The organism is Neobacillus muris (assembly GCF_943193175.1).
In the GTDB taxonomy this organism is placed as follows: domain Bacteria; phylum Bacillota; class Bacilli; order Bacillales; family Cytobacillaceae; genus Neobacillus; species Neobacillus muris.
Window position 1 is genome coordinate 1 of record NZ_CALPDF010000002.1, and the last position, 115,343, is coordinate 115,343.

The following is a 115,343-nucleotide window of genomic DNA, read 5'->3' on the forward strand; positions in this document are numbered from 1 at the left end:
CCTGTTGATTGGAGTGGAGGGCACTCGACTCCTGCGGGAAGTAGAGGTCACTGGAGACCCCGCAGGCGCCAAAGCGCGCCGAGGAGGCTTCAGGAGCTCCCCGCGGAAAGCGAGTGCCCGGAACGGAAATCAACAGGCCTATTTGCATGGACAATCAATAAATTTGGTATTTAGATTCTGTGATAATAAAAAATTGCCGAGAAAAATACCCTTTCTCTACAATCTGAGGAACTTAGGGTTCCTTTTTTGCTTTAATTGTCGTTATTTTTGATAACGGATTCCAAAAAACTGTGATAGAATAGGGGTGTAGAAAAACAAACATGAGGAGTTTTCTGTGATGATTAATCTTCCCAGCGGGGAATTTCTAGAGCGAAAAGTTAAGGATTTAATGATCTCATCGGAAAGAGTTGCACATGTGCAAATTGGAAACAACTTGGAGCATGCACTTCTTGTTTTAACAAAAAGCGGTTATACGGCTATTCCCGTTTTGGATCCGCATTACAAACTGCACGGCCTTATCAGTACACCTATTATTATGGACTCTATTCTAGGTTTAGAAAGAATTGAATTCGAGCAGCTTGAAATGAAACGTGTGGAGGAGGTTATGAAAACAGCCATTCCACGGGTGAAAATTTCCGAGTCATTCGACAGCTGCTTGGAGTTATTAATTAATCATCCATTTCTTTGTGTAGAAACGGAAGATGATCTTTTTGCCGGAATTTTGCCAAGGAGTACCGTTTTAAATCATATCAATAAATTATTTAAATATACCAGTTGATCCGTAATTTTTCATTAGCCTCCGAATTGGAGGCTGTATTTTTTCATATGGGCGGAGGTTAGGTTTATATGGAGAAAGCGGAGCAGAATTCATTTAAACAAAAATGGCGAAACAAACAAACCAATCGTCCCTTTGTCTTGGTTTCAGTCATGCTGGCCATGTTTATGGGGGCAATTGAAGCAACTATCGTTTCAACTGCCATGCCAGCAATCGTTGCGGATTTAGGCGGATTTACACGATACAGCTGGGTTTTTTCTGCTTACTTGTTAATGAATTCTGTAACCGTATTAATTTATGGGAAATTATCTGATTTATTTGGAAGAAAGCCTATTTTAACTTTTGGAATCATCTTATTTTTATTTGGTTCCATCCTATGTGGCTTTGCCGAGACCATGAACTGGTTAATCTTCTATAGACTTATACAAGGCTTTGGTGCTGGTGCTGTGGCACCAATAGCAACTACCATAGTGGGAGATATTTATACGACTGAAGAACGGGCAAAAATTCAAGGCTATCTTTCCAGCGTTTGGGGGATTTCTGCCATATTAGGCCCTGCGGCAGGGGGATTGCTTGTTCAATATGTCAGCTGGAAATATGTATTCTGGATAAATGTGCCGGTTGGTCTATTATCGTTAGTTGGCTTGTGGGGTTGCTTGCATGAAAATGTAAGTAAAAAGAAACATGAAATTGATTATTTTGGTGCATGTCTATTAATGATCGGCATTTCTTCTCTCATGTTTGTTTTGGTAGAAGGTGGCAGCCGGTTTCCTTGGGGTTCTCTGCCAATTATGTTTTTAATATCGTTAGCTGTTATGGGATTTATCGGATTGTATTTTCAAGAAAAACGCGCCAGTGAACCTGTCATGCCATTTTCCATATGGAAGGATAGATCAATCCTAGTCGCGAATATGACCTCGTTAATGACCGGGATTTTATTAATTGGTATATCTAGTTTTTTGCCGGCATTTGTCCAGGGGGTAATGGGAAAGAACCCGATCGTTGCCGGATTTACCCTGACAACCATGTCCATCGGCTGGCCGATAGCTTCCGCTCTATCGGGAAAAATGATGGCAGCCATTGGCTTTCGGAAAACCTCAGGAATTGGCGGGATTTTCTTAATTCTTGGCACCCTTGGTTTTGTTGGCATGTCCGCTTCTTCCGGTCCATTTTGGGCTGCTTTCGGTTCCTTCTTAGTAGGAATTGGGATGGGGTTAACTTCGACTTCTTTTATCGTTTCGATTCAAAGTTCGGTCGGCTGGCAGCAGAGGGGAATCGCAACCGCTGCTAATATGTTTATGAGGAATCTGGGCAATACAATAGGTGCAGCTCTTTTAGGGGGAATCCTAAATAGCCGATTAAACCAATACCTTTTAGAAAAGGATAAAGGCCTGTCAGCAGATGATGCCAATATGCTCTTGAAAGCTGATCAGCGAAAAGAGCTTCAGGATTCTGTCCGAGCTATTTTGCAGGAGGGCTTAACGCTATCTTTACATACTGTCTTTTACGTGGTCTTTGCTTTTTCAGTTATTAGTTTTTTGCTCATCTTATTTTTACCGAAAAATAATCAGAGCACTGTTTGATTTCTGCAGTGCTCTTTTTAAGGAGTGTTTCCATGTCCTCATTGTCTGAATTTCAGCTATTGTCAGTATTGGCTCAAGAAATGAATATGCGCAAGGCATCGGAGCGGTTGTTTGTATCGCAGCCGGCACTATCGCAGCGCCTGCAGACAATAGAAAAAGATTGGGGGACGAAATTATTTATTCGTTCACAAAAAGGCCTGTCATTGACTCCTGCTGGGGAGCTTGTGATCCATTTTGTTAATGAAGTTTTAGCTAAACAGGAAAAGGTAAGGGAATCTATTTTTTCTATGCAGGATGGAATTTCTGGAACACTTAAAATTGCAGTGGCGTCTATTGTTGGGCAAAACTGGCTTCCTCAGGTGTTAAAACAATTTATTGACAAGTATCCACAAGTCAAAATTTCTCTCGTTACCGGCTGGAGCAGTGAAATCCTAAATAGTTTATATGATGATCAAGTCCATATTGGAATCATCCGCGGTACACCGGACTGGAAAGGGGTAAAAATCCACCTTTTCAGCGATCCGCTATTTTTAGTCGACAGAGAAATTACAAGCCCTGAACAGGTTCTAAAAACAGATCGCCCGTTTATCCAGTTTAAAAGCGACTCTAACTATTATCAGGAAATCCAAGATTGGTGGATGAGAAATTTTAAAACCTCACCAAAGAGAACGGTCGTGGTGGATCAAATTGAAACTTGCAAACAAATGGCGTTTAATGGTATTGGCTACGCAATTTTGCCTCAGGTAACCTTGAAAAAGGCAGGTCCTGAAATATATAAAATTCCCCTTGTGAATCAGAACAACGAACCACTAAAAAGGGATACTTGGCTGCTTGGATATGAATCAGCGTTTCAATTGAAGCAGGTTCAAGCGTTCGTAGAGCTAATCAAAGAATATATATCTAAATCTTAGCTCATTATGGAGTTTTATTCTTGTTTTCACCGCTTTTGTTTGCTAAAGTATTTTTAGTACAAGTATAGGGGGTACATACATGAAAATGATGGATGCAAATGAAATCATCTCTTTTATTCAAAATAGCAAGAAATCTACTCCAGTAAAGGTTTATCTAAAAGGTGAACTAGAGGGGCTGGATTTTGGAAGTGCTAAAACATTTATCAATGGAAATACCGGGATTGTTTTTGGCGAGTGGGCTGAGATTAGTGAAGTACTTGAAGCAAACAAAGCGAAAATTGCTGATTTTGTGGTGGAAAATGACCGCCGTAACTCAGCAATCCCATTATTAGATAGCAAGAATATCAATGCAAGGATTGAGCCGGGCGTAATTATTCGGGACCAGGTGGAAATCGGTGATAATGCTGTCATTATGATGGGGGCAGTCATTAATATTGGTGCTGTCATTGGCGAGAAAACGATGATTGATATGGGTGTCGTTCTTGGCGGAAGAGCTACCGTCGGGAAAAACTGCCATATTGGAGCCGGAACCGTGCTGGCTGGTGTCATCGAACCGCCATCCGCAAAGCCGGTTGTGATTGAAGACAATGTTTTAATTGGCGCTAATGCAGTTGTGCTCGAAGGGGTTACAGTTGGAGAAGGTTCCGTTGTTGCCGCCGGAGCAGTTGTAACGAAGGATGTCCCTCCATATACAGTAGTGGCAGGTACCCCGGCTAAGAAAATCAAAGATATTGATGAAAAAACAAAATCTAAAACTGAAATTATGCAAGAGCTAAGACAGCTATAAAAATTGGATATTAGTAACAAGGAAAGCGTGGATGATTCCACGCTTCTTTTACAAAAGGGGAGTTTTGATCAATGGATGATTTTATTAAAATCCGCCGTGACTTGCATCAAATTCCAGAACTCGGATTTCAGGAATTTAAAACACAGGCCTATTTATTAGATTATCTGCAATCTTTACCGCAAGACTATATCTCGATTAAAATTTGGAAGACTGGACTGTTGGTTAAGATCCATGGGACAAATCCCGCAAAAACAATTGGGTACAGAACGGACATTGACGGCCTGCCGATCGAAGAGGAAACAGGATTAGCTTTTTCTTCAACTCACAATTTGCGAATGCATGCATGCGGGCATGATTTTCATATGACGATAGCCCTTGGAGTATTGACACATTTTATTCAGAATCGTATTTGTGATGATCTTTTATTCATTTTTCAGCCTGCTGAGGAAGGACCGGGCGGTGCCGAACCAATGCTCCAATCACCCGAAATGCGGGAATGGATGCCGGATATGATTTTCGCTCTGCATATTGCGCCGGAATATCCTGTTGGAACGGTTGCGATAAAAGAGGGTTTATTATTTGCTAATACGTCAGAATTGTTTATTGATTTAAAAGGAAAGGGCGGACATGCTGCCTATCCGCATCAAACGAATGATATGGTGGTTGCCGCATGTGCACTTGTCAGCCAGCTGCAAACCGTCATTTCTAGAAATATTGATCCGTTAGACAGTGCTGTTATAACAATCGGCAAAATTACGGGCGGGACTGTCCAAAATATAATTGCGGAAACTGCCCGGCTGGAAGGGACGATCCGCACTTTATCCCCGGAAGCAATGAAAAAAGTAAAGCATCGAATTGAAGCACTTGTAAAAGGTATTGAGCTTGGCTTCGAATGTGAAGCAGCGATTGATTATGGATCAATGTATTATCAGGTTTATAATAATGAGGAACTCACAAGAGAGTTTATGGAATTTGTGGGGGATGAGACGGATATCCAGTTAAATGTATGTAAAGCTGCGATGACAGGAGAAGATTTTGGTTACATGCTTAAAGAAATACCAGGATTTTTGTATTGGCTGGGTGTTGATTCCCCATTTGGATTGCACCATGCCAAGCTTAATCCAAAAGAAGAGGCTATTGACATTGCTATTAGAATTATGACCAAGTTTATTGCCAAAAAAGGAATGCAAGTTTAAATTAGAGTTTGAGACTGCCCGTGAAAATGCCGGGCAGTTTTTTTATGCCTGATGAGGAAACTATATAAAATATTTGAATAGTGTTACAATGAATCCTGGAGGAAATGACAGATTGCTTGGGGGAGTTATTGGTGAAGAAAAGTTTTGCTGTAATTGGTCTAGGGAGGTTTGGAGGGAGCATTTGCAGGACTTTAGCAGATGAAGGAATGGAAGTTCTGGCGATTGACAGTAATGAAGAACGTGTGAATGAATTTGCCATGATTGCTTCTCACGCAGCGGTTGGCGATTCCACTGATGAAGCTGTCCTAAAAAGTTTAGGAATCCGCAATTTTGACCATGTAATTGTGGCAATCGGCGATGACATCCAATCTAGTATATTAACTACTTTGATACTAAAAGAATTGGGAGTGGGCTATATTACGGCGAAAGCGCAAAATGATTATCATGAAAAGGTGCTGATGAAAATTGGTGCTGATTATGTTGTTCACCCAGAACGTGATATGGGAAAAAGGATCGCTCACAACATGACATCCAGCAATGTAGTAGATTATTTGGAACTGTCAGATGAACATAGTATCGTTGAAATTGTAGCTAATCGCAAGCTTGGCGGACATACCATCATGGATATGGATATCCGCAAGAAGTATGGACTTAATATTGTGGCGATAAAAAGGGGAGATGATATTATTGTGTCACCTCTTGCATCGGAAATGATCCAGATAAATGATGTGCTGATTGTCATTGGAAATGACGCAGACATCGACCGTTTTGAGAAAAAAGTGATGGAATAAGAGGAAAGAAGACACTAGGCGCTATGGCGCTGGAGCTGGACAATAAAAGAAAGGCGGAAGCGCCCTTGGGCAGCTTCCGCTTATTTTTAGACTTCCATGATGATTGGCAAAATCATTGGACGGCGTTTCGTTTTTTCATAAAGGAATGGGGCCAATGTGTCAGTGATTTCATTTTTAATCTCTGACCATTGGCTGGTTTTTCTCTCCATAATTTTATTTAAATGTTTTGTAATGAGAGCTTGGGCATCATTAATCAAATCGCCAGATTCGCGCATATAAACGAATCCTCTTGATATAATGTCAGGACCGGAGGCGATTTTAAATTCCTTCATGTTGATGCTGACTACGACCACTACTAAACCTTCTTCAGAAAGAATTCTGCGGTCCCTAAGGACGATATTGCCAATATCGCCAACACCGCTGCCATCAATATAAACAGAACCGGATGGAATTTTCCCTGCTACTTGGGCTGTGTTTTCAGAGAGTGCCAATACCTCGCCATTATCCATGATAAAGACATTTTCTTCCATGACACCACAATCAACAGCTAGTTTCTTATGCATGATTTGCATACGATATTCGCCATGTATCGGCATAAAAAACTTTGGCTTCATTAACCGAAGCATTAATTTTTGTTCTTCCTGACCGCCGTGCCCAGAGGTATGGATGTTGCTCAACTTTCCATGAATAACCTCAGCGCCTGCCCTGAACAGCATGTTAATCGTTCTGCTGACACTAATAGTATTGCCTGGAACAGGTGAGGAAGAAAAGACGACGGTATCCCCAGGAATGATTTGAATCTGCCGATGTGTTCCGTTGGCGATTCTTGATAATGCTGCCATTGGTTCACCTTGGCTTCCTGTACATAGGATGGTTACTTTATCTACCGGCAAACGATTTATTTGTGCTGCATCGACAAATGTGTCTTTAGGAGCCCTAATATACCCTAAGTCTAAACCAATATTAATAGCTGCCTCCATACTGCGGCCAAAAACAGCAATCTTACGTCCATTAGCCACTGCTGCCTCTGTTACTTGCTGGAGGCGGTGGATATTCGATGCGAAAGTGGCAAAAATAAGCCGTCCGTCCACTTTGCGGAAAATGTCCTGGATACTTTCACCCACTCGCCGCTCCGACATAGTGAAATCAGGAATTTCACTATTGGTACTGTCAGACAGCAGGCAAAGCACGCCTTCTTTGCCGATTTCAGCCATTTTGGTTAAATTAGCTGGTTCGCCAACTGGAGTAAAATCGAATTTAAAGTCTCCGGTATGAACAACTTGACCTGGCGGCGTTTTAACCACTATGCCATAGGAATCAGGAATGCTGTGGGTGGTACGGAAAAAGGAAACAGAGGTCTTGCGAAATTTAATAACATCCTCTTCTTTTATTTCAATTAGCTTGGCACTCCGGAGTAATCCATGTTCCTCCAATTTATTCTTAATCAGCCCCAGTGCCAGTTTACCGCCGTAAATCGGAATATTGACTTCACGGAGTAAATAGGGAATTCCGCCAATATGGTCTTCGTGACCATGAGTGACAAATAAACCTTTAATTTTTTCTTCGTTTTTTATAAGGTAGGTGTAATCAGGTATCACATAATCGATACCCAAAAGCTCATCCTCAGGAAATTTAATCCCAGCATCAATTAGGATAATTTCATCCTGAAATTGAACCCCATAGGTGTTTTTGCCGATTTCCCCAAGGCCTCCCAGGGCAAAAACAGCAGTCTGATCGTTCTTAACAAATTTCATAAATTATCATATCTCCAATACTTTATAATCTTTACTTTGTTGTTCATATTCCAAATGTGCTCCTTTAACCTCTTGAACATATTCAACGTTCACACCCAGTTTGCCAATTTTAGAAAGGACGTCTCTCACTGATTCGCCATTGACAAAGAGAGTTTTTGTTTTTTCCCGGACAGGAACTTCCGTAACGTTCTCTTGATAAAATACTTTAAAAATCATGGTAACTTCGCTCCTTAATTAATCATAACTTTTTCTATTATATAAAACATTTTCATCTTTTTCATTTATTTTCTTTGGAAACCATTGGTTTGGTTATGAAAAGTATGTAAAAAGTGAGCTATTTTTTCAATTTACAATAATGAAGGAGCCCTTCGCAAGTAGAAGGGCTCAAAATTAAGCAATTGATTTTTTTCTAAGTAAATCTTTCCACTGTTTTAAGAGCTTTTTCCTAAGCTTCTTTAACATAGTGGATCATCTCCTTACTTATTATTTTAATCAATCCTTGTCCAATGTAAAGCAACCAAAGGCAGATTCTAAAAAAATATTTTTTAATCTGTTTTTTACTAATATTATATGGTAAAAAAGCCGAACCTTTCGTGGATAATTATGGAAACCAAAGGTTTTGGAAAATAAAAAAAAAGCCGGCCCATCCATTTAGAGCCAGCTGATTGCTTATCGGTTTATAGCAATAGCCCCTTCGATTTTTTTAAAAGGGTTGCTTTTGTCGATATGGTCATAAAACATGATCCCGTTTAAATGGTCAATCTCATGCTGGAAGCAAATAGCCGGATACCCCTTTAAACGCAGTTTCACTTCCTCACCTTCCAGATTGACTCCTTTAACCGTTATTCTTGCGTATCTTGGCACATACCCAGGAATAGCTTCATCTACAGACAAACAGCCTTCCCCAGATTCTAAATAAGCTTTTTCGACTGAATGGCTGATAATCTTTGGGTTGAAAAGGGCATAGCTATAAAGCACACCTTTTTCGTCCGTTAAATGGACAGCTATCATTCGTTTTGATACATTAATTTGTGGTGCGGCCAGCCCAATTCCCGGGCGTAATCCATAACGTGAGCAAACTTCTGTATCTTGACTATTGATAACGTATTCTAAAAGGCTTTTAAGTATTTTTTTATCTTCTTCTGACGGCGGCATGCTGACATCTTCTGCCACTTTTCTTAACGCAGGGTGACCATCGCGAATAATGTTGTCCATCGTTATCATGTAACTCACCTCTATAAACAATATATATAATTTGCATCATTAGTCTATCAAATAAACAAAAAAATGTTAACAAAGATCATCTTATATGAGGGGGACCGAAATGTCCGGAGGAAAAAATCTATTCATTTTATTTATTTTCATCATTATTTTTGTAAATGCGGGATGCTCACATCAGCAGACTCCAACTAAAGAGATGTATGATGTCTTAGAAGAAGCAGCATCCAAAGAAAAAACGTTTGAAGAACAGCAGGAGCCGCTTACAGAATTGGAGGGGAAGGAAAAAGAGCTATATCAACAAATCATTTCATTGGGAATGAAAGAATACAGCCAGATTTCAAAACTTTCAGACGAGGCCGTTTCCTCCGCAGAAAAGCGAAAGGAGCTCTTCGAAAAAGAAACAAAAAGCATTAAAGAATCTGAAAAAACATTTAAAAAAGGGAGCTCAATAAAGGGGAGAATTGATGATCCAGGATTAAAGAAATCTGCGGATCATTTATATGGAACCATGACAGAGCGATACCGGGCGCATGAATCCCTTTACAAGGCCTATATGGAGTCAATAAAAAACGATATACACCTTTATAAAATGTTTAAAAATAAAGACGTACCTGTGGATGAGTTAGAAAATCAAGTGGAGAAAGCAAACAAATCTTACAATGAGGTATATACGGCAAACGAAAAGTTTAATAAGCTGACAAAGGATTTTAATAAAGAAAAATTGTCATTTTATAAACAAGCAGGCCTCCAAAAGAACCATTAATATTTGGTTGAAACCGACTCGAATCGTGTCGGTTTTTTTAGGCTGTAGTTTAGAAAAGTTTCCCATTATTATAAAACAGATGGAACTGATTCACTGATACAGGTTTTTATTAAGCGATTACAAAAAAATGAATTTATATTACAAAATTGTTGTGCATAGTATTTGACGAATGAAAATAGTTGAGGTAAACTCAATTACAGATTCACTAATTGTACTAATTATTTTATTGGAATTAATAGTACAGATAAAATAATGGCAGTATAACGATTTTTTAGTTTATCTTACATATTCGGTGAAACACTAACATAGGCGATTGGTGCTAAGGTAACCTATAAAATCTTGGGTTGTCCAATAAGAAATTTAAAAAGACAAATATGTATTTGAGCTTTAATTTATTTTTTGGGTAACCTATCTTTTAGTAAAATTTATTTTTATATAGCATTCAAGGAAAGGAAGATGTGACCAAATGGCTTCTAAAACAAAAAATGCCGCGCTGGATGCGAAAACAGGTCTCGAAGAAGTAGAAAAACAATTTCAAACCCTTCAAATTTTAAATGAAGAAGGCGAAGTCGTAAATGAAGCAGCAATGCCTGAATTGACAGATGAGCAGCTTCAAGAATTAATGAGCCGCATGGTTTATACCCGTATTCTTGATCAGCGTTCAATCTCTTTGAATCGTCAAGGACGTCTAGGCTTCTATGCGCCAACTGCCGGTCAGGAAGCTTCACAATTAGCATCACAATTTGCTCTTGAAAAAGAAGATTTTATTCTTCCAGGATATCGTGATGTTCCACAAATCGTATGGCATGGATTACCATTGTACCAAGCTTTCCTATGGTCAAGAGGGCATTTCCAAGGGATGCAGATTCCTGATGGAGTGAATGTGCAGCATCCACAAATCATCATTGGCGCTCAATATGTTCAAACTGCCGGTGTGGCTTTTGGATTAAAACGACGCGGCAAAAAAGCTGTTGCCATTACGTATACTGGCGATGGCGGTACATCTCAAGGGGATTTCTACGAAGGAATCAACTTTGCGGGTGCCTATAAGTCTCCGGCTATCTTTATCGTTCAAAATAACCAATTTGCAATATCAACTCCTCGTGAAAAACAAACGGCTGCTAAAACATTGGCTCAAAAAGCAGTTGCTGCCGGCATTCCAGGTGTTGTAGTTGATGGTATGGATCCGTTAGCTGTTTATGTAGCAACTCGTGAAGCTCGTGAACGTGCAGTAAATGGAGAAGGCCCAACATTGATTGAAACCTTAACCTACCGATATGGTCCGCATACCATGGCTGGTGACGATCCGACCCGCTATCGTACAGCAGATCTTGATAATGAATGGGAAAAGAAAGATCCGTTAGTTCGTTTCCGTAAATTCCTTGAAAAGAAAGGTCTTTGGAGCGAAGAAAAGGAAACAGAAGTAATTGAAAAAGCAAAAGAAGACATTAAAGAAGCGATTAAACAAGCTGATGCGGCACCTAAACAAAAGGTGACTGATTTAATGTCGATTATGTATGAAGAAATGCCACAAAACTTAAAAGAACAATTTGAAATATATCAAGCAAAGGAGTCGAAGTAAGTTATGGCTCAAATGACAATGATTCAAGCAATTACCGATGCATTACGGACAGAATTGCGTAATGATCCGAATGTCTTGGTTTTCGGTGAGGACGTAGGTGTGAATGGCGGAGTATTCCGTGCAACTGAAGGTTTGCAGCAAGAATTTGGCGAAGATCGTGTCTTTGACACGCCGCTTGCTGAATCAGGAATCGGCGGTTTGGCCTCAGGTCTAGCTTTACAAGGCTTCCGTCCAGTTCCAGAAATCCAATTCTTCGGTTTCGTATTTGAAGTGTTTGATCAAATTGCCGGTCAAATGGCCCGCCAGCGGTTCCGTTCCGGCGGAAAATTTCATGCACCTGTTACAATCCGCTCACCATTTGGAGGTGGCGTACATACTCCAGATATGCACGCAGACAGCTTAGAAGGATTAATGGCTCAGACTCCTGGAATAAAAGTGGTCATTCCATCTACTCCATACGATGCAAAAGGACTGCTGATTTCAGCTATTCGTGATAATGATCCCGTTATTTTCCTTGAGCATATGAAATTATATCGTTCATTCCGTCAAGAAGTTCCTGAAGGAGAATACACAATTCCGCTTGGAAAAGCAGAAGTAAAACGTGAAGGAACAGATATCACCATTATTACTTACGGTGCAATGGTGCATGAGTCACTAAAGGCGGCTGAAGAGCTTGAAAAAGAAGGGTACTCTGCAGAAGTCATTGACCTGCGTACGGTCAGCCCAATTGATATCGAGACCATTATTGCGTCTGTTGAGAAAACAGGCAGGGCAATTGTCGTTCAAGAGGCTCAAAAACAGGCTGGAATTGCTGCCAGTGTTGTCGCAGAAATTAATGATCGTGCGATTCTTAGCTTGGAGGCGCCAGTATTGCGTGTAGCTGCGCCGGATACAGTATTCCCATTCCCGCAAGCTGAGGCTGTTTGGCTTCCAAATTATAAAGATGTAATTGAAACAGCTAAAAAAGTATTAACCTTTTAATTTAGCGGGGAAATAGGAGCTAGGTTCTATTTCCCTTATCCAAATTTCTGTCTGCAAACAGATATACAATAGGAGGATGAATCTCAGTGTCATTTCAATTTAAAATGCCTGACATCGGTGAAGGTATCCATGAAGGTGAAATCGTCAAGTGGTTTATAAAGCCAGGCGATAAAGTCCAGGAAGATGATGTCCTATGCGAAATCCAGAATGATAAAGCTGTCGTAGAAATCCCATCTCCAGTAGAGGGGGCCGTTCTTGAAGTTCTTGTTGAAGAAGGAACAGTTGCTACGGTTGGACAAGTTCTGGTCACTTTTGATGCACCAGGATATGAAAACTTACAATTTAAAGGCGACGAGGGTGCCGAAGAAGCACCAAAACAAGAGGAAGCAGCTCCTGCAGCCGAAGCAGCCACTGCGGCACCTCAAGCTGAGGCTGACCCAGGACGCCGCGTGATTGCTATGCCATCTGTTCGGAAATATGCTCGTGAAAAAGGTGTTGATATCCACTTAGTAGCAGGCACCGGAGAGAATGGACGCGTTCTGAAAAATGATATTGATACATTCCTTAACGGCGGCGTACAGGCAGCTGCACCTGCCCAAGCTGCACAAGAGGCACCAGAAGCTGAAGCGCCAAAAGCTGCGCCAATTCCTCAAGGGGAATATCCAGAAACTCGTGAAAAAATGAGCGGTATCCGTAAAGCTATTGCGAAGGCTATGGTTAACTCTAAGCACACTGCTCCACACGTTACACTAATGGATGAAATCGATGTAACGAAGCTTGTAGCACACCGTAAGAAGTTTAAAGAGGTTGCTGCTGCAAAAGGCATCAAGCTTACATTCTTGCCATATATCGTAAAAGCATTAACAAGCGCATTAAGAGAGTTCCCTGTATTGAATACATCTCTTGACGATGCAACAAATGAAATTATCCATAAGCATTACTATAACATCGGTATTGCAGCAGACACTGAAAAAGGTCTATTAGTTCCAGTTGTCAAAGATGCTGACCGTAAATCTGTCTTTACTATTTCAAATGAAATTAATGAATTAGCTGGCAAAGCCCGCGACGGCAAACTTGCTCCAAATGAAATGAAGGGTGCTTCTTGCACAATTTCTAACATTGGTTCTGCTGGCGGACAATGGTTCACACCAGTTATTAACCATCCAGAAGTTGCGATCCTTGGCGTTGGCCGCATCGCAGAAAAACCAATTGTTCGAGACGGTGAAATTGTTGCTGCACCTGTATTAGCATTATCGTTAAGCTTTGACCACCGCATGATTGATGGTGCTACGGCTCAAAATGCAATGAATCATATTAAACGTCTATTGAACGATCCAGAACTATTGTTAATGGAGGCGTAAGAAAATGGTAGTTGGAGATTTCCCAATTGAAACAGATACTATAGTCATCGGGGCTGGCCCTGGAGGATATGTTGCTGCGATCCGTGCCGCTCAGCTGGGACAAAAAGTAACAATTGTTGAAAAGGAATATGTCGGCGGCGTTTGTTTAAATGTCGGATGTATCCCTTCTAAAGCGTTAATCGCTGCAGGTCACCGCTATGAAACGGCAATTCACTCAGAGTCATTCGGTATTACTGCTGACAATGTAAAAGTTGATTTTTCAAAGGTTCAAGAGTTCAAAGCTGGAATCGTTAAAAAATTGACTGGCGGTGTTGAAGGTCTCTTAAAAGGAAATAAAGTGAACATTGTTCGTGGGGAAGCATATTTTGTTGATTCCAATACATTACGTGTGATGGATGAAAATTCTGCTCAAACCTATACATTTAAAAATGCAATTATTGCAACTGGATCTCGCCCAATTGAATTGCCTGCATTTAAATATTCTAAGCGGGTTCTAAATTCAACAGGGGCTCTTAATTTAAATGAAATTCCTGAAAAAATCGTTGTCATCGGCGGCGGTGTAATCGGAATTGAGCTTGGCGGCGCATATGCAAACTTTGGCAGCCAAGTAACTATTTTAGAAGGTGCCGATGAGATTTTAGGCATGGGCATATTTGATAAACAAATGGCTTCACTTGTTAAAAAGACCATGAAGAAAAAAGGTGCAGAATTCTATACTAAAGCTCTTGCTAAGGGTGTAGAAGAGACTGAAAATGGCGTGGTTGTAACCTTCGAAACAAAAGGCGAAGAGAAGAAAATCGAAGCTGATTATGTGTTTGTAATGGTTGGCCGTCGTCCGAACACCGATGAAATGGGCTTAGAGCAAGCCGGTGTGAAATTAAGTGAACGTGGATTGATTGAAATTGACAAACAATGCCGTACAAATGTAAGCAATATTTACGCTATTGGTGATGTTGTTGCTGGTCCACAATTAGCGCACAAAGCATCCTATGAAGCGAAAATTGCGGCAGAAGCAATCGCTGGTCAACCGTCAGAAATTGATTACTTAGGCATTCCTGCTGTAGTATTCTCTGATCCTGAGTTAGCGTCTGTTGGTTACACAGAGGCTCAAGCTAAAGAAGAGGGTATCGAAGTTAAGGCTGCTAAGTTCCCATTTGCTGCAAATGGCCGTGCGTTATCACTAGACAGCAGTGAAGGATTCATGAAATTAATCACCCGCAAAGAAGATGGTGTGGTAATTGGTGCTCAAATTGCCGGTGCAAGCGCATCTGACATGATTTCCGAGCTTGGTTTGGCAATTGAAGCTGGTATGACAGCAGAAGATATTGCATTAACCATTCATGCTCACCCAACATTGGGCGAAATTACAATGGAAGCGGCAGAAGTGGCGCTTGGAACACCAATCCATATCTTATAATAGGTAAAAATAAAGTCTCTTCCAATCGGAAGAGACTTTATTTTTTTTCGTGGATGGGATAATGACAATTGTTTTTTTGTAAATCCAAAATATATCTGGGCAGGAAAATACATATAATAAAGGAAAATATTGATAATGCGCGTTTTATCAAAGATTAAAGTGGTGGTTTGTATGCGGGTCTATATTGTGATCATGCTTCAATTTATCATTTGGAGCGGTTATACACTTATTGAATGGCTGTCAAGACATGACCAATTGATATATAAAGTCATTATGTTTTTTGTATTTTTTTACTTGGCTTTTCTAATTGGAAATAAAGTTACTCAATCGGTCCGGAAAACATTGTTTATCACTACTTTAAGCCTTGTCATTTATACTTCACTGCATTATACGATGGCAGCTTTTATTCATTAAAGGCAAAAATAGAAGAGTCTGGCTGAATGGGAAGGCTTACATTCAGCCAGACTCTTTTCTTTGCCAATATTTTTTAATTATTTCCTTGGATAAAAGTACATGATTCGTCCATTAAATAGCTGGAGTTCACCTTGCATTTTTTTAGCCAAAAACTTGCAAAATTCATTTGCCTTTCCTTTGTCCCCGTATGTAGATTGTTCAGGTAACGTTACTTGGATATAATAATAGGTTTCTTCTTCTCCATCTCGATTTATTGAAGTTTCCTGGTCCACTCCTACTAAAATATAGTTATAACGTTCATGATTGGATTCTAGATAAAACCATTTGCCCTTTCCCTCAGGTGTTTCTTTCAGCTCATAGGGAAATGCGGCATTTTCATAATCCCAATCCAATTGGTCACCGGCTTTCGCAGTGATGGTTTTATAATATTGAAATAATTCTTTGACGTCTTCAATCGTAATTGTTTGTTTTACCGATGCAGGTACAAGCTTTACTAATGCATTTAAAGCCATTCCCCATTCCCCCTTATATCCGTTATTATGCTCTTTTATTCTAGCATTGAACAAAAAGTGCTGACAACTTTTATAAATAGTTTGACATTAATTGTTGTATTTTTACAAAAAATAATTTATAATAATATTCTAAATATTAAAAAAGGAGGAGCCGAATGGATTTATTCGACAAACTTTATGATGAACATGAACGAGTCAAAGTAAGATTTATTGGCTTTACAACAGAACAGACTCGGTATGACTTTGGAATTGTTTATACAAATTTATTTTTTGGAAAACCCCTGGTTATCTGCATGCAAACCGGCCGTTCCACCCTCCTCGACCCTAAAGACATGGAAGATCTTGATTACCTTCAAAACGCTTTCCGTATTCCAGACAAACAGCAAGCTGCGGATTTGGCAGAATTCTTAATATCGGCACTGCCTGAAGTTCCGTTTGTTACACAATATGAATAAATCAGGAGAAAAGGTCAATTACGACCTTTTTTATTTTTAATTTTTTAATTATGACATACAATTTAGGCTTGAAAAATTAATTGTGCTATATTATTATTGGATTAAGGATGTTTAATCGCTTTCATTTTTGGGATATTCATTCATATGAAAAGGGGCTGGATAGGATGGGTACGATTGTATGTCAAACATGCGACACCACAATTGATCATTTTGAAGACGAGAAGGTAACTGTACTTTATTCAAAATGTCATTGCTGCAGCGACGATCATAAACATGAAGAGCTATAAATATCTGGTTGCTATTCTTTTCAAAATAAAACAGGATTCCTAACTGGAATCCTGTCATTTTTTTGTGCCTTTACGTAATGGCCTTGTATTCTTTTATAACATGGATGGTTTTTAATTCATCATCCTCAGGTCCCTGTACTGGAAGCCCTGCTTCAAGGTTTTTCTTAATATAATGGAGGTTTTCCTTCGTGATAATTTCACCAGGTATAACAATAGGTATTCCTGGGGGATAAACCATTACAAATTCAGCAATAATTCTTCCTTCCGATTCTTCGAAGGGAATGGTTTCTGTTTCTGAGTAAAAGGCATCTCTTGGAGTTAAGGCTAATACTGGTATCTCAGGAAGCAAAACTTGAACAGGCTCAGTTTTTTCAGCCCGATGCTCAAATTCCTTTGACAATTCTGTTAGGGCCTTAATCAATATATCGGCTTCGTTCTCAGTATCGCCGAACGTGATGATGCAAAGGATATTATATAAATCGGACAATTCAACCTCGATATTAAACCTTTCGCGCAGCCATTTTTCTACCTCAAACCCAGTTAATCCTAAGTCCTTAACAGAAATAATCAGCTTAGTTGGATCATAATCATAAGCCGCTTTTGAACCGAGAATTTCTTCACCGACACAATATAAATGGTCGATTTGATTTACCCTGTTTCTAATCGATTGCGCCAATTGAATCGTTCGATCAATTAATTCTGTCCCCTTGGTAGCTAATTGTTTTCTAGCTGTATCAAGGGATGCAAGCAGTAAATAGGAAGTAGAAGTGGTTGTCAGCATGCTTAGAATAGATTGCACGTGCTTAACGGACACTAGGCCTTCTTTCACATTCAAAATGGAACTTTGGGTTAATGAACCGCCAAGTTTATGGACGCTTGTAGCAGCGATATCAGCCCCTGCCTGCATGGCTGACATCGGGAGATCCTCATGAAAATGAATATGGACTCCATGAGCTTCATCTACAAGCACCGGCACATTGTAGGAATGGGCAATTTCCACGATTTTCTTTAAGTCTGCGGAAATGCCGAAATAGGTTGGATTGATAACCAGTATTCCTTTGGCATCTGGATGCTGCTGCAAGGCATGCTCCACTGAATCTGTCGTAATTCCGTGTGAGATCCCTAAATTTTTATCAATTTCAGGATGGATGAAAACTGGAATAGCTCCTGAAAAAACAATGGCTGACATAACCGATTTATGGACATTTCGGGGAACAATGATTTTCTCGCCGGGTCCGCAAACGGCCATCACCATGGTCATGATAGCCCCGCTGGTGCCTTGCACAGAAAAAAAGGTATAATCAGCCCCAAATGCTTCAGCTGCCAATTCCTGTGCTTCTTTGATCATTCCCTTCGGATGGTGAAGATCATCCAGCGGCCCAATATTTATTAAATCAATTGACAATGCATTATCACCAATAAAACGACGAAAATCTGGATCGATTCCCACTCCCTTTTTATGGCCGGGAATGTGAAATTGGACAGGATTTTTCTTCGCGTGTTCGAGTAAACCGCTAAATAACGGTGTTTGTTCTTGAGACAATTATAACCACACCTCTTATTTTCAAAAATACTTCATATACCTTTGCTTTTATAAACATAAAACAAATGAATTATAGCATTATTCATTCGCCTTGCATAGAAATTTTCTGCGGTTTTTGCACGATTTAACCGGGTTTAAATTAGTTTCCCAAATGAAAAGGGAATTTAACCTTTTGAATCGAATAACAAGTTAATGATATATTAGGAGGGGTTTAGGTGAATTGGCAGACGCGTGTGACTGAACTGCTGAATATTCGATATCCAATTATTCAAGGAGGACTGGCTTATTTAGCGTATTCTGAACTGGCTGCTGCAGTTTCGAATGCCGGAGGTCTTGGCCAAATTACCGCTATGTCACTGTCAAGTCCGGAATTGTTGAGGCAGGAAATTCAAAAAATAAGGAAATTAACCGATAAACCATTTGGCGTAAACTTTGCAATTGGCCAGCAAAACCGCCCGTTCTCAGAATTCTTAGAAGTTGCCATTGATGAGGGAGTACCTGTTATTTCCATGACAGGAGGAAATCCGGCTCCTATTTTGGAAAGGCTGGCGGGAACTTCCATAAAAAAACTTGTCCTTGTTGCAGCTAGAAGACAAGCGATAAAAGCAGAGAAACTGGGTGCAGATGCCGTTATGGTAGTTGGACAGGAGGGAGGAGGCCATTTGGGCAAAGACGACATTGGAACCATTGTGTTAATTCCGCAAGTGGCAGATTCCGTTTCCATTCCTGTCATAGCATCAGGTGGAATTGGCGATGGCAGAGGGCTCATGGCGGCACTCAGTTTGGGAGCTGAAGGAATTGAAATGGGGACAAGGTTTATTGCTGTTAAAGAGTGCATCCATGCGCATGAAATTTATAAGCAAGCACTCATAGAAGGGCAAGAAACGGACACAGTCGTCATTAAACGTTCTATTGGAGCGCCAGCCCGAGCCATCGCCAGCAGATGGACTGACAAAATTCTTGAGATTGAAAAAAATAACGGCGGTTATGAAGAACTGAAGAACTTTATCAGCGGTGCAGCTAATAAGCGTTACATATATGACGGAGCAGTCGAAGATGGCTTTGCTTGGGCTGGACAAGTCATGGGGCTTATTAAAGATGTCCCTTCTGCTGGCGAATTGATTCAAAGGATCGTTCAGGAAGCAGAAGTAATTCGGACCAAGTGGGGGCAATAGAGCAAATCTTGAAAATTTGAAGCAGGTGAAAAAATGGAATATCAGTATCCGATTGATTATAGCTGGTCAACTGATGAAATTATTGATGTCATTAAATTTTTTGAAGCGGTCGAAAAGGCATATGAAAAAGGAATCGATCGAGATGAAATCATGAACGCTTATCGCCGTTTTAAAGAAATTGTTCCCAGCAAGGCTCAGGAGAAAACGATTTGTAATGAATTTGAAGAAATCAGCCATTATTCTTCCTATCGAACCATCCAAAAAGCTAAAGATGCGTCTTCTGGGGAACGAATCATCATGAGGGAATAGGGCTTGTCCCGTTTTACAAAAAAAGATTCAGGCTTGGATTATTACCATTTTCCAAGTCTGAATCTTTTTTTATATTGGCAAACAAGTCTATGGTAGAGACTATTTCATGTTTTGGGCTATTAGATACAACGGCGTTACTGTTTTAAAGACTTCGTCTATTTTGGCCAATAATGCTTCAGATCCTAATTGGATCACTTCTTCTCGATCAATAGTATAGCCGCATAATAGTTCAGCCTTTTTAACAGTTTGCAGTCTGTCGAACATTGTCAGCAGATCATTCACTTTGAGGTCCTTATTCGGCAATGTTTCTGGTTTCATGTGATCTAGCGACCAAACATAGTCTCTTGGAATTTCTTTGAAAATCTTTCTTGCCTTTTTGGAAAAACGCCCGCCGATTTCATTTTTTTGCGGTGCTTCGTAAATGACAGCAAACCAAATAAATAAATGTGTTTCCCATAAACCGATTTGAAAATGCGGGAGCATTTTATAACCTCGCGGATTATTGGCAAAGGCAACCCACGTATCCTTTGGAGGGTTAATGGTCCTGCGTGCATGTTTTGCTACATGGGCAAACATTTCCTCACCCGTGAGGGCAGATAAAGCTGGGGCAAAGTAATGGCCTAATGCTTCAAGCTTGGGGCGGATGCTAGTTTTAAGTGCTTCCATTCTAGGCTCTAAACCATCTATTAAAAAGACATCAAAATCCTCTTTTGTAAATCCGCTAAAATCCATCATATAACCTCCAAACATGTAAATATTATTTGTTCTAAATCCAGTGGAAGTTTCATCCCAAAGGCCGAAGTTTCTTTTATTGTAGCATATTGGCGAAATGACTTGTAATTTGTTGCCTCAATGGGTGAGAGCACATATTTGTTCCAACATTCCAATTCGGCACATATTATACAATAAACAATAAACCAGAGAAAACGAAGGGGAGGAGAAAGTGTGAAGCAATTAATGAACACATCTCTTAAAAAGGGCATCGATAAGCAGCGGACAGCGGTCCTTAGGCTGGAAATGGATTATGAATTGGCTGTCTTATTTGAAGCAATCGAAGAAAATAATGAGAAGAAAATAAAGGATTGCAAACAAAAGTTGGAACGGATCCGTCTTGAATTAGTACGATTAAAGGCATTTTAATTTTAAAAATAAGCATTAATGTTTAAGGGGATTTGAGGATGCAATGGAACGAAACATAAAAATATTATCTTGAACGAACTCCAAAAATGCAGGGGGAGTTCGTTTATTATTGGGATGAATAATCTGCGCAATTTCAAAATGGCTGACTCTAAAAGTTGATGAGAGGCTTTTAGTGGTTTAAGCTATAATTACATTAAATTGTACATTTAGCCCATACTACATAACATCTTAACTATGAAATGGAAATAAATGATTGGAGGAGAATTATGGATTGGGATCTCATTTATTCCCATGCACAGCAATGGGTAAAGGAAGCAGGGGAGAGAATTCGCTCATCCTTTGATCAAACATTGGACATTCAAACAAAATCAAACCCAAATGATTTGGTAACCAACATGGATAAAGAGACAGAACAGTTTTTTATCAGCAAAATAAAGCAAACGTATCCCGGCCACAAAATAATGGGAGAAGAAGGTTTTGGAGACCAATTGGACAGCCTGGAAGGAGTCGTATGGCTGATTGACCCAATTGATGGAACTATGAATTTTATTCACCAGCAAAGGAATTTTGCGATTTCACTCGGGATATATGAGGATGGGGTTGGGAAAATCGGATTAGTTTATGATGTCGTGCATGATGAACTATACCATGCGAGCAGAGGCATAGGGGCTTACTTAAATGATGAACCCATCCCCTTGCTGGGAGAAACCACAGTGAAAGAATCGATAATCGCCTTAAATGCAACTTGGGTGATGAAGAATCATCGGATTGACCATCATTTATTGATACCGTTGGCAAGGGATGCAAGGGGAACGAGATCATATGGAAGCGCAGCCCTTGAATTAATTTTTGTGGCCACCGGACGGGTCGATGCCTACCTATCACTAAGATTATCTCCATGGGATTTTGCGGGAGGGGCAGTCATTATTGAAGAATTGGGCGGAATCGTCACAAACTTAAGAGGAGAGAAGCTTGATTTCCTTTCAAAGGATTCCGTATTTGCGGCAAAACCCGGTTTGCATCAAACAATTCTTGATGAATATTTAAAGAGCGGAAAATGGTAAAAGAAGCCTGAACGGCTTCTCAGATTATCGAGAAAGGGTATATTTTCTCGGCAATTTTTATTGATGGGGTGTCACTACTACAGGGCCTGTTGATTTACGCTCCGGCCCGCGGGGAGGTCCTTGAAGCTCCCTCGGCGCTGAATGTGCCTGCGGGGTCTTCAGTGACCTCTCTATCCCACAGGAGTCGAATGCCCTCCGCTCCAATCAACAGGGAGGCACATCAACTTGAAGAATGGCAGCACACTTTTTCCGTTCTGAATAAGTGTGTTGCCATCTTTTTCATGTTCTGGCAAGCTTTTAAACAGAATTAGGAAATCAGTGGAGCGACTGTTGTCGTCTGGAACAATTTATCTAAAGATAAAAATTCATATTCACTTTGGCTAAACTCTTTTTGCTTAAACATTGATTTCACCACGACTTATTTTTTATCTTGGCTCTGTTAGGATTCATTGTTGTTGTTCGTGTAGGTATGAGAATTCATAGAGGGAGAATTTCCCGCTATTGTAGATTAGGGCCCTTAGGAAGCCGAAATAAGAGGAGAAATTCCCCTTAACCGTTCTAAATATGCCAAAATTCATCGATTTAGATACAATAAAGGGAAAAAATACTCTTGTTTTTAAGGAAATACCCATATTTCCCAAAATAGAAGGAATTTCTACCTTTATTTTTCAAGCACAGAAAATCAACGTTCAGTTATATTAGAGACTTTATTTTTTTATTGAGATGAAGGTGCTTTTTAAATACACCTGTTGAAAATCCTATGTATTAATAATATTTTACTAAATTAACGCGGTGTATTATTAAAGAAAATAATTAAAATAAAGGCTGCCGAAGGTTTTTCGACAGCCTGAGAAGCCTGCACGGCTTCTTTTCTTCGAAAGCAATTATAATACGCCTTTTTCACGGAGTTTCTTTTTCATTCTAAATCCCAGCCCCATGATCACAATCAAGGCTGCAAGACATCCAAATAAGCCCAGCATAGTTTTTTCGGCAATGGCAACCCCTATTCCCATAATGCTGACTGCTGCCAGAATAGCAAAAATGAGCATCGGCCAATTCACTGGTTTCATGATATATACCCCTTATGTTATGGTTTTATTTTTATTCTACATAAAAAGCTTTTAGGTTTCCACTTTTATTATGGTATAATGTTTTAGTTGCGGATGAGAAACTAAAGATAATTTTAAGAATAGGTAGGAGTGGAACTTCTTTGAACATAAGAAATGATATTCGAAATATAGCAATCATTGCTCACGTTGACCATGGTAAAACAACGCTGGTGGACCAATTATTAAGGCAGGCTGGGACATTCCGTTCCAATGAGCACGTGGAGGAACGTGCGATGGACTCGAACGATTTAGAAAGGGAACGCGGGATTACCATCCTTGCCAAAAACACGGCGATCCAATATAAGGACACTAGGATAAATATTTTAGATACACCAGGACACGCTGACTTCGGCGGTGAGGTAGAACGTATTATGCGGATGGTTGATGGCGTCCTGCTTGTCGTTGATGCTTATGAAGGATGCATGCCTCAGACTCGGTTTGTGCTAAAAAAAGCATTGGAGCAAAAATTAACGCCAATCGTTGTTGTGAACAAAATCGACCGCGATTTTGCACGCCCACAAGAGGTTGTCGATGAAGTAATTGATTTGTTTATCGAACTGGATGCGACTGAAGACCAATTGGAGTTTCCAGTGATCTATGCATCAGCTATTAATGGTACCGCGAGTCTTGATCCTGAAAAACAGGATGAAAACATGCAGTGCCTATATGAGTCCGTAATTGAGCATATCCCTGCACCAGTAGATAACAGTGAGGAACCGCTGCAATTCCAAGTGGCGCTGCTCGATTATAACGAATATGTTGGCCGTATCGGAATTGGCCGGGTATTCCGTGGAACAATGAAGGTTGGGCAGCAGGTTGCCCTCATGAAGCTTGATGGCTCTGTTAAGCAATTCCGGGTAACGAAACTGTTTGGCTTCTTCGGATTAAAACGGGAAGAAATTGAGGAAGCAAAAGCAGGAGACTTGGTTGCTGTTTCCGGGATGGAGGATATCAACGTTGGTGAAACCGTCTGCCCAATTGAGCACCAAGAGGCGCTGCCGGTCTTGCGGATTGATGAGCCAACCCTGCAAATGACATTTGTGGTTAATAACAGCCCATTTGCCGGCCGTGAAGGCAAATTTGTAACTGCTCGTAAAATAGAAGAAAGACTTCGGGAACAGCTTCACACGGACGTAAGTTTACGGGTAGATAACACAGATTCACCGGATGCATGGGTTGTTTCAGGACGCGGTGAACTGCACCTTTCGATTCTAATTGAAAATATGCGCCGTGAAGGATATGAACTACAGGTATCGAAGCCGGAAGTCATCGTAAAAGAAATTGACGGCGTTCGCTGTGAGCCTGTAGAAAGAGTTCAAATTGATGTGCCTGAAGAGCATACAGGAGCGATTATGGAGTCCATTGGCGCCCGCAAAGGCGAAATGCTTGATATGATTAATAATGGCAATGGCCAAGTCCGCCTTATCTTTAATGTTCCTGCCCGCGGCTTAATTGGTTATACAACGGAGTTTATGACCCAGACACGCGGTTATGGAATTCTCAACCATACATTTGACAGTTACCAGCCAATGATCTCAGGCCAGGTCGGCGGAAGACGTCAAGGCGTTTTAGTATCAATGGAAACAGGTAAAGCATCAACTTATGGTATAATGCAGGTAGAGGACCGCGGAACCATTTTTGTTGAACCAGGAACTGAAATTTATGAAGGAATGATCGTGGGCGAGCACACACGTGAAAATGATATAACGGTCAATATTACGAAGGTCAAACATGCGACCAACGTTCGTTCTGCCACTAAGGATCAAACCTCAGTTATCAAGAAACCGCGTATCATGACGCTTGAAGAGTCATTGGAGTATTTAAATGACGATGAATATTGTGAGGTAACTCCACAATCAATCCGCTTGAGGAAGAAAATCCTGGATAAAAGCGAGCGGGAAAGAATGGGTAAAAAGAAGAAATTCGCTGAAATGAATTAATGATAAAACCTTGTTTGCCTTAAGTAGGAGGTTTTTACAATGAATGTTGCAGAGCGTCTCTCATTTTTTGCAGCCTTGTATAAAGTTAGCGAACAGCCTAAATTAGGAATGTGGCTTCTTTACTTAACCATTGTTGCATTATCTATTATTGTTTATAAATTGGGTTTTGCGAAGAAACTGCCGCTCTTAAAATCGCTTATCATTTATTTCTTTTTATGTCTTGGGTGTACGATTCTTACGTTTTTTGGAATCTTTTTGCCGGTTGCAGAAGGTTTGGTTGTAGCGGCGTTCATATTAATTATCTATAAAGTCCGGCTGCATCAATCCAAAAAGGAGCAGACCGAGGCAAAGTAATGGAGGGGATTGGGTTTTGAAATCCTTACAGGATGCTTTGTATAATTGGCTTACCATTAAAGTGGTTTGTGATGCTCGCCCTGAAGATACCGCTGCAGCGGAAACAAAAGCTCACTTTGACGAGATATTGGTGTCAGAACATCATGTTTCCAATATTGAAATTTCAACTGATGAGGATATGTATTACATCTCCTATCAACAGGGTGAAGAAAAGAAGAGAGCGCGTTTTTCCAGAGAATTAATTGAAATCATGCTCAACCAAATTAATCGTGAACCTGAAAAATACGTAAATTATCCAATTGAAGAATAAAAAAAACCTCAAGCTTCCTTAAGGGCTTGAGGTTTTTTATTAGATGACAGGCCGCTTTCACTTTTCCTTTACCATTCCTCGACTTCGGATTTGGGCCGATAAAATCGAAAATTGCCCGAGCTGATTCTGGCATGGGTTTTATCTGTAATCCTCTCTCTGCATTCGTTACACATATATGTATGAATTGGACGATTGCGCAATCGTTTGGCTATTAATGACTCATCATTTATAGTTTCAATTTTATCGCAAAGTACACACTTTACCCTCATAAAGGCACCCCATTTCTATTTCAGAACAATACTCTTTATTATACTATACCATTCTAAATGGCCATAAAGCACTAAAGTGATTAAGTTGATGAAAAAATGGGATAGTAGTAATATGTAAATAACCGTTTTTCGAGAGATGAAAGATGAAAGGGGGCTATCTAAAATGGCTAACGAAGTTGAACCTTTTTTAATTAAGCCTTTATTTGATGATCTGCAAATAGAGAGATTCGTGACTATAGCCACGATTGACCATGAAACAGGTGCTCCAAATGTAAGTGCCATTTCCTGGGTTTTGGCAAAGGATGAATATACCATTCTCTTTGCAGCAGATAACAGATCAAGGATTTTGGAAAACATAAAAAAAAATAATCAAGCTGTCATTATTTTAATTGCTAATGAATCCACTTATTCCATTTCAGGAGAAGTAACAATAAAAGAAGAGGCGATAAGGGAAATTCCATTAAAGCTTGCATTAGTGGAGATGAAAATAAAGGAAGTAAGAGATGTTATGTTTTATGGCTCTAAAATTATATCTGAGGTCCAATTTGATAAAACCTATGATAAGAATGCAGCAGCGCGGTTAGACCGGCAAGTGATGGACGTATTGAAAAAAGCTTAGGGCTGTGTGTCTAAGCTTTTTTCATTTAGATAAATATAAAAGTTTTTGACCTTGAGAATTGTCTAGCGCAAGCGCCCTTGCACATTTCTTATTTATGAAAATTCGATTGTTTTTCTTGCTCTTTATCAAGCTGATTTTCCTGATTTGCAGGGAGCTTTTTATCCTCTTTTTCAGGAGCGTTTTTCGGAGTTGGCGTAATCATATCTCCTGGCACTTCTGGCATTAATCGTCCTGCGATGTCAGCAAGTTCTTCCATAATCCCTCTTAATGGTCTCCCATTGTTAATATCAGCTTGAATATCTTTTAAACGCTGATAAGTATCTGCATCAGCTATTACCACGGCTTTGGCACCATATGGGTCTTTGCTTAAGCTTTCCGCAGCTGAGTATTTAATGGCTCCCACTTCTGAACGGTCAATTTTAGAGTTTACATCAATCCCGACAACCGCATAGTTCCCTAAAACGACAGCTGTCGCGTCATTGACTTCGGGGACGCTTACAGCAAGATTGACTAACCGTTTGGAGACCTGCTGACCTGTTTTTCGATCAACATTTTCTATATTAGAATTTTTAACTTTTACCTGTGAAGAGTTTTGTAATTGTGCATTATTTTCATCCTTCATGCTGTTACACCCGCCAAGGATAAGGAAAACCATTGCTAAAACAATCATTTTCTTCATATAAACCCCTCCAATACGTGTATTTCACATGTGAAAATATAATAATGTTTCTTCCGTTTTATTTTTGTGAATTGCTAACATTTATTGTGCGGAACTTCTTCTATCTTTATTCCAATAAACATATATTTTACCAAAGTCCATCTACTATTTGGATCGACAATACAAGAAATAAATTTATACAACGTGAGACGGAGGCGTCGCTTTGAGTAAAATATACGTGTTGGATACAAATGTCTTATTACAAGACCCGTATTCCATTTTCTCCTTTGAAGACAATGAGGTTGTTATTCCAGCAGTAGTTCTCGAAGAAGTGGACTCAAAGAAAAGATACATGGATGAGATTGGGAGAAATGCCCGGCATGTATCTAGATTAATTGATGGCCTTAGGGCGTCAGGAAAACTTCATGAAAAACTCCCGCTTGAAAATGGGGGAACAATCCGCATTGAATTAAATCATCGATCCTTTCATGAACTTCAGGAAATTTTTGTTGAGAAAACGAATGACAATCGGATACTAGCGGTGGCAAAGAACTTATATCTAGAAGAATTGACAAAAGAAAATGGCAAACAGGTCATTCTAGTAAGCAAGGATGCTTTGGTCAGAGTAAAAGCCGATGCAATTGGACTGCATGCAGAAGACTTTTTAAATGACCGGGTAGTAGAAATGGACTCCATTTATATGGGATATATTGAGTCCTTTGTTCCTGCTGAGCTGCTGAATAAGTATTATGAAAAGGGGGAAATATCTCTTATCGAGATTGGCCCGTACCACTTTTATCCTAATCAATTTGTGATTATGAAGGACGCACTTGGGAGCTCTGCTTCAGCCTTGGGGATTGTAGATAAGGCAGCAAAGAAATTGAAAAAGCTGTCCTTAAATCATGAACATGTATGGGGGATTCACTCACGCAACGTGCAGCAAACGATGGCAATTGAGCTGTTGCTGCGAAAGGACATTCCACTAGTTACTTTAACTGGTAAAGCAGGAACGGGAAAAACCCTGCTTGCCCTCGCAGCAGGGCTAATGCAAACAGAAGATTTTCAAGAATATAAAAAGCTGTTAGTAGCCAGGCCAATTGTACCGGTTGGAAAGGATTTAGGCTTTTTGCCTGGTGAGAAACAAGAGAAGCTGAGACCATGGATGCAGCCCATTTATGATAACCTGGAATATTTGTTCAATACGAAAAAACCAGGAGAATTAGATGCCATTTTAGCAGGTATGGGTTCGATTGAGGTGGAGGCGCTGACCTACATCCGAGGCAGAAGTCTGCCAAAACAGTTTATCATTATTGATGAGGCGCAAAATTTAACAAAGCATGAAGTGAAAACCATACTCACGAGGGTGGGAGAAGACAGCAAAATTGTCCTGATGGGAGATCCTGAACAGATTGATCATCCCTACCTTGATGCCTATAACAATGGGTTAACCTATGTTGTAGAAAGCTTTAAGGATCAAGTGATTTCCGGACATGTGAAGTTATTAAAAGGGGAAAGGTCGGGTTTAGCGAGACTTGCGGCCGATTTATTATAGTAATAAAAAACGGGAGCCATCTAGGCACCCGTCTATTTTACTGTAAAGCCCTTTACATTTTTTATCGGTGAATCCTGATTTGACCCATCTCCGTAGTATATATGTACAGGACCATCCTCATTAAGGGGCTTGCCGCAATCGGAAAACTTAAGAATGAGATCATAGGCATCCATTAATGGGACCTCAAAATCTTTTTCGGCGGCGTGAATAATCAAGGACTTTGCATCATTCCCTGGTTCTGAATTTTGCAAAAATGGTTGAAATTTGATCCCAAAGGTTCCGGTCATAACCTTAACTTTTTGAAATTGCTTTTCGGTCTTTAAGGTTGGAGGAAATATAGCTCCTTCCATGATCTCTCTGTCCCAATGTTTTGAAACAGATTTAGTATACTCTTCATTTGAATCGACTTCTTCGTTTTTCTTAGCAAAATAAGTAGTTAAATCGATTTTTCGATCATCAAAAATCCAAGTGCCAGGATCTAATGTTATGTTGAACTTTACATTTCCCGATATAGGCAAAATATTTTCCATTTCTATACCCCCTAATAGTTGACACCATTAAGTATAACTTTTTTTGGGAGGAATGTCATAATTGTAACTCTTATCTATAAAAACCTTATTGTTCTTGCAATTTTCCGCCACAGGCGGTAAAATTTATAGATAAGTTGAATAATCGCTCTGAAATGGGGGATCAATGTTGGCGTCTGAAATGATCGTAAATCACCAGGAGAAAGCCTATGCCTTACTGCAGGCTGACGCTGAAAAAATATTAAAGCTTATCAAAGTGCAAATGGACAATCTTACGATGCCTCAATGCCCTCTTTATGAAGAGGTGTTGGATACACAGATGTTTGGCCTATCCAGAGAAATTGACTTTGCTGTACGATTGGGTCTAATAGATAGCAAGGATGGAAAGGCGCTTTTAGATAAATTAGAAAGAGAATTATCTGTGCTTCACGACGCTTTCTTGAAGAAATAAGCTAAATCAAACTCAAACAATATGTTTGGGTTTTTTATTTCTACTCTTATTTTGTGCACTATTTTTCCAAACATACAGATTATTAAAATGTTGTAACAAATAACCTTTTCCTCAAGTCAGAATAATAATTTTCTATTATAATAGAGGGTACAAATCCATTTGGAAAATGAGGACCGGTACATGTTTAAAAAAATATTGAAATCATATGATTATTCATTGATTATATCCATTCTGCTTTTGTGTGCATTCGGTTTAATTATGATATATAGCTCCAGCATCGCTTGGGCTGTTCAAAGATATAATGTAGAGAGCGACTACTTTTATCAGAAACAAAAAATATGGCTGATGATGTTTGGCGGCATTTTTTTGATTACAGCGCTTATCCCCTATAAAATTATGAAGTTCAAAAGAGTCCTGGTGTTAATCGTGCTAGGTTCCATTTTGTTGCTTGGCGGACTGTTTGTATTTGGGGATGTTGCCGGCGGCGCTCAAAGTTGGTATGCGTTTGGGTCGTTTAAATTCCAGCCTTCAGAGTTTGTAAAAATTGCAGTAATCATTTATTTAGCTGCGGTATATGCAAAAAAGCAAGCTTATATCAATCAATTTAATAAAGGTGTACTTCCTCCGTTAGCCTACTTATTTGTTGTTTGCTTTTTAATTATTCTTCAGCCAGACTATGGGACAGCCAGTATTATTGCCTTTATTTCCGCCACCATCATTTTTTGCTCGGGTATGAACTATAAAACGATTTCTAAACTTGTAATGATTGCCTTAGTGATCCTGATACCCGTTATGATTGCGATGAAAGGGGAAATCTTTTCAAAGGAACGAATGAACAGGTTTTCCGTTTTGGATAATCCATTTGCAGATGCCCAGGATGAAGGGTACCATCTTGTTAACTCTTATATTGCCATAGGCTCCGGCGGAGTAAATGGGCTGGGATTAGGCCAAAGTGTTCAAAAGCTTGGTTATTTGCCAGAATCCCATACTGACTTCATTATGGCTGTTATTGCGGAGGAATTAGGTATCTGGGGAGTCGGTTTTGTGATTCTATTGCTTGCCTATATAGTATTAAGAGGAATTTATATCGGCTTGCAATGTAAGGATCCGTTTGGAAGTTTATTGGCGATAGGGATCTCCAGCATGATTGGAATCCAGGCATTTATTAACCTGGCAGGGGTTTCAGGCACAATTCCGCTTACTGGTGTTCCACTTCCATTTATCAGCTATGGCGGTTCTTCGCTCCTTTCGTTAGCGGCAGCGACAGGAATCCTTGTTAACGTATCGATGTTTACGAAATTTGAAAGAAAGTATAAGCATCAAGAGGAGCAAACTGACAAAAGAACCTATTCTCAAGATGGAAAAGTTTTATATATAAAATGAAACAATAGGGGGACAATCCTGTCCTCCTATTGTATTTTTCAGCCAGTATGGCTGGTGCAGGTTAATATTCGATATTTCACTTTTTGACCATCCGGGGAACACTGTTTTTTAATATAAAAAAACTGATTTTTAAATTTTTTTCTAAAAATCCTTTCCATATAATTAAAAGAGAACGCTTCCAACTGGTGTATCTTATTTGGAGGAATTCAGTTTACATAGGGAATAACCTGTTTAAATAAAATTTCAGAGGAGGAAGAACATGGTGCAATTAGTTTTGGAGACTAAAAAGATAAGCGAAACGATTAGTCGTGTAGTCGAACGGACCTTTAAAATGGATTTCAGTTGGGATTGGCCGGGAGGAGTAGCTTTTTTTGGGGTAGCCGAAGCGTATGAGGCTACGGGTGAAAAGAAGTATTTACAATACATTAAAGATTGGGCAGATGCCGAACTCGAGGACGGGCTCCCCCCGTTAACGGTTAATGCTTCAGCCGTTGGGCATATTCTGTTGACTTTATATAAAGAGACCAATGACCAAAAATATATTGATTGTGCTATTCTTATTGCCGATTTTTTATTAAATGATGCCGAACGTTTTGAAAATGATGTCTTGCAGCACACAGTGGGTGGAACCAAATATCAATTTCCGGAACAGGCCTGGGTCGACACGATGTTTATGGCAGGATATTTTCTGCTTAGGATTGGCCGCATGCTCGATAGGGAGGATTATTTCAATTTTGGCTTAAAGCAGTACCACGGCCATGAAAGACTTCTCCAGGATGACATAACGAATCTGTATTACCATGGCTGGGATCATATTGGACAAAATCATATGTCAGGTATTTTTTGGGCTAGAGGGAACAGCTGGGCTGCTTACACAATGTCACGTGCCCTTGAATTAATTGAAGTGCAGCACCCGTCCTATATGATTATTGCCGATTCATTACGTGATCAGCTAAGCGCTTTAGTTCGGCTTCAATCTGAAACGGGACTTTGGCATACAATTGTGGATGATCCCGATTCATATCTCGAGACCTCAGGCTCAGCAGGCATTGCTGCCGCATTATTAACAAGTGGGAAGTTATATAACAAGTATATTCAGAGATCAATTGAAGGAATCCTCGACCAAATTCGAGAAGACGGATCTGTTATGGGGGTATCTGCAGGAACGGCTGTCATGTATAATGCAAACGGATACAAGGAAGTTCCCAATAAACGTGTGCAAGGCTGGGGTCAAGGGTTAGTATTAGCCTTCTTATCACGTCTAGTGGACATAGAAAGTAAAAATAATAAGTAATCGAACCTTTGAAGCAGGTCAGCAGCTTCAAAGGTTATTTAAAACTAATTGTTTTTATAATTGAATGACAAGGCAGATTGGAAAACTCGTAATTGAGGGCCGGAAGAAATTGGAACTGCCCGATTTCATCTTTTATAAAGGAATAGAATAGTAGTTCAAAAATGTGAGGCGATGAAGTTGGAAAATAAGTTATATCATGGTGCTGCCTATTATCCTGAACTATGGGATGAAAAGGTTATTGAAGAAGATTTAAAGCTAATGAAGCAGACTGGCATCAATGTTGTTAGAATAGGAGAATTCGCGTGGTCCACTATGGAACCGGAGGAAGACATATTTGATTTCAGTTTTTTTGTAAAGATAATTGAAAGACTTTATGAAAATGGAATTGAAACAGTCATGTGCACGCCTACGCCTACCCCGCCCATTTGGTTCACCCATGGGCATCCGGAACGGATGTATGTAGATAGTGATGGAAAGGTCATGGGGCATGGTTCAAGGCAGCATGCCTGTACAAACCATCCCTATTTGAGAGAAAGGGCAGCATTGATTACCGAACAACTGGCAAAAGCAGCCGGCGGTTTACCGGGGGTAATTGGCTGGCAATTGGACAACGAATTTAAATGTCATGTTAATCAATGTATGTGTGAAACATGTAAAGAGTTGTGGCATGAATGGCTAAGAAAGCGGTACGGGACGATTGAAAATCTAAACGATGCTTGGGGCACAAAGATTTGGAGTGAATATTATCTTAGCTTTGAGCAGGTTCCTCAACCGGAACCCGCTCCATTTTTGCACAACTCTTCATTAAGTACAATGTATCAGCTCTTTTCCATGGAGAAAATTGCAGAGTTTGCAGATGAACAAGCCGCGATCATTCGAAAGTTTTCAGCTGCTCCGATTACTCATAACAGCTCCATCGCCTTTGGAGTAGATAATGAAAAGCTTTTTAATAATCTCGATTTTGCTTCATTTGACACATACGCAAGTATAGACGACTATGCTGCGTATCTGATTAACAGTGACTTATGGAGAAACTTTAAACCGGGAACCCCATTTTGGGTCATGGAGACGAGTCCGTCCTATGCGGCATCATTAAAAAGCTATGCAAGTCCCCATCCAAATGGATATCTAAAGGCAGAAGCAGCGGCTGCATATGCATTAGGATCGGGCGGCTTTTGCTATTGGCTGTGGAGACAGCAGCGTGCCGGCTGTGAACAGCCGCATGGTTCGGTACTAAGTGCTTGGGGGAAACCAACTGTGGGTTATGCTAATGTGTTGGAAGTGGAAGAGCTTCGAAAGAAAATCGAACCAATCATTTTGTCCACAAAACCGGCACAGGCTGAACTGGCGATTACCTATTCCGATCGGGCTAAGGCATTCCTGGAAACGGAATCGCATCGAAAGTTGAAGCATCGAGGGCTAATTACTGATTTTTATAAACGGATCCTCTCGATGGGGATTCATCGTGACCTTATACCTGAAGGAGCCAGCTTAGAAGGTTATAAACTATTGTTTACTCCGTTTATTCCCTATTTATCAGAGGACTACATTACCCGCGCAAAAAAATTCGTGGAAAATGGCGGTATCTGGATAGTCGGACCCCTGACAGGAGGCAGAACAGAGCATCATACGGTACATACGGATCGGGCGTTGGGGCAGCTGGAGGAGGTCTCAGGTATCGAGGTGCTATATACTTATCCGATGGATGATACAGGTTCCATAGGCCGGGCTTTTGATCAATCCGCTCCATTAGGCCTGTGGAGTTCTGTGTTCGAAACTGGCACTGGTCATGATGTGGGGGTCATCGAGGAAGGACTTTCCCAAGGAAAAGCTTTTATTTCAGAGAAAAGTCATGGATTTGGGAAAATAGTCATGCTTGGGTCTATGCCGTTAGGGGAAGCCGGTGAGTTAATGCTTCAGAACCTAATCGACCACTACTCTAATGAAGCAGATCTTTCATTGAGAACAGATGTTTCAAGTGGTACCATTGTTGCTCCAAGACAAGGGGAAGGGTACAGGGTTTGGTTCATTATCAACATGGATGGAAACGGTGGAAGTGTCACCATTCCCCACCAAGGCATCGACTTAGAGACTAATAGCTTAGTAGAACCAGGAAAACTAGAGATAGGAAGATTTGAATGTAAATCGATTCGCTTTAATGAAAATTAAGCAGTAGGAGGAAGAACAAATGATTCGAAAAGCATCGGTTATGAAACTGTTTCCGGGTTTTCACGACGAATATAAAAAACGCCATGACCAGCTGTGGCCCGAAATGGAGCTGGAGTTAAAAAATCATGGGGCCCATCATTATTCGATTTTTTTAGATGAGCGGACCAATAACCTGTTTGCCTATGTGGAAATCGAGAGTGAAGAAATGTGGAATAAAATGGCCGAAACCGAGATCTGCCAAAAATGGTGGGCCTATATGAAAGATATTATGGAGACAAATCCGGATAACAGTCCTGTATCCCATGAACTGAAACAAGTGTTTTATCTTAACTAATAGTTGATCAGAAAATAGGAATTAAGACCACCAGCAGCTTATGGTGGTCTTTTTAAGAAAAATGCTTGTCCATACACATAACTTTAGAAGGAAAAAAATATGATTGTTTTATGTTTGAAGGGAGGCGAGAATCAATGCAGAGCATGCGTTGGGCTTGGCAGTATATACGAAAATATAAAATTCGAATGATTTTTGGCCTGGCTTTGGTTCTGTTAGTGTCGGCTCTTAATATGGCAAATCCTTATTTGGCAGGCCGGATTGTGGATGATGTGATCTACGGTGAAGACCGGAACAGGCTATGGCTGATATTGGGTTTAATGATTGGTTTCACTGTGCTCAGGACAATTGTCCGATACGGGTACCAGCTCATGTTTGAAAGCATATCACAAAAGGTTATTTTTAAAATGAGAGAACACCTCTTTGATCGGCTAATGGGTTTGGATTTTTCCTTTTACGACCGTACGAAAACGGGAGAAATTATGGCCAGGATGACAGGGGACATGGAAGCCATCCGCCATTTTACGGCTTGGACGATTTATATGATATTTGAAAATGTGACCATTTTCATCTTCGCTGTCACTTTTATGTTTAGCGTTCATGTGCCGTTGACATTGGCTATTTTAGCGGTTACCCCCATTATTGGGTTCTTTGCCTTCCGGTTATCACAAGATGTGAAGCCAACCTTTACAGAAATAAGGAATCAATTCGCCAAACTGAATTCCGTTGTTCAGGAAAATATCAGCGGGAATCGGGTGGTGAAGGCCTTCGCCAAAGAGCACTATGAAATTGAAAAGTTTTCAAATGAAAATAACGCATTTATGGCAAAAAATCTCCAATCGGCCAAAATCTGGGAGAAATACCTGCCTGTGCTGGATTCTCTTGCAGGAGTATTAACAGTGGTGATGATCCTCACCGGCGGATTCATGGTCATCAGCGGTTCCCTTACCATAGGAGAACTGGTCATGTTTAATTCATTGATTTGGGCGCTAAACAATCCTATTCGCAGTGCCGGATGGTTAATTAATGATGTTCAACGGTTCATAGCCTCGGCTGAAAAAGTGGAGGAACTGCTCCTGACAAAATCACAAATTAAAAATGGAAATCACCGAATTGGTCAAGAAATAGAGGCGGATATTGAATTTGACCATGTTTATTTCAGTTATGGCAACGGGCTGGCGTTAGCAGACATTAGTTTTACAGCAAAACCAGGCCAAACAATTGCCATAATTGGCCCGACAGGATCGGGTAAATCCACATTAGTTCATTTGCTTAGCCGGTTTTATGATGTGACGGACGGAGCCATCAAGGTAGGCGGAAGGGATGTAAAAGAATGGGATCTACATCAATTAAGGTCTTCAATGGGTATGGTGATGCAGGATATTTTTCTTTTTTCCGATACGATTGAAGGGAACATTGCTTATGGAAAACCTGATGCCTCCATGGAAGCGGTTCAGCTGGCAGCCAGACAGGCCGAAGCGAATGATTTCATTGGTATGCTTCCTGAAGGATATGACACCATCGTTGGCGAAAGAGGAGTCGGATTATCGGGCGGCCAGAAGCAGCGTATCGCTCTTGCAAGGGCCCTGTTGAAGGATCCGAAGATACTGATTCTGGATGATACCACATCAAGTGTCGATATGGAGACTGAAGAACGGATTCAAAAAACATTAAACTCGATTCAAGAAGGAAAAACGTGCTTTATCATCGCGCACCGAATATCCTCCGTAAAAGAGGCTGATTTAATCTTGGTCCTAAATAATGGGAGGATTATTGAGCGGGGGACGCATGGGGAATTATTATCGCAAAAAGGTTACTATTCCCATGTGTTTCAAAACCAGTACGGGAACTTTGATATTCACTTAATGGCAGGGATGTGAACCTATTGGCACGTAACAAATTTAACGTGGATGAAGAGCTTGAAACGCCTTTTAATATGGCGCATCTTAAAAGATTACTTGTATACGTAAAACCCTTTAAAACGCAAATCATGATAACGGTAATCATCATGCTGATAGCAAGCGGCGCTAATTTAATAGGCCCTTACTTGATCAAGCAGGCGATTGACAAAGAAATTCCCAGTAAAAATATTGCCGGTTTGGCCATCCTTGCGGGGATTTATTTAGTGGCCTTAATTATTACGGGAATCTGCATGAAATTCAGGATTAGAATGATGTCCCGGATTGGCCACAGTGTGATTAAAAATATCCGTAAAGATTTATTTACCCATTTGCAAAATCTTTCTTTTTCATTTTTTGATAGCCGCCCGCACGGAAAGATTTTAGTCCGGGTGGTTAATTACGTTAATTCATTAAGCGATTTGCTTTCCAATGGATTAATCAATCTAATCACGGATTTATTCAGCTTGCTGGTAATTGTTGGATTTATGGTATCTATCAATGCAAAGCTTGCAATATTTGCAATGGCAGGTTTCCCGATACTGGCCTTTGTTATTTTCTTAATAAAAAATGCCCAGCGAAAGGCTTGGCAAAATTTAAGTAATAAACAGTCAAATTTAAACGCCTACATTCATGAAAGCATCAATGGAATAAAAATTACCCAGGCATTTGTTCGGGAAGAAGAGAATAAAAAAATTTTTGATGGAGTTTCCAATGGATATAAAACCTCTTGGCTTAAGGCAGTTAGGGTTCAATTCCTTCTGTGGCCGGCGATTGAAAACATTTCCGTACTAACTGTTTCGCTTATTTATGTCATTGGAGTCAGCATGATTGGTAATGGAATTACAGTAGGGGCCCTTGTAGCATTCGTAGGATACATATGGATGTTCTGGACACCGCTGGCGAACATCGGAAATTTTTATAATGCGATTATCAATGCATCAGCCTACTTGGAACGGATATTTGAGATGATGGATGAGCAACCAACGATTTCGGATCGGCCCAATGCAAAAGAACTGCCGATGATAAAAGGAGCGGTCGAATTTGATCATGTGGTATTTGGCTATGAATCTAGTGTGCGGAACTTAAATCAAGTTAGTTTTCGGGCAAACCCGGGTGAGACTATTGCCATTGTGGGACCAACTGGAGCAGGAAAAACAACGATTGTTAATTTGCTTAGCCGTTTTTATGATATTGAAAGCGGTGAAATTAGAATAGACGGTATTAATATTGAAACGGTGACCATCGCTTCCCTAAGAAAGCAAATGGGGGTTATGCTGCAGGATCCGTTTATTTTCTCTGGAACCATTATGGATAATATCCGCTATGGCAGATTGGACGCGTCAGATGAAGAAGTGATAGAGGCCGCAATAGCAGTTCAGGCTCATCCATTTATCAATCAGTTAAAACAAGGCTACTATACCGAAGTCAATGAAAGAGGTTCGATGCTTTCTAATGGCCAAAGACAGCTTCTATCATTTGCAAGAGCATTACTAGCGGATCCCAAGATTCTTATTTTAGATGAGGCAACTTCTTCTATAGATACCGAAACAGAATTGGCATTGCAGAAAGGTCTTGAGACATTGCTTGCAGACAGAACTTCATTTATTATTGCCCACCGTCTCTCGACGATTCAGAATGCTTCCAAGATATTATATATTGATAAGGGAATGATACAGGAAGAAGGGACACATGATGAATTAATCCGCCGCCGCGGCCTTTATTGGAAATTATATACTTCACATTATTCTTCTTTAAAAGTGATATAATCGAAAAACCCTAAAGGAAAATCCTATAGGGTTTTTTGATTTATTTTCCTCTTATTCATTGCTTCAAATCTTTCACGAAATATTTCCTATGAAAACAGGGAAATAAATGGTAAAATCGAATTAATTTATTCGGCAAAAGATAAAAAGACTTCATAAAATGAATAGGTTGTTATAAATTTGGTTTAAAAAATGGACCATTGGAGAGTTACTCTCATGAAAAAGATATTTCATCGATTAAAGAATGATTATCATAATTTAAAAATCAAAAATAAACTTTTTATACTAGTTTTTTCGACAATGATTCTCTCATTTTCTTTTGCATTTTTGGCCCTGCAATATGCCTTCCATATTTATGATGAACAATTGTATAGCAAATCTTCACAAGTATTAAGTACTTCTTCGAATAGTATTGAAAATGAATTAAAGCATATGGAGGAAGTAACTTATAATATTTTAACGGATCCACAAATACAGCAATATTTAGCTTCTGTTAGTGAAGATGGATCAGATTATGATAAGTTTCTTTTACGAAACGAAATGGTGGATAAACTGTGGAACTATGTTAATAGAGAGAAATATATTCATTCAATAAAATTGCTTGATGTTAATGGCGGAGAATATGGTGTGGATGGCAGAAATGTTAAATTGACCCAGGAACAAAAGGTAAAGATCATCAACCAGGCAGGAAAAGCAGATGGAAGCAATGTTTGGATTAATCCTGAAGAGCAAAATTTTACGATTGCAACGGCTCGGACAATCAAACAATATTCTAATTTAAGCTTTGACAAGATCGGGACAATTATTATCTACATTGATATGGAAAAACTCGTTGGTGATATCCTAGAAGGTTCCAGTAAGATGGATGGTGAATTTTTTATTACAAATAAAGAGTCAATCATTTTTCCAAAGGGAACTGAAACCCTATTTGACCAATTGCCATTAACGATAAAAAATGGCTATCAAATAAAGGAAATTGCTGAAAAAAAATACTTTCTTGTACAAATTCAATCCAATTATTTCGATTGGACCTACATAAATGCCATTCCGTTTAATCAAATCTTCAAAAATATCAATATTATTAAAACTGTTTTAATCATGATCTTTTTCCTCATGTTTGCGGCAGTGATGCTTGTTGGAATTCGTTTTGCGAAAAATATTACAACCCCGCTTGAAAATCTTGTCGCTGGTATGGAGTACCTAAAGGTAGGAGATTTTAAGGAGGCCAAAAAGGAAGCGCTTAAATCTACGGTTATCCATGATGACGAGGTGGGAAAGCTGCAGCAAAACTTCCAATCGATGACTCAAAAGATTGATGAATTAATTCATGAAAATTATTCTAAGCAGTTGACTATCAAGGAGACGGAATTTAAAGCACTTCAGGCACAAATTAACCCTCATTTTTTATATAACACCCTAGAATCCATCAATTGGCTGGCAAAAGGAAATGGGCAATTTCAAATTTCAAAAATGGTAGAAGCACTTGGTTTTTTACTTCGAAACTCCATCAGCCTAAAAAAATCAATGATCACCATTGAGGAAGAGCTGAACGTTGTAAAAAACTATATTGTCATTCAGAAATACCGGTTTGGGGAAAGACTGGAATTTAATATGTTAGTTGATCGGGACCTGTTTGGTTTATATATTCCGAAATTAACTTTACAGCCCTTAGTAGAAAATGCGATAAATTATGCATTAGAGCCTATGGTCGAGCCTTGTAAAATTAGAATTTACTCAACGATTTATGAATCCGTTATTAAATTAATCGTTGAAGATAATGGACCAGGAATGGCACCGGATTATTTAGAAAAATTATGGAATGGAGAAATCCAAACACGTGGACAAGGTGTTGGCATATCCAATATAAACGAACGAATCAAATTAGCTTACGGGGAAAATTACGGAATAAATATTGAAAGCGCACCCAATCACGGAACGAAAGTAATGATCATCTTACCGTTCAAAGAGGAGGATGCTTATGTACAACGTATTATTAGTGGATGATGAAAAAATTATTACCGAAGGGATGAAAAGGGTAATAAACTGGGAATCGATTGGAACAAATCTAATTGGTACTGCGTGGAATGGAATCGAGGCATACAAGATAATAGAACAAAAACAGCCTGATATTGTTATTAGTGATATTAAAATGCCAGGTATGAATGGACTTGAACTGGCAGCCAAAGTTACCAGCAGGTTTCAGGATATCAAATTTATTTTATTATCCGGTTTTAGTGAGTTTGAATATGCGAAACAGGCAATGGAATATGGAGTAAAACATTACCTTTTAAAACCATGCAATGAGAATGACATTATGGATGCAGTAATAGAAATTTGCATGGAACTAAAGGAAAAACAGGAGCGGAAACAGTTTGTCCAATCTATAAAAGGAACCCTAGAAACCGTTCTGCCTTTCGCAAAGGAGCAGCTATTAAAAGAATTCATTACAAATCGTTTTGACAATATCAATTTAAAGTATTATCAAAAACTTTTTGATGACGAGATATTAACGCAGAATGTTCGTCTTGTATTATTCCAAATAGAAGGAAATTTTCAATTTGAGCAAATGTTTGCCATTAAAAATATTGCTGAACATATCTTTGAATCTTATTTATTGAGCTGTACAGTAAGTGAGACGGTGTTATTTTTAATCAATAATGATTGCGATGCAGCCAAACTGCAATCCCAAATTAATAGAATTAAAGAAACCTTTTTCCAGTATTATCAATTCGATACAACAGCAGTAATTAGTGAGGCAGGGAATATTTTAAATGCCAATAAATTGTACAAGCAAGCTTTAGATTGCTTATCCTATCGTTTTTATCTTGGAGAAGGATGTGTCATCACTAAAAAGGATATTGTCAATCTAAGCCCTTCCAATGAGGTGGAATTTTATTATGATGATCAAAAGTTTTGCAGGCTTGTGAAATCCGGCAGCTGGCCTGAGGTTCAGAATGAACTCTTCTTTTTCTTTCAGCAGCTCATGGAGTTAAGACTTGATATAGAAACAACTAAATCATATGTGATTCAGGTATTTAATAGTATGATCCGCCTTTGTGAACCAAAGGAAATGAATAAGTATTTAAAGAATTTGCGGCTTTTGCTGGAAATGGACACCATTCAGAATATGAGGGCACTTTTTGAAAATGCAGCCCAAACTTTGACCAAGGATTTTTTTCAACAAACTAAGCACAAACATTCAGCTATTATCAAGAAGGTAATCGAAATTATTGAAAAACATATCGGCGACCAAAATTTATCGCTTCATTGGGTTGCCAATGAAATGTTATACATGAACGCGGATTATCTTGGAAAACTGTTTAAGAAAGAAACGGGTGAAAAGTTTTCAAATTATTTAACTAGAGTTAGAATTGAAACCGCCATCAAATTAATTGAGAATGAATCGGATGTAAAGGTATTTGAAATAGCAGAAAAAATTGGGTTCGGCGAAAATCCTCAATATTTTAGCCAGGTTTTTAAAAAGCATACAGGTTATACTCCATCAGAATATAAAAGAGAATCGGTACAAGGGTTGTCATAGGATATAAAGGGGAAACTACCATGAAAAAGCAAATTTTTATAACAATGTCGTTAGTAATGGTAATTTTCGCTGGGGGCTGCAGAATCTTTGACCTAAACGAATCAACGGCGAGTAACCGAAAAGAGAGTGTTACTCTAAGAATTGCCTGGTGGGGTGAAAAGCCAAGAAACGACTATACTCTTAAAGTCATCAAGCTCTTTGAAAAAAAGTATCCCAATATTAAGATTGAACCTGAATATTCAAATTGGGATGATTATTGGAAGAAATTAGCCCCAATGGCAGCAGGAAATAAGCTTCCTGATATTATGCAGATGGATTTATTATATTTGAAGCCTTATAGTGATAACAATTTGCTCGAGGATTTAACCCCCTATATCAATAAAAAAATTATAAAGACGGAATCTATCAGTCAAAGGATTCTCTCCGGAGGAGAAATTGGGGGGGATTTATTCGGGATACCGCTTGGTCTAAATGCCCCGGCTATCATCTTGGATCGCCAATTGCTATTATCAGCAGGTGCCGATTACCCTGATAAAAATTGGAACTGGAATGAATTTGAAAATATGGCTCTGCAGGTAACTGATGATAAGCAAATCTATGGAACAAATGGGATGAAACCGCCTGAGGTCTTCTTTTCCTATTATCTTCGTACAAAAGGAAAAAGTTTATATAATGATAGTGGGACTGCGTTAGGATATGAGGATGATCAATTGTTTATTGATTACTTTGAAATGCAGTTAAGACTACTTGATCATGGAACATTTCCAAGACCAGATGTGACAGAACAGATAAAAGGTATCCAAGATGAACTGTTGGTCAACCAGCAATCGCCGCTAACTTGGGCTTACTCTAATCAATATATCGGCTTTTTGCAAAGTGCAAATCGACCACTTGAACTTGTTCATCCACCTGGCTATGCCCCGAATATGGCAAATGCGGTAAAACCCAGCATGCTGTTTTCTGTTTCTAAAAGCTCCAAGAATAAGCAGGCTGCTGCACTGTTTATCAACTTCTTCGTCAATAATAGTGAAGCCAATCGCATTATCAAAGGAGAAAGGGGGGTGCCGATTTCTTCAAAGGTAGTCAAAGAAATCAAAAATGATTTATCAGAATACGAGAAAAAGGTCTTTGACTATGTCTATCATGTAAAAAATAACAACTTAATTGTAGAAAAAGCAGGCCCGCTGGGAGGAATTGAGGTAGTAAACCTATTGCAAAGCGTGTCTGATCAAATTCTGTTTAAAACAATCACACCAAGTGAAGGAGCGCAAATATTTAGATCCAATGCTAACAAAATCCTCTCACAAAATGAGTGAAATTCCATTGAGCCTATGTTCTATGGGATTTTTTTATGGAAGAAGTCGGATTTTTAAACAAACTGAACGGAAATTTTAATTCAGACAATTTGGAAAAACCAGCATAATAAAAAATGTAAGCACTTTCATTTGTACTAAAACAAAAGGGGGAAATAAGATGAAGAAATTTCTAGTTTTATTGTTTAGCTTTGTACTAGTTTTCTCATTAGCAGCTTGCAGCGGCAGCAGTTCATCGAGCGGGGATGAATCAAAAACAAAGGATGAGAAAAGCGGTGATGAACAGGTTACTCTTCGAATGGCCTGGTGGGGCTCCCAGCCGCGTCATGATTATACGTTAAAAATCATTGAAATGTATGAGAAAGAGCATCCAAACGTAAAAATTGAACCTGAGTATGCCAGCTGGGATGATTATTGGAAGAAGCTGGCTCCTCAAGCAGCTGCAAACGAGCTTCCAGATATTATACAAATGGATCTTTCTTATGTTTCACAGTACTCAAACAACAATCAATTGGCAGATTTAAAACCATTTTTTGGGAAGGAAATTAACACAAGTGATCTTAGTGAGAATTTCCTTGATGGCGGAAAACTTGATGATAAGTATTACGGTCTTAGCACGGGAGTTAACGCCATTGGCTATCAATATGACCCAGCTTTGTTGAAAAAAATTGGCATGGACAAAGTACCAGAAAACTGGACATGGGATGATTATCAGGAAATGGGGAAAAAGGCTAGTGAAGCCGGCCTGTATATTGATAACGGTCCAGGCACAGCTCCAGATGTTTTTTTCAACTATTATTTAAGAACACAAGGGAAAAGTCTTTATAGCAAAGATGGTACACAATTAGGATATAAAGATGACAAGTTATTTGTGAACTACTTTAAAATGTATGCCGATATGGTAAAAGACAAAGCGATTCAATCGCCTGACGCAGCAGCACAAGTCAAAGGGCTTGAAGATGACCCTGTTGTAAAACAAAATTCCATAGGTATTTTCCAATGGTCCAATCAGTTTATAGGTATCCAGCAAGTTGCTAATCGGCCGCTGGAAATGATCGGCATGCCGGGGCCGGACGGTGATAAAGGATTATTCTTAAAACCAAGTATGCTATGGTCTATTTCTAATAATTCAAAGAATAAAGCGGAGGCTGCCAAATTTATTGACTTCATGACCAACAATATTGAAGCAAATAAATTGATGCTTGGTGACCGTGGCGTTCCTGGATCTCCAAAAGTCCAAGAGGCTTTAAAACCGTTACTCTCACCGGCACAGCAGCAGGTATTCAATTATGTGGCGTGGGCTGGAGAACATAGTTCGGCTTATAATGGTCCAGATCCAATTGGCTCAGGAGAAGTAATCAATCTATTGAAGGGATTTGCCGATCAAATCGCATACGGTACAACTAAACCGGAAGATGCGGCCAAACAGTTCAGACAACAAGCCGAAAGCATTTTATCTCAAAACAAAAAATAATTCCCAGTTCGATAGCTGATCCTTCCTTTAGATCAGCTATCGACCTTTCATCTTACTGCATTTCAAGAATAAGGAGATGAGCAAATGAACACACGTGTGATAAAGGAAAATCCAAGTGCAGATATTACAATCCAGCCAATCAGCAAAAAAGGTCGTTCTATTAAAGAAAATTTAACAGGATATGCGTTTATCAGCCCATTTGTGATAGGATTCCTTGCATTTACATTAATCCCGATCGTGACGTCATTATATTTATCATTTACAAACTATAATCTTTTTTCAACACCTAAATGGATTGGTCTTGATAACTATATAAAAATGTTTACTGGCGATCCTCGGTACTGGCAGTCATTAAAGGTGACCATTATTTATGTATTTGCAGGAGTTCCATTAAGACTAGGTTTCGCCTTATTAATTGCGATGATGTTAAATAAAGCATCAAGGGCAGTAGGTCTCTATCGTTCCTTATTTTACTTGCCATCTCTAATTGGCGGCAGTGTAGCAGTTGCCATTATGTGGCGGAATGTATTTGGAGACCAGGGAATTGTTAATATCTTGCTTGAGTTTTTTGGTATTCCAGCCGTTAGATGGTTCGGGAACCCTACAGCAGCCCTTTGGATGTTAATCTTCTTGGCAGCTTGGCAATTTGGTTCATCCATGCTAATTTTCCTTGCCGGATTAAAGGGAATTCCGAAAAGTTATTATGAAGCCGCAAGTGTTGACGGAGCAAATGGCGCACAGCAATTCTTCAAAATTACCCTGCCAATGTTGAGCCCGGTTATTCTATTCAATACTGTCATGCAAACTATTTCTGCATTTATGACATTCGTCCCAGCCTTTATTATCTCAAAAGGTACAGGCGGTCCAATGGATGGAACTCTTCTTTATTCCTTATACCTATTCTTACAAGGCTTCCAGTTCTTCAATATGGGTTATGCTTCCGCGATGGCATGGATCATGCTCATTATTGTTGCAATATTAACTGCGATCATCTTTGCAACATCAAAATTCTGGGTTCACTATGAATCGGAAGGAGGCAGATAACAATGAAGTTAAAATCACCTCGATGGTGGCTGTATCATATTTTGGTGGGCGGTTTTGCGATTTTAATGCTTTATCCTGTTGTTTGGCTCCTCATGAGCTCTTTTAAGCCCAGTAATACAATCTTTATTACTGCCAAATCACTGATTCCCGATACGTGGATATGGACTAACTATTCACAGGGATGGGAAGGGATCGGTGGGAATTCCTTTGGCGTTTTCATTAAAAATACTGCCATACTAGTCATCGTTGTGTTAATCGGGCAAGTAATCTCGTCAGCTTTCATAGCCTTTGGTTTTGCACGTCTGGAGTTTAAAGGAAAAGCCATTTGGTTTGGCATAATGATGGTAACTTTGATGCTTCCAGCTGAAGTGGTTATGGTCCCGCAATACATTATTTTCTCTAAACTGGGTTGGCTTAACTCAATTAAACCATTAGCGGTCCCAGCCTATTTTGGCCATCCATTTTTTATCTTTCTATTAGTGCAATTTATTCGGACGATACCGAGAGAACTGGATGAAGCCGCGATTATAGATGGGTGCGGCACTTTCAAAATATTTACTAAGATTATTTTGCCATTAATTAGACCTGCATTGGCAACTGCTGCGATTTTCTCATTCTATTGGACATGGGATTCACTTTTAGGACCTGTATTGTATTTAAATAGCCCTTCAAAGTATACAGTTTCCATGGCTTTAAATATGTTCCTAAGTAATGAAACCGTATCGAATTGGGGAGCTATGTTTGCCATGTCAGTCGTTACCTTAATTCCTGTATTTGTGATTTTCTTTATTTTCCAGCGGCAGGTTGTAGAAGGTATCAGTACAAGCGGGTTAAAAGGGTAATAGGGATAAGAAAAAGATTCTAAACCTTCGCCACTTTCTGCTATAAAGGGGGTGGCAAGGGGCTAATGATATAAGGATTAAGTAGTTTAAGGAGGCTTACAAATGGACACTTCAGGTTTTATGGGCGGTTTTTATAAATTGCTTGATTGGATATCACGGCTGGCATTAGTAAACTGTTTATGGATAGCATTTACCCTTCTGGGATTTGGTATCTTTGGATTTTTTCCTGCTACAGTTGCGATGTTTGCGGTCGCTCGAAAATGGATGCTGGGAAAAGAGGAATTGTCTATTTTTAAGACTTTTTGTACTGCATACAAACATGAATTTTTAAAAAGCAATCTCCTTGGGCTCATCATTGTGGGAATTTCCTTGATTTTATACCTTGATTTTCACTTTGTACAAAATTCAACTAATGAATTCGTCTCCTTTCTATATGTGCCATTTATTATCATCACTTTCATTTTTGTTTCGATGTTGTTTTATATCCTTCCGATTTTTGTCCATTATGATATGAACATTCGACAGGTGCTAAAGAATTCTTTTTTCGTCATGATTATGAATCCACTTTCTACTTTTTACATGCTGATTGGAAGTTTTGGAATTCTCTTTGTCCTTTCTTATGCGCCGCCAATCTGTATCCTTTATAGCGGCAATTTGTTGGCATTATTTATTATGAAGCCGGCCGTTACCGCTTTTGAAAAGATTAACCAGAAATCAAAACTATGGCTTCAAGAACAATAAAGAGAACACGGCAATTGGCAGGCAAGTGAACTATTCAGCAGGCATTGCGTCCGAGATGTCTGATAAAAGATTAAAATAAAGCGAATTATCAATTTTTTTAGGGAGGGTTCATCCAGTGAACAACGTAATTATAAACACAGATATTCAACTAGGGAAAATTAATAAAAATATTTATGGCCATTTTGCAGAGCACCTTGGAAGGTGTATCTATGGGGGGATTTGGGTTGGTGAGGATTCTTCCATTGCCAATACGAAAGGAATTCGTAATGATGTTTTGGCTGCATTAATTGAAATTAACATCCCTGTTCTTCGTTGGCCGGGTGGCTGTTTTGCGGATGAATATCATTGGAAGGATGGGGTTGGCCCAAAAGAAGGCCGTAAGCGAATGGTGAATACTCATTGGGGCGGTGTCGTGGAAAACAACCATTTTGGCACCCATGAATTTATGCTTTTATGTGAATTGTTGGATTGCGAACCCTATATTTGTGGAAATGTCGGAAGCGGGACCGTTCAAGAAATGTCTGAGTGGGTTGAGTATATGACCTTTGATGGTGAATCGCCAATGGCCGATTGGAGAAGGGAAAACGGTAGGGAAAAGCCTTGGAAACTCAAATATTTCGGTGTTGGAAATGAAAATTGGGGCTGTGGCGGGAATATGCGCGCCGAATATTATTCCGACTTATTTCGACGTTATCAAACTTATGTGAAAAATTACGGCAGTAATAAAATATATAAAATTGCTTGCGGAGCCAATTCGGATGATTATAATTGGACTGAGGTGCTGATGGAAAATGCTGGCCGGATGATGGATGGACTCAGCATGCATTATTATACGGTTCCTGGTGATTGGCAGGATAAAGGCTCTGCGGTTGATTTTGCTGAGGATGAATGGTTTATTACATTGAAAAAGGCTTATCGAATGGATGAGATCATTACAAAACACTCAACGATAATGGATAAATATGATCCACAAAAGCGAGTAGGACTGATTATCGATGAATGGGGCACTTGGTATAATGTGGAAAGAGGAACGAATCCGGGATTTTTGTATCAGCAAAACACTTTAAGAGATGCGCTGGTGGCCGGAGTGCATTTTCATATTTTCCATAACCACAATGATCGCGTTCAAATGACAAATATCGCTCAGACGATAAATGTCCTGCAGGCCATGATATTAACGGAAGGAGAAAAAATGATCCTAACTCCAACCTATCACGTATTTAATATGTATAAAGTACATCAGGATGCCGAAAGATTAGCGGTTCAATCCTCATTTGGCAGCTATGAATATAAGGGAGAATCATTACCGCAAGTTAGTGTGACAGCGTCTATGAATAACGAAGGAAAGATACATATTAGTTTATGCAATATTGACCCTTCCAATCAAGCAGAGATTGTTATTGAGCTTCGCGGGTTAAGTGAAACGATTAAAACTGTATCAGGTACTATAATAACAGCTGGCAGCATGAACGCACATAATACCTTTGATCATCCAGAAACCGTAAAACCCGTAAGCTTTAAGGATGCTATTCTGGATAAGGGGGAACTGGTTGTTCATTTGCCTGCCATGGCTGTTGTTACTTTAGCGATTGAATCATGAAAGGAAGGATAGCTTGATGGACGAAAAAGGACTTTGTAAGGGATGTCAGGAAACGGTTTATGTGCAAGATGATGCAATCGAACAAATGATAGGGAAAGCAGAGGAAGAAGAACCTTTTAACATTGTTTCCGATGAAATTTATTCCATGCGATTGCAGCACTGTGAAAGCTGCCCATCTTTAAAATATGGAACAACTTGTGCGTACAGCGGCTGTATCGTCCGCTATCGGGCTAAATTTAAAAATAAGAGCTGCCCCAATGCGAAGGAAACCAAGTGGAAAAAGATCATCTAACCTGTATCTCTTATACTGGAAGAAAAAATAAATGATGACTATTTGTTTGGATGAAACGGTATATCTATTTTTTTAGAAGAGGGATTATGCGTGAAAAATATTCATTTTATTAACTCTTGTTTTGAGAACATTTAGTAGAATGATCCGGCATAATATTTTTTATTGCTGACTGACTATTCTAATTTGTATGATATTATAAGAATTATAGAATGATCAGTAGGAGGCATTAAGAAATGGGTTTTATCGTGACAAAGCAAATTAGCAAAGTACTGGTTGCCAACAGGGGAGAAATTGCGATAAGGGTTTTTCGCGCCTGTACAGAATTGAATATACGGACGGTTGCTATTTATTCTAAAGAGGATTCTGGTTCATACCATCGATATAAAGCCGATGAAGCTTATTTAGTTGGGATAGGCAAGAAACCTATTGATGCTTATTTGGACATAGAAGGAATCATTGCGATCGCCAAAAAAAGCGGAGCAAATGCCATTCATCCCGGTTATGGATTTCTTTCAGAAAATATTCACTTTGCTAAGCGGTGTGAAGAAGAAGGCATTATTTTTATCGGCCCGGAATCTAAACATCTTGATATGTTCGGGGATAAGGTAAAAGCCAGGCAACAGGCTCAGCTTGCAGGTATTCCGGTTATTCCTGGAAGTGATGGGCCAATAAACAGCTATTCTGAAGTAATGGAGTTTGCTGAGGATTATGGTTTTCCCATTATCATCAAGGCATCCCTCGGCGGCGGCGGGCGCGGGATGAGAATTGTGAACAGCAGGGAAGATGTAAGGGAGGCTTTTGACCGTGCCAAATCAGAAGCTAAAGCGGCTTTCGGCAGCGATGAGGTATATCTTGAAAAATTAATTGAGAAACCTAAACATATCGAGGTTCAAATTATTGGGGACAAGCACGGTAACATTATCCATCTCTATGACCGGGATTGCTCCGTTCAAAGACGCCATCAAAAAGTGGTGGAGGTTGCCCCAAGTACCTCCATTTCAGAAGAACTGCGAAAGGAAATTTGTGATGCGGCAGTTAAATTAATGAGGAATGTTCAGTATCTTAATGCAGGTACTGTTGAATTTCTTGTCTCCGGAAATAACTTTTATTTTATTGAAGTCAATCCTCGAGTCCAAGTTGAACATACTGTTACTGAATTGGTAACGGGAATTGATATTGTCCAAACGCAGATTTTGGTATCGGAAGGGCATGAGTTACATGCTCCGATTATTGGAATTCCTGTACAGGAAAAAATTCAACTAAATGGATTTGCAATTCAAGCACGGGTCACAACAGAGGATCCATTAAATAATTTCATGCCAGATACAGGAAGAATTACAACCTACCGTTCAGGTGGCGGATTTGGTGTCCGGCTGGATGCCGGCAACAGTTATATGGGGGCAGTGATTACCCCTTATTACGACTCCTTGCTGGTAAAACTGACAACATGGGCGCTCACCTTTGAACAAGCAGCCGCAAAAATGGTCCGTAACTTACAGGAATTTAGAATAAGAGGAATCAAAACCAATATTCCATTCCTTGAGAATGTAGTAAAACACGAGAAATTCTTAAATGGTGAATACGATACATCATTTATTGATACAACACCAGAGTTATTTATTTTCCCTGCAAGCAAAGACAGGGGAACGAAAATGCTAACGTACATTGGAACAGTGACGGTGAACGGTTTTCCAGGGATTGAAAAGAAAAAAAGACCCGTGTTTACCTCCCCTAAAGTTCCAAAGATTTCATATGATGCTCCCTATAAAAATGGTACGAAACAAATTTTAGACCAATATGGTGCTGATGGGTTAGTGAAATGGGTAAAAAGTCAGGAGCGGGTGTTATTGACCGATACGACTTTCAGAGATGCCCATCAATCCCTTCTGGCAACAAGGATGCGGACATTCGATTTGGCTAACATTAGTGAACCAACAGCCAAATTGCTTCCAGCCTTATTTTCGCTGGAAATGTGGGGAGGAGCAACGTTTGATACTTCCTACCGTTTCCTAAAAGAAGATCCATGGGAACGTTTGCTAACCTTGCGGAAAAAGATCCCTAATACTCTTTTTCAAATGCTGCTGCGTGGTGCCAATGCGGTCGGTTACAAAAATTATCCTGATAATGTGATTACGGAATTTGTTAACCAGTCTGCAGCAGCAGGCATTGATGTATTTCGAATTTTCGACAGCCTCAACTGGGTCAAGGGAATGGAGACTGCTATTGAGGCCGTTAGGCAGGCGGGAAAAATTGCTGAGGCCGCAATCTGCTATACGGGTGATATTTTGGATCCGTCAAGAAGCAAATACAATCTTGAATACTATAAAAATTTGGCAAAAGAATTGGAGACTCAGGGGGCGCATATACTTGCCATCAAAGATATGGCAGGCCTATTAAAGCCTGAAGCAGCTTACCGGCTGATATCAGAATTAAAAGAAACGGTCGATCTTCCGATTCACCTGCACACTCACGATACAAGCGGCAACGGAATTTTTACCTATGCAAGAGCCATTGATGCCGGTGTTGACATTGTCGACACTGCCTTAAGTTCAATGGCAGGGTTAACATCCCAGCCAAGTGCCAATTCCTTATACTATGCTCTTGAAGGCAGAGAAAGAAGGCCAAAAGTTTCCATTGAGTCACTTGAATCCCTTTCCGCCTATTGGGAGGATGTTCGAAAATATTATCATGATTTTGAAAGTGGCATGGTGGCTCCTCATACCGAGGTATATCAGCATGAGATGCCTGGAGGGCAATATAGCAATCTGCAGCAGCAGGCCAAAGCTGTAGGGCTGGGAGACCGCTGGGAAGAAGTAAAAGGCATGTATGCTAGAGTAAATCAAATGTTTGGAGACCTTGTCAAAGTGACACCTTCGTCCAAGGTGGTTGGCGACATGGCCCTGTTTATGGTCCAAAATAAACTGACAGAAGAGGATGTTTTAATTAAAGGGCAATCACTTGATTTTCCGGATTCTGTTATAGAATTGTTCCAAGGATATCTGGGCCAGCCGTATGGCGGCTTCCCGGAAGAACTGCAGAAAGTCATTTTAAAAGGGCAAGAGCCTTTGGAATGCCGGCCAGGGGAACTGCTTGAACCAGTTGATTTTGCGAAAGTGAAAGAAGAGTTATATGCCCATTTGGGCCGGCAGGCAACAGCTTTTGAACTTATTTCTTATGTTTTGTATCCGAAAGTATATTTGGATTACATTAAAACGGTAGAAACATATGGCGATTTGTCGGTGCTTGATACGCCAACCTTCCTTTATGGGCTGCGCCTAGGCGAAGAAATTGAGATAGAGATCGAAACAGGCAAGACACTGATTGTTAAGCTTGTTTCCATAGGACAGCCACAGCCCGACGGCATCAGGGTTGTTTACTTTGAGTTGAACGGCCAGCCTCGTGAAGTAGTGATTAAGGACGAAAGTATCAAGGCTGTGGCAACTGCCAGAATCAAAGCAAATCCGAAAAATGAAAATCATATCTCGGCTTCCATGCCTGGAACTGTTGTTAAAGTATTGGTTGAAAAAGGAGAAAAAGTCGAGCAGGGTGACCACTTAATCATTACGGAAGCCATGAAAATGGAGACAACCATACAAGCGCCATATTCCGGAACAGTAAAAGAGATCTATGCAGCTGGTGCGGATGCTATACAAACAGGGGATTTGCTAATCGAATTGGTGAAGTCCTAGAATGCAAAAAAGGTTGCCGGCAGAGCTGCTGGCAACTTTTTTTCATAGCTAGACAACGAGGGTGTCTGGCTGTCCTAGATTTTGCGAGAGTTCTTTTTGGATCTAGTCCAGAGTAAAATAAAGTAGCTAAAAACACCGAATAAGCAGGTAATAAAAAAGGCGTGCAGTAAAGCAATATAAAGATTCAACCTAGAAAAGATAATCAAAGCTCCTGCGATTACCTGCAGGGTTACGAGAATGAACGAAATGATCCAGCCCCAATAAAGCAGCTTCTGCTCTTTGTAATAACGAATGGCCAAATAGGTAATGTAAGCAACCCAAATAAAAATGATTCCAGCTGCCGTACGGTGGCCCATTTGAACCCATTCATACAAATTGCCGGGAAGAGCCGGTGCATCGTTGAGGCATAAGGGCCAATCCCGGCATATAAGACTGGCTTTTGTATGGCGGACCAAAGCACCTGTATAAATGACAAAATAACTATAGATCGATACACCGATAATATGGCGTCCCATTCTTGAATCAATAATCAATTTGTCTGCTTCAAATTTCTTATCTACTTCAAAAATCAGTAGAGTCAGGAGAAAAACAGCAGCAAATGAGACAAGTGAAATGCCAAAATGCAATGCCAAGACAAAGCTGGATTGTCCCCAAACTACGGCTGCAGCTCCGATTAGACCTTGCAGCACCAGGAAAAACAATGATAAAAATGCCAAAAATTTTGTTTCACGAATATGTCCAATTACTCTCCAAGACCATATGGATAAAATTAACACCAAAAATCCAACGACTCCTGATACAAGGCGGTGGGCTAGTTCAATGATTAATTCAACAGTTATTTGAGTTGGGACAAATTCTCCATTACACAAGGGCCATGACCTGCCGCATCCCATACCGGATCCAGTTTTGGTCACTAATGCCCCGCCTAATAAAATGAAAACCATTCCAATAGTAGTGGCAACAGCCAGCCACTTCAAAGAGCGTCGCAAAAATATTCACCTCTTAAAAAGTTCAATAATTTGTCAAAGTTTTTTTATGACAGTATAATGGATGAGAAAACCAGAAAGATTAAAAGTACCCTTTTCATCATAACGAATCCCCCAGAAAAAGAACAGAATTTTGAATTATATGATCGCGTTTTCTTCATGATTGATTTTAAATTTTGGATAATTTCTATTTAACACTATTATTATAGTGAAAAACATAAAAAATTGAATATCAATGAAACAAATAGGGGACATTTGCTGGACGATTATGTCACAGATAAAAACTGAGGCTATTTCTTTTTTTATTTAGGTATATTGAAGAAATATTAACGTTTTATCTGATTTAGCGAGACTCTTACTAACGGTTTGAACAAAAATGCTGTATAATAGCACTTAAGACACACAGGACACAAAATAGTCGAAAATTATTCAAAAAAAGTTCACAAAAACTTCAAAAAGTGTGATTTAATATACAGAGAAAGTTATTTTGAAAATTAGTATTTAGCCTTGTTTTGATGAAGAAATAAGAGTGAGTTTCTTTCCAGGATCTTCTTGAAATAGAAGTGAACGCGGAAACTAACGATTAGATCCTTTGGTTTAGCGGGAATCGCTATTAGGAATTAGGAGGAAAGAACATGTCCAACTCAAAGGCATACGGGGATGCGGCCATTGAAAATGGTGCAGCAAGCCTTGATTCCGGGGCTAAGACTTCGGTGTGGAAAGACTTTATGGCACTAATTAAAATTGGTATCGTGAATTCTAACCTGATAACTGCATTTACAGGACTTTGGCTTGCCCTGCACTTTACGGGTCAAAGCTTCCTTGATCATTTAGATATTGTGTTTTTTACAGTAATAGGCTCTTCATTGATTATTGCAGGATCGTGTGCAGTCAATAATTTTATTGATCGCGATATTGACCATTTAATGGAGCGTACGAAGACTAGACCGACAGTAACCGGCAAAATAATGCCTGGTAAAGTTCTGCTGCTTGGTATTCTTCTTATCGGAATAGGTACACTATTTTTATCCTTTACAACTGTAACTGCAACAGTTATTGGGCTGCTTGGAGTTTTTAGTTATGTCGTTCTTTATACGATGTGGTCAAAACGCCAATTAGTCTCTAATACCATTATTGGCAGTATTTCTGGAGCAGTTCCTCCGCTTATTGGATGGGCAGCGGTCGATGCAAATTTAAGTGTTTTGGCTTGGTCGTTGTTTATATTAATGTTTGTTTGGCAGCCGCCGCATTTTTATGCACTGGCGATGCGCAGAGTAAATGAATATAAGGCGGCAGGGATCCCGATGCTTCCGGTTGTTAAGGGATTCAAAGCAACGAAAATTCATATCTTGATTTGGGTAGCAGCGTTGCTGCCAATCCCATTTTTTTTAACAGACTTAGGAATCCCATTTCTAATTCTAGCCAGTGTTTTAAATATCGGCTGGCTGGCATTAGGGATTTATGGATATAAAATCAAAGATGATATTAAGTGGGCAAAGCTAATGTTTGTTTATTCATTGCAATACTTAACCATTATTTTTACAGCAATGGTCATTGTTACATTGATTTAGTTTTGTTTGCTTAAAACATATGGTTTACACCAATTCATGCCATCAGAGGGCGGCCTGTTGAAATTTCAGCAAAGGGGTGCCGCCAATCTCTGATGGTGTGAGAAAGAATAATTCTACATACATCTTTGATTAATCAATATTTTGAATTTAAAAGCGAAAGAGGGGTTTGATTAAGCATGAAAAGGCTTGCAAAATGGCGTTTGATCTCAATTTTTGCGATATTGACGCTAATACTCTCCGGATGTGGCGAACCGTTCCTTTCCGCGCTGAAGCCTGCCGGTGAAGTTGCAGACATGCAATACGATTTAATGAAGTTAAGTACCTTCATTATGGTTGGAGTAATCCTTGTGGTTGTCATTATTTTCGTGACTGTTTTTATCCGTTTCAGAAGAAAAGATGATACGATTCCAAAACAGGTAGAAGGCAGCCATAAACTGGAAATCATTTGGACGGTTATTCCAATCCTATTACTGTTAATTCTTGCTGTACCAACTGTTGCAGCGACGTTTAAGCTTGCTGATGTCGACCAAATGGACAAGAAAAATACCAAAGCTTTGGTCATTAATGTCCGCTCCCATTTATATTGGTGGGATTTTGAATATCCAAATCAAAAAATTGTCACCAGCCAAGAATTGGTGGTTCCAACTGACGAGAAGGTTTATTTCAATTTGAAATCATTGGATGTAAAGCATTCGTTCTGGATCCCGGCTGTTGGCGGAAAAATGGACACAAATACTGATAATGAAAACAAATTCTGGCTGGAGTTTGATGCCAAAAGAGCGAACGAAGCTGGTAATCTTTTTTATGGAAAATGTGCAGAACTCTGCGGCCCATCTCACGCACTAATGGACTTTAAAGTAAAGGCAATGAGCCGTGATGATTTTGATACCTGGGTTAAATCTATGCAGAACGTAAAAGAAGCACAAAAGGCAAATACAGATTTAGCTGCAGAAGGCCAAGAAATTTTTAATAACAGCTGTATTGGCTGTCACGCTGTTACACCTTCAAATCAAATGCCTGATACAGCACGGCAGGCTCCTAATTTAACAAACTTTGGAGATCGTTCTCGTGTTGCCGGCATTTTGGATCATAATAAAGAAGAATTAAAAAATTGGATTCGTGATCCAGAAAAATATAAGCCGGGTAATATGATGACGAACAAATATCCAGAAATGTCAGAAGATCAGCTTGATGCCTTGGCAGAATATTTGATGGGGTTAAAGGTTCAGCAATAAAGGGAAATGGTTAAAAGGGAGGTAAAATTGTGAGTACCTATGCTCAAAAAAAGGGGTTTGGTGCAACTGTATGGGACTTTTTAACAACTGTTGACCATAAAAAAATCGCCATCCTCTATCTTCTAGCAGGCGGAATATTCTTCGTAGTCGGAGGACTAGAAGCAGTATTTATCCGTATTCAGCTTGCGGTGCCGAATAATGACTTTGTCAGTGCCGGAGCTTTTAATGAAATCATCACAATGCATGGAACAACAATGATTTTCTTGGCAGCCATGCCAATCCTGTTTGGCTTTATGAATGCAGTCATGCCGTTACAAATTGGCGCTCGTGACGTGGCTTTTCCGTTTTTGAATGCATTAGGATTTTGGCTGTTCTTCTTTGGGGGTGTGTTCCTTAACCTTTCATGGTTTCTGGGGGGAGCACCTGACGCAGGGTGGACTTCTTATGCATCATTAGCCATCCATTCAAAAGGACATGGAATTGACTTTTACGTATTAGGACTGCAGATTTCCGGTCTAGGAACATTGATTGGTGGCATTAACTTCTTGGCAACCATCATCAATATGCGTGCACCTGGTATGACCTACATGAGGATGCCGTTATTTACATGGACTACTTTCGTAGCTTCTGCGTTAATTTTATTTGCCTTCCCGCCATTAACGGTCGGTTTGGTTTTAATGATGTTTGACCGCATGTTTGGCTCTAATTTCTTTGTTGTAGCTAACGGAGGGAATACCGTAATTTGGGAACATTTATTCTGGATATTCGGTCACCCAGAAGTATATATCTTAGTTCTTCCCGCTTTTGGTATTTTCTCGGAAATATTCTCAACTTTCTCGAGAAAACGTTTGTTTGGCTATTCATCCATGGTTTTCGCAACCGTACTAATTGGATTCCTAGGATTCATGGTATGGGCCCACCACATGTTTACAACTGGATTAGGTCCTGTAGCTAATGCAATCTTTGCTGTTGCTACAATGGCAATCGGAGTTCCGACTGGTATTAAAATCTTTAACTGGCTGTTTACCATGTGGGGAGGAAGTGTTAAATTCACAGCTCCCATGCACTGGGCATTTGCCTTTATTCCATCCTTCATCATGGGCGGGGTTACAGGGGTTATGCTGGCAGCAGCTGCAGCGGACTATCAGTACCATGATACGTACTTTGTAGTTGCGCACTTCCACTATGTTATTGTCGGTGGTGTGGTATTTTCGATTTTTGCCGGTACGACATATTGGTGGCCAAAAATATTTGGCACAATGTTAAACGAAACACTTGGGAAAATCACTTTCTGGCTTTTCTTTATTGGTTTCCACATGACATTCTTTATTCAGCACTTCCTTGGCCTATGGGGCATGCCGCGCCGGGTATTTACCTATCTTCCTGGTCAAGGCTTTGATACTGCCAATATGATAAGCTCTATTGGAGCCCTATTTATGTCACTGGGTGTGATTGCACTGCTTATTAACGTGGTAGTGACTTCTGTTAAAAATGTTAAAGTGGGCGATGACCCATGGGGTGACGGAAGGACGCTTGAATGGTCCATTTCTTCACCGCCGCCGTTCTATAACTTTAAACAGCTTCCGCTTGTACGTGGATTAGATGCTTTTTGGATTGAAAAAATGGAAGGCAAGAAAGGTATGATACCGGCTGAGCCGCTTGGTGATATTCATATGCCTAATGCTTCCTTCTTACCTTTCATCATGGCTATGGGACTTTTCATAGCAGCTTTCGGAGCTTTATATCATGGTGAACATTCTTGGTCAATCCTAGTTATCATCATTGGATTATTAGTTACATTCGGGGCAATGTTTGTACGTTCGGTTAAAGATGATCATGGATTCCATATCCATAAAGAAGAATTAATGGATGATAATGATAAGGGGGTTAAGGCATAATGCACGCTGAAGAAAAATTAACTTATGAAACATGGCCTGCAGAGCCGGAAAAATCAACCCTTGAAGCGAAAAATAAATTTTTGGGCTTTTGGCTATTCCTCGGGGGAGAGACAGTTTTGTTTGCCTCTCTCTTTGCAACCTATCTTGCCTTAAAAGACAAGGTGCCTAACCCTGGTGAGGCAGCTTTGGCAAAGGATTTGTTTGAGCTTCCGCTTACATTTGTAGCCACTATGCTGTTATTGACTAGTTCCTTGACAAGCGTTTACGCAATGTATCAAATGAAGAATTTTCAATTTAAAAAAATGATGCTTTGGCTGGGGATTACTGTTTTATTAGGTCTAGGATTCTTAGGCCTTGAGGTATATGAATTTAACCATTATGTACATGAATACCATCATACCTTTACAAGCAGTGCGTTCGGTTCTGCGTTTTATACATTGGTTGGTTTCCACGGCGGTCACGTTACATTTGGTCTAGCTTGGATTTTAACGCTCATGATTCGGAATGCAAAACGCGGGTTAAACCTATACAATGCACCAAAGTTTTATGTAGCGAGTCTTTATTGGCACTTTATTGACGTTGTTTGGGTATTCATCTTTACAGTTGTATATCTAATGGGAATGGTGGGATGATCTGATGGCAAATCAACAAACAAATTCAGGGAATCCAAGAGTTGATCTGGAATATCGCCGCCGGAAAAGTGCTGAAGAAATGAGGTATCAGGTTGTATCGTTCTCATTGATGATCTTCCTGACATTGGTGGCATTTGCGGCTGTTGCTATGAAAGGTTCTGCTTGGTTTACAGTCCCTTTTATTATTCTTTTGGCGTTCGTCCAAGTAGTTTTTCAGCTTTATTACTTTATGCATATGAGCCATAAGGGCCATGAAGCACCTTCGTTATTCTTATATTCAGGTTTATTTGTAGGATTAATAACCGTGCTGACATTTATGACAATCGTATGGTGGTAGATACAAAGGCTGTCTGAAAAGGGGTTCTACTCTTTTAGACAGCCTTTATTTTAACTTTGGAAAGGTTCATTCTTTGATTATCGATATTGCCGGGGGTATAATAAAAATAATGGATTCTTTCTAAGAGATTGAGGTGAAATGCGGTGCTTATATTTGATATTTTTAGTTTTCAAGCACTTTGGAGCCCATACTTTTTACTAATACTCATAGCCCTAACCATTGGCTATTTTCTACTGACAGTCAAATACAGGACTAGGTTCCAAGATAGTGAGCCTTTAACAAAACAACAGGCAGGTTTGTTTTTGACAGCGATGTTTTTTTTATATGCCATTAAAGGTTCACCTCTTGATTTAATGGGGCATTTAATGTTTTATGTCCATGCCATTACGATGGTTTTATTAGTATTTTTAGTTCCGCCGATATTCATTTTATCAATTCCTCCTTGGCTTTGGCGGAATTTCTTGAATATAAAGCCAGTTCATTCGGTTTTTAACCTTTTTACAAAACCGGTTGTTGCTGTCATGGCGTTTAATGGACTTTTCTCTTTTTACCACATTCCGATAATTTTTGATAATGTCATGCAAAATCGGTTTTATCATGGAGGATACCAGATATTGCTATTTATCACTGCCGTATTTTTATGGTGGGCATTAGTTCCGCCTCTGCCTAAGGAACAAAACCTTAGCGGGATAAAAAAAGTGGCTTATATCTTTATTAATGGCATATTGATTACACCTTCATGTGCATTAATTATTTTTGCGGATAATCCACTATATGCAACCTATTATGACCCCCATGTTTGGGGCAAAGTCATGAGTTTGTGTGTGGGGACTGCAGCCTTTTCTAATTTAAATTTAAGCGGGCCTGAAATGTTTAGCTCAATGCCGCTCATTTATGATCAGCGTCTTGGCGGGACAGTTATGAAAATCATTCAAGAAATTATTTATTCCGTTATTTTAGCAAAGGTATTTTTTGAATGGTACCGCAAAGACCAGGAGGAGTCTGAATTAAGCTTAAAACAGCCGATAAATCCTAGACCTGTTGAATAGACTCCTTTTTCATTGTGGGAGTCTTTTTTTTGAATCTGGTTTCGCTCTGTTCCTCTTCTTTTATGATAATCTTCCCTTTTCGAAACAGCTCTTAATTGAAAAACTGTGAAAACTACATTAAAATTATTTTAGAATATATGTAAAGAGAGGAAATGTGATGGATTCCATACCAGTTTTACCAACGATTAGTACCACTTTTATTGTTTTAAGTGCGATTACAGTAGCGATTGGCTGGGGGCAAATTAAGCAAAGAAAAAGAGAAGCACATAAAAAAACAATGGTCTTAGCCGCTGTATTTGCGTTAATCTTTTTTATCATTTATGCATCTAGAACGATTTTTATCGGCAATACGTCGTTTGGCGGACCAGATACGGTTAAAATATACTACACGATATTTCTAATTTTTCATATCACGTTAGCAACGGTGGGAGCAGTGTTGGGGATAATGTCACTATACTCTGGATATAAGAATAACTTTTCATTCCATCGCCGGCTTGGACCTATTACAAGTTTCGTATGGTTCTTTACGGCGATTACGGGCGTTGCCGTCTATTTATTATTGTATATCTTTTATCATGGGGGAGAAACAACGTCCCTTATTAAAGCAATTTTGGGATTTTAATGAGATCAGCTTAATCGTTTTTCCGGTACAAAAAGACGCATGAAAAAAGTTCATGCGTCTTATCCATTATACAGCTAGCTGACTTAGGTCATTTTTTACGTCTTCAATAATTTTTTTACATTGGCTGACAAGTGAATTAGGGAAGTTTTCTCCTTCACCATACTCCACACCATGCGGGTAATAATGTTTTCCTAATAGCGGTGTCATTAATTGAATCGTTGCTTTGAAGGTATCTACATCTCCTTCAACTGCATATCCTTGAATGCGCAGGTAAAAAACCCCTTCTCTTAATTCAAACTTACGATCATATGTAACGCGTTCATAATCCCACTGACCTGCACGAACTAAACCATGATTGTCCATTATATCATCCAATCGGTTAAGGTCGATTTTTAGGTTTTCAATTCCAGTGTTTTCGAATTTCATTATAATTTCCCTCCTAAAACAAGCCATACCCCTGTGTTTTAATTAGTTTAACAGTATGTTCTGATTCATTTTAATAATAGATGAAAATGAATCAACTTGCAATGAGGATACCCCGAATAAATCACAGTTGTTAATTATTTTCAGAAAAGAGGCAATAGCAATAAGAATGGCGGTTTGAAATACTATTGCGAAAGCAGGATATTTTGAATCAGTTTCCTTTAGTACATTTATCTTAATCGTTATTACTTATTGGGTTTTAAATGATATAATTATTCTAATATGTAATATAATGATAGTATGAGAAATAGAAAGGGTGGCAGGTCTCTGAAAGCATTATTTAGAATATTGATACTTGCAGCTGTTATTTTATCGATCTGGTTTTACACAGGCATCATGGACAATGATCAGGATAAGGTACTTATAAAAGAAGACCATCTTGAAGAAATGGATCAATCAACACTTAATCATCCTGAAAATAATTCTTCTGGCAAGCCTGCTTCCGAACGCCCTGAACAAGGATTGTCTTTATTAATTGGAAAAGATTTATCAGAGGTTGAAAAAGAGTTAGGTGCCCCTCAGCGGATTGATGAGACGCTGTATGGGTATCAATGGCATATTTATAACTTAGACAATAAACGATACTTGCAAGTGGGCGTAGCTAATAATAAAGTCGTCACCGTGTATGCTGTTGGGGAAAGTTTAGATGTGGCGCCTTTTGAAATCGGACAGTCCGTGGAAGAAATTTTTAACACTCAATACATTGATACGAATTTAAATATAGAGTTAAATGGAAATACTTATCGATTTGAACTGAATGATACGGACCTGAATATGCGGCCTATTGTTCAATTAGGCGACGTTTACGTGCAGCTTTACATCGATAAATTTGCAGGCAGTCTTTCAAGTGTGCGTTTTTTAGATGCTGAGACATTAATCAAGCAGCGCCCGTATGAACTTGTGTACAGTGGTGATTTAATTGAAGCCCAAGCACCGAGTGAAGAGCAGTGGAATGCCATTGAAAAAGGAGCCGAACAAGAAATTTTTGATATAACGAATGTCCTGCGCGACCGGTACAATATTAAGCCGGTTGAATGGGATGAAACCACAGCAGCGGTTGCTTATGGCCATAGTAAGGATATGGCTGAAAATAATGATTTCTCCCATACTTCCAAAAAATTTGGGAGCCTGACAGACAGGCTGAATAAGGAGAAAGTAGCCTTTCGAGCTGCTGGGGAAAATATCGCAGCTAATTATACGGATGGACCAGCCTCCATAGAAGGCTGGCTAAACAGCAAGGGCCACAGGGATACTCTGCTAAACAAGGATTATACTCACCTGGGGGTCGGAGTCTTTCAAAAATATTACACACAAAACTTTATTCAAAAAGAAGAAGAATAGAGTGGCTGTCTCATCAGGTTTTCTAATGGGACAGCCGCTTTTTCTGTATGGCATATTATTTATTTACAATAAAGAAAGTGCCTGTAGCATGGGCAATTTTTTTCCCGTCACTGCGATAGGCTTCTCCCTCAACTACTATCGTTTTCGTTCCCCTATGGATGATTTTAGCTCGGCCATTTAGAAATTCCCCGCTGCCAGGAGCAATGTAATGAATATTGAGTTGATTGGTTACAGCACCATATCCTTCAGGAAGCTGATAATTGGCCAACGAACCCATTACGGTATCAAGCAATGTGGCTGTAATTCCACCATGAACAATTTTCAAGTTATTGTTAAGGACTGGATTGACTGGTATGTTTATTTCAAAACTGTCCTTATCAATGCGGCTTTCCATATGCAGGAGGTCGGCAATGTAAACATCTCTTTTTTTGCTAATTTTGTTTTGTACACCTTCGAGCAAGAATTTAATAGCCTGTAAATCGGATTCAGATCCATTTTCTAAGCATGTTTCCAGCAGTTGTCGCAATTCATCCTTCATTCAACTAACCTCTTTCAATATACATTTCTAAAACACATCTTACCACTTTCATCCGTTTAATAAAATTGAATCGTTTCACACTTTTATTTTTTTTTCATATTGTAAAAATGGGATCACTATGGGCAGAGGTGAAAAAAATGACGCAAAAAAAATTGCACCCTTCCGTCTTGAAATTTAAAGAGTTTGTGAAAAATAACCCAAAACTTATCCAAGAGGTCAGAAAAGGAAAAACCACTTGGCAGGAATTATACGAGGATTGGTACTTGTTAGGGGAGGATGACAAGCGCTGGGAATCCATAGGGTTGGAAACGCCATTGGAAGAAGCAAAAGAGGGTGAATCGGAAGCGAAGGGCGATTTTATGTCTAATATTCTTGGAATGGTGAAAAAGATGGACCCCAATCAAATGCAGGCCCACCTTGCCAATATAAGTCAGGCGCTGGGTGCAATTCAAGGACTGATTTCGCAATTTCAAGGAACGAATCCTCCTGCTTCTGGGCAGGGAAGCCCGCCAGAGGGGCCCAAACATCCATTTACTTTTAGACAAGATTAAGACAGGTGGCAAGTTGAATGAGAAGAGATATATTGGACTATATTGAACAGCAAAAGGATCTAAAGAAATTTTTGCGGGAGCAGCCCCATTGGTATCGTAAGCTATCAAGGAACCCTTACGATCTGCAGTCGTTCGAGATTGCATCCTTGCATTATTATAAAAAAACAATTCCTGATCAGGTTGAAAAATTCTCAAATGGGGTCGTCATGGCTTCCATGATGTATTCAATGTTTCAGGCAATGAAAAATGGCCCACAACCTTAAAGTTGCGGCCTTTTTTTATTGGACCCTAAAACATTTCTTCATGCCAGATTCGATTAGATACCATGATCAAGGACCACAGGAGATTGGTAATTATCCCCCTTTAAGTAGCAAACTTTCGCTTTCTCCTAATTTTCATGGTAAAATGGCATTGGAGGTGGGCGAATGTGCTTGCTACATTAGAACGAATTCTATTGCTGGAAAATGCAGAGAAAATAGCGAAAATGATACTAGAATCGGATCTTGCTGAACAATATCGATCCTGTTTATATAGATTGCAGAACAATCCTGAGTCTCAAAGGAAAATCAACCAATTCGTAAAGATGAAAGAGCATTATGAAGAGGTTCAAAGATTTGGCAAATATCATCCAGATTATAAACATGTCATGATGAAGATTCGGGAATATAAACGGGAAATGGATTTAGATCCCTATGTTGCTGAGTTCAAATTGGCAGAAAATGACCTGCAGCGTCTTTTGGATGAGGTAAGCATGCTGGTTGGCGGTGCTGTTTCTGAACACATAAAAGTGCCTACTGGCAGCCCATTCTTTGAGACAGGCCATGGCAGCGGCTGTGGAAGCGGCGGAAGCTGCGGGTGCAGTGCATAATAAACAGCCCATGTTTTGGCCGGCGGCCTATGGCTTAAGACGCCGATTTTTGACAGTGAATTCTTTAATACTTTATCTTCTAATAAAAAATCAGCTTATTAAGCTGATTTTTTATTAGAATAAATTGAAAATTATCGATTTGATATGCTATCCTTAATTTTAAATGATGGTAATAGCTGAAGGGGAAAAGGTATGTTTATTCAGAGACAAGGTTTGGTCGTTTGGCTTTACTCATTGAAACAAGCCAAAATGCTGCGGCGCTTTGGAAATGTCCATTATGTTTCAAAAAAGCTGAAATATGTTGTACTATATTGTAACCAGGAAGATATAGAGGGCATTATGGAAAAGTTAAATAACTTTTCATTTGTAAAAAGGGTAGAACCCTCCTATAAGCCATTCCTTAAAATGGAGTATGAGAACTCAACACCCGACAAAGCGAAGGAATATGACTATAAGATGGGGATATAAAAAGGCGGGGAAGTTTCCACGCCTTTTTTTAATGCTTAGGGCTGATTTTTGTGATAACAAAAAAAACCCCGCAGAAATTTTCTGCAGGGTCCTTCCAAATCCTCATAAAGGATAGAAGGCAAAGGGAGAGGAGAAACCGGAGGAAGAACTTATGGGGAAACGTAAGTCTTCTCCGCGGTTGGCAACAACATCCTCGAATTGATGTTGTTACTTACATTATTTCCATTACCCGAAAGCTTATACGTATTTTTAAAAATTTGCCCATCATAATATTTCAAACCCAAATAGCAAAAGTACAGCAGTATATTTGTCACTTTTTGAGAACTTATGGTAGGATGGATAAAGTAATTAATACATAAAAAATGTGGTGATATTGTCGTGCGTGTGGTAGCAGGCAGTTGTAAAGGAAGACCCCTGAAGGCAGTACCGGGAAATACAACAAGGCCAACGACGGATAAAGTAAAAGAAGCAATCTTTAATATGATTGGACCGTATTTTGATGGCGGAACAGGATTAGACCTGTTTGCTGGGAGTGCGGGGTTAGGAATAGAAGCCCTAAGCCGTGGTTTAGATCAGGTGATATTTATCGACCGTGATGCAAAAGCTATTTCTATCATCCATGAAAATATAAAAAATTGCCGATTTGAAGAAAAATCTGAAGTATTTCGAAATGATGCGGATCGGGCCATTAAAGCATTAATCAAACGGGGAATACAGTTTGACTATGTTTTTCTAGACCCGCCTTATAAAAGGCAGCAGCTGTTTCAGTTAATGGAAAAGATGTCTGAATCAAGTTTAGTAAAGCCGAATGGGATTATTGTTTGTGAGCACAGTACAGATGTGGGGCTGCCCCAAACGGTTGGATCCTTTATACAAAAAAAATATGAGCAATATGGAATTACAGCAGTAACCATTTTTTTAAACTCTATCGGGGAATAAGGGGGAATTAGTTTGGCTAGTATAGCCGTATGCCCAGGCAGTTTTGATCCAATTACATATGGCCATCTCGATATTATCCGCAGAGGGTCCAAAGTTTTTGAAAAGGTATATGTAGTATTATTAAATAATTCAGCAAAAAATCCATTGTTTACGGTAGAAGAAAGAATTCAATTAATTGAAGAAGTGACGAAAGATATACCAAACGTTTCGGTAGATACCTATTCCGGCTTACTTGTTGAATATGCCAAAAGCGTAAAGGCAACAGCTATTCTTCGGGGGCTGAGAGCGGTTTCGGACTTTGAGTATGAGATGCAGATTACTTCCATGAATCGATTTCTCGATAACGATATCGAGACGTTTTTTATGATGACCAATAATCAATATTCCTTCTTGAGCTCAAGCATTGTCAAAGAAGCAGCAAAGTACAATGGAAGGATCACAGAGCTTGTGCCTCCAATTGTTGAAAGAGAGCTGCGAAAGAAGTTTCAAGGAGATATGAAAAAAAGCTAGGTTTTTTGCCTAGCTTTTTTTCATATTTTGATTTTTGATTTGCAAATACAAGAAGAGAACATAAAAACAAAGCGATATAATGGTGATTAAGGGGCCTGTTTCCACCAGACGCTGATAAATGCCCTGTGAAGGCTCCCCGTTCCCCAATACCGGAAGTCCATGGGAGGATTGCTCATGACCATTTAGCTTGATGTACACAGGATTCCAAAAAATAACCGTAAATATGCCGGCAAAGATACCTTGCATAATTCTTGCAATGAAGAAAGGTTTAAAGCGGATATCTGTTTGGGCAAGGATGCTTCCCACTTGCGCTTGCACGCTAAAACCGCCAAACCCTAAAATAAAGCTTGTCAGAATGGCTTGTTGAAGTAAAGTGGCATCTTGCACTTCGCTGGTCAATTTGCTCCCCAGCGTGATTTCAAATAATCCTGAAATAAATGGAATGCTTAGACTATCAGGGAAGGATAGGAAACTGAACAAAACCTCCACGATTTTTGCCAACGCTGCGGTTATATGGAGATGGTAGAGTAATTGGTTGATCACAGAGAATAGTATAATGAATCCGCCAACCATTAACAAAGTTTGAAAAGAGGATTGTACAGCATCGCCAAGGAGTTTTCCAATTGGCCTATTATCTTTGATTCTTGTTTGGTGAAGGGCTGAAAAGGCTGCACGGATATTTAGCCGATTCCCTTTCCTTTCGTCTGGAGTCTCTTTTCCATAAAATCGCATGATCACACCGACAGCGATATTCCCCAAATAGTGTGCCAAAGCCAAAAGCATTCCCAGCTTTGGGTTATGAAAGAAACCAACTGAAACAGCCCCAAAAATAAATAATGGATTGGAGGAATTTGTAAAGGAAACCAACCGTTCTGCTTCAATTTGGCTCAATTGACCTTCCTGGCGTAGTCGGGCTGAAAATTTTGCCCCTGCAGGGTTTCCAGAAGACCAGCCCATCGCCAAAACGAAACCGCCGACACCAGGCACTTTAAAAATCGGTCTCATCAACGGTTCCAATATAACCCCGATAAATTTCACAACCCCAAACCCGATTAAAAGTTCGGAAACAATAAAAAAGGGCAGCAAAGACGGGAATACGATTTCCCACCACATCTTGAGGCCGCGGATAGAAGCATTTAAAGCTTCTTGAGGATATACAATAAGTGAAATAGCCATGAATGTTATGGCGGCAGCAAGAAAAATAGTTTTTAGTTTTGACCGAAACAATCTGGAGGCCTCCTTTGTAGAGGGTAATCTGTCCAATACGTTATAATGAGTGTTAAAATAGCGATAGTTCCCTTCCAAGATGCCTTGTCCTCATATAACATAAATATACTCATAGGACGTTGTTTTAGACCATAAGAATGAACCAAGTTGATTCAAGGTAAAATCTAATTGTTCAGGAGGTATACAAAGATGGAGCAGCCTAAAATTGGCTTGGCTCTTGGTTCCGGCGGTGCGCGTGGGTTTGCTCATTTGGGTGTGATCAAGGTGTTGAAGGATGAAGGCATTCCCATTGACTTAATTGCAGGCAGCAGTATGGGCGCGTTAGTAGCCAGTTTTTACGGGGCAGGGATTGACCTCGAGCGATTATATAAATTTTCAATAGCTTTTAAACGGAAGTATTTCTTGGATTTTACGGTTCCCAAAATGGGGTTTATTGCTGGAAAAAAACTGAAGGATTTTATTAAAATGTTTACACATGGGAAAAACATTGAAGATTTGATAATCCCGATAGGAATTGTGGCAACCGATTTAATGTCAGGGGAAAAAGTAGTTTTTAGGCAGGGGCCGGTGGCTGAGGCTGTAAGGGCTAGTGTCTCGATCCCGGGAATATTTGTCCCAGAGAAATACCAAGGGCGGATTTTAGTGGACGGCGGGGTTTCCGACCGTGTTCCCATTTCCGTTGCCAAGGAGATGGGGGCAGATATTGTGATAGCAGTAGATGTATCACGCGTAAATCGGAACGCTGAAATATCTTCCATTTATGATGTGATTATGCAAAGCATTGACATTATGCAAACGGAAGTTATTTATTATCGAAAAATGAAGGCTGATATCATGATCCACCCTCCAGTAGAAGACTTCAGTTCCAAAGCCTTCACAAACATAGAAGAAATGATTAAAATCGGTGAGGAAGAGGCAAAAAAGCATTTAGGCCAAATTAACCAAGCAATTAAACAATGGAAGCGGTGACGATAAGCTTGCGCAAAAAAATGTATCTCACAGCCTTCTTCTTTATTGCACTAATTTTAATAGGCGGTATGTATTTTTCTTTGCCATATTATGTTTCAAAACCTGGCATGGCTAAAGAATTGGCTCCCATTATTAAGGTGGAAGATGGCAATAAAGAAAAAGGGAATTTTATGCTGACGACAGTACGGATGGGAAGGGCTAACATTTACTCGTATTTAGAAGCCAAAATAAGAGACTATCAGGAAATTTACCCTGAAGAGGAAATTTTAAATCCAAAGGAAACAGAAGAAGAATATAATCTAAGACAATTGCACTTAATGGATGCTTCTAAACTGAATGCGATTGAAACGGCCTATCATAAAGCTGGGCTAGAAGTAAATTATAACTATAAAGGAATTTATGTGATGCAGGTCATTCCTGATATGCCGGCAGCTGGTAAGCTTCAAGCAGGAGACCGAATTTTCCAAGTGGATGGCAAAAGCTTTTCATCCTCGAAGGAATTTATCGATTATGTTGGAAAAAAACAAGCAGGGGATCGAGTAAAGGTAACATTTTTAAGAGGCAAAAAGGAAAAAACAGCTGAATTATCTCTCGAGCCTTTTAAGGATGATCCTAACCGTGTCGGAATCGGCATCTCATTGGTTGACGATAAAGAAATCGATGTGGAACCGGAAGTAAAAGTCAATACGGAGGAAATTGGCGGACCATCTGCGGGGCTGATGTTTACCTTGGAAATATACAATCAGTTAACAAGCGAGGACTATACAAAAGGTTATCAAATAGCGGGAACAGGAACAATCGATGCCGATGGCACGGTGGGTCCAATTGGCGGGATTGAACAAAAAATTGTGGCTGCTGATAAGGCGGGCGCAGAAATCTTTTTTGCCCCAAATGAAAAAGGAGCAAAGGATTCAAACTATAGGGCTGCCGTAAAAACAGCCCAAGACATTAAAACAAAAATGAAAATAGTTCCAGTCGATACTTTTGATGATGCCATTGCGTATTTGGAAAAAATGCCTGATAAAAAAGAAAGCTGATACAAGACGTATCAGCTTTCCTTTTCGATTAATATGGGAGGATGGTCAAATTCCTGTTTTAGCAGTTCAGATTTTTTACGGGCAGAAGCGCCAAGTGCATAAATCCGCGCAGATCTGATATCGAGTTCGATTTCCAGGCCAGTAAAGGAGGAAAGCTTTGAAACAATCGGGAGCTGGAAATGCTTTTTCTGCTTGTTCAAATAGTCCCTTCCGGCTGGTGTCATACCCAGAAGCCGCAGGTAGGATGCTTTTTCCGGCAGGTCCCATATCTCTGTTTTCTTTGTATTGGTTAATATATGGACACATAAGCGCTGCAGCCTTGTCCACGTATACCGCTTGGTTTTAATCTTCTGCATAAATTCCTGGAAACTATCAGAAACTAGTGCGGCAGCCTTTAAACGATTTTCAAGGCCTTCTTCTGCTTCATAAATTTCTCTTAATTCCAACTGGCCAGAATGGACTAATTGATATTGAAGATAAGGCCAGTACGTTTCCCAGTGATGAAATTGTCCATAAATGGATTTATATTCATCGAGAAGCTGTAAGCTGGCCTCAGGGATATATGGTTTTATGCTGGCACTTTCGGAGCGGTTTTCGAAAATCGCTTTTCTGATACTAGTGGCACTTGCAATGGTGGAGGAAGAAAATTCAATATCATGGTATCCAGCATTTTTTCTTGTAATGGTCAGCGGTTTTATTTGGCTGTTTTGATCGATAATCGCTTTTATATAATGAAATCCAAGAATATTATTTGGCTTTGATAGATCTATATAAGACGCTGAATTCGCTAATTGTTGAAAAGATAAGGAGGCTGCTTTCGGATAACTGACCCCAGTATGGATTGTCCTTCTTATATGATGGTCAAAGATTGATTGGTGGTCATGTAAATAATCTATTGTTTGATAAAAGCTGGAAAGGTCCCCGCTTTCGCTGCCAAAACATAGAGATTCACAGCCAAGTGCATCTAACAGGGAAACAGCTCCGCTTGCAAAGGTCTCTGCTTTTTGTACAGCGAAACGATAAGGAAGTTCAAATACCAGATCGGCACCATTCAGCAAGGCCATTTTAGCTCGATACCATTTTGAAACTAATGCAGGCTCCCCTCTTTGCAAGAAATTCCCACTCATGACAGCGATCACAATCTCAGCATTTGCGGCTTGTCTGGAGGCCTGCAAATGGTATGCGTGTCCGTTATGAAATGGATTATATTCGACAATAATGCCAACTGCCTTCATGTAACTTCTCCTTTTGCCTTTTCCAATTTTATTAACATTATACCAAATTTTATTGTTATCCAATCATAAATCGGATATGCTTGGAAAGATGTTTGCACGAATCTCTGGCTGGGCAGACTAATGAGGAAATTCCTTTTTTTCCAAGGGAGAAAATCGCCCAAAGTGGTGTAAAGAAAAAACATTGACAAAAATATTTTCGAAGGCTATAATTACCTTTGTTGCCTTGGGGTGATTCATTTGAAATGGACATTAAATCAGTTACAAAAATATCGTAACAAGGAATTTCCGATTGATGAAATGGTGCGGATTGATGACTTAAAAAAAGACGATCCGACCATTAGGGAAGTTTCTCCAATGCATATTACCGGTCGTGGAGATATTGATTCAGCGAAAGTAACCTTTCACTTGAAAATGGAAGGGTATCTTATTCTTCCTTGTTCTCGTACTTTGGTAGATGTGAAATTTCCAATTAATGTCGAAACAACTGAAACATTCCTCCTGCAAGAATCTGTTATTCAATCAGAAGAGGAAACCCATCGAGTAAATGGCGATGTAATTGATTTAACACCAATCATTCGCGAAATTCTATTACTCGAAGTTCCGATGCAAGTCTATAGTGATGATGTTGATTCGGAAGATGCTGCTCCGCAATCCGGCAAGGATTGGGAAGTTATTTCCGAAGATACGAAGTCCGATAAGATTGATCCCAGACTAGCAGGACTTGCCAAGTTTTTTGACGAAAACAAATCTTCTTCCGAATCATAGTCGGAAATTCAAGAAGCTTTATACTCTATAAGGAGGTGTTTGACATGGCTGTACCTTTTAGAAGAACTTCTAAAACTGCAAAAAGAAAGCGTCGTACTCATTTTAAATTAAATGTTCCTGGTATGGTAGAATGCCCAAACTGTGGTGAAATGAAACTAGCTCACCGTGTATGTAAAGCTTGCGGAACATACAAAGGAAAAGAAGTAGTTAACGACTAATTCCAACTTAGACTTAAAAAGCACAAGGAGCCTATATGCCCTTGTGCTTTTGTCGTTTTAGCACTTACATATGCAAATGGCAAGGAGGGAGAAGAGCTTTGTCCTATCAAATAGAAAAACGGGAAAAGGGCTATTTGTTATTTACCATCACCCGAAATGAGAAAAGGAATGCAATTAATTATGAAGTAATGGAAGGGTTATCTGAAGCGATTATCCGCTCAGGTGAACGTGATGTCAAAGCCCTTGTTATTACTGGAGAAGGGAATCAAGCATTTTGTTCAGGAGGAGATTTGTCTATCTTTCATTTATTGCATACGAAAGAGGAAGCATATCCCATGCTGGCAAAAATGGCAAATATACTATATTCTTTAGTCACATTGCCTATTCCGACAATCGCTTTAATGAATGGAACCGCTCTTGGCGGCGGCATGGAACTTGCCTGTGCTTGTGATTTTAGGGTAGCGAAAAAAGGAAGCATGGCAGGATTTGTCCAGGGGCAGCAAGCGATTACGACTGGGTGGGGAGGAGGAGCGCTTCTCGCTGAAAAGCTTCCACATGCAGCGGCGATGAAAATCCTGATGGAGGCCCAGCTGCAAACAGCAGATTACTTTTACGGTTTAGGCTTTTTTGATGCAGTATATGACGAAAACCCGATTGGTGCTTGTGAAAGTTTTTTAGAAAAACTGCTTTTAGCTGATAAAAATGTTCTGGAAGCCTATAAGAGAATCTGGATTCGTAAGTGGGAAGGATCAAATTTGCGAAACAGAATCGAAGCGGAAATTAAGAATTGTGCATCTCTTTGGGAAAGCGAATCCCATCTAAGCTACGTTAAAACTTTTATTCATAAAAAAGATTAATCTAGCCCTCCAGATAATTTTCCCTTTCTGCAGCAGTGCCGATAGTTTTTTGCGAAATAAAGATAAAAACACTTCTGTTGTTTAAGTCTATCTTTTCTAGTAGATGCATATGTATGATAAAAACACTACTAGGAGGGAATGGTATCATGTCTCCAACTCGACAGGATGCTTGGTCTCAAGACGAGGATTTGTTGCTCGCTGAGGTTGTGTTAAGACATATCCGAGAAGGCGGAACCCAGCTACAAGCATTTGAGGATGTAGGCAAACAGCTGTCCCGGACAGCTGCGGCCTGCGGATTTCGCTGGAATTCATTTGTCAGAAAGCAATATAAATCAGGAATTGAGCTAGCAAAAAAACAACGAAAAGAACTAAAAAAACAAGCGGTTTCCACTCCCTTTCAGCAAACTTCTGAAACGGCGGAATCCAAAAGTGAAGAAATATCTGAAACAGCCTATCTAGCAGTCAATGGCATAACATATTCTGAAGTGATTCAATTCTTGGAAGACCTTCAAAAGAAAGCTGAAGAAACGGTGAAGGCGGAAGATGAAAGAAACCGGGCCAATGAAAGAATAAAAGAATTGGAAAAGAAAACGTACTATTTGGCGGCTGAAAATGAAAGACTTACGAAAAATTTAAAGGCCATTGAAGAAGACTACCGTTCACTAATGGAAATCATGGAACGTGCAAGAAAAATGGTCGTATTGCAGGATGAGGACAAACAAAAGAAAGTCAAGTTCCAGATGGACAAAAATGGTAACCTTGAGAGAATAGAAAAATAGCGGCATGTAAATGTAGAAACTGGTAGATTGTACAAAAAAAGCGGGATCATCCGCTTTTTTTCTGTGCTATTTAATAGGGAGCGCCTAGCATGCCATATGCCTGGCGCGCTTTCTGGTTTTATTGATTGTGTTGTGCGGCAACACCTGCGGGATACCAAACTAGCGGATTTTCACCGCGGTCTCGTTCCATGTCGTATTCAACACTGGAAAACCCCATCTTCTCCCAAAATTCACGAGACTGCATTCTTGGGTTTGTTTTAATTGGCAAGCCAAAACTTTTAGCAAATTCAACTAACTGTCTGCCATATCCCTTGCCTTGATATTCTGGCAACACTTCAAGCTTCCATAATTCCAAATAATTCTGCGGTGGATAAAAATACCTGTCAAATTTCGCATCAATTTGATACAAACTCATACGGGCAACCAATTTATCCCCGAAATAAATACCATAAAATGGTGACTCACTGTCATTATCCACAATATTGGCTTCCAGATCTTCCAGCATCGAAAGCTCCTGAAGTCCATATTCTTTAAATTTTTTAAACTCCTCGAGGGTTTTAAAATTAACTTTTAGTTTCTCCACCTTTGTCCCCATTAGCCTGCCTCCTGGAATAAAATAGAATCTGAATATGTTTAAAAAAGTTGAATAACATGGAAGTGAGCAATTTTTAAAAAGTTAAAATTAATGCCAATTTAATTATATAACAAATTTACGAAAAATTCTTCCAATAAACATAGGAAGCGTTTCCGCGATGCAGCAGGAGTTCATCATCACGATGTAGAACCATTATAGTTGGAAGAATGATGCTGGAAGAGAGGGGTATTTGGTGTGCAAAGAATTTTAATTGCCAATCGGGGAGAAATAGCCGTAAGGATTATTCGAACCTGCCGGGAGATGGGAATTGAAACAGTGGCCATTTACTCGGATGCAGATCGGGAAATGCCTTATGTTAAACAGGCAGATAAGGCTGTCTATGTTGGGGAGCCGCCGGTTCAGAAATCCTATTTGCAGGCTGAAAGAATCATCGCGATAGCAAAACAGGAAAAGGCTGATGCAATCCATCCCGGATATGGCTTTTTATCTGAGAATGCCGGCTTTGCCAAACAGGTGATTGATTCAGGTATTACGTTTATCGGACCTAGACCGGAAATCATCGAATTGATGGGAAGTAAAATTGCTTCACGCCAAACAATGGAGGATGCCGGTGTCCCTGTAGTGCCTGGGAGCAATTATGGGTTAAAGTCTTTGGAAGAAGCATGCAGATTGGCTGATGAGATTGGGTACCCGGTTATGCTTAAAGCAAGCGGAGGCGGCGGAGGCATCGGAATGGTGCTTTGCGAAGACGAGCAAGCGCTCGTTAAAGCTTATGCATCGACTAAAGCAAGAGCTCTCACTTATTTTGGATCTGAAGAGGTGTTTGTCGAAAAATACATTGCCGATGCACGTCATATAGAAGTACAAATCTTTGGCGACTGTCAAGGCCATTTCGTTCACTTATTTGAGCGGGATTGCTCCATACAAAGAAGGAATCAAAAGGTAATCGAAGAATCCCCTTCACCATTTCTTTCTCAACAGGTGAAGCAAAGAATATTTGAGACAGCCTTAACTGCAGCGAAAGCAGTGTCGTACACGAATGCCGGGACGATTGAGTTCATCGTCGATGAACAAGAAAATTTTTATTTTCTGGAGATGAACACCAGGCTTCAGGTTGAACACCCAGTGACAGAAATGGTAACAGGGCTGGATTTGGTGAAATGGCAAATCCTCGTTGCAAAGGGGCAGCCGCTGCCGCTGCTTCAGCCGGAAATCAGGGCATTTGGGCATGCAGTGGAGTTTCGGCTTTATGCGGAAGACCCTGTGCGATTCCTTCCTTCTCCTGGAAAAATCACTCGGCTAAACTGGCCCGCACAAGATGGGATGCGGATAGATTATGGTTATGAAGAAGGTGGGTCAGTTACTCCTTATTATGATCCGATGATTGCCAAATGCATTTTTTATGGAGAAACACGGAAAGAAGCACTGGATCAAGCAAGCAGCTTTTTTAAAAATCTTCAAATTGAGGGTATTAAGACCAACAGCCCGCTGTTTGAATCCATCCTTTCTAACAGTGACTTTCAAAAAGGGAAGTATACAACCAACTTTCTCGCTAAAAAATTTGTGAAGTAGGAGTGAAGGAAACATGAAAGAAATTACCGCTACTATGGCAGGCACCGTTTTAAATATTTTTGCTGCAGTGGGTGAACAAATTACTCCTGGGCAAGAAGTGGTCATGCTTGAGTCCATGAAAATGGAAATACCAATTGAGAGTGAAACCGAAGGAACAGTGAAGGAATTGAGGGTGAACATAGGAGATTTTGTTAACGAAGGCGATATCTTGATTGTGTTAGTTTAATAATTTTAAAGGAGGAGCGCTCTTGACTGCGGATAAGAAGTTTCCTGACCCATTAAATCAATATAGAAAAAAAATTGAAGCAGGCGGCCATCCGAAATACCATGAAAAAGCGAAGGAACAAAATAAGCTATTTGTCCGTGAGCGGCTCGCCTTATTGTTTGATGATGGAAAATATGAGGAGGACGGCAAATTTGCCAATTTTTCCGCCGGGGACCTTCCTGCGGACGGTGTTGTAACCGCTATAGGGAAGGTAAATGGCCAGACAGTTTGTGCAATGGCAAACGATTCGACAATAAAAGCTGGCTCTTGGGGAGCAAAAACGGTTGAAAAAATTATTCGCATCCAAGAAACGGCTGAAAAATTGAAGGTGCCGCTGTTTTATCTGGTAGATTCGGCAGGAGCCAGAATCACTGACCAGTTAGAAATGTTCCCCAACAGGCGCGGGGCTGGAAAAATATTCTATAACCAGGTCAAGCTTTCCGGGATGATTCCTCAGGTTTGTCTGCTGTTCGGTCCATCAGCAGCTGGTGGTGCATACATACCAGCCTTCTGTGATATTGTGATCATGGTGGACAAGAATGCCTCCATGTATCTAGGTTCGCCCCGTATGGCGGAAAAAGTAATTGGTGAAAAGGTAACCCTTGAGGAGATGGGGGGCGCCCGGATGCACTGTACCGTAAGCGGCTGCGGGGATGTTCTTGTTTTTAATGAACAAGAGGCCCTTGAATCTGCCAAAAAATATATCAGTTATTTTCCTTCTAGTTTTAAAGAAAAGCCTAGAATAATCGCAGGAAAAGCTGCCATAGCCAATCGCAGTCTGGAGGAAATTATACCCGGTAATCAAAATGCGCCATTTGATATGTATGAATGTATAGACAATCTAGCAGATCATAAAAGCTTCTATGAAATCAAAAAACTTTTTGCGCCAGAAATCATTACGGGACTTGCTAGGCTGGATGGGAGGGCAATTGGGATTATTGCCAATCAGCCAAAGGTAAAAGGCGGTGTCCTGTTTGTTGACTCTGCTGATAAGGCTGCGAAATTCATCCAGCTTTGCGATGCTTTTCATATTCCGCTATTGTTCCTGGCAGATGTGCCTGGATTTATGATTGGAACAAAGGTAGAGCGGGCAGGAATTATCCGCCATGGAGCCAAACTGATTGCCGCAATGAGTTCAGCTACAGTGCCAAAGATTTCAGTAATCGTACGAAAGGCATATGGTGCAGGCCTTTATGCCATGGCGGGTCCGGCATTCGAGCCTGACTGCTGTATTGCTCTGCCAACTGCCCAAATTGCCGTTATGGGCCCAGAAGCAGCGGTGAACGCTGTTTATTCAAATAAAATTAATGAAATAACCGATCCTAAGGAAAGAATCGCCTTCATTCAAGCCAGGCAAAAAGAGTACAAAGAACATATCGATATCTATAAGCTGGCCTCCGAATTAATCATTGATGACATTGTTGCTCCTTCGGAATTAAGGGAGGAACTGACCCGCCGTTTTGCCTTTTATGAAACAAAAGAAATGCAATTTAGTGTTCGAAAGCATCCTGTCTATCCGGTATAGCATCCATACACTCCCTTATCGCCTGCCCGATAAGGGAAGTTTTTTTGCCGCTTGGTGTGAAAAATATTAGTAAAGTTACAAGATTCGACTAAAAAATCCTTATAACAGGAACGGATTATTTCTGATAAAATAGGAATAACAAACTAAAAGAAGGGGTTATCAATGAAGATTGGAATTATCGGTGCAGGTTCCATTGGACTATTATTTGCCTCCTATCTTGATCAGGATTTTGATGTAACCCTCTATACGAGAACAAAAGAACAGGCTGCTGAGATTAACCAAAATGGAGTTTGTGTGAAAAATGGCTCTTCTGAAATGGCTGCTCTGCCAAAGGCTAAGGCATTCGCAGAGTGGAACGGCACAGATCATTTAACCATTATTACAGTAAAACAATATCAGCTTCAGCCTATCATTGAAAGAATTGGCAAACTGACGGATGATCCAAGCAATTTATTATTCTTGCAAAATGGAATGGGGCATCTCGAGCTGCTTCAATCGATTCAAGGGCACAATCTTTTTGTAGGAACCGTTGAACATGGGGCATTGAGAGAAAATTTGAATACAGTCCGTCATAATGGAGAAGGAGTAACAAATGCCGCAGTGTTTAGAGGAAGTCCCGAACGTCTTGTGGAATTTTCGTCAAAAGTTCCTGCGAATTTTCCCGTTATACTGCGGGAGAATTATTATGAGATGCTGGTAAATAAATTGATTGTTAACGCCGTTATTAATCCATTAACAGCTGTCCTTTACGTGACAAATGGCATGTTAGTATCAAATCCTTTCTATTTAGAAACGGCCAAGCGCCTTACTGCAGAAGTCTGTTTTATATTAAATATAGAAAATGTAAACGCCCAATTAAAGAGAGTCGCGGGTGTATGTCAAAATACTTTCAATAACCGTTCTTCCATGTTGAAAGACCTTGAGAATGGACGATTAACAGAGGTTGATGCGATTCTTGGGTATTTACTGAGAGTTGCTGCAAGAAATGAGAAGCCAGCACCGCTAGTGGAAGCCCTTTGTTGGATGATTAGGGGAAAAGAGCTGGACGGAGAGGGAGAGAGTTGATGGGCGGCTTCTTTTCAACCTTATTATCTATTCTTTTTGCCATGCCATTTTTGGGATTTTTTCTTGTCCTGGTTATTTTTCAATTGGCTACAAACAATACCCGTAAATCGATTCATAAGGCCTTGGATTACTCCACCATTTTTTTTATTGTGGCTGTTTATTTTTTATTGGAGACGATTTGGGAGCGGTCTTTTGCTTGGCTGATTTTTCTGGTTATGATTGCAACAGCTATGGTTTTGGTCATAATGAATTGGAAGTTTAAGCAGGAAATTGACTTCAAAAGAGTCATGAAGGGTTTCTGGCGCTTTAATTTTATCTTATTTTTTATTGCCTACATCACTTTAACTTTGTACGGTTTAATTTATCGTGCACTCGTATTTGCATTATGATGGAAAATTTGAAGCAAAAATTTTTTTTGAATGGCCAGGAGATGGTATACTCTTAAAAGAATGAATTTGGTCAGAAAGGAAGTACATGAATGGAGATTGTCAATCTCTCGGTTCCGGCAACGAATCGATTTGCTTCGAAATATTTGGAACAGTCAGATGAAATATTGCCTTTTTTTCATTACCGTACGAATGATATAAACGATGACACTAAACGCTTAGCCGAGCTTAAGGGCAGAAAGTTCCCCCGGCAGATGGTTGCAGGTCATATTGAGAAATTTATGGAGGGTCTGCCTTCTTCTTCAGCTGTTCGAAAATCTTTGGATAAACTTAGGGCAGAAAACAGTGTTGTTGTGATTGGGGGACAGCAAGCAGGAATTCTTACTGGTCCGCTATATTCAATACATAAAGTCATTTCTATTATTAAATTGGCGGAACAAAAGGAAAGGCAGCTTGGGGTTCCAGTAGTCCCTGTATTTTGGATAGCCGGGGAAGACCACGATTTTCAGGAAGTAAACCACGTATACGTACCGGTTAATGGGAAAGCAGATAAGTGGACTTATCCCGAAAGGATCCTTCAGAAAAAAATGGTTTCTGATATTCCATTAAATCAGAGCCTTTGTTTGGAGTGGGTTGAGAATCTCATCGGTAATTTTGGAGAAACAAACCATACCATTAATCTAATCGATTTTGCCAAGAAACAGATTGAAAAATCAACAAACTTTGTGGAATTCTTTGCAAATATCATTATGGAATTGTTCAAGGATTTTGGGCTTTTGCTTGTTGATTCCGGTGACAGCCATTTTCGTCAGCTGCAAAAAGAGTATCTTGCTGAACAAATTTTGTCCCACGAACAGATTACTTCCTCATTATTGGAGCAGCAAAAGCAGATTGCCGAAAAAGGTTTTGCTTTAACCATTGATTCCAATGAACGGGCAGCTAATTTATTTTATTATGATCAGGGTAAAGGTGATCGGATTTTATTGGAATATGACCATGAATCACGCCGGTTTGTGGGGAAAAGTGGGAAAGTTTCCTTATCAAGAGACCAAATGCTTGAGCTAGCAAAGGAAAAACCTGAGTTTTTGAGCAATAATGTGGTAACCAGACCCTTAATGCAGGAGTGGTTGTTTCCAACGATTGCGTTTATCGCTGGCCCAGGTGAAATTGCTTATTGGGCGGAATTAAAGCTGGTTTTTGAGCACTTTAAAATCAAATTGCCGCCCATTGTTCCCAGATTGAATATCACGTTTTTAGACCGTGCTGTTGAAACCGACATCAATGAGTTACAGCTAGATTTAGAAGCGGTGCTGCAAAGTGGCACACAAAAGTGGATGGAAGAGTTTCTTGGCACGATAAAGGACATAGAGCTGGATGGCTTGTTCTCAAGTGTAAAAGACCAATTGGCAAGCCAGTATCAGCTGATTGAGGCCAAAACGCTGGAAATCGACAAAGGGCTTTTAGGCTTGTTAAAGAAAAATGAACAATATTTATTAAAAGAAATCGGCTTTATGCAGGCAAAGCTGGAAAACGCTGTTAGGCAAAGGCACGATATTGTTTTGAACAAATTTGCACGGGTTGAACTGGCATTAAGGCCGGATGGAAGCCCTCAAGAAAGAATCTGGAATCTGTTTTATTATTTAAATCAGCATGGATTGAATTTTATAAGCGAACTTATGATACTGCCCTTTGAATTTGATGGGTATCATAAGGTCGTAAAAATCTAAAGGATGACTTAATTGTCGTCCTTTTTTATTTTCTTGCCAGTTTTAAAGAGGATTTTTTTATTTTAAGACGAATAGATAAAAAATAGGTGGTGGAAAGTGGGGGAATGTGGTACATTTTTAATAGAAAGTGGGGGTAGTGGGTATGTTTATGGGTGAATACCATCACAGCATTGATATAAAAGGCCGGATTATTGTGCCCTCCAAATTCCGTGAAGACTTAGGTGACACATTTGTGTTAACGAGGGGTTTGGATCAATGTTTGTTTGGTTACCCATTATCAGAGTGGAAAGAGATTGAACAGAAGTTAAAGGCTTTGCCTCTGACAAAGAAAGATGCCCGTGCCTTTACCCGATTCTTCTTTTCCGGAGCAACTGAGAGTGAGCTTGATAAGCAAGGAAGAGTGAACGTCCCAGCCCCATTGATGCAATATGCAAAGCTGGAAAAAGAATGTGTTGTGCTAGGTGTTTCTAATCGTATCGAAATATGGAGCAAGCAAATTTGGGAAGAATATTTTTCGCAATCTGAGGATTCCTTTGCAGAAATTGCAGAAAATATGATTGGCTTTGATATATAATGGATAAATTATGTTAATATATTTTCTGCGATGCGAAAATTTGCATCCTGATTATCGTTGCGATTGGAAAAGGTGGTAAGTTAATGTTTGAACATACAACAGTGCTATTGGATGAAGCCGTAAATGGATTAAACATAAAACCTGATGGGGTTTATGTGGATTGCACCTTAGGCGGAGCCGGACACAGCTCTCTGATCCTCTCTAAGCTTGGTGCCAAAGGCAGGTTATATGCATTTGACCAGGACGAAACAGCTATAGCACATGCACAAGAGAAATTATCCCAGTACAAAGATCGTTTAATCATCATTAAGAGTAACTTTCAATATCTAACTGAGGAGCTTAACAGCCGAGGCATTACCCAAGTGGATGGAATTCTATATGATCTTGGCGTATCCTCCCCTCAGCTGGACACTCCAGAACGGGGATTTAGCTACCATCATGATGCCCCGTTGGATATGAGAATGGATAAGGATGCTCCCTTATCCGCATATGAGGTTATTAACGAGTGGTCATATGAACAGTTAGTCCGTATCTTTTTTCGGTATGGCGAGGAAAAGTTCTCTAAACAAATTGCCCGGAGAATTGAAACCGTCCGTAAGGAAAGGCCGATTGAAACAACAGCTCAGCTGGTGGATCTTATTAAGGAGGCAATTCCGGCCCCAGCCAGAAGAAAAGGCGGGCATCCTGCAAAACGGATTTTCCAGGCTGTAAGAATTGCTGTAAATGATGAATTGGCCGTGTTTGAAAATTCTTTAAATCAGGCCATTCAATTGTTGAAACCAGGCGGGAGAATTAGTGTTATTACTTTTCACTCCTTAGAGGACAGAATTTGTAAGGCTTCCTTTAAAAGCGCCAGTGAAACTCCAGATCTGCCCCCAGGCCTTCCTATCATCCCGGATGAGTATAAACCAATTTTAAAACTAGTTACCCGGAAACCGATCATTCCTACGGAAGATGAACTGGAGCAAAATAATCGTGCTCGATCTGCAAAGCTGAGAATTGCAGAGAAAATATAAAGGTGAAAAGCGTCTTGCTTGGCGCTTCCGCTAGATACTTTTTATAAGAAATGTACAAGATGGAGGGGAAAGAATGAGTAATCTCGCCAGGGAATTGCAGCAGCAGAAAGTGGCACAAAAGGTTGAAAAGCAGCATCAAATTAAAATTAGAAAATCCTGGCTTACTCCCGGAGAAAAAATAATTGGGTTAGTCTTTGCCGGGCTGGTATGTTTTGGGGGGGTTACCCTTATTTCCGCTCAAGCGAAAATTTATGAAGTCAATAAAGACATACAGAATGTGGAAGCAAAAGTGAAAGAGCAGCAAAAAGTCAATGGTGATTTAGAAGTGCAAGTAAGCGAATTAAGCACCTACGAACGAATTTACCAAAAAGCAAAAGAGATGGGTCTTGTCCTAAACGAAAATAACGTCAAGGTTGTGCAGGAAAAATGAACAAGAAACAGCCCTATATGAATGCAGGAGCAGCCATATTATTTGTGATATTCGGCCTGCTCTTTTTTGTATTACTTGTCAGATATTTTACGATTCAAATTTCAGGAGAAGTCAAAGGCCAGCCGCTGGCGGCAAAAGCAGAACAAAAATATTTACGAAACGATGTCCTGCCGGCTGCCAGAGGTATCATCTATGACAAAAATGGTGAAGTGATTGCCGAAGATACCGCATCTTATAAATTGGTCGCCATTTTGGCCAAGAAAATGACTACGGATCCCAAACATCCAAAGCATGTAACAAATCCAAGCAAAACCGCTGAGAAATTAGCAAAATACATTGATATGGATGAATCGGAGATCTATAGTATTCTATCGAAAAAGGGAAAATTCCAGGTTGAGTTTGGGAAAGCGGGACGGGATATTACCCAAGAGACAAAAACAAAAATCGAGGCGCTGAAACTGCCGGGGATTACGTTTATCCGCGATTCGAAACGCTTTTATCCAAATGGCGTATTCGCTTCCCATGTAGTCGGCTACGCTGACAAAGTGGAGCAAGAAGATGGAACTTATAAAACAATAGGGAAAATGGGAATCGAACAAACGCTGAATGATCAATTAACAGGGAAGGATGGAAAGATTAATTATGAAAGTGATTTTTGGGGATATATCCTTCCTGATGGGAAGGAAAAGATTACTCCGGCACAAAACGGCAATGATGTTTATTTGACAATCGACCAAAAAATTCAAACATTCTTAGAAGATGCCATGACCAAGGTGGAAAAAGAATATAAACCAAAGAAAATTATTGCCATTGTGGCTGATCCGAAAACCGGTGATATATTGGCAATGGGACAGCGGCCATCCTTCGACCCTAAAACAAAGGAAGGTATTGATAAGAGCTGGCATAATGAAGCTATTGAAACCTCCTTTGAACCGGGCTCAACGATGAAAATTTTTACTTTGGCTGCGGCAGTGGAAGAAAATGTTTTTGATCCTAATGAGATTTATCAATCAGGTTCCTATCAAGTGACGGACAAAGATCGGCCGATTCATGACCACAATGGTTCTGGATGGGGTCCGATTACCTTCCTGGAAGGTGTACAGCGCTCATCCAATGTGGCATTTGCTAAAATTGCCAATGAAAAACTTGGATTTGATAGATTTAGAGAGTATTTAACAAAATTTGGTTTTGATAAGCCGACTGGAATAGAATTGCCGAATGAAACTTCTGGGAAAATTCAATATACCTATCCAAGTGAAAAAATTACTACAGCGTATGGGCAAGGAACGGCAATAACAGCTATTCAGCAAATTCAGGCTGCTACGGCAATAGCCAATGACGGTAAAATGGTAAAGCCGCACATCATAGATAAAGTGATCGATCATGATACAAAGGAAACGATACAGGAAACCTCTACAGATGTAGTTGGTACACCTATTTCGGCCCAAACTGCAGCTAAAGTGCGGGATTACTTGGAAACAGTCGTTACCTCTCCCAATGGAACAGGTGGGAGATATAAACTGGATGGCTATAGTGTGGCTGGAAAAACCGGTACGGCAAATATACCAGGACCTGGTGGATATTTAAGTGGAGTCAATAATTATATGTTCTCCTTTTTGGGTATGGCACCTAAGGACGATCCGAAATTAATCGTCTACGTGGCGGTACAGCAGCCTGACCTGAAAGGAGCTGATGCGGGGCAGGGAGCTATACCTGTTTCAGCCATTTTTAACCCGGTCATGCAAAACAGTCTCCACTATTTAAACATTCAGCCTTCTGAGGTCGAGAAAGCAACAGTTAACAAACTGCCTGATTTAACGGGAAAATCTGTTGCTAATGTTGAAAAACAGTTAAAGGATCAAGGGTATGATGTCATCCTGCTTGGTAATGGGGCAAGGATTGCCAGACAGCTCCCTGAGGCTGGAACCACTATTTTAGAAGGGGAAAAAGTGGTGCTGCAGACGGATGGAGATTTGACAGCGCCTGACATGACAGGATGGTCATTGCGGGATGTCATGAAGGTAGCCAATCTTTCAGGTGTGAAACTAAATTCCAAAGGAAAAGGTTATGTGGTTCAGCAAAGCATTTCACCAAAAGAGCTGCTAAAAGAAGGGGATTACTTAATTGTGGAATTAAAAACTCCTGAAGAACAATGGAACGAGCAGCAGACGACCAAGGAAAATGCGGAAAACACATCGGATGAAACAGAAGAAAAAGTACAGGATTAAAATGGGGCTGGCCTATGCCAGTCTCTTTTTTATGTTCCTTATGTCTCTAGTCTCGTTCTAATTATCTAATGTACAAGCATATAAATAAACGATACTGTATGAGGAGGCTAAAGTGCCATGCGTGTTTCAAATGTTACTGTCCGTAAACGGCTACTGATTGCACTATTCGTTGGGATACTGATTTTCCTGATTATCGATGTTCGGCTCGGCTATGTCCAATTTTACCTCGGTGAGATGTTGACAGATCGCGCAAAAGACTCATGGAGCCGAAATATACCTTTTGAACCTGAACGGGGGGAAATTGTGGACCGGAATGGAGTGCCTCTTGCAACAAATGTTAGTGCTCCAACGGTTTGGGTAGTTCCTAGACAAATAAAAGACCCAGCTGCTACTGCTGAAAAGCTGGCGGCCGTTTTGAATATGACAAAAGAAAAGGCCTATCGGGAGATTACCCAGAGCGAGAGTATAGTCAGAATTAAAGAAGGCAGGAAAATCTCCCATGAAAAGGCAAAAGAAATCAGAGCGCTTGATCTTGATGGTGTGTATATTGGTGAGGATTCAAAACGGCATTATCCATTTGGAAGCTATTTATCCCATGTTCTTGGTTTTTCTGGAGTGGACAACCAAGGGTTGATGGGCCTGGAAAAATATTATGATAAAGAGCTAAATGGAGAACGGGGATCGGTTAAGTTTTACGCTAATGCAAAAGGGGAAAGAATGAATAACATGGCTGATGACTACGAACGTCCAGTAAATGGACTGGACCTGAAGTTAACGATTGACAGCAAAATTCAGACAATCGTGGAAAGAGAACTGGATATAGCTGAAGCCAAGTATAATCCGGATGGCATTATTGCCATTGCGATGAATCCGAATAATGGGGAGATCTTGGCAATGTCCAGCCGCCCCACTTTTGATCCTGCTAATTTTCAGAATGTTCCTCAAGAGGTTTATAACCGAAATCTTCCTGTATGGATGACTTATGAGCCGGGTTCGACCTTTAAAATTATTACTCTTGCAGCCGCATTGGAAGAAGGAAAAGTCAATTTGGAGAATGATCATTTCCATGATTCTGGATCCGTTCAAGTAGCGGGAGCCAGGCTGAAATGCTGGAAAAGAGGCGGCCATGGAGACGAAACCTTTTTGGAAGTTGTACAAAATTCTTGCAACCCGGGGTTTGTGGAACTGGGACAGCGTGTCGGAAAAGAAAAGTTATTCCAGTACATTAAAGATTTTGGATTTGGCCAAAAAACAGGGATTGACCTGCAAGGAGAAGGTACAGGCATATTATTTAACCTGAATCGTGTCGGACCTGTTGAATTGGCGACCACGTCCTTTGGCCAAGGGGTTTCCGTTACACCAATCCAGCAAGTTACAGCCGTTTCAGCAGCTGTAAATGGCGGAATATTATATAAACCATATATTGCAAAAGAGTTGGTAGACCCAGTTACAAATGAAGTGGTTATGAGAAATACTCCAGAAGAAAAAAGACGAGTCATATCTGAAGAGACTTCAAAGGAAATCCGTTATGCTCTTGAAAGTGTAGTAGCACAAGGAACTGGGGGTAAGGCGTTTGTGGATTCTTATCGGGTCGGAGGGAAAACAGGTACCGCTCAAAAAGCTCAAGGGGGCAGATATTTAGAAAATAACTACATTGTATCGTTTATCGGATTTGCACCTGCAGATGACCCGCAAATTGTTGTCTATGTGGCTGTTGATAATCCTAAGGGTGTTACCGCGTTTGGGGGTACCGTCAGTGCGCCAATCGTTGGCAATATAATTAAGGATGGTTTAAGTGCAATGGGAGTGGAGCCGAGGAAAGACCAGATTGAAAAAGAAATAAAATGGCCGGAAACAACTCCTATTACATTGCCTGATTTTGTTGGCATGACTAAGCTGGAGCTAAATGAACAAATGTACAATTTACAAATAGATGCCAGTGGAGAAGGAGATACAGTCGTCAGCCAGTCCCCTGCTCCCGGCACCAAGGTGAAGGAAGGGTCAAAGATCCGGCTTTATTTTGGAAAAGGCGAATAGATCGTCCTCCATAGAAGCGTGCCTTTTTTGCAAATCCTCATAAATGTCAATAGCAAAAATATTTGTTTTCATGTAAAATAAGGTGAAACTTCGTCAGGAACCTGACTAAGAAACTATATTTGCAAAAAAAGATGTATGGTCATGAGAGGATTTGAGATTAACATGAAGCTTAAACAGCTGCTAAAGTCATTACATCCGTTAATTCCATTTTCGGGTTCAGACCCTGAAATTACGTCAATTGAAAATGATAATCGGAAAGTAAAACCTGGGAGTTTGTTTATTTGCATTAAAGGCTACACTGTAGACGGCCATGATTTTGCTGGATCAGCTGTGCAAAATGGTGCGGCTGCCATTTTGGCAGAACGGCCATTGCCCCTTAATGTGCCGGTTGTCATTGTAAATGATACGGCTAGAGCAATGGCAGTTCTGGCTGATGCCTTTTATGGACAGCCCACTAAACAATTGAGTCTGATTGGAATTACAGGAACGAATGGAAAAACAACCACCAGTCACATGATTGAAAAAATATTTTTTGATCAAGGACAAAAAACTGGATTAATCGGGACAATGTATACGAAAATTGCCGGTATGACAGTTGAAACAAAAAATACAACCCCAGAAAGCTTAACGCTGCAAAAAACTTTTCATCAGATGGTGGAGGAGGGGGTTCAAACAGCAGTGATGGAGGTATCCTCACATGCCTTGGACTTAGGAAGGGTCCATGGCTGTGATTATGATGTTGCTGTTTTTACAAATTTAACCCAAGACCATCTTGATTACCATAAAACCATGGAAGAATACCGTCGGGCAAAAAGCCTGCTGTTTGCTCAGCTTGGCAACACCTTTGACCATAACAACCCGAAATTTGCTGTTTTAAATGCAGATGACTCTGCTTCGGAAATGTTTAAAAGGGCCACTGCCGCCCATATTGTTACCTATGGCATTGAAAATAAAGCAGACATCCGTGCAGAAAACGTTGAGATGTCCCCATCCGGCACGCGGTTTGATATTGTGATAGGCGGGGAAAAATACCCGATCAATATCAAGCTTATTGGGATATTCAGTATATATAATGTTTTGGCAAGCATTTCAGCCGCCATTGTGTCGGGAATTGCAATAAAGGATATCATTGCATCACTCGAAGAATTAGAAGGTATTGCGGGCAGGTTTGAACTTGTTCAAGCTGGCCAAGACTTTACGGTCATCGTGGATTATGCCCATACACCTGACAGCCTTGAAAATGTCTTAAATACGGTAAGGCAATTCGCTAAAAAAAGAGTATTTGTCGTTGTTGGATGCGGCGGGGACAGGGACCGGACAAAACGGCCGTTAATGGCCCAAATCGCCTGCCGTTTGGCGACAGATCCGGTTTTTACATCGGATAACCCGAGAAGTGAGGATCCGCTTGCTATTTTGAAGGAAATGGAAGCAGGTGTTCAAGGAAAATCCTATCAAGTGATCCCCGACAGGAAAGAAGCCATCACGTGGGCGGTCAATCAAGCGTCAGCTGGCGATTGTATATTAATTGCCGGAAAAGGGCATGAAACCTATCAAATAATTGGCACTGCGGTACATGATTTTGATGACCGGCTGGTTGCCCGCAAGGCAATTGAGGAGAGATAAGAATGCTGTTATCTGTTAAGGACTTAGCGGAACTATTTCCTAATAAGCAAGGCGTCGAAGATGAAATTTGGATTCATGAAGTATGTGACCAAGCTTCTGTTCTCCAAGGGAGAGGGCTATTTGTGCCGCTTGAGAATTCAGGGGAACTTTCCGAGGCGATTGCAAATGGGGCAGTGGCAGTTATCTGGGATAAAAATACACAGCTCCCCCGTTATACGCCCAATCATTTTCCAGTGTTTTATACTGATAATTTGGGATTAGCGGTAACAACAATACTGGAGCATTATATTGAAAAATTAAATGGAGAAATAGACAAGAACATGAGTATTACGAACTTTAAAATTTCAGATAAAAAACTTCTTAAAAAAAATCGGCAGACATATGATATTGCTGTAATGCATAATGTGATTACGGAACAGCAGGAAAATAATGAGAGAAGGAGGGGATAACATGCTGGAGCAAGTTATTTTTTTCACAATTATAATGGCATTTTTAATTTCGGTATTACTTTCTCCGATCTTTATCCCCTTCTTGAGAAGGTTGAAATTTGGACAAAGCATCAGGGAAGAAGGTCCTAAATCACACCAAAAAAAATCTGGAACACCGACGATGGGCGGAATCATGATCTTATTTTCCGTTGTTATTACCACCATTGTCATGACAGGAAAATTCTCGGAACCAACAGTGAAAACTTATTTGCTTTTGCTTGTAACCATAGGGTTCGGTTTGCTGGGCTTTTTGGATGATTTTATTAAAGTGGCTCTGAAGCGAAATCTTGGATTGACATCAAAGCAAAAACTATTGGGACAAATCATTATTTCGGTCATTTTTTATCTTGTGTATAAACAAAGCGGCTTTTCAACTGAAATTAGCATCCCCTTTACGAATAGCACCATCGAACTAGGATGGTTTTTCGTCGTGTTTATTGTGTTTTGGCTTGTGGGCTTTTCCAATGCGGTTAATCTCACAGATGGATTGGATGGTCTGGTATCTGGTACGGCAGCTATCGCCTTTGGTGCATTTGCTGTACTTGCATGGAATCAATCACAGATGGAAATTTCCATCTTTTCCGTATCAGTAGTTGGAGCAGTGCTGGGATTCTTAGTATTTAATGCCCATCCTGCCAAAGTGTTTATGGGGGATACGGGCTCACTTGCATTAGGCGGAGCGATTGCCGCTATTTCGATCTTGACGAAACTTGAAATTTTACTTATTATCATCGGCGGAGTTTTTGTTATTGAAACGTTATCCGTTATTCTTCAGGTGGCATCCTTTAAAACTACTGGCAAACGGATTTTTCGCATGAGCCCCTTGCACCATCACTATGAGTTAGCGGGCTGGTCGGAATGGCGGGTGGTTGTAACCTTTTGGAGTGTCGGATTAATTTTTGCTATTCTAGGAATCTATATCGAGGTGTGGTTGTAATTGAAGCAGATTGAGTCTTATCGTCATAAAAAAATTCTTGTATTGGGTTTAGCAAAAAGCGGGGTTACTGCCGCTGCACTTCTTCATAAGCTTGGAGCATTTGTTACGGTGAATGATTGGAAACCATTCTCTGAAAATCCTGAGGCCCAGGATTTATTAGAGCAAGGGATAAAGGTTATTTGCGGAGAGCACCCTGTGGAACTTCTTGATGAGGGGTTTGAGCTGATCGTTAAAAACCCGGGAATCCCGTATAACAACCCGATGATTGAAGGTGCAATGGAACGGGAGATTCCTGTTATAACAGAGGTAGAGCTTGCCTATGAAATTTCAGAGGCCCCTTTTATTGGGATCACTGGAACGAACGGGAAAACAACGACGACAACATTGATTTTTGAAATGCTAAATGCGGGAAAGAAAGCCCCGTTAATTGCCGGCAATATTGGAACGGTTGCATCTGGAGTTGCCCAGACCGCTGAAAAAGACAATACAATTGTTATAGAATTGTCCTCCTTCCAGCTTATGGGGATTCAATCATTTAATCCGAAAATCGCTATTATTACCAATATTTATGATGCCCATTTGGATTATCATGGGACAAAGGCTGAATATATTAGCGCGAAGTCAAATATCACCAAAAATCAAACGGAAGCGGAATATTTAATCGTCAATGCTGACCAGGAAGAAACAATGAATATAGCTGGAACTTCCAAGGCAACGATTATTCCTTTCTCGACGAAAAAGGCGGTGCCCGAGGGAGCCTATATTTCTGATGGATGGATATGGTTTAAGGATGAAAAGGTTATGCAAATAGAAAAAATTGCATTGCCGGGGGTACATAACCTAGAAAATATTTTATCTGCCATGGCGGCTGCTAAACTATCTGGTGTAGAGAATAATGCCATCCAAGAAGTTCTTGAGTCGTTTACTGGAGTTAAACATCGGCTCCAGTTTGTGACTGAAATAAGTGGAAGAAAATTCTATAATGACTCAAAAGCTACTAATATTTTGGCAGCTGCAAACGCCCTTAAGGCCTTTGATGCACCGGTGGTTTTGCTTGCCGGAGGCCTTGACCGTGGGAACGAGTTTGATGAGCTAATTCCATTTTTAAAGAATGTAAAAGCATTAATTACATTTGGGCAGACAGCTGAGAAGCTTGAGCGGATCGGTGCAGAAGCGGGAATAAATGTGATAAAGCGTGTCGATAATGTTGAAAAGGCCGTGCCGGCTGCCTATGGTTTTTCTGAACCGGGTGACGTTATCCTGTTATCTCCTGCCTGTGCAAGCTGGGATCAGTATAAAAGTTTTGAGGTAAGGGGAGACATTTTTATCGAAGCCGTGCATAAGCTTAAGTAAGGGCTTGTCCATTGAAGAGCGGGAAGCGCACATAACGCTTGCGCTAGACAATTTCAGAAGCAGAATCATGCTTCGGGTATCAGGCCCTAAAACTCGCAGTTGAGGTGTTTACGGTGCCGACAAAGAAAACGACTCCTGACTTTATTTTAATGATTGTAACATTTACACTCCTGGCAGTAGGCCTTATTATGGTTTATAGTGCAAGCGCAGTTTGGGCAGAATATAAATTTCAGGATTCCTTTTTCTTTGCCAAAAGGCAAACTTTATTTGCCGGTGTTGGAATTCTCGCCATGTTCTTTATTATGAATATTAACTACTGGACATGGAGGACCTGGTCAAAAACGATTTTAATTGTCTGTTTTGTTTTATTGGTCTTGGTATTAGTCCCAGGCATTGGAAATGTTCGAAATGGTTCAAGAAGCTGGATTGGTGTAGGTGCTTTTTCCATTCAGCCCTCTGAGTTTATGAAGCTTGCGATGATTGCTTTCTTGGCAAAATTTTTATCTGAGCAGCAAAAGCATATTACCTCCTTTAAAAAAGGACTCGTTCCTTCTTTGGGACTTGCATTTTTTGCATTTGCCATGATTATGCTTCAGCCGGATTTAGGGACGGGGACCGTCATGATGGGCACTTGTGTCGTGATGATTTTTATAGCAGGAGCCAGGATCAGCCATTTTGTTTTCTTAGGCCTGTTAGGCTTGGCTGGGTTTGTTGGTCTGATTATTTCAGCACCATACCGGATGAAACGGATTACATCATTTTTAGATCCATGGTCTGATCCTTTAGGCAGCGGGTTTCAAATCATTCAATCCCTTTATGCTATTGGACCAGGGGGACTGTTCGGACTCGGTCTTGGTGAAAGCCGGCAAAAGTTTTTTTATCTGCCGGAGCCGCAGACGGATTTTATTTTTGCCATTTTGTCTGAAGAATTAGGGTTCATTGGCGGTTCGTTTATTCTCCTATTGTTTGCTTTGCTGCTATGGAGAGGAATCCGGATTGCCTTAGGGGCCCCTGATTTGTATGGCAGTTTTTTGGCGGTTGGAATTATTGCGATGGTCGCGATACAAGTGATGATCAATATTGGCGTTGTAACGGGGCTGATGCCGGTTACGGGGATAACCCTTCCGTTTTTAAGCTATGGAGGCTCATCACTGACTCTAATGTTGATGGCTATCGGTGTTCTGCTTAATATAAGCCGTTATTCTAGATATTGACAACCCTGACCCGTAAGCAGGGTTCTTTTTTGTTAAAAAAATTTGGTTCATTACATTTCAATAACATTCTTTTATCATTGGGTTTATTTCATATATTTTTATAGTAGAATGTGTTTAGAACTTTTCTGAGGTGAGAAGATGAAGATAGCAGTCAGCGGCGGAGGTACAGGGGGACATATATACCCTGCTCTTGCGCTTATAAGGGAGATTCAAAAAGACAATAAGGATGCCGAATTTTTATACATAGGTACAAAAAATGGGCTGGAAAGCAAAATTGTCCCGCATGAAAACGTACCGTTTAAATCCATATATATTACTGGGTTCAAAAGGAAGCTTTCTTTTGAAAATGTCAAAACGGTCCTGAGGTTTCTTAAAGGCGTTCGGGACAGCAAGCGAATCCTTAAGGAGTTTCAGCCGGATATTGTCATTGGAACGGGCGGCTATGTATGTGGCCCGGTTGTATATGCAGCCTCCAAGCTCAATATTCCAACCATTATTCACGAGCAAAATAGTGTGCCAGGGCTCACTAATAAATTCTTAAGCAGATACGTCAACAAAGTAGCTATCTGTTTTGAGGAAGCAAGGGAATATTTCCCTGAACAAAAGATTGCATTTACAGGGAATCCACGGGCTTCTGAGGTAGCAGGAAAGGATGGCATAAAGGGACTTCTTTCTGCGGGATTAACCACTACAATGCCAGCCGTGTTGATTTTTGGCGGCAGCCGAGGCGCGAAGCCTATAAATGAGGCGGTTGTAAAAGCATTACCAGAATTGGCTGGCAAACCGTATCAAGTTCTATATGTGACAGGGGATGTACACTTCGAGAATGTCAAAAAAGAAGTGGATCTAGTCGGAAATCCCAAAAATGTAGTGATTAAGCCATTTATTCACAATATGCCTGAAGTCCTTGCCGGCATTGATTTAGTTGTATCAAGGGCCGGGGCAACAACACTGGCTGAAATCACTTCATTAGGAATCCCCAGCATTTTGATTCCCAGCCCTTATGTTACAAATAACCATCAGGAAAAAAATGCCCGGTCACTAGGGGACCAAGGGGCAGCGGTTGTACTTTTAGAAAAAGATTTAACAAGCAATAGTTTGGTTAGCCAGATGGACTGGATTCTTTTGAACAAGAGCACGCTCCAGGAAATGAAGCAGAAATCCAAAAAAATGGGAGTCCCAGATTCAGCTGGCAGACTTTATAAGCTAATCGAAGAGGTTATAAGGGAAAAACAAAGGTAGCCCAACCTGAGTTATTAGCATAAACTAAAATCATACACACGATTGGAAAGTTGGGTGGTCAGGAATGGACAGTATCCTGAAAGAATTGCAGGGATTAAATATAGGAAAAGTAATGCAAAATGAGCCGATGAGTTCTCATACCACAATAAAGATTGGCGGGCCGGCAGAAATTTTCTTGGAACCTTCATCTGTTGAAAATTTGAAAAAAGCCATGGAGATTATCAATCGATTTCAAGTAAATTGGCGGGCGATTGGCAGGGGTTCAAATCTTTTAGTGTCGGATAAGGGGATTGATGGGGTTGTCATTAAACTCGGTTCCGGCATCAGTCATCTTGATGTATCGAATGAGGAAATTGCTGTTGGCGGCGGACATTCATTAGTCGCCTTATCCACATTGATTAGCAAAAAGGGACTTTCAGGTTTGGAATTCGCCAGCGGTATTCCTGGGTCGGTCGGGGGTGCTGTTTATATGAACGCGGGAGCACATGGATCGGATATCAGCAAAATCTTGACCAAAGCTTATATTTTGTTTGAAGACGGAACAATGGAATGGCTTACGAATGAGCAAATGGAGTTTTCATATAGAACGTCTATTCTGCAAAAAAAGCGTCCGGGAATTGTGGTAGAAGCAGTGTTTCAGCTTAAACAGGGCGACAAGGAAAGCATTGTGGCGCAAATGTTAAAAAATAAAGAATACAGAAAAGAAACCCAGCCATGGAACTTTCCATGTGCCGGCAGCATTTTCCGAAATCCACTCCCTCATTATGCAGGAAGGTTAATTGAACAAGCTGGATTAAAAGGGTATCGTATTGGCGGGGCAGAGATTTCCGAAATGCATGGGAATTTCATCGTTAATGCTGGAAATGGCACTGCAGCTGATGTTCTTGCCTTAATCGAGCATGTAAAAGAGACCATTTACAAACTCTACCATGTAACAATGGAAACGGAAGTGGAGATTATCGGCAGAAAGTAGCCGGATAACCTGATTTTATTCCTTAATTTGCAAAAGAAATTTCTTACGAATGACAAATATTGTGTTATAATAATCGATAATATTATAGGTGAAAATCCAACAGAAAATGAAAGACGGCATGATTTTTCATGCCGTTGTTTTCTCTTTCTTAGGCAGGACGACAGGGGTTTGGGGACAAGCCTTTTGCAAATGGAGCAGCTGCTTTTTATTTGGGGGAAATTAGAATGGATAAAAGTAAAATTGTTGCTCTTGAAGACCGAATACCAAAATTAAAGGAGCAGAGACGGAAGAAAGCCAATAAACGGCTAATTATATTGCTGTTTTTATTTTTTGCCATGATTGTAGTCATCGTTTATGCTCAATCACCATTAAGCCATATTAAAAAAATGGCTGTTAAAGGAAATCATGTTTATTCCAAAGAGGATATTATTGACCAATCTGGACTTTTAAAAGATACGAATATTTGGGAAGTGAAAAAAGCTGATGTTGCTTCCAAAATAAGTGAGCTTTCCGAAATTAAGAGTGCAAAGGTCAAAATTCAGCTGCCGAATACGGTATTGATTAATGTCAAAGAGTATAAACGGATTGCCTATTTGAAGCGGGATGAGTTTTATTTCCCAGTAATGGAAAATGGCAAAATCTTAATTGCGAAAAAGTTTGGACAAGCACCTGACAATGCGCCAATCCTGTTTAATTTTGATGAAGGGGACGTCCTTGATGAAATGATACAGGAATTGCAAAAGCTTCCGGCTGCCATTACAAATTCCATATCGGAAATACATCATACTCCGAAAAAAACCGATCAATACCATGTTTCTTTGTATATGAATGATGGATTTGAAGTTAGTGCCACCATTAGGAGCTTTTCTGAAAAAATGATTCATTATCCTTCCATCATCAGCCAGTTAGACCCAAATCAAAAGGGAATCATTGATTTAGAAGTAGGGTCTTATTTTAAGGCATTTGAAACGGAAGTGGAGGAAACTGAAGTTGAAAATAATGAAGGTGAAGGGTAATCATGTCATTTTATCCTTGGTCTGCCTTGTTCTTGGCTTTATTATGGCTTTTTCCTACCACTTGACTCAACTGGAAACGCAACAGGCAAAACCGGACATGACGGATAGCCAATATAAAGAAACGCTATCACTAAGAAATGAATTGATTGCACAAGAGGAAACGAATCGTAAACTGCAGAAGGAATTAAATCAAAAACAAGCCAAAGTGCAAAAAAATGAAAAAGAACTGGCTAAAGAGGCTGCTGATTTCAACAGCCTGGCTAAAGATGCGGAAAAATATCGAATGTTTCTAGGAAAAGTAAAGGTAAAAGGCAAAGGGGTTAAAATAACCCTTGCTGATGGCGCTTATGACCCCAATCAGGATAATGTGAACAACTATCTGGTTCACGAACACCATGTTTTTAAAGTGGTCAATGAACTCTACATATCTGGAGCATCTGCTGTGTCTATAAATGGCCAAAGGCTGACAAGCCGTTCTTATATTGTTTGCAATGGGCCAGTCATAACCGTCGATGGAGTGCCGCATCCTGCGCCATTTGTCATATCTGCGATTGGGGATCCTGATGTTCTGGCGTCTTCCATTAATCTTTCAGGCGGGGTAAAGGATCAGCTTGTAAATGACAATATTGTTTTTGCACTTGAAAAAGTGAATGAAATTGTCATGAATCCCGTCTTAGGGAACTAATGTCCACGGTATAGTAGAGAAGGTTGGGTGAATATAGTGGACAGACAAAAAATAACCTTGCGATTTACCATGATTTCGGCACTGATTGGGTTTATGATTGCCGTACAGTTTCAAACCGTCACAGAACCAAAGGTTAGGGATACTAGAGATATCTGGCAGCTCCGTGAAGCATTGCTGAAAGAAAAAGAATTGCACTATCAGCTTTTGACAGAAATCCGTTCATATGAAGATAAACTATCAGCCTATGAATCTGAGCGAGAACAAAGCAAGGAGAAGGCGTTAAGGGATACTTTTCAAGAATTAAAGATTGAAACAGGATTGACGGAAGTGACAGGTCCAGGCGTTACCTTGGATATTGAACCTGTCATCGAGGATATTAAGCTTGGCTATACACCGGCAGCAGCTGTTTCACCTGATCTGCTGAAAAGGCTGGTAAATGAACTTAACATGTACGAAGCAGAGTCCATATCCATTGATGGACAACGGATTATTAATACCACCGTTATCCGGGATATAAACTCAGAAACCAAAATAGATGGCCACATCATCAAGAGTCTTCCAATTGAAATTAAAGTAGTTGTGAAGGATTTGAATACGGCTGAAAAATTGTTTAACCGGATGAACGTCTCAAAAGCAAAAGATGAATTTTTTACAGAAAGCCTTAGGCTTACTGTCACCAAACCATCTGCAGAGATTGCCGTACCTGCATATGAAAATCCAATTCGGATCCGCTATATGGAGCCGGTTAAGGAAGGAGGCGGTTCCTGATGTGGCTGCCCGTCATTGGGCTTATGGTAGGAATCGTTCTTGGACTGCTCACGGAAATAAGAATTCCTGAAGAATATTCCAATTATTTGTCGATTGCTGTCTTGGCTGCTTTCGACACATTATTTGGAGGGATTCGGGCTTATTTGCAAAATATTTATGATGAAAAAGTTTTTGTATCAGGTTTCTTTTTTAATATTATTTTAGCTGCAAGTTTAGCTTTTCTCGGTGTCCATCTTGGTGTAGACTTGTATTTAGCAGCAATTTTTGCGTTTGGTGTCAGATTATTTCAGAATATTGCTGTAATTCGTCGAATTTTATTGGCAAAATGGTCAACGAACAAAGAAAAATTAGAAAAAAGTTAAATTTTTTAAAGGGAATCATTCAGTTGTGACGAATAATTTTATAATATATTACTAGGAAACTACCTGAACAAATTGATTGTTGTTCGACTGAAAGATATCAAAGGAGGTGCCAGAGAATGAACAGCAATGATATATATGTTAGCCTTGACATCGGTACATCCAGTGTAAAAGTTATCATTGGGGAAATGGTCAATGACTCAGGAAAAGGCTCGTTAAATATAATTGGCGTTGGAAACGTGGAATCTGAAGGCCTTCGCAAAGGATCCATTGTTGACATGGACGATACCGTTCATTCTATTAGAAGGGCAATTGAACAGGCAGAAAGAATGGTAGGTTTAGAGATTAATGAGGTGGTGGTCGGGATTCCCGGCCATAATGTAACCCTTCAGCCATGCCATGGGATTGTCGCTGTTTCCGGCCAAAACCGCGAGATTACAAATGAAGATGTCATTCGTGTAATTGAAGCGTCTTATGCTGGGGCCATTCCCCCTGAAAGAGTCAATATGGGAGTCATTCAAAAGCAATTTATTTTAGATGGCAAAGATGAAATTAACGACCCTCGCGGGATGATAGGTGTCCGTTTGGAAATGGAAGGTACACTTGTAACAGGGTCCAATGCCATTCTTGCAAATATTATCCGCTGCGTAGAACGAGCAGGCCTGAACTTTTCAGACATTATCCTTCAGCCGCTGGCCGCAGGAGATTATGCTTTGTCCAAGGATGAAAAAAACCTGGGAGCAGCTCTTCTGGATATCGGAGGAGGGTCTACCTCAATTGCCGTATTTGAAGATGGATATTTAAAAGCTACGAGTGTTATACCAGTTGGTGGAGACCTCATCACTAATGATCTCTCAAAAGTGCTGCACACTTCAACTGAGGATGCGGAAAATATAAAAATCAAATATGGACATGCCTTTTACGATCATGCATCAGAAGATGAGTTTTTTAGTGTACCTGTTATTGGCAGCGACCAACATCAACAATTTAATCAGCTTTATGTATCTGAAATCATTGAAGCGAGAATGGAAGAAATTTTTGAGTTAATTGCAAAGGAATTAAAACGCTTGGGTGTGACGGATTTGCCCGGGGGCTTTGTTTTAACCGGGGGTACTGCAAAAATGCAAGGGGTATTGGAACTGGCCCAAGATATATTTAAGAATCCAGTCCGCATTGCTCAGCCAGATTATATTGGCGTTAGGGAACCGCTATTTACGACAGCGGTTGGCTTAATAAAATATGCCTACAAGAATTCCAGATTGCCAGGGAGCGATTCCAGTTCGCAAGTTTCCGTCTCAGAACCGGTCGAAAAACGGGTGCAAAAGCAGCATCCGCCCAAGGCAAAACCAGAAAAGCATCCTGAAGAAAAAATGTCATCAAAAGTCAAAAAATTCCTGGGATACTTTTTCGAATAGAGGGATCTTTCGAAAAGGTAAAGTGACGAATTAGGAGGATTTTTCATGTTAGAATTTGATACGAATTTAGATTCGCTTGCAACGATAAAGGTGATCGGAGTTGGCGGCGGCGGCAATAATGCTGTCAACCGAATGATTGAGCACGGCGTTCAAGGGGTAGAGTTCATCGCAGTAAATACAGATGCTCAAGCGCTAAACCTTTCTAAAGCAGAAGTGAAAATGCAGATTGGCGCCAAATTGACCCGTGGTCTTGGAGCTGGTGCAAATCCAGAGGTGGGGAAAAAGGCAGCAGAGGAAAGCAAGGAGCAAATTGAGGAAGCTTTACGCGGGGCTGATATGGTGTTCGTTACAGCTGGAATGGGTGGCGGAACCGGTACTGGTGCTGCGCCTGTTATAGCTCAAATTGCCCGCAATCTCGGTGCTTTAACAGTAGGAGTTGTCACTAGGCCGTTTACTTTCGAAGGCAAAAAACGTTCCACACAGGCTCAAGGCGGAATTGGTTCCATGAAAGAAGCAGTAGATACATTAATCGTGATTCCAAACGACAGATTGCTTGAAATTGTGGATAAGAGCACTCCAATGCTCGAGGCATTCCGCGAAGCGGACAATGTTCTTCGCCAAGGTGTTCAAGGAATTTCTGACCTGATTGCCACACCTGGCCTGATTAACTTGGACTTTGCAGATGTAAAAACCATCATGTCCAACAAAGGCTCAGCCTTAATGGGAATTGGTGTTGCTTCCGGTGAAAACCGTGCTGCGGAAGCGGCAAAGAAAGCGATCAATTCACCACTATTGGAAACTTCTATCGATGGTGCCCAAGGGGTGTTAATGAATATTACTGGCGGTTCTAATTTAAGCCTTTATGAAGTCCAAGAAGCTGCTGATATCGTAGCTACTGCAACAGATCAAGAAGTGAATATGATTTTCGGATCTGTTATTAATGAAAGTTTAAAAGATGAAATCATTGTAACCGTAATTGCAACAGGCTTTAATGAAGAGGCTATTCAGCCAAAGCCTGTCCGTCCAACTTTTGGACAAGCTAAACCACAAAGCGGACAAGTTAAAAGAGAACCAAAGCGTGAAGAGGTCCAGCCGGAGCCAGCACGCCCAAATAACAATAACAACACTTATGCTGAGGAAACATTGGATATTCCAACGTTCTTACGAAATAGAAATCGCAGAAGATAAAAAAACATGACCCCAAAAGGGTCATGTTTTTTTATATCAAAATTTGTATCGGGCTAACCTGCAAGGCCTTCTCCCCTTTTCATTGACAAATTACGTTCATAATAGGGAAAATTTCTGTTTTTTTGATTCCACAAAGTGACACACTTCAAGCCTGCAAGTAGGATATACTTTTCCATAACTAGAAAAGCAAATATTGCTATCTCCTTCCTATGTAAAGGAGGAAGTGTTTTGACAGTTTATTTGGATGTGATATGGGTTCTTAATTTGTTGTTTGACAGCCTGCTCCTTTATTTAACTGCCATTATTTTAAAAAGGAAGGTTCGTTTTTGGAGGGTGCTGGCCGGAGGACTTCTTGGCTCCATGATTATTTTATTAAACTTTACATCTTTAGGCTTATACTCAAGCCATCCCATTTCCAAGCTGTTATTTTCAGTCATCATGGTGTTACTGGTATTTGGTTATAGACGGGTTTCCTTTTTTATAAAAGCGTTAATGACCTTCTATGTTGCCACATTTTTAATTGGCGGTGCATTGATGGGTGTCCATTACTTTATTCAATACGATTCCAGACTTACAGCAGAAGTGCTTCGGTCCAGTGTGGAGGGTTTTGGCGACCCCATCAGCTGGGGATTTGTCTTAATCGGATTTCCGATTGCATGGCATTTCTCAAAGAAAAGTATCGAAACCATGGAAATGACGAAAATCCGTTACGATCAAATTGTTTCGGTCATTCTGAATATGGATGGTCAAGCTTATCATTATAAAGGACTGGTCGATAGCGGAAATCAGTTATATGACCCTGTTTCAAAGATGCCGGTAATGTTTGTTTCCGTCAAGAAACAGTGGGAGTTAACCCCGGACCCGATAAAAAAGTTAGCTGAGAATCCTGACCCACTTGAAGTAGATGATCATGCGCTGCCTGAAGAATGGCAAAACAGGCTGAGAATAGTCCCCTGCAGGGTCGTGGGACAAGAGCATCAACTTATTTTTGCTATTAAACCGGACCTTATTTTGATTGAGCATAATGGAACCCAATATTTATGTGAAAAGGGATTGGTATCCTTTACCATGCAGGAGCTGTCAGCGGAGGATGCTTTTCAATGCATTGTGCATCCGAAAATGCTGACAGGCCGCAAGCAGCAGGGAGATAGCGAGAAAGTAAGTTAATAATACTATACTCAGAAAAACATAATTTAGAAGGAGGAAAACAAATGAAAAATTGGAGACTTCGCTTATCCTACTATTGGAATAAAATATTAATTAAATTGGGTTTTAAAACAGATGAAGTCTTTTACATTGGTGGAAGCGAAGCCCTGCCGCCTCCTTTAAGTAAAGATGAGGAAGAAATGCTGTTAAAAAAATTGCCTAATGGTGATAAAGCGGCACGATCGATATTAATTGAACGCAATCTCAGGTTAGTGGTCTATATCGCCAGGAAATTTGAAAACACGGGCATTAATATCGAGGATCTAATCAGTATTGGAACCATTGGATTAATTAAAGCGGTCAATACATTTAACCCTGAGAAGAAGATTAAACTGGCTACATATGCTTCGAGATGTATCGAAAATGAGATACTAATGTACTTAAGGAGAAATAATAAAATTAGGTCAGAGGTTTCGTTTGATGAACCTTTAAATATTGATTGGGATGGCAACGAATTGTTATTATCGGATGTTTTAGGCACGGATGATGATATTATTACGAAGGATTTGGAGGCAAATGTCGATCGTAAATTACTGACAAAAGCTTTGCACCAGCTTTCAGATCGGGAGAAGCAGATTATGGAGCTTAGATTTGGCCTGACAAATGGCGAAGAAAAAACACAAAAGGATGTTGCTGATATGCTGGGGATTTCCCAATCCTATATTTCTCGTTTAGAAAAGCGAATTATCAAGCGGCTTAGAAAGGAATTTAATAAAATGGTTTAAAAGGAAAATTTTTGCTTTAAAAAAACCTTATAGCTACGAAGGTTTTCATTAGTTTTTCGAACGTATGCACCTGTTCGCGGCCATGGGCAGGTGCATATTTTTCCTTCTCAAGGAGATACTGTTTTTTGTACAGCAGCTCTCTCGAGGAGGGAAAAGATTGACTCGAAATAAAGTTGAAATTTGCGGTGTGGATACATCAAAACTTCCTGTATTGAAAAATGAAGAAATGAGAGTTCTATTCAAGCAAATGCAAGAAGGCGATTTAACTGCCAGAGAAAAGCTTGTAAACGGCAACTTACGCCTTGTCCTAAGTGTCATTCAGCGGTTTAATAACCGCGGTGAGTTTGTGGACGACCTGTTTCAGGTTGGCTGTATTGGACTCATGAAATCAATTGATAATTTCGATTTAGGCCAAAACGTCAAGTTTTCGACGTATGCTGTGCCAATGATCATTGGAGAAATCCGGCGTTACCTGCGGGATAATAACCCAATTCGGGTTTCCCGCTCATTAAGGGATATCGCTTATAAGGCACTCCAGGTGAGAGAACGGTTAATGAGCGAAACCTCCCGTGAACCTACTGCGGAGGAAATCGCCAAGGTGCTGGAAGTGCCACATGAGGAAATCGTGTTTGCTCTTGATGCCATACAAGATCCGGTTTCCCTATTCGAACCAATCTATAATGATGGCGGCGACCCTATCTATGTGATGGACCAATTAAGCGATGAAAAAAATAAAGATATCAACTGGATTGAGGAAATTGCTTTAAAAGAAGGAATGCGCCGGTTAAATGAACGCGAAAAATTAATCCTGCGGAAGCGTTTTTTTCAAGGAAAGACCCAAATGGAAGTTGCCGAGGAAATTGGCATCTCTCAGGCCCAGGTTTCTCGTTTAGAAAAGGCGGCCATCCGGCAAATGAATAAGAATATCCAGAGTTAAAGCTGTCCGTTTGGGCAGCTTATTTTTTTAGCTGTGGGGTGTGCTGAATTCTGCATTAAGCGCTTTGCCGATTGGCGGGTTTTCATTTATATTTAATAAATTGGAGATTACAATCATATATTTTGATATAGTACGGTAATCGGGAGTGGTGAAAATGGGCAGGATTTCCGAATTTCAGATAAAAGATGTCGTGAATGTATCAGATGGCAAAAGACTGGGGAATATCGGGGATATTGAAATTAATCTATCCACTGGAAAAATAGAAGCAGTTGTCATATCGGGAAACGGAAGAGTTCTCGGTTTTTTTGGAAAAGAAGACGATGTGGTCATCCCATGGAAAAATATTATTAAAATTGGGCAGGATGTCATCTTAGTTCGGTATAAAGCAGATGATGACAGTCCGCCTGATGAAGGATAACAGCAATCCGCACATTTTCCTGTGAACATTTATCGTTTTCATGGTAAACTATAGAAAAACATAAGAGGTATGTTTATGGAGCCTTTTGCGTTACATCATCCATCGTATTTAACGATTGAAAACTGGACAAAGCTTTTTCCTGAACTGCTTGCGGGAATGACAACCAAACATGGCGGGACTAGCAAGGGATTTTTTCAAACCTTAAATATGGGCTTTCACGTTGGTGATCGGATCGATGATGTGGTAGAAAATAGACAAAAACTGTCAGTATTGCTCGATTTTCCATTAAATGGCTGGGTGGGAGCTGAGCAAACCCATGATATCGTTCTGAAAAAAGTCAGTAGAATAGATCGTGGCACCGGAGCCGAATCCTATCAGAATGCCTTTAAAGGAACAGATGGATTTTATACAGATGAGCCCGGCATCCTGTTAACCTTATGCTTTGCAGACTGTGTCCCGCTTTATTTTGCCGCCCCCAAGTTTAAAATGATTGGTTTGGCGCATGCAGGCTGGAAAGGGACCGTTCGCGAAATAGCCAGGCAAATGGTCCAGGCTTGGAGAAATGAAGGGATTCCTCCTGAAGAAATTTATATCGCCATTGGACCCTCCATTTGCGAAGAATGTTATATTGTCGATAATCATGTCGTTAACTTGGTAGAAAATATACTAGAAGATGTCGATGAGAAACCATATAATTTAATTAGCGATGGACAATATTCTTTAAATTTACGTCAATTGAATAGGCAAATTCTCCTGAAGGCTGGCATTCCCGTTCGAAATATCTTAATGACCGGGTATTGTACCAGCTGCCATGACCTATTTTTTTCCCATCGCAAAGATCAAGGAAAGACTGGGAGAATGTTAAGCTTTATTGGCTGGAAGGAGATTTAGATTTATCTATGAAGGTTGCAGCAAAGCTAGAACAAATTAGACAGCAGATAAACGAAGCATGCCGTAAAGTGAATCGGAATCCTGATGAAGTCACAATTATTGCGGTGACGAAGTATGTCAGTACAGAGAGGGCAAAAGAGGCAGTAGAGGCTGGAATTCTGCATCTTGGAGAAAACCGGGATGAGGGGCTGCTAGAAAAATGGAATGTCTTACAGGACAAGCCAGTTTGGCATTATATTGGAACACTGCAGTCAAGGAAGGTAAAAAATATTATTGATAAAGTGAATTATATTCACTCTTTGGACCGCCTGTCTCTAGCAGAGGAGATTAATAAACGGGCGGCCGGTAATATCAATTGTCTTGTGCAAGTAAACACATCTCAGGAAGCATCCAAGCACGGTTTGCATCCTGATGAAGTAGTGGACTTTGTTAAATCTCTTCGCCCTTATGAAAAGATCCGCATTCAGGGGCTGATGACAATGGCTCCCTTTACAGATGATGAACAAGTTATTCGTGAATGTTTCCATAAATTAAGAGAACTTCGTGATCAAATCCAAGCCTGTCATTTTGAATTTGCCCCATGCACGGAACTTTCGATGGGAATGTCCAATGATTTTGCCATTGCTATAGAGGAAGGGGCAACAATGGTGAGAATAGGGACAGCATTAGTTGGTGAAGATGGTTAGGAGAGAAGAAAATGACGATTAAATCAAAAATAAAGACATTTTTCTTTTTAGACGATGATTTTGATGATGACACAAGCAAAGAATATATGACGGAACCTGCAGAGCCAATTAAACCGAAGAAGCTGCCTGTTAAAAGTCAGAATGTTGTCAGTATCCAAAGCGTTCAACAGCAATCTGCCAAATCAACAAAGTCTTCAAAAGTGATTTTAGTCGAGCCGCATTCCAATTCTGAAGCTCCGGAAATTGTCGACCATCTGAAAAATCGGCGTGCGGTTGTGGTGAACCTGCAGCGGATTGATAAGGAACAAGGCAGACAAATAGTTGATTTTTTAAGCGGTGCTGTCTATGCACTCGGCGGGGACATCCAGAAAATCGGATTAAGCATTTTTTTGTGTACCCCTGATAATGTAGAGGTTTCAGGAAATATTTCAGACCTTATTCCGGAGCCGGATAATCCAAATACAAGGTGGTAATGATTTCATGGCTTTTCTTTTTAGTCTGTTGCAGCAGTTGATTTCCCTGTATTCTTGGGCGTTAATTATTTATATTTTAATGTCTTGGTTTCCAAATGCAAGGGAGACATCCATTGGGCGATTTTTAGCCAATATTTGTGAGCCCTATTTAGAACCGTTTCGAAAAATTATTCCGCCAATTGGGATGATTGATATTTCCCCAATTGTGGCGTTCCTAGTTCTTAATTTTGCTAGAAGCGGATTGCATAGCGTTTACCTTTGGCTTGTGTAAGATTATCATTTTTTAGGTTGTGTATCTATGAATATTTATCAGCATTTCCGTCCGGAAGAACGGGAATATATTGATCAAACGCTGCAGTGGAAAAGCTATGTTGAACGGCAATATAGCCCTAAGCTGACTGATTTCCTTGACCCTAGAGAGCAGCATATTTTAAGAGCCGTCATTGGTGAAAATGATGAAGTAAAATGCAGTTTTTTTGGAGGAAGGGAAGATACGGAACGGAACAGGGCTTTGCTGTTCCCGGACTATTTAGCAGTGGAGCCTGAAGATTTTCAGATTAGTTTGTTTGAAGTTGACTATCCTCAAAAATTTGTCACAATAGAACACAGGCAGGTTTTAGGTACACTGATGTCACTCGGATTAAAGCGTGGTAAGTTTGGTGACATTTTAATCCATGATGGGCGCATTCAATTCTTTGCTGCCCAAGAGATTAGTGACTATGTTAAACTTAATATAGAGTCTATTGGCAGAGCGGGAGTCAAATTGGTGGAAATCCCAGCAGTCCAAGCCATCCATTCCAATGAGCTGTGGGAGGATCGTGAGCTGACCGTTTCATCATTGCGTCTGGATACGATCGTTTCGGGTGCCTGCCGTCTATCCAGGCAAAAGTCGCTGGCCTTGATTCAGCAAGGGGTAGTCAAAGTAAACTGGACCAAACAGGAAAATCCCTCATTTCAATGTGCTGAGGGAGATTTGATTTCGGTCAGAGGGTTTGGACGGACCAAATTAAAGGGGATAGAAGGAAAAACAAAAAAGGATAAGTGGAAAATAATGATTGGAATCCAAAAATAATTTGTGGTTTTTGGAGGATATTATAAGAACTTGTCGAATAGTTTTTAGTACATATAGTGTAGAGATTGCATGGAGGTGGCATTATGCCGTTAACGCCGTTAGATATTCACAACAAAGAATTTAATAAAGGATTCAGAGGCTACGATGAAGATGAGGTAAACGAGTTTTTAGACCAAGTCATTAAGGATTATGAATTGGTGCTTCGTGAGAAGAAAGAACTGGAAGAGCGTCTGAATGACATGCAGGAGCGATTAGGGCATTTTACAAATATTGAGGAAACACTTAATAAATCTATTGTCATTGCCCAAGAGGCTGGAGAAGAAGTAAAGCGCAATGCACAAAAGGAAGCAAAGCTGATTATTAAAGAAGCTGAAAAAAATGCTGACCGCATTGTCAACGAGTCGCTTTCAAAGGCAAGAAAAGTCGCAATGGAAATTGAAGATTTAAAGAAACAATCAAAAGTTTTCCGCACCCGGTTTAAAATGCTGATTGAAGCGCAGCTGGATATGCTCAATACGGATGATTGGGATCACCTATTGGAGTACGAAGTGGATGCTACCGAGCTAAAACTTCACGAAGAGGAAGACTCATTGGCTTGACGAATGGTGAATTTGTAGCATATAATTTGTTAACAAGTATTTATGAATAGTCACCTGACGATGATAGGGACAGTACAATTCTTTGAAGCTTTTCAATAAGCGAGCCGGAGATGGTGGAAGTCCGGTAAAGCTGTAGAGTTGGAAAATCACCCTTGAGTTCTAAGGTCGAACTCTTTTAGGATAGTAGACTTTAGCGTATGATTTCACGTTACGAAACATGAGTGGATAGAACGCCTTGTTCTGTCTATCAGGGTGGTACCGCGGGAATAAACCTTCTCGTCCCTTTTTAGGGATGAGAGGGTTTTTTTATTGTTCAATTGGCTATTCTGTTCTTATGAATGTAATACAGGAGGAAGAGAGAAATGGAATACAAAGATACGTTATTAATGCCGCAGACGGAATTTCCGATGCGCGGCAACCTTCCGAAACGGGAGCCGGACATTCAGGCAAAGTGGGAGGAAATGAATATTTACCAAAAGGTGCAGGAACGGACCAAAGGCCGTCCCATGTTCGTCCTTCATGACGGCCCTCCCTATGCGAATGGTGATATTCATATGGGCCATGCCTTAAATAAAATTTTAAAAGACTTCATTGTCCGATATAAGTCAATGAGCGGCTTTCATGCACCATATGTGCCTGGCTGGGATACTCATGGCCTTCCAATTGAACAGGCATTGACCAATAAAGGCGTAAAACGAAAAGAAATGTCCGTTGCAGAATTTCGTGAGCTTTGTACAAAATATGCCTATGAACAAATTGAAAACCAACGGGCACAATTTAAACGTCTTGGGGTACGAGGAGATTGGGAGAATCCTTACATTACCCTAAAACCGGAATATGAAGCGCAGCAAATCAAGGTTTTTGGCGAGATGGCCAAGAAGGGCTACATTTATAAAGGCAAAAAGCCTGTCTATTGGTCTCCATCAAGTGAATCTGCACTAGCTGAGGCAGAAATTGAATACAAGGATAAACGTTCTCCATCCATTTATGTTGCCTTTAAAGTAAAAGATGGAAAACAAGTTCTCGATACCGACACAGAGATTGTGATCTGGACCACTACACCATGGACGATCCCAGCAAATTTAGGCATTTCAGTCCATCCTGACCTTACCTATGCAGCAGTGGCAGTGAATGGCCATAAATATCTTCTTGCTGAAAGCTTATTAGAAGCAGCCTCAAAGGAAATTGGCTGGGAAGATGTATCCGTCGTACAAAAGGTAAAAGGAAAAGAACTGGAGAATATCATCTGCGCACATCCATTATATGGCCGAGATTCTATAGTTATGCTAGGTGAGCATGTCACAACAGATGCAGGAACTGGATGTGTTCACACTGCTCCAGGCCATGGGGAAGATGACTTTATTATCGGCCAAAAATACGGACTTGAAGTCCTATGCCCAGTTGATGATAAAGGGAATATGACAAATGAGGCGCCAGGATTTGAAGGATTATTCTATGAAGAGGCCAATAAACCAATTGGCCAGGCGTTAGAAGAAGCAGGGGCCTTATTGAAGTTATCCTTTATTACGCACTCCTATCCACATGATTGGAGAACCAAGAAGCCGGTTATTTTCCGTGCAACAGCCCAGTGGTTTGCATCTATCAAAGATTTCCGCGGCCAATTGCTTGAAGCTGTTAAGGAAACGAAATGGGTGCCTGCCTGGGGTGAGACCCGCCTATTTAACATGGTGCGTGACCGCGGCGACTGGTGCATCTCCCGTCAACGCGTATGGGGTGTGCCGATTCCAGTTTTCTATGCGGAAAACGGTGATGAAATTATTACCGATGAAACCATCAACCATGTATCAGAGCTTTTCCGCCAACATGGATCGAATATCTGGTTTGAGCGGGAAGCAAGAGAATTGCTGCCTGAAGGATTTACTCATCCAAGCAGCCCGAATGGAATATTTACCAAAGAAACAGATATCATGGATGTTTGGTTCGATTCGGGTTCCTCTCACCAGGCAGTTCTACTCGAAAGAGATGATTTAGTGCGTCCGGCTGACCTTTATCTTGAAGGATCTGACCAATATCGCGGCTGGTTTAACTCATCCCTGTCCACTGCTGTTGCAGTAACAGGAAAAGCTCCATATAAAGGGGTGTTAAGTCACGGATTTGCCCTTGATGGTGAAGGCAGAAAGATGAGTAAGTCAATCGGCAATGTGGTAGTTCCTGCTAAAGTAATGGATCAATTAGGGGCAGATATTTTGCGTCTTTGGGTTGCCTCTGTGGATTATCAGGCTGACGTACGTGTATCGGATGCCATCTTAAAGCAGGTTGCGGAAGTTTACCGCAAAATTCGGAATACATTCCGTTTCTTACTTGGCAACTTGGCAGATTTCGATCCACAGGCAAACAAGGTTTCTTACGAAAACCTCCGTGAAGTGGATCAATTTATTCTGGTTAAATTAAATAAGCTGATTAAATATGTTCATAATGCCTATAAAAATTATGAGTTTTCCAATATCTATCACGCTGTCAATAATTTCTGTACTCTTGATTTAAGTGCATTTTATTTGGATTTTGCCAAGGATGTTCTTTACATTGAGGCACCCGATCATGCTGAGAGGCGGGCTATCCAAACCGTGTTATATGAATCATTGCTTGCATTGGCCAAATTAGTCTCACCAATTCTATCCCATACTGCTGATGAAGTATGGCAGTTTATTCCTGGAGTGGAGGAAGAAAGTGTGCAGTTAACGGATATGCCTGAATATCAGGAGCTTCCAGGTGCAAAAGCAATTGAAGAAAAATGGAATAACTTCATGAAGCTTCGGGACGAAGTGTTAAAAGCATTGGAAGAGGCAAGAAATGAAAAGGTAATTGGAAAATCACTCACAGCAAAAATTACCTTATATGTAAATGACCAATCAAAACAATTATTAGACTCCATTGAGGAGAATTTACAGCAGCTGTTTATTGTATCAGGATTTGAAGTGGCAGGTTCCTATGAAAATGCCCCTGACAATGCTGTGAAGCTGGAGACTGCAGCGATTGTTGTAACCAAGGCTGAAGGTGAAACATGTGAACGCTGCTGGACAGTCACTTCAGAGGCAGGCCATGACCATGATCATCCAACCCTCTGCCCACGCTGTGCCCAAGTAGTAAAAGAGAATTATGCCCATTTAGGCTAACTTTCTGAAAAAGTCCCGAGAAATCGGGACTTTTTCCATATTGTTCACATATTTACCACCTCCGTTAATTGTTGTTGCAGTTGTCAAATGTTTTATTGTGTCACTGAAGGTGTGGCGCAAATAATAAAACAAATGACGAAACGGAGGTAACAACACTATGAATGCATTGCAGGAAAAGCTGTTATTGGAACTCCGTCAAACCAGATTTGAGCTTGAACAGTCATTAATGAATAAACATAGGGATGATTGGATGACCCCAATTCTGGAAGAAGAACTTCAGGATGTTGAAGCTGCCATACAGAAATTAACCAATGGTACATATGGTCAGTGTGAGGTATCTGGTGAATTGCTTCCGGAGGACATAATAAAAATGGTCCCTACCATTAGATCATCAAAAGATACAGAAGATATGTCCAGTTATTTCAAAAAACCAATTTTACCTTCTTTTTAGATAAGTTACATTGTGATAATGTGATTAAGTATGCTAAAATTCATAAGAATGAGTTTAGGCTATTGTGGGGGTAATTATTGGTGTTTTACTACTTAATCGCATTGTTCATTATTTTATTAGATCAATTTACCAAATGGTTAATTTTGGCCAAAATGTATTTGGGAGAGAGTATACCTGTCATTGACAATGTTTTCTACATTACTTCCCATCGCAATCGCGGAGCTGCGTGGGGGATCTTGCAAGGGCAAATGTGGCTGTTTTATTTGATCACCATCATAGTGATTTGTGCGATCGTTTTTTACATGCATAAACATGCAAAAGGAAAAAGGCTGTTAGGGGTTTCTCTTGCATTTATGCTAGGTGGAGCGATTGGTAATTTTATTGATCGTGTTTTTCGAAAAGAAGTAGTGGACTTTATTCACACGTATATTTTTGGCTATAACTTTCCTGTCTTCAATATTGCTGATTCCGCTTTGGTGATTGGAGTAGGATTGCTGATTATTCAAATGCTGCTGGAAGAGAAGTCGTCAAAGGAGAAATCGTATGGAGAAAATGGATCACACCATTCTTGAAGACCAGGCGGGAGACCGGATTGATAAAGTGGTTGCCAGTCTTAATGAGGAGTGGTCAAGAACACAGGTTCAAGAATGGATTAAAGAAGGAAATGTCGTTGTGAACGGCAAAAAAGTAAAAACAAACTATAAGTGCAGTGTCAATGACCAACTTGAGATTAACATTCCAGAGCCTGAGGAATTGGATGTTGTTCCTGAGGAAATGGATTTAGATATTTATTTTGAAGATCGTGATGTGCTGGTGGTCAACAAGCCAAAGGGCATGGTGGTCCATCCTGCACCTGGCCATATGACAGGGACATTGGTTAACGGACTTATGGCACACTGCAAGGATTTATCAGGGATCAATGGCGTTTTGAGGCCGGGAATCGTCCACCGGATTGATAAAGATACATCAGGCCTATTAATGGTGGCTAAAACTGATCTGGCTCATGAAAGTTTAGTTAATCAATTAGTGAAAAAAACGGTTACCAGGAAATATAAGGCCCTGGTCCATGGAATCATCCCTCATGATTTTGGCACCATTGATGCGCCGCTTGGCAGGGACCCAAAGGATAGGCAGAGTATGACTGTAGTAGATGATGGAAAACATGCTGTCACACATTTCCATGTCCTGGAACGATTTAAGGATTTTTCTTTCATAGAATGCCAATTAGAAACAGGCAGGACCCATCAAATTCGGGTTCACATGAAATATATCGGCTATCCGCTGGCTGGTGACCCAAAGTATGGTCCGAAAAAAACGTTAGACATAGGCGGGCAGGCATTGCATGCCGGTATCCTTGGCTTTACACATCCCAGAACCAATGAGTACATGGAATTTTCAGCTCCGCTTCCAGAATATATGGAACAGCTGCTCGATTCACTAAGAAATAATCGTTGACAGGGGTAAGGAATTGCAGTAAGATAGCTATAGTTTAATAAGCCTTTAAATCAGTCCCGTGAGGCTGAGAAGGAACGGTTGAAACGACAGCATCATTCGCGTTTAAATGAACTTATTACCTCTCGCCAAAACGGTGAGAGGTTATTTTTATACAGAAGCAGGTGCTAAATGATGAGTCAAAAAGCAGTTGTTCTTGACGAGCAGGCTATTGGTAGAGCGCTGACTAGAATTGCCCACCAGATTATCGAAAAAAATAAAGGCATTCAAGATTGTGTTCTCGTAGGAATCCGCACCAGAGGCATCTATTTGGCAAAGCGCCTTGCGGCAAGGATTGAAGACATTGAAGGAAGTCCAATCCCAGTGGGTGAATTAGACATTACACTATACCGGGATGATCTAACCATTAAAACCGACAATCAAGAACCGCTCGTAAAAGGTTCGGACGTTCCTTTTAGCATCAATGACAAAAAGGTCATTCTGGTGGATGATGTTTTATATACCGGCAGAACAGTCAGAGCTGGTTTGGATGCTCTTATCGATCTTGGACGTCCGGCATCCATTCAGCTTGCCGTGTTAGTGGACCGCGGCCATCGTGAGCTGCCAATCCGGGCGGATTATGTAGGCAAAAACATCCCGACCTCCAGCACAGAAAAAATCGTGGTGGAACTGGGAGAAGTGGATAAGGTCGATCAAGTCAGCATTTACGAAAATTAAATAGATGCCCTTTTAATTTCAGTCCTGTGAGGCTGACAAAGGGGGAATGCCGCATTGCCGGCAGTTTCCTAAACCCTCTTTGTCTCCCGCAGCTCAAAGAGGGTTATTTTTATGTAAAAAGCAAATCCTAAAAAGAAACTATATTATTCAGGGGAGAACCAAAATGAACAACAAAATTATTTTAGATGTTAAGGATATTCCAAAACCGTCGCAATGGCTGACATTAAGCCTGCAGCATTTATTTGCCATGTTTGGCTCCACCATACTTGTCCCCTATCTTGTCGGTTTAAGTCCGGCAATTGCATTGATATCCAGCGGACTAGGAACTTTGGCTTTCTTATTGATTACCAAAATGCAAGTTCCTGCCTATCTTGGCTCATCCTTTGCGTTTATTGCGCCGGTGATTGCGGCAAAAGCTGCAGGAGGTCCGGGAGCAGCTATGGTTGGCACTTTTTTAGCAGGTCTAGTTTACGGGCTTGTAGCGCTTGTCATTAGCAAGGCTGGACATAGATGGATTATGAATTTACTGCCTCCCGTTGTAGTTGGGCCAGTTATCATTGTTATCGGTTTAGCTCTTTCTGGAACGGCTGTCAGCATGGCAATGAATAATCCTGCCGGCAAATACAGCATGCTGCACTTTTCAGCGGCACTAGTTACCTTGGCAGCTACGATTATCTTTACGATCTATGCAAAGAAAATGTTAAGCATCATCCCGATATTAGCTGGTATCATCATTGGATACCTCTATTCCTTAATCATAGGCATCGTCGATTTTTCACCAGTTTTAAAGGCACATTGGTTTGAAATGCCTGATTTTATCATCCCTTTCGTTAGTTATAAAGTAAAATTCTCATGGGATTTAGTGGCCTTAATGGTACCAGTTGCAGTCGTAACTTTATCCGAGCATATTGGGCATCAGCTGGTATTGAGCAAGGTAGTAGGCAGAGATTATATTAAAGAACCGGGCCTGCACAGATCCATATTGGGGGACGGTACAGCCACTCTGATTTCATCCTTGATTGGCGGTCCTCCAAAAACAACTTATGGCGAAAATATTGGAGTTCTTGCGATTACGAGAATATATAGTGTTTATGTGATTGCTGGGGCAGCAGTATTTGCGATCATCTTTGGATTTGTTGGAAAAATAACGGCGCTGATCAGTACGATTCCCACACCTGTCATGGGCGGAGTATCCATTCTTCTGTTTGGTATCATAGCTTCATCAGGTTTAAGGATGCTGGTAGACAGTAAAATTGATTTTGCCAATAATCGAAACCTGGTCATTTCCTCTGTCATTTTGGTAATTGGAATCGGCGGGGCGATCGTAAAGCTTCCGTTTCATATTGAAATCCAAGGCATGGCTTTGGCAGCAATCATCGGAGTCTTATTAAATCTAATCCTTCCTGGAAAACCAGTAGCGGATGAAAATATGTTTGAAGTAGAAGCAAGTGATGGCAAAAAAACAGCATAATATCGAGTAAAACCTTTTAAATGAAGTCCAGAGAGGCTTATAAGGGTGTTCGTGCTCAAAACCGAAGGAAATAAACTTTATTCTCCCTTTGGTTAAGCATATTCAATTGGCACCCTGACGAAAGCGTC

General features: G+C 40.2%; 116 protein-coding genes and 1 other annotated feature. Of the genes, 100 read left to right on the plus strand and 16 right to left on the minus strand.

Going from position 1 to position 115,343, the window contains the following annotated elements:
* Nucleotides 1-337 precede the first annotated feature (337 nt).
* The 6 genes from cbpB to NFS43_RS01420 all read left to right on the plus strand — a co-directional run bounded on the left by cbpB (nucleotide 338) and on the right by NFS43_RS01420 (nucleotide 6,043).
* A complete protein-coding gene (gene cbpB / locus NFS43_RS01395) occupies nucleotides 338-778 on the plus strand; it encodes a cyclic-di-AMP-binding protein CbpB (RefSeq protein ID WP_251548980.1) in 441 nt (146 codons plus the stop codon).
* Between the two features lie 68 nt (nucleotides 779-846).
* Nucleotides 847-2,358 carry an MDR family MFS transporter gene (locus tag NFS43_RS01400; protein WP_251548981.1) on the plus strand — a complete coding sequence of 504 codons (1,512 nt, stop codon included), beginning with the start codon at nucleotides 847-849 and terminating at the stop codon, nucleotides 2,356-2,358.
* Between the two features lie 32 nt (nucleotides 2,359-2,390).
* Nucleotides 2,391-3,269: a LysR family transcriptional regulator gene (locus tag NFS43_RS01405; RefSeq protein WP_251548982.1), complete on the plus strand. Its 879-nt coding sequence runs from the start codon at nucleotides 2,391-2,393 to the stop codon at nucleotides 3,267-3,269.
* A gap of 79 nt (nucleotides 3,270-3,348) precedes the next feature.
* Nucleotides 3,349-4,056, plus strand: coding sequence for a 2,3,4,5-tetrahydropyridine-2,6-dicarboxylate N-acetyltransferase (gene dapD, locus NFS43_RS01410; protein ID WP_251548983.1), 708 nt, complete (start codon nucleotides 3,349-3,351; stop codon nucleotides 4,054-4,056).
* Nucleotides 4,057-4,127: 71 nt separating this feature from the next.
* Nucleotides 4,128-5,252 carry an N-acetyldiaminopimelate deacetylase gene (locus tag NFS43_RS01415; protein WP_251548984.1) on the plus strand — a complete coding sequence of 375 codons (1,125 nt, stop codon included), beginning with the start codon at nucleotides 4,128-4,130 and terminating at the stop codon, nucleotides 5,250-5,252.
* Nucleotides 5,253-5,383: 131 nt separating this feature from the next.
* Complete coding sequence (locus NFS43_RS01420; protein WP_251548985.1) at nucleotides 5,384-6,043, plus strand: potassium channel family protein; 660 nt, start codon at nucleotides 5,384-5,386, stop codon at nucleotides 6,041-6,043.
* 86 nt (nucleotides 6,044-6,129) lie between these two features.
* Here the strand turns inward: NFS43_RS01420 and rnjA are convergent, their stop codons facing one another.
* The 3 genes from rnjA to def form a co-directional block, all read right to left on the minus strand.
* Nucleotides 6,130-7,797: a ribonuclease J1 gene (gene rnjA, locus NFS43_RS01425; RefSeq protein ID WP_251548986.1), complete on the minus strand. Its 1,668-nt coding sequence runs from the start codon at nucleotides 7,795-7,797 to the stop codon at nucleotides 6,130-6,132.
* 6 nt (nucleotides 7,798-7,803) lie between these two features.
* Entirely contained in the window at nucleotides 7,804-8,013 is a 210-nt protein-coding gene (locus NFS43_RS01430) for a DNA-dependent RNA polymerase subunit epsilon (protein WP_251548987.1), read from the minus strand.
* 453 nt (nucleotides 8,014-8,466) lie between these two features.
* Nucleotides 8,467-9,021, minus strand: coding sequence for a peptide deformylase (gene def, locus NFS43_RS01435; protein WP_251548988.1), 555 nt, complete (start codon nucleotides 9,019-9,021; stop codon nucleotides 8,467-8,469).
* Between the two features lie 100 nt (nucleotides 9,022-9,121).
* Here def and NFS43_RS01440 point away from each other — a divergent pair, with 100 nt between their 5' ends.
* The 6 genes from NFS43_RS01440 to NFS43_RS01465 all read left to right on the plus strand — a co-directional run bounded on the left by NFS43_RS01440 (nucleotide 9,122) and on the right by NFS43_RS01465 (nucleotide 15,536).
* Nucleotides 9,122-9,781, plus strand: coding sequence for a YkyA family protein (locus tag NFS43_RS01440; protein ID WP_251548989.1), 660 nt, complete (start codon nucleotides 9,122-9,124; stop codon nucleotides 9,779-9,781).
* A 466-nt stretch (nucleotides 9,782-10,247) separates the two neighbouring features.
* A complete protein-coding gene (gene pdhA / locus NFS43_RS01445; protein WP_251548990.1) occupies nucleotides 10,248-11,363 on the plus strand; it encodes a pyruvate dehydrogenase (acetyl-transferring) E1 component subunit alpha in 1,116 nt (371 codons plus the stop codon).
* A gap of 3 nt (nucleotides 11,364-11,366) precedes the next feature.
* A complete protein-coding gene (locus NFS43_RS01450; RefSeq protein WP_251548991.1) occupies nucleotides 11,367-12,344 on the plus strand; it encodes an alpha-ketoacid dehydrogenase subunit beta in 978 nt (325 codons plus the stop codon).
* An 86-nt stretch (nucleotides 12,345-12,430) separates the two neighbouring features.
* Nucleotides 12,431-13,705 carry a dihydrolipoamide acetyltransferase family protein gene (locus NFS43_RS01455; protein WP_251548992.1) on the plus strand — a complete coding sequence of 425 codons (1,275 nt, stop codon included), beginning with the start codon at nucleotides 12,431-12,433 and terminating at the stop codon, nucleotides 13,703-13,705.
* A gap of 4 nt (nucleotides 13,706-13,709) precedes the next feature.
* Entirely contained in the window at nucleotides 13,710-15,122 is a 1,413-nt protein-coding gene (lpdA, locus tag NFS43_RS01460) for a dihydrolipoyl dehydrogenase (protein ID WP_251548993.1), read from the plus strand.
* A gap of 135 nt (nucleotides 15,123-15,257) precedes the next feature.
* Nucleotides 15,258-15,536, plus strand: coding sequence for a hypothetical protein (locus NFS43_RS01465; protein WP_338150586.1), 279 nt, complete (start codon nucleotides 15,258-15,260; stop codon nucleotides 15,534-15,536).
* A gap of 77 nt (nucleotides 15,537-15,613) precedes the next feature.
* Here NFS43_RS01465 and NFS43_RS01470 read toward each other — a convergent pair whose 3' ends face one another.
* A complete protein-coding gene (locus NFS43_RS01470) occupies nucleotides 15,614-16,048 on the minus strand; it encodes a DUF1885 family protein (RefSeq protein WP_251548994.1) in 435 nt (144 codons plus the stop codon).
* A 155-nt stretch (nucleotides 16,049-16,203) separates the two neighbouring features.
* On the opposite strand from NFS43_RS01470, the gene NFS43_RS01475 reads away from it, so the two are divergent.
* Nucleotides 16,204-16,503 (plus strand): DUF3055 domain-containing protein, encoded by a 300-nt coding sequence (locus NFS43_RS01475; protein ID WP_251548995.1) that lies wholly within the window; start codon nucleotides 16,204-16,206, stop codon nucleotides 16,501-16,503.
* A 164-nt stretch (nucleotides 16,504-16,667) separates the two neighbouring features.
* Nucleotides 16,668-16,790, plus strand: coding sequence for a GapA-binding peptide SR1P (locus tag NFS43_RS01480; protein ID WP_251548996.1), 123 nt, complete (start codon nucleotides 16,668-16,670; stop codon nucleotides 16,788-16,790).
* A 70-nt stretch (nucleotides 16,791-16,860) separates the two neighbouring features.
* Here the strand turns inward: NFS43_RS01480 and NFS43_RS01485 are convergent, their stop codons facing one another.
* Nucleotides 16,861-18,333, minus strand: coding sequence for an aminotransferase class I/II-fold pyridoxal phosphate-dependent enzyme (locus NFS43_RS01485; protein WP_251548997.1), 1,473 nt, complete (start codon nucleotides 18,331-18,333; stop codon nucleotides 16,861-16,863).
* A 215-nt stretch (nucleotides 18,334-18,548) separates the two neighbouring features.
* On the opposite strand from NFS43_RS01485, the gene NFS43_RS01490 reads away from it, so the two are divergent.
* A complete protein-coding gene (locus NFS43_RS01490; protein ID WP_251548998.1) occupies nucleotides 18,549-19,508 on the plus strand; it encodes an NAD(P)H-dependent flavin oxidoreductase in 960 nt (319 codons plus the stop codon).
* Between the two features lie 33 nt (nucleotides 19,509-19,541).
* Nucleotides 19,542-19,817: a UPF0223 family protein gene (locus NFS43_RS01495; protein ID WP_251548999.1), complete on the plus strand. Its 276-nt coding sequence runs from the start codon at nucleotides 19,542-19,544 to the stop codon at nucleotides 19,815-19,817.
* Between the two features lie 99 nt (nucleotides 19,818-19,916).
* Here NFS43_RS01495 and NFS43_RS01500 read toward each other — a convergent pair whose 3' ends face one another.
* A complete protein-coding gene (locus NFS43_RS01500) occupies nucleotides 19,917-20,549 on the minus strand; it encodes a YktB family protein (RefSeq protein ID WP_251549238.1) in 633 nt (210 codons plus the stop codon).
* A 213-nt stretch (nucleotides 20,550-20,762) separates the two neighbouring features.
* On the opposite strand from NFS43_RS01500, the gene NFS43_RS01505 reads away from it, so the two are divergent.
* Nucleotides 20,763-20,957: a hypothetical protein gene (locus tag NFS43_RS01505; RefSeq protein WP_251549000.1), complete on the plus strand. Its 195-nt coding sequence runs from the start codon at nucleotides 20,763-20,765 to the stop codon at nucleotides 20,955-20,957.
* A 266-nt stretch (nucleotides 20,958-21,223) separates the two neighbouring features.
* Nucleotides 21,224-22,021, plus strand: a complete 798-nt coding sequence (locus NFS43_RS01510; protein ID WP_251549001.1) for an inositol monophosphatase family protein — start codon at nucleotides 21,224-21,226, stop codon at nucleotides 22,019-22,021.
* Nucleotides 22,022-22,905: 884 nt separating this feature from the next.
* Here the strand turns inward: NFS43_RS01510 and NFS43_RS01515 are convergent.
* On the minus strand, nucleotides 22,906-23,091 hold the full coding sequence (locus NFS43_RS01515) for a YlaF family protein (RefSeq protein WP_251549002.1): 186 nt from the start codon (nucleotides 23,089-23,091) through the stop codon (nucleotides 22,906-22,908).
* 140 nt (nucleotides 23,092-23,231) lie between these two features.
* On the opposite strand from NFS43_RS01515, the gene typA reads away from it, so the two are divergent.
* Genes typA through NFS43_RS01530 form a run of 3 tightly spaced genes read left to right on the plus strand, consistent with a single transcriptional unit; the run spans nucleotide 23,232 to nucleotide 25,734 of the window.
* Nucleotides 23,232-25,070, plus strand: coding sequence for a translational GTPase TypA (gene typA, locus NFS43_RS01520; protein WP_251549003.1), 1,839 nt, complete (start codon nucleotides 23,232-23,234; stop codon nucleotides 25,068-25,070).
* Between the two features lie 39 nt (nucleotides 25,071-25,109).
* Complete coding sequence (locus tag NFS43_RS01525; protein ID WP_251549004.1) at nucleotides 25,110-25,424, plus strand: YlaH-like family protein; 315 nt, start codon at nucleotides 25,110-25,112, stop codon at nucleotides 25,422-25,424.
* 16 nt (nucleotides 25,425-25,440) lie between these two features.
* Entirely contained in the window at nucleotides 25,441-25,734 is a 294-nt protein-coding gene (locus tag NFS43_RS01530; RefSeq protein ID WP_251549005.1) for a hypothetical protein, read from the plus strand.
* A 68-nt stretch (nucleotides 25,735-25,802) separates the two neighbouring features.
* Here NFS43_RS01530 and NFS43_RS01535 read toward each other — a convergent pair whose 3' ends face one another.
* Nucleotides 25,803-26,003 carry a YlaI family protein gene (locus NFS43_RS01535; protein WP_251549006.1) on the minus strand — a complete coding sequence of 67 codons (201 nt, stop codon included), beginning with the start codon at nucleotides 26,001-26,003 and terminating at the stop codon, nucleotides 25,803-25,805.
* 163 nt (nucleotides 26,004-26,166) lie between these two features.
* Here NFS43_RS01535 and NFS43_RS01540 point away from each other — a divergent pair, with 163 nt between their 5' ends.
* Nucleotides 26,167-26,622 (plus strand): pyridoxamine 5'-phosphate oxidase family protein, encoded by a 456-nt coding sequence (locus NFS43_RS01540; protein WP_251549007.1) that lies wholly within the window; start codon nucleotides 26,167-26,169, stop codon nucleotides 26,620-26,622.
* A gap of 88 nt (nucleotides 26,623-26,710) precedes the next feature.
* On the opposite strand, the gene NFS43_RS01545 is transcribed toward NFS43_RS01540, so the two are convergent.
* Nucleotides 26,711-27,301, minus strand: a complete 591-nt coding sequence (locus NFS43_RS01545) for a YhcN/YlaJ family sporulation lipoprotein (RefSeq protein WP_251549008.1) — start codon at nucleotides 27,299-27,301, stop codon at nucleotides 26,711-26,713.
* A 202-nt stretch (nucleotides 27,302-27,503) separates the two neighbouring features.
* Between NFS43_RS01545 and NFS43_RS01550 the strand changes: the two genes are divergently transcribed.
* Entirely contained in the window at nucleotides 27,504-28,832 is a 1,329-nt protein-coding gene (locus NFS43_RS01550; RefSeq protein ID WP_251549009.1) for a PhoH family protein, read from the plus strand.
* A 32-nt stretch (nucleotides 28,833-28,864) separates the two neighbouring features.
* On the opposite strand, the gene NFS43_RS01555 is transcribed toward NFS43_RS01550, so the two are convergent.
* Entirely contained in the window at nucleotides 28,865-29,362 is a 498-nt protein-coding gene (locus NFS43_RS01555; RefSeq protein ID WP_251549010.1) for a peptidyl-prolyl cis-trans isomerase, read from the minus strand.
* A 166-nt stretch (nucleotides 29,363-29,528) separates the two neighbouring features.
* Here NFS43_RS01555 and NFS43_RS01560 point away from each other — a divergent pair, with 166 nt between their 5' ends.
* The 17 genes from NFS43_RS01560 (at nucleotide 29,529) to pyc (ending at nucleotide 53,187) form a co-directional block, all read left to right on the plus strand.
* Complete coding sequence (locus NFS43_RS01560; protein ID WP_251549011.1) at nucleotides 29,529-29,810, plus strand: Fpa/YlaN family protein; 282 nt, start codon at nucleotides 29,529-29,531, stop codon at nucleotides 29,808-29,810.
* Nucleotides 29,811-29,990: 180 nt separating this feature from the next.
* Nucleotides 29,991-31,193, plus strand: a complete 1,203-nt coding sequence (locus NFS43_RS01565) for an FtsW/RodA/SpoVE family cell cycle protein (RefSeq protein WP_251549012.1) — start codon at nucleotides 29,991-29,993, stop codon at nucleotides 31,191-31,193.
* Nucleotides 31,194-31,452: 259 nt separating this feature from the next.
* Nucleotides 31,453-32,487, plus strand: a complete 1,035-nt coding sequence (locus tag NFS43_RS01570) for a glycoside hydrolase family 88/105 protein (protein ID WP_251549013.1) — start codon at nucleotides 31,453-31,455, stop codon at nucleotides 32,485-32,487.
* A gap of 171 nt (nucleotides 32,488-32,658) precedes the next feature.
* Nucleotides 32,659-34,656 carry a beta-galactosidase gene (locus NFS43_RS01575; RefSeq protein WP_251549014.1) on the plus strand — a complete coding sequence of 666 codons (1,998 nt, stop codon included), beginning with the start codon at nucleotides 32,659-32,661 and terminating at the stop codon, nucleotides 34,654-34,656.
* A 19-nt stretch (nucleotides 34,657-34,675) separates the two neighbouring features.
* On the plus strand, nucleotides 34,676-34,990 hold the full coding sequence (rhaM, locus tag NFS43_RS01580) for an L-rhamnose mutarotase (protein ID WP_251549015.1): 315 nt from the start codon (nucleotides 34,676-34,678) through the stop codon (nucleotides 34,988-34,990).
* A 134-nt stretch (nucleotides 34,991-35,124) separates the two neighbouring features.
* The gene (locus tag NFS43_RS01585) at nucleotides 35,125-36,867 is read left to right on the plus strand and encodes an ABC transporter ATP-binding protein (RefSeq protein WP_251549016.1); all 1,743 of its coding nucleotides are present in this window, start codon (nucleotides 35,125-35,127) and stop codon (nucleotides 36,865-36,867) included.
* 5 nt (nucleotides 36,868-36,872) lie between these two features.
* Nucleotides 36,873-38,654: an ABC transporter ATP-binding protein gene (locus tag NFS43_RS01590; RefSeq protein WP_251549017.1), complete on the plus strand. Its 1,782-nt coding sequence runs from the start codon at nucleotides 36,873-36,875 to the stop codon at nucleotides 38,652-38,654.
* 213 nt (nucleotides 38,655-38,867) lie between these two features.
* Nucleotides 38,868-40,655, plus strand: a complete 1,788-nt coding sequence (locus NFS43_RS01595; RefSeq protein ID WP_251549018.1) for a sensor histidine kinase — start codon at nucleotides 38,868-38,870, stop codon at nucleotides 40,653-40,655.
* The gene (locus tag NFS43_RS24335) at nucleotides 40,630-42,192 is read left to right on the plus strand and encodes a response regulator transcription factor (RefSeq protein ID WP_277613888.1); all 1,563 of its coding nucleotides are present in this window, start codon (nucleotides 40,630-40,632) and stop codon (nucleotides 42,190-42,192) included. Before NFS43_RS01595 ends, NFS43_RS24335 begins: the two co-directional genes overlap by 26 nt.
* 20 nt (nucleotides 42,193-42,212) lie before the next feature.
* Entirely contained in the window at nucleotides 42,213-43,508 is a 1,296-nt protein-coding gene (locus NFS43_RS01610; protein ID WP_251549019.1) for an ABC transporter substrate-binding protein, read from the plus strand.
* Between the two features lie 157 nt (nucleotides 43,509-43,665).
* Nucleotides 43,666-44,979, plus strand: coding sequence for an ABC transporter substrate-binding protein (locus tag NFS43_RS01615; RefSeq protein WP_251549020.1), 1,314 nt, complete (start codon nucleotides 43,666-43,668; stop codon nucleotides 44,977-44,979).
* An 84-nt stretch (nucleotides 44,980-45,063) separates the two neighbouring features.
* Nucleotides 45,064-46,023 carry a carbohydrate ABC transporter permease gene (locus NFS43_RS01620; protein ID WP_251549021.1) on the plus strand — a complete coding sequence of 320 codons (960 nt, stop codon included), beginning with the start codon at nucleotides 45,064-45,066 and terminating at the stop codon, nucleotides 46,021-46,023.
* 2 nt (nucleotides 46,024-46,025) lie between these two features.
* Entirely contained in the window at nucleotides 46,026-46,865 is an 840-nt protein-coding gene (locus NFS43_RS01625) for a carbohydrate ABC transporter permease (RefSeq protein ID WP_251549022.1), read from the plus strand.
* 102 nt (nucleotides 46,866-46,967) lie between these two features.
* Nucleotides 46,968-47,606, plus strand: a complete 639-nt coding sequence (locus tag NFS43_RS01630; RefSeq protein ID WP_251549023.1) for a YesL family protein — start codon at nucleotides 46,968-46,970, stop codon at nucleotides 47,604-47,606.
* A gap of 115 nt (nucleotides 47,607-47,721) precedes the next feature.
* The gene (locus NFS43_RS01635; protein ID WP_251549024.1) at nucleotides 47,722-49,206 is read left to right on the plus strand and encodes an alpha-N-arabinofuranosidase; all 1,485 of its coding nucleotides are present in this window, start codon (nucleotides 47,722-47,724) and stop codon (nucleotides 49,204-49,206) included.
* A 16-nt stretch (nucleotides 49,207-49,222) separates the two neighbouring features.
* Entirely contained in the window at nucleotides 49,223-49,498 is a 276-nt protein-coding gene (locus NFS43_RS01640) for a DUF6171 family protein (protein ID WP_251549025.1), read from the plus strand.
* A gap of 233 nt (nucleotides 49,499-49,731) precedes the next feature.
* Nucleotides 49,732-53,187, plus strand: a complete 3,456-nt coding sequence (pyc, locus tag NFS43_RS01645; protein ID WP_251549026.1) for a pyruvate carboxylase — start codon at nucleotides 49,732-49,734, stop codon at nucleotides 53,185-53,187.
* 74 nt (nucleotides 53,188-53,261) lie between these two features.
* On the opposite strand, the gene NFS43_RS01650 is transcribed toward pyc, so the two are convergent.
* On the minus strand, nucleotides 53,262-54,176 hold the full coding sequence (locus NFS43_RS01650; protein WP_251549027.1) for a COX15/CtaA family protein: 915 nt from the start codon (nucleotides 54,174-54,176) through the stop codon (nucleotides 53,262-53,264).
* Between the two features lie 632 nt (nucleotides 54,177-54,808).
* Between NFS43_RS01650 and cyoE the strand changes: the two genes are divergently transcribed.
* The 7 genes from cyoE to NFS43_RS01685 all read left to right on the plus strand — a co-directional run bounded on the left by cyoE (nucleotide 54,809) and on the right by NFS43_RS01685 (nucleotide 61,517).
* Entirely contained in the window at nucleotides 54,809-55,744 is a 936-nt protein-coding gene (gene cyoE, locus NFS43_RS01655; RefSeq protein WP_251549028.1) for a heme o synthase, read from the plus strand.
* 176 nt (nucleotides 55,745-55,920) lie between these two features.
* Nucleotides 55,921-56,979 (plus strand): cytochrome c oxidase subunit II, encoded by a 1,059-nt coding sequence (coxB, locus tag NFS43_RS01660; protein ID WP_251549029.1) that lies wholly within the window; start codon nucleotides 55,921-55,923, stop codon nucleotides 56,977-56,979.
* Nucleotides 56,980-57,008: 29 nt separating this feature from the next.
* A complete protein-coding gene (gene ctaD, locus NFS43_RS01665) occupies nucleotides 57,009-58,877 on the plus strand; it encodes a cytochrome c oxidase subunit I (protein WP_251549030.1) in 1,869 nt (622 codons plus the stop codon).
* Nucleotides 58,877-59,509 carry a cytochrome (ubi)quinol oxidase subunit III gene (locus tag NFS43_RS01670; RefSeq protein WP_251549031.1) on the plus strand — a complete coding sequence of 211 codons (633 nt, stop codon included), beginning with the start codon at nucleotides 58,877-58,879 and terminating at the stop codon, nucleotides 59,507-59,509. The genes ctaD and NFS43_RS01670 overlap by 1 nt, the downstream gene beginning before the upstream one ends.
* Before the next feature lie 4 nt (nucleotides 59,510-59,513).
* Nucleotides 59,514-59,846 carry a cytochrome c oxidase subunit IVB gene (gene ctaF, locus NFS43_RS01675; RefSeq protein WP_251549032.1) on the plus strand — a complete coding sequence of 111 codons (333 nt, stop codon included), beginning with the start codon at nucleotides 59,514-59,516 and terminating at the stop codon, nucleotides 59,844-59,846.
* Nucleotides 59,847-59,989: 143 nt separating this feature from the next.
* A complete protein-coding gene (gene ctaG, locus NFS43_RS01680; RefSeq protein WP_251549033.1) occupies nucleotides 59,990-60,895 on the plus strand; it encodes a cytochrome c oxidase assembly factor CtaG in 906 nt (301 codons plus the stop codon).
* Nucleotides 60,896-61,052: 157 nt separating this feature from the next.
* Nucleotides 61,053-61,517, plus strand: coding sequence for a DUF420 domain-containing protein (locus NFS43_RS01685; protein WP_251549034.1), 465 nt, complete (start codon nucleotides 61,053-61,055; stop codon nucleotides 61,515-61,517).
* Between the two features lie 66 nt (nucleotides 61,518-61,583).
* On the opposite strand, the gene NFS43_RS01690 is transcribed toward NFS43_RS01685, so the two are convergent.
* Nucleotides 61,584-61,943 (minus strand): YugN family protein, encoded by a 360-nt coding sequence (locus NFS43_RS01690; RefSeq protein WP_251549035.1) that lies wholly within the window; start codon nucleotides 61,941-61,943, stop codon nucleotides 61,584-61,586.
* 345 nt (nucleotides 61,944-62,288) lie between these two features.
* On the opposite strand from NFS43_RS01690, the gene NFS43_RS01695 reads away from it, so the two are divergent.
* Nucleotides 62,289-63,341: a CAP domain-containing protein gene (locus NFS43_RS01695; protein ID WP_251549036.1), complete on the plus strand. Its 1,053-nt coding sequence runs from the start codon at nucleotides 62,289-62,291 to the stop codon at nucleotides 63,339-63,341.
* Between the two features lie 55 nt (nucleotides 63,342-63,396).
* Here the strand turns inward: NFS43_RS01695 and NFS43_RS01700 are convergent, their stop codons facing one another.
* Complete coding sequence (locus tag NFS43_RS01700) at nucleotides 63,397-63,879, minus strand: PaaI family thioesterase (protein WP_251549037.1); 483 nt, start codon at nucleotides 63,877-63,879, stop codon at nucleotides 63,397-63,399.
* A gap of 137 nt (nucleotides 63,880-64,016) precedes the next feature.
* Here NFS43_RS01700 and NFS43_RS01705 point away from each other — a divergent pair, with 137 nt between their 5' ends.
* The 6 genes from NFS43_RS01705 (at nucleotide 64,017) to coaD (ending at nucleotide 67,215) form a co-directional block, all read left to right on the plus strand.
* Nucleotides 64,017-64,430 carry a YlbD family protein gene (locus NFS43_RS01705; protein WP_251549038.1) on the plus strand — a complete coding sequence of 138 codons (414 nt, stop codon included), beginning with the start codon at nucleotides 64,017-64,019 and terminating at the stop codon, nucleotides 64,428-64,430.
* 17 nt (nucleotides 64,431-64,447) lie between these two features.
* Complete coding sequence (locus NFS43_RS01710) at nucleotides 64,448-64,693, plus strand: YlbE-like family protein (protein WP_251549039.1); 246 nt, start codon at nucleotides 64,448-64,450, stop codon at nucleotides 64,691-64,693.
* 164 nt (nucleotides 64,694-64,857) lie between these two features.
* Nucleotides 64,858-65,298 carry a YlbF/YmcA family competence regulator gene (locus NFS43_RS01715; protein WP_251549040.1) on the plus strand — a complete coding sequence of 147 codons (441 nt, stop codon included), beginning with the start codon at nucleotides 64,858-64,860 and terminating at the stop codon, nucleotides 65,296-65,298.
* Between the two features lie 192 nt (nucleotides 65,299-65,490).
* Nucleotides 65,491-65,766: a YlbG family protein gene (locus tag NFS43_RS01720; RefSeq protein ID WP_251549041.1), complete on the plus strand. Its 276-nt coding sequence runs from the start codon at nucleotides 65,491-65,493 to the stop codon at nucleotides 65,764-65,766.
* A gap of 378 nt (nucleotides 65,767-66,144) precedes the next feature.
* Nucleotides 66,145-66,705: a 16S rRNA (guanine(966)-N(2))-methyltransferase RsmD gene (gene rsmD / locus NFS43_RS01725; RefSeq protein WP_251549042.1), complete on the plus strand. Its 561-nt coding sequence runs from the start codon at nucleotides 66,145-66,147 to the stop codon at nucleotides 66,703-66,705.
* 12 nt (nucleotides 66,706-66,717) lie between these two features.
* The gene (coaD, locus tag NFS43_RS01730; RefSeq protein ID WP_251549043.1) at nucleotides 66,718-67,215 is read left to right on the plus strand and encodes a pantetheine-phosphate adenylyltransferase; all 498 of its coding nucleotides are present in this window, start codon (nucleotides 66,718-66,720) and stop codon (nucleotides 67,213-67,215) included.
* A 9-nt stretch (nucleotides 67,216-67,224) separates the two neighbouring features.
* Here the strand turns inward: coaD and ylbJ are convergent, their stop codons facing one another.
* Nucleotides 67,225-68,442 (minus strand): sporulation integral membrane protein YlbJ, encoded by a 1,218-nt coding sequence (gene ylbJ, locus NFS43_RS01735; protein ID WP_251549044.1) that lies wholly within the window; start codon nucleotides 68,440-68,442, stop codon nucleotides 67,225-67,227.
* Between the two features lie 189 nt (nucleotides 68,443-68,631).
* Here ylbJ and NFS43_RS01740 point away from each other — a divergent pair, with 189 nt between their 5' ends.
* Together NFS43_RS01740 and NFS43_RS01745 are read left to right on the plus strand one after the other, a co-directional pair.
* Nucleotides 68,632-69,411, plus strand: coding sequence for a patatin-like phospholipase family protein (locus NFS43_RS01740; RefSeq protein WP_251549045.1), 780 nt, complete (start codon nucleotides 68,632-68,634; stop codon nucleotides 69,409-69,411).
* Nucleotides 69,412-69,419: 8 nt separating this feature from the next.
* Nucleotides 69,420-70,448, plus strand: a complete 1,029-nt coding sequence (locus NFS43_RS01745; RefSeq protein ID WP_277613889.1) for a SepM family pheromone-processing serine protease — start codon at nucleotides 69,420-69,422, stop codon at nucleotides 70,446-70,448.
* A gap of 11 nt (nucleotides 70,449-70,459) precedes the next feature.
* Here NFS43_RS01745 and NFS43_RS01750 read toward each other — a convergent pair whose 3' ends face one another.
* The gene (locus tag NFS43_RS01750) at nucleotides 70,460-71,683 is read right to left on the minus strand and encodes a nucleotidyltransferase (RefSeq protein WP_251549046.1); all 1,224 of its coding nucleotides are present in this window, start codon (nucleotides 71,681-71,683) and stop codon (nucleotides 70,460-70,462) included.
* Nucleotides 71,684-71,920: 237 nt separating this feature from the next.
* Between NFS43_RS01750 and NFS43_RS01755 the strand changes: the two genes are divergently transcribed.
* The 4 genes from NFS43_RS01755 (at nucleotide 71,921) to NFS43_RS01770 (ending at nucleotide 74,302) form a co-directional block, all read left to right on the plus strand.
* Nucleotides 71,921-72,448 carry a YceD family protein gene (locus tag NFS43_RS01755; protein WP_251549047.1) on the plus strand — a complete coding sequence of 176 codons (528 nt, stop codon included), beginning with the start codon at nucleotides 71,921-71,923 and terminating at the stop codon, nucleotides 72,446-72,448.
* A gap of 44 nt (nucleotides 72,449-72,492) precedes the next feature.
* The gene (gene rpmF, locus NFS43_RS01760; protein ID WP_042456138.1) at nucleotides 72,493-72,666 is read left to right on the plus strand and encodes a 50S ribosomal protein L32; all 174 of its coding nucleotides are present in this window, start codon (nucleotides 72,493-72,495) and stop codon (nucleotides 72,664-72,666) included.
* 98 nt (nucleotides 72,667-72,764) lie between these two features.
* Nucleotides 72,765-73,523, plus strand: coding sequence for an enoyl-CoA hydratase/isomerase family protein (locus tag NFS43_RS01765; RefSeq protein ID WP_251549048.1), 759 nt, complete (start codon nucleotides 72,765-72,767; stop codon nucleotides 73,521-73,523).
* A 146-nt stretch (nucleotides 73,524-73,669) separates the two neighbouring features.
* Nucleotides 73,670-74,302, plus strand: a complete 633-nt coding sequence (locus tag NFS43_RS01770; protein ID WP_251549049.1) for an RsfA family transcriptional regulator — start codon at nucleotides 73,670-73,672, stop codon at nucleotides 74,300-74,302.
* 118 nt (nucleotides 74,303-74,420) lie between these two features.
* Here NFS43_RS01770 and NFS43_RS01775 read toward each other — a convergent pair whose 3' ends face one another.
* A complete protein-coding gene (locus tag NFS43_RS01775; protein WP_251549050.1) occupies nucleotides 74,421-74,897 on the minus strand; it encodes an N-acetyltransferase in 477 nt (158 codons plus the stop codon).
* A gap of 234 nt (nucleotides 74,898-75,131) precedes the next feature.
* On the opposite strand from NFS43_RS01775, the gene NFS43_RS01780 reads away from it, so the two are divergent.
* The 40 genes from NFS43_RS01780 to NFS43_RS01975 all read left to right on the plus strand — a co-directional run bounded on the left by NFS43_RS01780 (nucleotide 75,132) and on the right by NFS43_RS01975 (nucleotide 115,215).
* The gene (locus tag NFS43_RS01780; RefSeq protein WP_251549051.1) at nucleotides 75,132-76,469 is read left to right on the plus strand and encodes an acetyl-CoA carboxylase biotin carboxylase subunit; all 1,338 of its coding nucleotides are present in this window, start codon (nucleotides 75,132-75,134) and stop codon (nucleotides 76,467-76,469) included.
* A gap of 13 nt (nucleotides 76,470-76,482) precedes the next feature.
* Nucleotides 76,483-76,695, plus strand: a complete 213-nt coding sequence (locus NFS43_RS01785; RefSeq protein WP_251549052.1) for an acetyl-CoA carboxylase biotin carboxyl carrier protein subunit — start codon at nucleotides 76,483-76,485, stop codon at nucleotides 76,693-76,695.
* A 22-nt stretch (nucleotides 76,696-76,717) separates the two neighbouring features.
* Nucleotides 76,718-78,259, plus strand: coding sequence for an acyl-CoA carboxylase subunit beta (locus NFS43_RS01790; RefSeq protein ID WP_251549053.1), 1,542 nt, complete (start codon nucleotides 76,718-76,720; stop codon nucleotides 78,257-78,259).
* Nucleotides 78,260-78,421: 162 nt separating this feature from the next.
* Nucleotides 78,422-79,324, plus strand: a complete 903-nt coding sequence (locus NFS43_RS01795; RefSeq protein ID WP_251549054.1) for a 2-dehydropantoate 2-reductase — start codon at nucleotides 78,422-78,424, stop codon at nucleotides 79,322-79,324.
* On the plus strand, nucleotides 79,324-79,713 hold the full coding sequence (locus NFS43_RS01800; protein ID WP_251549055.1) for a DUF3397 domain-containing protein: 390 nt from the start codon (nucleotides 79,324-79,326) through the stop codon (nucleotides 79,711-79,713). Before NFS43_RS01795 ends, NFS43_RS01800 begins: the two co-directional genes overlap by 1 nt.
* A gap of 89 nt (nucleotides 79,714-79,802) precedes the next feature.
* Nucleotides 79,803-81,437: a bacillithiol biosynthesis cysteine-adding enzyme BshC gene (gene bshC / locus NFS43_RS01805; protein WP_251549056.1), complete on the plus strand. Its 1,635-nt coding sequence runs from the start codon at nucleotides 79,803-79,805 to the stop codon at nucleotides 81,435-81,437.
* A 142-nt stretch (nucleotides 81,438-81,579) separates the two neighbouring features.
* Nucleotides 81,580-82,011, plus strand: coding sequence for a division/cell wall cluster transcriptional repressor MraZ (gene mraZ / locus NFS43_RS01810; RefSeq protein WP_251549240.1), 432 nt, complete (start codon nucleotides 81,580-81,582; stop codon nucleotides 82,009-82,011).
* An 83-nt stretch (nucleotides 82,012-82,094) separates the two neighbouring features.
* Nucleotides 82,095-83,027: a 16S rRNA (cytosine(1402)-N(4))-methyltransferase RsmH gene (gene rsmH, locus NFS43_RS01815; protein ID WP_251549057.1), complete on the plus strand. Its 933-nt coding sequence runs from the start codon at nucleotides 82,095-82,097 to the stop codon at nucleotides 83,025-83,027.
* Nucleotides 83,028-83,100: 73 nt separating this feature from the next.
* A complete protein-coding gene (gene ftsL / locus NFS43_RS01820; protein WP_251549058.1) occupies nucleotides 83,101-83,457 on the plus strand; it encodes a cell division protein FtsL in 357 nt (118 codons plus the stop codon).
* Nucleotides 83,454-85,685, plus strand: a complete 2,232-nt coding sequence (locus NFS43_RS01825) for a penicillin-binding protein (protein ID WP_251549059.1) — start codon at nucleotides 83,454-83,456, stop codon at nucleotides 85,683-85,685. Before ftsL ends, NFS43_RS01825 begins: the two co-directional genes overlap by 4 nt.
* A gap of 117 nt (nucleotides 85,686-85,802) precedes the next feature.
* Nucleotides 85,803-87,722 carry a stage V sporulation protein D gene (locus NFS43_RS01830; protein WP_251549060.1) on the plus strand — a complete coding sequence of 640 codons (1,920 nt, stop codon included), beginning with the start codon at nucleotides 85,803-85,805 and terminating at the stop codon, nucleotides 87,720-87,722.
* A gap of 162 nt (nucleotides 87,723-87,884) precedes the next feature.
* Nucleotides 87,885-89,345, plus strand: a complete 1,461-nt coding sequence (locus NFS43_RS01835; protein ID WP_251549242.1) for a UDP-N-acetylmuramoyl-L-alanyl-D-glutamate--2,6-diaminopimelate ligase — start codon at nucleotides 87,885-87,887, stop codon at nucleotides 89,343-89,345.
* A gap of 2 nt (nucleotides 89,346-89,347) precedes the next feature.
* The gene (locus tag NFS43_RS01840; RefSeq protein ID WP_251549061.1) at nucleotides 89,348-89,794 is read left to right on the plus strand and encodes a hypothetical protein; all 447 of its coding nucleotides are present in this window, start codon (nucleotides 89,348-89,350) and stop codon (nucleotides 89,792-89,794) included.
* A 1-nt stretch (nucleotide 89,795) separates the two neighbouring features.
* Nucleotides 89,796-90,770, plus strand: coding sequence for a phospho-N-acetylmuramoyl-pentapeptide-transferase (mraY, locus tag NFS43_RS01845; protein WP_251549062.1), 975 nt, complete (start codon nucleotides 89,796-89,798; stop codon nucleotides 90,768-90,770).
* Nucleotides 90,771-92,123, plus strand: a complete 1,353-nt coding sequence (gene murD / locus NFS43_RS01850) for a UDP-N-acetylmuramoyl-L-alanine--D-glutamate ligase (RefSeq protein ID WP_251549063.1) — start codon at nucleotides 90,771-90,773, stop codon at nucleotides 92,121-92,123.
* Nucleotides 92,124-92,236: 113 nt separating this feature from the next.
* Nucleotides 92,237-93,337 (plus strand): stage V sporulation protein E, encoded by a 1,101-nt coding sequence (gene spoVE / locus NFS43_RS01855; RefSeq protein ID WP_251549064.1) that lies wholly within the window; start codon nucleotides 92,237-92,239, stop codon nucleotides 93,335-93,337.
* Between the two features lie 138 nt (nucleotides 93,338-93,475).
* Complete coding sequence (gene murG / locus NFS43_RS01860) at nucleotides 93,476-94,579, plus strand: undecaprenyldiphospho-muramoylpentapeptide beta-N-acetylglucosaminyltransferase (protein WP_251549065.1); 1,104 nt, start codon at nucleotides 93,476-93,478, stop codon at nucleotides 94,577-94,579.
* A gap of 64 nt (nucleotides 94,580-94,643) precedes the next feature.
* The gene (murB, locus tag NFS43_RS01865) at nucleotides 94,644-95,552 is read left to right on the plus strand and encodes a UDP-N-acetylmuramate dehydrogenase (RefSeq protein WP_251549066.1); all 909 of its coding nucleotides are present in this window, start codon (nucleotides 94,644-94,646) and stop codon (nucleotides 95,550-95,552) included.
* Between the two features lie 224 nt (nucleotides 95,553-95,776).
* On the plus strand, nucleotides 95,777-96,568 hold the full coding sequence (locus NFS43_RS01870) for a cell division protein FtsQ/DivIB (RefSeq protein WP_251549067.1): 792 nt from the start codon (nucleotides 95,777-95,779) through the stop codon (nucleotides 96,566-96,568).
* On the plus strand, nucleotides 96,552-97,253 hold the full coding sequence (locus tag NFS43_RS01875; RefSeq protein ID WP_251549068.1) for a DUF881 domain-containing protein: 702 nt from the start codon (nucleotides 96,552-96,554) through the stop codon (nucleotides 97,251-97,253). The genes NFS43_RS01870 and NFS43_RS01875 overlap by 17 nt, the downstream gene beginning before the upstream one ends.
* Nucleotides 97,254-97,289: 36 nt before the next feature.
* Nucleotides 97,290-98,021 (plus strand): DUF881 domain-containing protein, encoded by a 732-nt coding sequence (locus NFS43_RS01880; protein WP_251549069.1) that lies wholly within the window; start codon nucleotides 97,290-97,292, stop codon nucleotides 98,019-98,021.
* On the plus strand, nucleotides 98,021-98,383 hold the full coding sequence (locus NFS43_RS01885; RefSeq protein ID WP_251549070.1) for a small basic family protein: 363 nt from the start codon (nucleotides 98,021-98,023) through the stop codon (nucleotides 98,381-98,383). The genes NFS43_RS01880 and NFS43_RS01885 overlap by 1 nt, the downstream gene beginning before the upstream one ends.
* A 116-nt stretch (nucleotides 98,384-98,499) precedes the next feature.
* Nucleotides 98,500-99,795 carry a cell division protein FtsA gene (gene ftsA / locus NFS43_RS01890; RefSeq protein ID WP_251549071.1) on the plus strand — a complete coding sequence of 432 codons (1,296 nt, stop codon included), beginning with the start codon at nucleotides 98,500-98,502 and terminating at the stop codon, nucleotides 99,793-99,795.
* A gap of 45 nt (nucleotides 99,796-99,840) precedes the next feature.
* A complete protein-coding gene (gene ftsZ, locus NFS43_RS01895; protein ID WP_251549072.1) occupies nucleotides 99,841-100,983 on the plus strand; it encodes a cell division protein FtsZ in 1,143 nt (380 codons plus the stop codon).
* Nucleotides 100,984-101,211: 228 nt separating this feature from the next.
* Nucleotides 101,212-102,150: a sigma-E processing peptidase SpoIIGA gene (spoIIGA, locus tag NFS43_RS01900; RefSeq protein WP_251549073.1), complete on the plus strand. Its 939-nt coding sequence runs from the start codon at nucleotides 101,212-101,214 to the stop codon at nucleotides 102,148-102,150.
* Nucleotides 102,151-102,194: 44 nt separating this feature from the next.
* Entirely contained in the window at nucleotides 102,195-102,914 is a 720-nt protein-coding gene (gene sigE / locus NFS43_RS01905; protein ID WP_251549074.1) for an RNA polymerase sporulation sigma factor SigE, read from the plus strand.
* A gap of 157 nt (nucleotides 102,915-103,071) precedes the next feature.
* Entirely contained in the window at nucleotides 103,072-103,851 is a 780-nt protein-coding gene (gene sigG / locus NFS43_RS01910) for an RNA polymerase sporulation sigma factor SigG (RefSeq protein WP_251549075.1), read from the plus strand.
* 154 nt (nucleotides 103,852-104,005) lie between these two features.
* Nucleotides 104,006-104,269: a YlmC/YmxH family sporulation protein gene (locus tag NFS43_RS01915; protein ID WP_251549076.1), complete on the plus strand. Its 264-nt coding sequence runs from the start codon at nucleotides 104,006-104,008 to the stop codon at nucleotides 104,267-104,269.
* A 75-nt stretch (nucleotides 104,270-104,344) separates the two neighbouring features.
* A complete protein-coding gene (gene pgeF, locus NFS43_RS01920; RefSeq protein WP_251549077.1) occupies nucleotides 104,345-105,160 on the plus strand; it encodes a peptidoglycan editing factor PgeF in 816 nt (271 codons plus the stop codon).
* A gap of 8 nt (nucleotides 105,161-105,168) precedes the next feature.
* Nucleotides 105,169-105,846: a YggS family pyridoxal phosphate-dependent enzyme gene (locus NFS43_RS01925; protein ID WP_251549078.1), complete on the plus strand. Its 678-nt coding sequence runs from the start codon at nucleotides 105,169-105,171 to the stop codon at nucleotides 105,844-105,846.
* Nucleotides 105,847-105,857: 11 nt separating this feature from the next.
* Nucleotides 105,858-106,319, plus strand: a complete 462-nt coding sequence (locus NFS43_RS01930; RefSeq protein ID WP_251549079.1) for a cell division protein SepF — start codon at nucleotides 105,858-105,860, stop codon at nucleotides 106,317-106,319.
* A 7-nt stretch (nucleotides 106,320-106,326) separates the two neighbouring features.
* Nucleotides 106,327-106,590: a YggT family protein gene (locus NFS43_RS01935; protein WP_251549080.1), complete on the plus strand. Its 264-nt coding sequence runs from the start codon at nucleotides 106,327-106,329 to the stop codon at nucleotides 106,588-106,590.
* A 27-nt stretch (nucleotides 106,591-106,617) separates the two neighbouring features.
* Nucleotides 106,618-107,391, plus strand: coding sequence for a YlmH family RNA-binding protein (locus NFS43_RS01940; RefSeq protein ID WP_251549081.1), 774 nt, complete (start codon nucleotides 106,618-106,620; stop codon nucleotides 107,389-107,391).
* 83 nt (nucleotides 107,392-107,474) lie between these two features.
* Nucleotides 107,475-107,990 carry a DivIVA domain-containing protein gene (locus NFS43_RS01945; protein ID WP_251549082.1) on the plus strand — a complete coding sequence of 172 codons (516 nt, stop codon included), beginning with the start codon at nucleotides 107,475-107,477 and terminating at the stop codon, nucleotides 107,988-107,990.
* A gap of 51 nt (nucleotides 107,991-108,041) precedes the next feature.
* Nucleotides 108,042-108,277 (plus strand) — a binding site (T-box leader).
* Between the two features lie 75 nt (nucleotides 108,278-108,352).
* A complete protein-coding gene (gene ileS / locus NFS43_RS01950; RefSeq protein WP_251549083.1) occupies nucleotides 108,353-111,124 on the plus strand; it encodes an isoleucine--tRNA ligase in 2,772 nt (923 codons plus the stop codon).
* Nucleotides 111,125-111,281: 157 nt separating this feature from the next.
* On the plus strand, nucleotides 111,282-111,575 hold the full coding sequence (locus NFS43_RS01955; protein ID WP_251549084.1) for a TraR/DksA C4-type zinc finger protein: 294 nt from the start codon (nucleotides 111,282-111,284) through the stop codon (nucleotides 111,573-111,575).
* 80 nt (nucleotides 111,576-111,655) lie between these two features.
* Entirely contained in the window at nucleotides 111,656-112,147 is a 492-nt protein-coding gene (gene lspA / locus NFS43_RS01960; RefSeq protein WP_251549085.1) for a signal peptidase II, read from the plus strand.
* Nucleotides 112,119-113,030 (plus strand): RluA family pseudouridine synthase, encoded by a 912-nt coding sequence (locus NFS43_RS01965; protein ID WP_251549086.1) that lies wholly within the window; start codon nucleotides 112,119-112,121, stop codon nucleotides 113,028-113,030. The genes lspA and NFS43_RS01965 overlap by 29 nt, the downstream gene beginning before the upstream one ends.
* Before the next feature lie 171 nt (nucleotides 113,031-113,201).
* A complete protein-coding gene (pyrR, locus tag NFS43_RS01970) occupies nucleotides 113,202-113,744 on the plus strand; it encodes a bifunctional pyr operon transcriptional regulator/uracil phosphoribosyltransferase PyrR (protein ID WP_251549087.1) in 543 nt (180 codons plus the stop codon).
* Nucleotides 113,745-113,907: 163 nt separating this feature from the next.
* The gene (locus NFS43_RS01975; protein ID WP_251549088.1) at nucleotides 113,908-115,215 is read left to right on the plus strand and encodes a solute carrier family 23 protein; all 1,308 of its coding nucleotides are present in this window, start codon (nucleotides 113,908-113,910) and stop codon (nucleotides 115,213-115,215) included.
* Nucleotides 115,216-115,343 lie beyond the last annotated feature (128 nt).

Bases quoted from the DNA above. Each gene is read 5' to 3' on its own strand.
- cbpB (WP_251548980.1), top strand. From the start codon at position 338: ATGATTAATCTTCCCAGCGGGGAATTTCTAGAGCGAAAAGTTAAGGAT.
- NFS43_RS01400 (WP_251548981.1), top strand. From the start codon at position 847: ATGGAGAAAGCGGAGCAGAATTCATTTAAACAAAAATGGCGAAACAAA.
- NFS43_RS01405 (WP_251548982.1), top strand. From the start codon at position 2,391: ATGTCCTCATTGTCTGAATTTCAGCTATTGTCAGTATTGGCTCAAGAA.
- dapD (WP_251548983.1), top strand. From the start codon at position 3,349: ATGAAAATGATGGATGCAAATGAAATCATCTCTTTTATTCAAAATAGC.
- NFS43_RS01415 (WP_251548984.1), top strand. From the start codon at position 4,128: ATGGATGATTTTATTAAAATCCGCCGTGACTTGCATCAAATTCCAGAA.
- rnjA (WP_251548986.1), bottom strand. From the start codon at position 7,797: ATGAAATTTGTTAAGAACGATCAGACTGCTGTTTTTGCCCTGGGAGGC.
- NFS43_RS01430 (WP_251548987.1), bottom strand. From the start codon at position 8,013: ATGATTTTTAAAGTATTTTATCAAGAGAACGTTACGGAAGTTCCTGTC.
- def (WP_251548988.1), bottom strand. From the start codon at position 9,021: ATGATAACGATGGACAACATTATTCGCGATGGTCACCCTGCGTTAAGA.
- NFS43_RS01440 (WP_251548989.1), top strand. From the start codon at position 9,122: ATGTCCGGAGGAAAAAATCTATTCATTTTATTTATTTTCATCATTATT.
- pdhA (WP_251548990.1), top strand. From the start codon at position 10,248: ATGGCTTCTAAAACAAAAAATGCCGCGCTGGATGCGAAAACAGGTCTC.
- NFS43_RS01450 (WP_251548991.1), top strand. From the start codon at position 11,367: ATGGCTCAAATGACAATGATTCAAGCAATTACCGATGCATTACGGACA.
- lpdA (WP_251548993.1), top strand. From the start codon at position 13,710: ATGGTAGTTGGAGATTTCCCAATTGAAACAGATACTATAGTCATCGGG.
- NFS43_RS01465 (WP_338150586.1), top strand. From the start codon at position 15,258: ATGCGCGTTTTATCAAAGATTAAAGTGGTGGTTTGTATGCGGGTCTAT.
- NFS43_RS01470 (WP_251548994.1), bottom strand. From the start codon at position 16,048: ATGGCTTTAAATGCATTAGTAAAGCTTGTACCTGCATCGGTAAAACAA.
- NFS43_RS01475 (WP_251548995.1), top strand. From the start codon at position 16,204: ATGGATTTATTCGACAAACTTTATGATGAACATGAACGAGTCAAAGTA.
- NFS43_RS01480 (WP_251548996.1), top strand. From the start codon at position 16,668: ATGGGTACGATTGTATGTCAAACATGCGACACCACAATTGATCATTTT.
- NFS43_RS01495 (WP_251548999.1), top strand. From the start codon at position 19,542: ATGGAATATCAGTATCCGATTGATTATAGCTGGTCAACTGATGAAATT.
- NFS43_RS01500 (WP_251549238.1), bottom strand. From the start codon at position 20,549: ATGGATTTTAGCGGATTTACAAAAGAGGATTTTGATGTCTTTTTAATA.
- NFS43_RS01510 (WP_251549001.1), top strand. From the start codon at position 21,224: ATGGATTGGGATCTCATTTATTCCCATGCACAGCAATGGGTAAAGGAA.
- NFS43_RS01515 (WP_251549002.1), bottom strand. From the start codon at position 23,091: ATGAAACCAGTGAATTGGCCGATGCTCATTTTTGCTATTCTGGCAGCA.
- NFS43_RS01525 (WP_251549004.1), top strand. From the start codon at position 25,110: ATGAATGTTGCAGAGCGTCTCTCATTTTTTGCAGCCTTGTATAAAGTT.
- NFS43_RS01535 (WP_251549006.1), bottom strand. From the start codon at position 26,003: ATGAGGGTAAAGTGTGTACTTTGCGATAAAATTGAAACTATAAATGAT.
- NFS43_RS01540 (WP_251549007.1), top strand. From the start codon at position 26,167: ATGGCTAACGAAGTTGAACCTTTTTTAATTAAGCCTTTATTTGATGAT.
- NFS43_RS01545 (WP_251549008.1), bottom strand. From the start codon at position 27,301: ATGAAGAAAATGATTGTTTTAGCAATGGTTTTCCTTATCCTTGGCGGG.
- NFS43_RS01555 (WP_251549010.1), bottom strand. From the start codon at position 29,362: ATGGAAAATATTTTGCCTATATCGGGAAATGTAAAGTTCAACATAACA.
- NFS43_RS01565 (WP_251549012.1), top strand. From the start codon at position 29,991: ATGTTTAAAAAAATATTGAAATCATATGATTATTCATTGATTATATCC.
- NFS43_RS01570 (WP_251549013.1), top strand. From the start codon at position 31,453: ATGGTGCAATTAGTTTTGGAGACTAAAAAGATAAGCGAAACGATTAGT.
- NFS43_RS01575 (WP_251549014.1), top strand. From the start codon at position 32,659: ATGAAGTTGGAAAATAAGTTATATCATGGTGCTGCCTATTATCCTGAA.
- rhaM (WP_251549015.1), top strand. From the start codon at position 34,676: ATGATTCGAAAAGCATCGGTTATGAAACTGTTTCCGGGTTTTCACGAC.
- NFS43_RS01585 (WP_251549016.1), top strand. From the start codon at position 35,125: ATGCAGAGCATGCGTTGGGCTTGGCAGTATATACGAAAATATAAAATT.
- NFS43_RS01595 (WP_251549018.1), top strand. From the start codon at position 38,868: ATGAAAAAGATATTTCATCGATTAAAGAATGATTATCATAATTTAAAA.
- NFS43_RS24335 (WP_277613888.1), top strand. From the start codon at position 40,630: ATGTACAACGTATTATTAGTGGATGATGAAAAAATTATTACCGAAGGG.
- NFS43_RS01610 (WP_251549019.1), top strand. From the start codon at position 42,213: ATGAAAAAGCAAATTTTTATAACAATGTCGTTAGTAATGGTAATTTTC.
- NFS43_RS01615 (WP_251549020.1), top strand. From the start codon at position 43,666: ATGAAGAAATTTCTAGTTTTATTGTTTAGCTTTGTACTAGTTTTCTCA.
- NFS43_RS01620 (WP_251549021.1), top strand. From the start codon at position 45,064: ATGAACACACGTGTGATAAAGGAAAATCCAAGTGCAGATATTACAATC.
- NFS43_RS01625 (WP_251549022.1), top strand. From the start codon at position 46,026: ATGAAGTTAAAATCACCTCGATGGTGGCTGTATCATATTTTGGTGGGC.
- NFS43_RS01630 (WP_251549023.1), top strand. From the start codon at position 46,968: ATGGACACTTCAGGTTTTATGGGCGGTTTTTATAAATTGCTTGATTGG.
- NFS43_RS01640 (WP_251549025.1), top strand. From the start codon at position 49,223: ATGGACGAAAAAGGACTTTGTAAGGGATGTCAGGAAACGGTTTATGTG.
- pyc (WP_251549026.1), top strand. From the start codon at position 49,732: ATGGGTTTTATCGTGACAAAGCAAATTAGCAAAGTACTGGTTGCCAAC.
- cyoE (WP_251549028.1), top strand. From the start codon at position 54,809: ATGTCCAACTCAAAGGCATACGGGGATGCGGCCATTGAAAATGGTGCA.
- coxB (WP_251549029.1), top strand. From the start codon at position 55,921: ATGAAAAGGCTTGCAAAATGGCGTTTGATCTCAATTTTTGCGATATTG.
- NFS43_RS01670 (WP_251549031.1), top strand. From the start codon at position 58,877: ATGCACGCTGAAGAAAAATTAACTTATGAAACATGGCCTGCAGAGCCG.
- ctaF (WP_251549032.1), top strand. From the start codon at position 59,514: ATGGCAAATCAACAAACAAATTCAGGGAATCCAAGAGTTGATCTGGAA.
- NFS43_RS01685 (WP_251549034.1), top strand. From the start codon at position 61,053: ATGGATTCCATACCAGTTTTACCAACGATTAGTACCACTTTTATTGTT.
- NFS43_RS01690 (WP_251549035.1), bottom strand. From the start codon at position 61,943: ATGAAATTCGAAAACACTGGAATTGAAAACCTAAAAATCGACCTTAAC.
- NFS43_RS01700 (WP_251549037.1), bottom strand. From the start codon at position 63,879: ATGAAGGATGAATTGCGACAACTGCTGGAAACATGCTTAGAAAATGGA.
- NFS43_RS01705 (WP_251549038.1), top strand. From the start codon at position 64,017: ATGACGCAAAAAAAATTGCACCCTTCCGTCTTGAAATTTAAAGAGTTT.
- NFS43_RS01710 (WP_251549039.1), top strand. From the start codon at position 64,448: ATGAGAAGAGATATATTGGACTATATTGAACAGCAAAAGGATCTAAAG.
- NFS43_RS01720 (WP_251549041.1), top strand. From the start codon at position 65,491: ATGTTTATTCAGAGACAAGGTTTGGTCGTTTGGCTTTACTCATTGAAA.
- NFS43_RS01740 (WP_251549045.1), top strand. From the start codon at position 68,632: ATGGAGCAGCCTAAAATTGGCTTGGCTCTTGGTTCCGGCGGTGCGCGT.
- NFS43_RS01750 (WP_251549046.1), bottom strand. From the start codon at position 71,683: ATGAAGGCAGTTGGCATTATTGTCGAATATAATCCATTTCATAACGGA.
- rpmF (WP_042456138.1), top strand. From the start codon at position 72,493: ATGGCTGTACCTTTTAGAAGAACTTCTAAAACTGCAAAAAGAAAGCGT.
- NFS43_RS01770 (WP_251549049.1), top strand. From the start codon at position 73,670: ATGTCTCCAACTCGACAGGATGCTTGGTCTCAAGACGAGGATTTGTTG.
- NFS43_RS01775 (WP_251549050.1), bottom strand. From the start codon at position 74,897: ATGGGGACAAAGGTGGAGAAACTAAAAGTTAATTTTAAAACCCTCGAG.
- NFS43_RS01785 (WP_251549052.1), top strand. From the start codon at position 76,483: ATGAAAGAAATTACCGCTACTATGGCAGGCACCGTTTTAAATATTTTT.
- NFS43_RS01795 (WP_251549054.1), top strand. From the start codon at position 78,422: ATGAAGATTGGAATTATCGGTGCAGGTTCCATTGGACTATTATTTGCC.
- NFS43_RS01800 (WP_251549055.1), top strand. From the start codon at position 79,324: ATGGGCGGCTTCTTTTCAACCTTATTATCTATTCTTTTTGCCATGCCA.
- bshC (WP_251549056.1), top strand. From the start codon at position 79,803: ATGGAGATTGTCAATCTCTCGGTTCCGGCAACGAATCGATTTGCTTCG.
- mraZ (WP_251549240.1), top strand. From the start codon at position 81,580: ATGTTTATGGGTGAATACCATCACAGCATTGATATAAAAGGCCGGATT.
- rsmH (WP_251549057.1), top strand. From the start codon at position 82,095: ATGTTTGAACATACAACAGTGCTATTGGATGAAGCCGTAAATGGATTA.
- ftsL (WP_251549058.1), top strand. From the start codon at position 83,101: ATGAGTAATCTCGCCAGGGAATTGCAGCAGCAGAAAGTGGCACAAAAG.
- NFS43_RS01825 (WP_251549059.1), top strand. From the start codon at position 83,454: ATGAACAAGAAACAGCCCTATATGAATGCAGGAGCAGCCATATTATTT.
- NFS43_RS01830 (WP_251549060.1), top strand. From the start codon at position 85,803: ATGCGTGTTTCAAATGTTACTGTCCGTAAACGGCTACTGATTGCACTA.
- NFS43_RS01835 (WP_251549242.1), top strand. From the start codon at position 87,885: ATGAAGCTTAAACAGCTGCTAAAGTCATTACATCCGTTAATTCCATTT.
- NFS43_RS01840 (WP_251549061.1), top strand. From the start codon at position 89,348: ATGCTGTTATCTGTTAAGGACTTAGCGGAACTATTTCCTAATAAGCAA.
- mraY (WP_251549062.1), top strand. From the start codon at position 89,796: ATGCTGGAGCAAGTTATTTTTTTCACAATTATAATGGCATTTTTAATT.
- murG (WP_251549065.1), top strand. From the start codon at position 93,476: ATGAAGATAGCAGTCAGCGGCGGAGGTACAGGGGGACATATATACCCT.
- murB (WP_251549066.1), top strand. From the start codon at position 94,644: ATGGACAGTATCCTGAAAGAATTGCAGGGATTAAATATAGGAAAAGTA.
- NFS43_RS01870 (WP_251549067.1), top strand. From the start codon at position 95,777: ATGGATAAAAGTAAAATTGTTGCTCTTGAAGACCGAATACCAAAATTA.
- NFS43_RS01875 (WP_251549068.1), top strand. From the start codon at position 96,552: ATGAAGGTGAAGGGTAATCATGTCATTTTATCCTTGGTCTGCCTTGTT.
- NFS43_RS01885 (WP_251549070.1), top strand. From the start codon at position 98,021: ATGTGGCTGCCCGTCATTGGGCTTATGGTAGGAATCGTTCTTGGACTG.
- ftsA (WP_251549071.1), top strand. From the start codon at position 98,500: ATGAACAGCAATGATATATATGTTAGCCTTGACATCGGTACATCCAGT.
- ftsZ (WP_251549072.1), top strand. From the start codon at position 99,841: ATGTTAGAATTTGATACGAATTTAGATTCGCTTGCAACGATAAAGGTG.
- sigE (WP_251549074.1), top strand. From the start codon at position 102,195: ATGAAAAATTGGAGACTTCGCTTATCCTACTATTGGAATAAAATATTA.
- NFS43_RS01915 (WP_251549076.1), top strand. From the start codon at position 104,006: ATGGGCAGGATTTCCGAATTTCAGATAAAAGATGTCGTGAATGTATCA.
- pgeF (WP_251549077.1), top strand. From the start codon at position 104,345: ATGGAGCCTTTTGCGTTACATCATCCATCGTATTTAACGATTGAAAAC.
- NFS43_RS01925 (WP_251549078.1), top strand. From the start codon at position 105,169: ATGAAGGTTGCAGCAAAGCTAGAACAAATTAGACAGCAGATAAACGAA.
- NFS43_RS01930 (WP_251549079.1), top strand. From the start codon at position 105,858: ATGACGATTAAATCAAAAATAAAGACATTTTTCTTTTTAGACGATGAT.
- NFS43_RS01935 (WP_251549080.1), top strand. From the start codon at position 106,327: ATGGCTTTTCTTTTTAGTCTGTTGCAGCAGTTGATTTCCCTGTATTCT.
- NFS43_RS01940 (WP_251549081.1), top strand. From the start codon at position 106,618: ATGAATATTTATCAGCATTTCCGTCCGGAAGAACGGGAATATATTGAT.
- NFS43_RS01945 (WP_251549082.1), top strand. From the start codon at position 107,475: ATGCCGTTAACGCCGTTAGATATTCACAACAAAGAATTTAATAAAGGA.
- ileS (WP_251549083.1), top strand. From the start codon at position 108,353: ATGGAATACAAAGATACGTTATTAATGCCGCAGACGGAATTTCCGATG.
- NFS43_RS01955 (WP_251549084.1), top strand. From the start codon at position 111,282: ATGAATGCATTGCAGGAAAAGCTGTTATTGGAACTCCGTCAAACCAGA.
- NFS43_RS01965 (WP_251549086.1), top strand. From the start codon at position 112,119: ATGGAGAAAATGGATCACACCATTCTTGAAGACCAGGCGGGAGACCGG.
- pyrR (WP_251549087.1), top strand. From the start codon at position 113,202: ATGAGTCAAAAAGCAGTTGTTCTTGACGAGCAGGCTATTGGTAGAGCG.
- NFS43_RS01975 (WP_251549088.1), top strand. From the start codon at position 113,908: ATGAACAACAAAATTATTTTAGATGTTAAGGATATTCCAAAACCGTCG.